The 115,343-nt window shown below is 48.8% G+C and carries 106 protein-coding genes and 1 other annotated feature (2 of these 107 cut by a window edge); of the genes, 16 read left to right on the top strand and 90 right to left on the bottom strand.

The genetic code is table 11. The annotated features are described in order from the left end of the window. Nucleotides 1-661 carry the 5' portion of a citrate synthase/methylcitrate synthase gene (locus ICC18_RS02970; RefSeq protein ID WP_188172876.1) on the bottom strand. It extends 440 nt beyond the left edge of the window, so the window shows 661 of its 1,101 coding nt (coding positions 1-661); the start codon lies at nucleotides 659-661; its stop codon lies beyond the left edge, outside the window. 280 nt (nucleotides 662-941) lie between these two features. Next, nucleotides 942-2,309: a class I SAM-dependent rRNA methyltransferase gene (locus ICC18_RS02965; RefSeq protein WP_188172875.1), complete on the bottom strand. Its 1,368-nt coding sequence runs from the start codon at nucleotides 2,307-2,309 to the stop codon at nucleotides 942-944. A 118-nt stretch (nucleotides 2,310-2,427) separates the two neighbouring features. Between ICC18_RS02965 and ICC18_RS02960 the strand changes: the two genes are divergently transcribed. After that, nucleotides 2,428-3,459 (top strand): Na/Pi cotransporter family protein, encoded by a 1,032-nt coding sequence (locus ICC18_RS02960; protein WP_188172874.1) that lies wholly within the window; start codon nucleotides 2,428-2,430, stop codon nucleotides 3,457-3,459. 79 nt (nucleotides 3,460-3,538) lie between these two features. On the opposite strand, the gene ICC18_RS02955 is transcribed toward ICC18_RS02960, so the two are convergent. The 23 genes from ICC18_RS02955 to gpr form a co-directional block, all read right to left on the bottom strand. Then, complete coding sequence (locus ICC18_RS02955) at nucleotides 3,539-3,964, bottom strand: NUDIX hydrolase (RefSeq protein WP_188172873.1); 426 nt, start codon at nucleotides 3,962-3,964, stop codon at nucleotides 3,539-3,541. 150 nt (nucleotides 3,965-4,114) lie between these two features. Continuing rightward, on the bottom strand, nucleotides 4,115-5,455 hold the full coding sequence (mtaB, locus tag ICC18_RS02950; RefSeq protein WP_188172872.1) for a tRNA (N(6)-L-threonylcarbamoyladenosine(37)-C(2))-methylthiotransferase MtaB: 1,341 nt from the start codon (nucleotides 5,453-5,455) through the stop codon (nucleotides 4,115-4,117). A 5-nt stretch (nucleotides 5,456-5,460) separates the two neighbouring features. After that, on the bottom strand, nucleotides 5,461-6,228 hold the full coding sequence (locus tag ICC18_RS02945) for a 16S rRNA (uracil(1498)-N(3))-methyltransferase (RefSeq protein WP_188172871.1): 768 nt from the start codon (nucleotides 6,226-6,228) through the stop codon (nucleotides 5,461-5,463). A gap of 118 nt (nucleotides 6,229-6,346) precedes the next feature. Beyond that, nucleotides 6,347-7,018: a site-2 protease family protein gene (locus ICC18_RS02940; protein WP_188172870.1), complete on the bottom strand. Its 672-nt coding sequence runs from the start codon at nucleotides 7,016-7,018 to the stop codon at nucleotides 6,347-6,349. Between the two features lie 10 nt (nucleotides 7,019-7,028). Beyond that, nucleotides 7,029-8,003: a 50S ribosomal protein L11 methyltransferase gene (gene prmA / locus ICC18_RS02935; protein WP_188172869.1), complete on the bottom strand. Its 975-nt coding sequence runs from the start codon at nucleotides 8,001-8,003 to the stop codon at nucleotides 7,029-7,031. A 146-nt stretch (nucleotides 8,004-8,149) separates the two neighbouring features. Next, the gene (locus tag ICC18_RS02930) at nucleotides 8,150-8,521 is read right to left on the bottom strand and encodes a hypothetical protein (RefSeq protein WP_188172868.1); all 372 of its coding nucleotides are present in this window, start codon (nucleotides 8,519-8,521) and stop codon (nucleotides 8,150-8,152) included. Then, complete coding sequence (locus tag ICC18_RS02925; RefSeq protein ID WP_188172867.1) at nucleotides 8,521-8,676, bottom strand: YfhD family protein; 156 nt, start codon at nucleotides 8,674-8,676, stop codon at nucleotides 8,521-8,523. Before ICC18_RS02925 ends, ICC18_RS02930 begins: the two co-directional genes overlap by 1 nt. Before the next feature lie 101 nt (nucleotides 8,677-8,777). Next, complete coding sequence (tatC, locus tag ICC18_RS02920; RefSeq protein ID WP_188172866.1) at nucleotides 8,778-9,500, bottom strand: twin-arginine translocase subunit TatC; 723 nt, start codon at nucleotides 9,498-9,500, stop codon at nucleotides 8,778-8,780. Between the two features lie 17 nt (nucleotides 9,501-9,517). After that, complete coding sequence (locus ICC18_RS02915) at nucleotides 9,518-9,754, bottom strand: twin-arginine translocase TatA/TatE family subunit (RefSeq protein WP_188172865.1); 237 nt, start codon at nucleotides 9,752-9,754, stop codon at nucleotides 9,518-9,520. A 44-nt stretch (nucleotides 9,755-9,798) separates the two neighbouring features. Beyond that, complete coding sequence (locus ICC18_RS02910; RefSeq protein ID WP_188172864.1) at nucleotides 9,799-11,472, bottom strand: PhoX family protein; 1,674 nt, start codon at nucleotides 11,470-11,472, stop codon at nucleotides 9,799-9,801. Nucleotides 11,473-11,764: 292 nt separating this feature from the next. Then, on the bottom strand, nucleotides 11,765-12,883 hold the full coding sequence (dnaJ, locus tag ICC18_RS02905; protein ID WP_188172863.1) for a molecular chaperone DnaJ: 1,119 nt from the start codon (nucleotides 12,881-12,883) through the stop codon (nucleotides 11,765-11,767). A 109-nt stretch (nucleotides 12,884-12,992) separates the two neighbouring features. Continuing rightward, entirely contained in the window at nucleotides 12,993-14,837 is a 1,845-nt protein-coding gene (gene dnaK / locus ICC18_RS02900) for a molecular chaperone DnaK (protein WP_188172862.1), read from the bottom strand. 244 nt (nucleotides 14,838-15,081) lie between these two features. Further along, nucleotides 15,082-15,663, bottom strand: a complete 582-nt coding sequence (gene grpE, locus ICC18_RS02895; protein WP_188172861.1) for a nucleotide exchange factor GrpE — start codon at nucleotides 15,661-15,663, stop codon at nucleotides 15,082-15,084. A 51-nt stretch (nucleotides 15,664-15,714) separates the two neighbouring features. Further along, nucleotides 15,715-17,247 (bottom strand): TCP-1/cpn60 chaperonin family protein, encoded by a 1,533-nt coding sequence (locus ICC18_RS02890; protein ID WP_188172860.1) that lies wholly within the window; start codon nucleotides 17,245-17,247, stop codon nucleotides 15,715-15,717. Beyond that, nucleotides 17,244-18,272, bottom strand: coding sequence for a heat-inducible transcriptional repressor HrcA (hrcA, locus tag ICC18_RS02885; protein WP_188172859.1), 1,029 nt, complete (start codon nucleotides 18,270-18,272; stop codon nucleotides 17,244-17,246). Before hrcA ends, ICC18_RS02890 begins: the two co-directional genes overlap by 4 nt. 120 nt (nucleotides 18,273-18,392) lie before the next feature. After that, a complete protein-coding gene (locus tag ICC18_RS02880) occupies nucleotides 18,393-18,863 on the bottom strand; it encodes an N-acetyltransferase (RefSeq protein ID WP_188172858.1) in 471 nt (156 codons plus the stop codon). A 158-nt stretch (nucleotides 18,864-19,021) separates the two neighbouring features. Further along, on the bottom strand, nucleotides 19,022-20,173 hold the full coding sequence (hemW, locus tag ICC18_RS02875; protein WP_188172857.1) for a radical SAM family heme chaperone HemW: 1,152 nt from the start codon (nucleotides 20,171-20,173) through the stop codon (nucleotides 19,022-19,024). Nucleotides 20,174-20,248: 75 nt separating this feature from the next. After that, complete coding sequence (lepA, locus tag ICC18_RS02870) at nucleotides 20,249-22,063, bottom strand: translation elongation factor 4 (RefSeq protein WP_188172856.1); 1,815 nt, start codon at nucleotides 22,061-22,063, stop codon at nucleotides 20,249-20,251. A 76-nt stretch (nucleotides 22,064-22,139) separates the two neighbouring features. Next, on the bottom strand, nucleotides 22,140-22,541 hold the full coding sequence (locus tag ICC18_RS02865) for a DUF3679 domain-containing protein (RefSeq protein WP_188172855.1): 402 nt from the start codon (nucleotides 22,539-22,541) through the stop codon (nucleotides 22,140-22,142). A gap of 36 nt (nucleotides 22,542-22,577) precedes the next feature. Next, nucleotides 22,578-23,807, bottom strand: a complete 1,230-nt coding sequence (spoIIP, locus tag ICC18_RS02860) for a stage II sporulation protein P (RefSeq protein ID WP_188172854.1) — start codon at nucleotides 23,805-23,807, stop codon at nucleotides 22,578-22,580. Between the two features lie 292 nt (nucleotides 23,808-24,099). Continuing rightward, nucleotides 24,100-25,077, bottom strand: coding sequence for a TIR domain-containing protein (locus tag ICC18_RS02855; RefSeq protein WP_188172853.1), 978 nt, complete (start codon nucleotides 25,075-25,077; stop codon nucleotides 24,100-24,102). Beyond that, nucleotides 25,074-25,547 carry a TIR domain-containing protein gene (locus tag ICC18_RS02850; protein WP_188172852.1) on the bottom strand — a complete coding sequence of 158 codons (474 nt, stop codon included), beginning with the start codon at nucleotides 25,545-25,547 and terminating at the stop codon, nucleotides 25,074-25,076. The genes ICC18_RS02855 and ICC18_RS02850 overlap by 4 nt, the downstream gene beginning before the upstream one ends. Before the next feature lie 128 nt (nucleotides 25,548-25,675). Beyond that, the gene (gene gpr, locus ICC18_RS02845) at nucleotides 25,676-26,674 is read right to left on the bottom strand and encodes a GPR endopeptidase (protein WP_188172851.1); all 999 of its coding nucleotides are present in this window, start codon (nucleotides 26,672-26,674) and stop codon (nucleotides 25,676-25,678) included. A 197-nt stretch (nucleotides 26,675-26,871) separates the two neighbouring features. Here gpr and rpsT point away from each other — a divergent pair, with 197 nt between their 5' ends. Beyond that, a complete protein-coding gene (gene rpsT, locus ICC18_RS02840) occupies nucleotides 26,872-27,141 on the top strand; it encodes a 30S ribosomal protein S20 (protein ID WP_188172850.1) in 270 nt (89 codons plus the stop codon). 81 nt (nucleotides 27,142-27,222) lie between these two features. Here the strand turns inward: rpsT and holA are convergent, their stop codons facing one another. From holA to ICC18_RS34515, 8 genes are all read right to left on the bottom strand, one after another. After that, complete coding sequence (gene holA, locus ICC18_RS02835; RefSeq protein ID WP_188172849.1) at nucleotides 27,223-28,242, bottom strand: DNA polymerase III subunit delta; 1,020 nt, start codon at nucleotides 28,240-28,242, stop codon at nucleotides 27,223-27,225. Between the two features lie 277 nt (nucleotides 28,243-28,519). Continuing rightward, complete coding sequence (locus ICC18_RS02830; protein ID WP_188172848.1) at nucleotides 28,520-29,734, bottom strand: anti-sigma factor family protein; 1,215 nt, start codon at nucleotides 29,732-29,734, stop codon at nucleotides 28,520-28,522. After that, nucleotides 29,731-30,279 carry an RNA polymerase sigma factor gene (locus tag ICC18_RS02825; protein ID WP_188172847.1) on the bottom strand — a complete coding sequence of 183 codons (549 nt, stop codon included), beginning with the start codon at nucleotides 30,277-30,279 and terminating at the stop codon, nucleotides 29,731-29,733. Before ICC18_RS02825 ends, ICC18_RS02830 begins: the two co-directional genes overlap by 4 nt. A gap of 497 nt (nucleotides 30,280-30,776) precedes the next feature. Then, complete coding sequence (locus ICC18_RS02820) at nucleotides 30,777-33,302, bottom strand: DNA internalization-related competence protein ComEC/Rec2 (RefSeq protein ID WP_223192264.1); 2,526 nt, start codon at nucleotides 33,300-33,302, stop codon at nucleotides 30,777-30,779. 38 nt (nucleotides 33,303-33,340) lie between these two features. Next, nucleotides 33,341-33,778, bottom strand: a complete 438-nt coding sequence (locus ICC18_RS02815) for a hypothetical protein (protein WP_188172845.1) — start codon at nucleotides 33,776-33,778, stop codon at nucleotides 33,341-33,343. Between the two features lie 80 nt (nucleotides 33,779-33,858). After that, entirely contained in the window at nucleotides 33,859-34,371 is a 513-nt protein-coding gene (locus ICC18_RS02810; RefSeq protein ID WP_188172844.1) for a deoxycytidylate deaminase, read from the bottom strand. Nucleotides 34,372-34,392: 21 nt separating this feature from the next. Continuing rightward, on the bottom strand, nucleotides 34,393-35,685 hold the full coding sequence (locus ICC18_RS02805; protein WP_188172843.1) for a homocysteine synthase: 1,293 nt from the start codon (nucleotides 35,683-35,685) through the stop codon (nucleotides 34,393-34,395). A 71-nt stretch (nucleotides 35,686-35,756) separates the two neighbouring features. Further along, complete coding sequence (locus tag ICC18_RS34515) at nucleotides 35,757-36,344, bottom strand: ComEA family DNA-binding protein (RefSeq protein ID WP_312029471.1); 588 nt, start codon at nucleotides 36,342-36,344, stop codon at nucleotides 35,757-35,759. Between the two features lie 146 nt (nucleotides 36,345-36,490). On the opposite strand from ICC18_RS34515, the gene comER reads away from it, so the two are divergent. Continuing rightward, nucleotides 36,491-37,330, top strand: a complete 840-nt coding sequence (gene comER, locus ICC18_RS02795; protein ID WP_188172842.1) for a late competence protein ComER — start codon at nucleotides 36,491-36,493, stop codon at nucleotides 37,328-37,330. A gap of 13 nt (nucleotides 37,331-37,343) precedes the next feature. Here the strand turns inward: comER and leuS are convergent, their stop codons facing one another. From leuS to ICC18_RS02705, 18 genes are all read right to left on the bottom strand, one after another. Next, nucleotides 37,344-39,803, bottom strand: a complete 2,460-nt coding sequence (gene leuS, locus ICC18_RS02790; RefSeq protein ID WP_223192263.1) for a leucine--tRNA ligase — start codon at nucleotides 39,801-39,803, stop codon at nucleotides 37,344-37,346. 66 nt (nucleotides 39,804-39,869) lie between these two features. Further along, nucleotides 39,870-40,109 (bottom strand) — a binding site (T-box leader). Nucleotides 40,110-40,177: 68 nt separating this feature from the next. After that, nucleotides 40,178-40,936 (bottom strand): class I SAM-dependent DNA methyltransferase, encoded by a 759-nt coding sequence (locus ICC18_RS02785; protein WP_188172841.1) that lies wholly within the window; start codon nucleotides 40,934-40,936, stop codon nucleotides 40,178-40,180. Between the two features lies 1 nt (nucleotide 40,937). After that, complete coding sequence (locus ICC18_RS02780) at nucleotides 40,938-41,870, bottom strand: CvfB family protein (RefSeq protein ID WP_188172840.1); 933 nt, start codon at nucleotides 41,868-41,870, stop codon at nucleotides 40,938-40,940. Further along, nucleotides 41,867-42,214, bottom strand: a complete 348-nt coding sequence (rsfS, locus tag ICC18_RS02775; protein WP_188172839.1) for a ribosome silencing factor — start codon at nucleotides 42,212-42,214, stop codon at nucleotides 41,867-41,869. The genes ICC18_RS02780 and rsfS overlap by 4 nt, the downstream gene beginning before the upstream one ends. Nucleotides 42,215-42,313: 99 nt before the next feature. Further along, nucleotides 42,314-42,880, bottom strand: a complete 567-nt coding sequence (gene yqeK, locus ICC18_RS02770) for a bis(5'-nucleosyl)-tetraphosphatase (symmetrical) YqeK (protein ID WP_188172838.1) — start codon at nucleotides 42,878-42,880, stop codon at nucleotides 42,314-42,316. Continuing rightward, nucleotides 42,870-43,457 carry a nicotinate-nucleotide adenylyltransferase gene (locus ICC18_RS02765; RefSeq protein WP_188172837.1) on the bottom strand — a complete coding sequence of 196 codons (588 nt, stop codon included), beginning with the start codon at nucleotides 43,455-43,457 and terminating at the stop codon, nucleotides 42,870-42,872. Before ICC18_RS02765 ends, yqeK begins: the two co-directional genes overlap by 11 nt. A gap of 38 nt (nucleotides 43,458-43,495) precedes the next feature. Then, nucleotides 43,496-43,786 (bottom strand): ribosome assembly RNA-binding protein YhbY, encoded by a 291-nt coding sequence (gene yhbY / locus ICC18_RS02760; protein WP_188172836.1) that lies wholly within the window; start codon nucleotides 43,784-43,786, stop codon nucleotides 43,496-43,498. A gap of 16 nt (nucleotides 43,787-43,802) precedes the next feature. Further along, entirely contained in the window at nucleotides 43,803-44,663 is an 861-nt protein-coding gene (gene aroE, locus ICC18_RS02755; RefSeq protein ID WP_188172835.1) for a shikimate dehydrogenase, read from the bottom strand. Between the two features lie 57 nt (nucleotides 44,664-44,720). Next, a complete protein-coding gene (yqeH, locus tag ICC18_RS02750) occupies nucleotides 44,721-45,836 on the bottom strand; it encodes a ribosome biogenesis GTPase YqeH (RefSeq protein ID WP_188172834.1) in 1,116 nt (371 codons plus the stop codon). Between the two features lie 50 nt (nucleotides 45,837-45,886). Further along, nucleotides 45,887-46,381 carry a YqeG family HAD IIIA-type phosphatase gene (locus ICC18_RS02745; RefSeq protein WP_188172833.1) on the bottom strand — a complete coding sequence of 165 codons (495 nt, stop codon included), beginning with the start codon at nucleotides 46,379-46,381 and terminating at the stop codon, nucleotides 45,887-45,889. A gap of 102 nt (nucleotides 46,382-46,483) precedes the next feature. Next, nucleotides 46,484-47,266, bottom strand: a complete 783-nt coding sequence (locus tag ICC18_RS02740; protein WP_188172832.1) for an alpha/beta hydrolase — start codon at nucleotides 47,264-47,266, stop codon at nucleotides 46,484-46,486. A gap of 58 nt (nucleotides 47,267-47,324) precedes the next feature. Next, nucleotides 47,325-49,556 carry a transglutaminase TgpA family protein gene (locus ICC18_RS02735; RefSeq protein ID WP_188172831.1) on the bottom strand — a complete coding sequence of 744 codons (2,232 nt, stop codon included), beginning with the start codon at nucleotides 49,554-49,556 and terminating at the stop codon, nucleotides 47,325-47,327. Further along, complete coding sequence (locus tag ICC18_RS02730) at nucleotides 49,549-50,844, bottom strand: DUF58 domain-containing protein (RefSeq protein ID WP_188172830.1); 1,296 nt, start codon at nucleotides 50,842-50,844, stop codon at nucleotides 49,549-49,551. Before ICC18_RS02730 ends, ICC18_RS02735 begins: the two co-directional genes overlap by 8 nt. 4 nt (nucleotides 50,845-50,848) lie before the next feature. Then, nucleotides 50,849-51,808: an AAA family ATPase gene (locus ICC18_RS02725; RefSeq protein ID WP_188172829.1), complete on the bottom strand. Its 960-nt coding sequence runs from the start codon at nucleotides 51,806-51,808 to the stop codon at nucleotides 50,849-50,851. 377 nt (nucleotides 51,809-52,185) lie between these two features. Then, nucleotides 52,186-52,536 carry a stage V sporulation protein AE gene (gene spoVAE / locus ICC18_RS02720; RefSeq protein ID WP_188172828.1) on the bottom strand — a complete coding sequence of 117 codons (351 nt, stop codon included), beginning with the start codon at nucleotides 52,534-52,536 and terminating at the stop codon, nucleotides 52,186-52,188. Continuing rightward, on the bottom strand, nucleotides 52,533-53,552 hold the full coding sequence (gene spoVAD / locus ICC18_RS02715) for a stage V sporulation protein AD (protein ID WP_188172827.1): 1,020 nt from the start codon (nucleotides 53,550-53,552) through the stop codon (nucleotides 52,533-52,535). The genes spoVAE and spoVAD overlap by 4 nt, the downstream gene beginning before the upstream one ends. A 5-nt stretch (nucleotides 53,553-53,557) precedes the next feature. Further along, a complete protein-coding gene (gene spoVAC, locus ICC18_RS02710) occupies nucleotides 53,558-54,031 on the bottom strand; it encodes a stage V sporulation protein AC (RefSeq protein ID WP_188172826.1) in 474 nt (157 codons plus the stop codon). A 13-nt stretch (nucleotides 54,032-54,044) separates the two neighbouring features. Beyond that, nucleotides 54,045-54,854 (bottom strand): DUF421 domain-containing protein, encoded by an 810-nt coding sequence (locus ICC18_RS02705; protein ID WP_188173208.1) that lies wholly within the window; start codon nucleotides 54,852-54,854, stop codon nucleotides 54,045-54,047. Nucleotides 54,855-55,133: 279 nt separating this feature from the next. Between ICC18_RS02705 and ICC18_RS02700 the strand changes: the two genes are divergently transcribed. Next, complete coding sequence (locus tag ICC18_RS02700; protein ID WP_188172825.1) at nucleotides 55,134-55,340, top strand: DUF1657 domain-containing protein; 207 nt, start codon at nucleotides 55,134-55,136, stop codon at nucleotides 55,338-55,340. Nucleotides 55,341-55,507: 167 nt separating this feature from the next. Here the strand turns inward: ICC18_RS02700 and ICC18_RS02695 are convergent, their stop codons facing one another. The 3 genes from ICC18_RS02695 to ICC18_RS02685 all read right to left on the bottom strand — a co-directional run bounded on the left by ICC18_RS02695 (nucleotide 55,508) and on the right by ICC18_RS02685 (nucleotide 57,545). Next, entirely contained in the window at nucleotides 55,508-55,648 is a 141-nt protein-coding gene (locus ICC18_RS02695; protein ID WP_188172824.1) for an N-acetylmuramoyl-L-alanine amidase, read from the bottom strand. Between the two features lie 7 nt (nucleotides 55,649-55,655). Further along, the gene (locus tag ICC18_RS02690) at nucleotides 55,656-56,414 is read right to left on the bottom strand and encodes a C1 family peptidase (protein WP_188172823.1); all 759 of its coding nucleotides are present in this window, start codon (nucleotides 56,412-56,414) and stop codon (nucleotides 55,656-55,658) included. A 159-nt stretch (nucleotides 56,415-56,573) separates the two neighbouring features. After that, the gene (locus ICC18_RS02685; protein ID WP_188172822.1) at nucleotides 56,574-57,545 is read right to left on the bottom strand and encodes a glycosyltransferase family 4 protein; all 972 of its coding nucleotides are present in this window, start codon (nucleotides 57,543-57,545) and stop codon (nucleotides 56,574-56,576) included. A 281-nt stretch (nucleotides 57,546-57,826) separates the two neighbouring features. On the opposite strand from ICC18_RS02685, the gene ICC18_RS02680 reads away from it, so the two are divergent. Beyond that, nucleotides 57,827-60,109: a carbohydrate-binding protein gene (locus ICC18_RS02680; RefSeq protein ID WP_188172821.1), complete on the top strand. Its 2,283-nt coding sequence runs from the start codon at nucleotides 57,827-57,829 to the stop codon at nucleotides 60,107-60,109. Nucleotides 60,110-60,175: 66 nt separating this feature from the next. Here the strand turns inward: ICC18_RS02680 and ICC18_RS02675 are convergent, their stop codons facing one another. The 14 genes from ICC18_RS02675 to ICC18_RS02610 all read right to left on the bottom strand — a co-directional run bounded on the left by ICC18_RS02675 (nucleotide 60,176) and on the right by ICC18_RS02610 (nucleotide 78,094). Beyond that, a complete protein-coding gene (locus tag ICC18_RS02675) occupies nucleotides 60,176-61,384 on the bottom strand; it encodes a response regulator transcription factor (protein WP_188172820.1) in 1,209 nt (402 codons plus the stop codon). Nucleotide 61,385: 1 nt separating this feature from the next. Next, nucleotides 61,386-63,194: a cache domain-containing sensor histidine kinase gene (locus ICC18_RS02670; protein WP_188172819.1), complete on the bottom strand. Its 1,809-nt coding sequence runs from the start codon at nucleotides 63,192-63,194 to the stop codon at nucleotides 61,386-61,388. Continuing rightward, a complete protein-coding gene (locus ICC18_RS02665; protein WP_188173207.1) occupies nucleotides 63,184-64,200 on the bottom strand; it encodes a substrate-binding domain-containing protein in 1,017 nt (338 codons plus the stop codon). The genes ICC18_RS02670 and ICC18_RS02665 overlap by 11 nt, the downstream gene beginning before the upstream one ends. Before the next feature lie 120 nt (nucleotides 64,201-64,320). After that, complete coding sequence (gene mmsB, locus ICC18_RS02660) at nucleotides 64,321-65,484, bottom strand: multiple monosaccharide ABC transporter permease (protein ID WP_188172818.1); 1,164 nt, start codon at nucleotides 65,482-65,484, stop codon at nucleotides 64,321-64,323. Further along, nucleotides 65,459-67,027 (bottom strand): multiple monosaccharide ABC transporter ATP-binding protein, encoded by a 1,569-nt coding sequence (gene mmsA, locus ICC18_RS02655; RefSeq protein ID WP_188172817.1) that lies wholly within the window; start codon nucleotides 67,025-67,027, stop codon nucleotides 65,459-65,461. Before mmsA ends, mmsB begins: the two co-directional genes overlap by 26 nt. A gap of 87 nt (nucleotides 67,028-67,114) precedes the next feature. Further along, on the bottom strand, nucleotides 67,115-68,272 hold the full coding sequence (chvE, locus tag ICC18_RS02650; RefSeq protein WP_188172816.1) for a multiple monosaccharide ABC transporter substrate-binding protein: 1,158 nt from the start codon (nucleotides 68,270-68,272) through the stop codon (nucleotides 67,115-67,117). A gap of 426 nt (nucleotides 68,273-68,698) precedes the next feature. Further along, nucleotides 68,699-69,136: a MarR family winged helix-turn-helix transcriptional regulator gene (locus ICC18_RS02645; RefSeq protein WP_188172815.1), complete on the bottom strand. Its 438-nt coding sequence runs from the start codon at nucleotides 69,134-69,136 to the stop codon at nucleotides 68,699-68,701. Nucleotides 69,137-69,281: 145 nt separating this feature from the next. Further along, complete coding sequence (locus tag ICC18_RS02640) at nucleotides 69,282-70,388, bottom strand: rhamnogalacturonan acetylesterase (protein ID WP_188172814.1); 1,107 nt, start codon at nucleotides 70,386-70,388, stop codon at nucleotides 69,282-69,284. Between the two features lie 9 nt (nucleotides 70,389-70,397). After that, nucleotides 70,398-71,423 (bottom strand): glycoside hydrolase family 88/105 protein, encoded by a 1,026-nt coding sequence (locus tag ICC18_RS02635; RefSeq protein ID WP_188172813.1) that lies wholly within the window; start codon nucleotides 71,421-71,423, stop codon nucleotides 70,398-70,400. Between the two features lie 54 nt (nucleotides 71,424-71,477). Next, nucleotides 71,478-72,293, bottom strand: a complete 816-nt coding sequence (locus ICC18_RS02630; protein WP_376745607.1) for a carbohydrate ABC transporter permease — start codon at nucleotides 72,291-72,293, stop codon at nucleotides 71,478-71,480. Nucleotides 72,294-72,336: 43 nt separating this feature from the next. Beyond that, on the bottom strand, nucleotides 72,337-73,224 hold the full coding sequence (locus ICC18_RS02625) for a carbohydrate ABC transporter permease (protein WP_188172812.1): 888 nt from the start codon (nucleotides 73,222-73,224) through the stop codon (nucleotides 72,337-72,339). A 94-nt stretch (nucleotides 73,225-73,318) separates the two neighbouring features. Then, nucleotides 73,319-74,650: an ABC transporter substrate-binding protein gene (locus tag ICC18_RS02620; protein WP_188172811.1), complete on the bottom strand. Its 1,332-nt coding sequence runs from the start codon at nucleotides 74,648-74,650 to the stop codon at nucleotides 73,319-73,321. A gap of 117 nt (nucleotides 74,651-74,767) precedes the next feature. Further along, nucleotides 74,768-76,321 (bottom strand): response regulator transcription factor, encoded by a 1,554-nt coding sequence (locus ICC18_RS02615; RefSeq protein ID WP_188172810.1) that lies wholly within the window; start codon nucleotides 76,319-76,321, stop codon nucleotides 74,768-74,770. A gap of 6 nt (nucleotides 76,322-76,327) precedes the next feature. Continuing rightward, the gene (locus tag ICC18_RS02610; protein WP_188172809.1) at nucleotides 76,328-78,094 is read right to left on the bottom strand and encodes a cache domain-containing sensor histidine kinase; all 1,767 of its coding nucleotides are present in this window, start codon (nucleotides 78,092-78,094) and stop codon (nucleotides 76,328-76,330) included. Nucleotides 78,095-78,678: 584 nt separating this feature from the next. Here ICC18_RS02610 and ICC18_RS02605 point away from each other — a divergent pair. The 4 genes from ICC18_RS02605 to ICC18_RS02590 all read left to right on the top strand — a co-directional run bounded on the left by ICC18_RS02605 (nucleotide 78,679) and on the right by ICC18_RS02590 (nucleotide 82,972). After that, complete coding sequence (locus ICC18_RS02605) at nucleotides 78,679-79,557, top strand: transposase (protein ID WP_188172808.1); 879 nt, start codon at nucleotides 78,679-78,681, stop codon at nucleotides 79,555-79,557. A gap of 527 nt (nucleotides 79,558-80,084) precedes the next feature. After that, on the top strand, nucleotides 80,085-80,588 hold the full coding sequence (locus ICC18_RS02600) for a TRAP transporter small permease (RefSeq protein ID WP_188172807.1): 504 nt from the start codon (nucleotides 80,085-80,087) through the stop codon (nucleotides 80,586-80,588). After that, nucleotides 80,589-81,881: a TRAP transporter large permease gene (locus ICC18_RS02595; protein WP_188172806.1), complete on the top strand. Its 1,293-nt coding sequence runs from the start codon at nucleotides 80,589-80,591 to the stop codon at nucleotides 81,879-81,881. 32 nt (nucleotides 81,882-81,913) lie between these two features. After that, nucleotides 81,914-82,972 (top strand): TRAP transporter substrate-binding protein, encoded by a 1,059-nt coding sequence (locus tag ICC18_RS02590; protein WP_188172805.1) that lies wholly within the window; start codon nucleotides 81,914-81,916, stop codon nucleotides 82,970-82,972. A gap of 20 nt (nucleotides 82,973-82,992) precedes the next feature. On the opposite strand, the gene ICC18_RS02585 is transcribed toward ICC18_RS02590, so the two are convergent. From ICC18_RS02585 to ICC18_RS02550, 8 genes are all read right to left on the bottom strand, one after another. Beyond that, complete coding sequence (locus tag ICC18_RS02585) at nucleotides 82,993-83,769, bottom strand: response regulator transcription factor (RefSeq protein ID WP_188172804.1); 777 nt, start codon at nucleotides 83,767-83,769, stop codon at nucleotides 82,993-82,995. A gap of 6 nt (nucleotides 83,770-83,775) precedes the next feature. After that, nucleotides 83,776-85,620, bottom strand: coding sequence for a cache domain-containing sensor histidine kinase (locus ICC18_RS02580; RefSeq protein WP_188172803.1), 1,845 nt, complete (start codon nucleotides 85,618-85,620; stop codon nucleotides 83,776-83,778). Nucleotides 85,621-85,705: 85 nt separating this feature from the next. Then, complete coding sequence (locus ICC18_RS02575; protein ID WP_188172802.1) at nucleotides 85,706-86,023, bottom strand: cupin domain-containing protein; 318 nt, start codon at nucleotides 86,021-86,023, stop codon at nucleotides 85,706-85,708. Nucleotides 86,024-86,153: 130 nt separating this feature from the next. Further along, complete coding sequence (locus tag ICC18_RS02570; protein WP_188172801.1) at nucleotides 86,154-87,659, bottom strand: alpha-glucosidase/alpha-galactosidase; 1,506 nt, start codon at nucleotides 87,657-87,659, stop codon at nucleotides 86,154-86,156. 107 nt (nucleotides 87,660-87,766) lie between these two features. Then, nucleotides 87,767-88,672, bottom strand: coding sequence for an AraC family transcriptional regulator (locus tag ICC18_RS02565; RefSeq protein ID WP_188172800.1), 906 nt, complete (start codon nucleotides 88,670-88,672; stop codon nucleotides 87,767-87,769). Further along, nucleotides 88,672-89,880, bottom strand: coding sequence for an aspartate aminotransferase family protein (locus ICC18_RS02560; RefSeq protein WP_223192261.1), 1,209 nt, complete (start codon nucleotides 89,878-89,880; stop codon nucleotides 88,672-88,674). Before ICC18_RS02560 ends, ICC18_RS02565 begins: the two co-directional genes overlap by 1 nt. A 54-nt stretch (nucleotides 89,881-89,934) precedes the next feature. Further along, complete coding sequence (locus tag ICC18_RS02555; protein ID WP_188172798.1) at nucleotides 89,935-90,597, bottom strand: response regulator; 663 nt, start codon at nucleotides 90,595-90,597, stop codon at nucleotides 89,935-89,937. Beyond that, entirely contained in the window at nucleotides 90,594-92,708 is a 2,115-nt protein-coding gene (locus ICC18_RS02550) for a sensor histidine kinase (protein ID WP_188172797.1), read from the bottom strand. The genes ICC18_RS02555 and ICC18_RS02550 overlap by 4 nt, the downstream gene beginning before the upstream one ends. A gap of 164 nt (nucleotides 92,709-92,872) precedes the next feature. Between ICC18_RS02550 and ICC18_RS02545 the strand changes: the two genes are divergently transcribed. Beyond that, nucleotides 92,873-93,043: a hypothetical protein gene (locus tag ICC18_RS02545; RefSeq protein WP_188172796.1), complete on the top strand. Its 171-nt coding sequence runs from the start codon at nucleotides 92,873-92,875 to the stop codon at nucleotides 93,041-93,043. A gap of 98 nt (nucleotides 93,044-93,141) precedes the next feature. On the opposite strand, the gene ICC18_RS02540 is transcribed toward ICC18_RS02545, so the two are convergent. Further along, nucleotides 93,142-93,294, bottom strand: coding sequence for a hypothetical protein (locus tag ICC18_RS02540; RefSeq protein ID WP_188172795.1), 153 nt, complete (start codon nucleotides 93,292-93,294; stop codon nucleotides 93,142-93,144). Nucleotides 93,295-93,486: 192 nt separating this feature from the next. Here ICC18_RS02540 and kduI point away from each other — a divergent pair, with 192 nt between their 5' ends. Genes kduI through ICC18_RS02520 form a run of 4 tightly spaced genes read left to right on the top strand, consistent with a single transcriptional unit; the run spans nucleotide 93,487 to nucleotide 96,724 of the window. Continuing rightward, nucleotides 93,487-94,320, top strand: coding sequence for a 5-dehydro-4-deoxy-D-glucuronate isomerase (kduI, locus tag ICC18_RS02535; protein ID WP_188173205.1), 834 nt, complete (start codon nucleotides 93,487-93,489; stop codon nucleotides 94,318-94,320). Between the two features lie 39 nt (nucleotides 94,321-94,359). After that, a complete protein-coding gene (locus tag ICC18_RS02530; protein ID WP_188172794.1) occupies nucleotides 94,360-95,115 on the top strand; it encodes a DeoR/GlpR family DNA-binding transcription regulator in 756 nt (251 codons plus the stop codon). A gap of 22 nt (nucleotides 95,116-95,137) precedes the next feature. Further along, the gene (gene kduD / locus ICC18_RS02525) at nucleotides 95,138-95,890 is read left to right on the top strand and encodes a 2-dehydro-3-deoxy-D-gluconate 5-dehydrogenase KduD (protein WP_223192260.1); all 753 of its coding nucleotides are present in this window, start codon (nucleotides 95,138-95,140) and stop codon (nucleotides 95,888-95,890) included. Beyond that, on the top strand, nucleotides 95,891-96,724 hold the full coding sequence (locus ICC18_RS02520; RefSeq protein ID WP_188172793.1) for a sugar phosphate isomerase/epimerase family protein: 834 nt from the start codon (nucleotides 95,891-95,893) through the stop codon (nucleotides 96,722-96,724). Between the two features lie 56 nt (nucleotides 96,725-96,780). On the opposite strand, the gene ICC18_RS02515 is transcribed toward ICC18_RS02520, so the two are convergent. The 5 genes from ICC18_RS02515 to ICC18_RS02495 all read right to left on the bottom strand — a co-directional run bounded on the left by ICC18_RS02515 (nucleotide 96,781) and on the right by ICC18_RS02495 (nucleotide 103,832). Beyond that, complete coding sequence (locus ICC18_RS02515; protein WP_188172792.1) at nucleotides 96,781-98,148, bottom strand: MATE family efflux transporter; 1,368 nt, start codon at nucleotides 98,146-98,148, stop codon at nucleotides 96,781-96,783. Then, the gene (locus tag ICC18_RS02510) at nucleotides 98,138-100,201 is read right to left on the bottom strand and encodes a beta-galactosidase (protein ID WP_282559195.1); all 2,064 of its coding nucleotides are present in this window, start codon (nucleotides 100,199-100,201) and stop codon (nucleotides 98,138-98,140) included. The genes ICC18_RS02515 and ICC18_RS02510 overlap by 11 nt, the downstream gene beginning before the upstream one ends. A gap of 144 nt (nucleotides 100,202-100,345) precedes the next feature. Further along, nucleotides 100,346-101,944 (bottom strand): ABC transporter substrate-binding protein, encoded by a 1,599-nt coding sequence (locus tag ICC18_RS02505; protein ID WP_188172791.1) that lies wholly within the window; start codon nucleotides 101,942-101,944, stop codon nucleotides 100,346-100,348. 59 nt (nucleotides 101,945-102,003) lie between these two features. Next, nucleotides 102,004-102,891: a carbohydrate ABC transporter permease gene (locus ICC18_RS02500; RefSeq protein ID WP_188172790.1), complete on the bottom strand. Its 888-nt coding sequence runs from the start codon at nucleotides 102,889-102,891 to the stop codon at nucleotides 102,004-102,006. Nucleotides 102,892-102,905: 14 nt separating this feature from the next. Further along, a complete protein-coding gene (locus ICC18_RS02495) occupies nucleotides 102,906-103,832 on the bottom strand; it encodes an ABC transporter permease (RefSeq protein ID WP_376745597.1) in 927 nt (308 codons plus the stop codon). Nucleotides 103,833-103,973: 141 nt separating this feature from the next. On the opposite strand from ICC18_RS02495, the gene ICC18_RS02490 reads away from it, so the two are divergent. Continuing rightward, nucleotides 103,974-105,575 carry a response regulator gene (locus ICC18_RS02490; RefSeq protein WP_188172789.1) on the top strand — a complete coding sequence of 534 codons (1,602 nt, stop codon included), beginning with the start codon at nucleotides 103,974-103,976 and terminating at the stop codon, nucleotides 105,573-105,575. Beyond that, on the top strand, nucleotides 105,572-107,368 hold the full coding sequence (locus ICC18_RS02485; protein WP_188172788.1) for a cache domain-containing sensor histidine kinase: 1,797 nt from the start codon (nucleotides 105,572-105,574) through the stop codon (nucleotides 107,366-107,368). Before ICC18_RS02490 ends, ICC18_RS02485 begins: the two co-directional genes overlap by 4 nt. A 47-nt stretch (nucleotides 107,369-107,415) precedes the next feature. Here ICC18_RS02485 and ICC18_RS02480 read toward each other — a convergent pair whose 3' ends face one another. The 8 genes from ICC18_RS02480 to ICC18_RS02445 all read right to left on the bottom strand — a co-directional run. Further along, nucleotides 107,416-108,744 (bottom strand): DRTGG domain-containing protein, encoded by a 1,329-nt coding sequence (locus tag ICC18_RS02480; RefSeq protein WP_188172787.1) that lies wholly within the window; start codon nucleotides 108,742-108,744, stop codon nucleotides 107,416-107,418. A gap of 96 nt (nucleotides 108,745-108,840) precedes the next feature. After that, nucleotides 108,841-110,445, bottom strand: a complete 1,605-nt coding sequence (gene aceB, locus ICC18_RS02475) for a malate synthase A (RefSeq protein WP_188172786.1) — start codon at nucleotides 110,443-110,445, stop codon at nucleotides 108,841-108,843. Between the two features lie 18 nt (nucleotides 110,446-110,463). After that, a complete protein-coding gene (aceA, locus tag ICC18_RS02470; RefSeq protein WP_188172785.1) occupies nucleotides 110,464-111,741 on the bottom strand; it encodes an isocitrate lyase in 1,278 nt (425 codons plus the stop codon). A gap of 34 nt (nucleotides 111,742-111,775) precedes the next feature. Then, nucleotides 111,776-111,943 carry a hypothetical protein gene (locus ICC18_RS02465; RefSeq protein WP_188172784.1) on the bottom strand — a complete coding sequence of 56 codons (168 nt, stop codon included), beginning with the start codon at nucleotides 111,941-111,943 and terminating at the stop codon, nucleotides 111,776-111,778. A 570-nt stretch (nucleotides 111,944-112,513) separates the two neighbouring features. Then, a complete protein-coding gene (locus tag ICC18_RS02460; protein WP_188172783.1) occupies nucleotides 112,514-112,714 on the bottom strand; it encodes a hypothetical protein in 201 nt (66 codons plus the stop codon). Between the two features lie 291 nt (nucleotides 112,715-113,005). Next, nucleotides 113,006-113,746, bottom strand: a complete 741-nt coding sequence (gene fabG / locus ICC18_RS02455; RefSeq protein ID WP_188172782.1) for a 3-oxoacyl-ACP reductase FabG — start codon at nucleotides 113,744-113,746, stop codon at nucleotides 113,006-113,008. Nucleotides 113,747-113,767: 21 nt separating this feature from the next. Then, nucleotides 113,768-114,661, bottom strand: a complete 894-nt coding sequence (gene phaZ / locus ICC18_RS02450) for an intracellular short-chain-length polyhydroxyalkanoate depolymerase (RefSeq protein WP_188172781.1) — start codon at nucleotides 114,659-114,661, stop codon at nucleotides 113,768-113,770. Between the two features lie 7 nt (nucleotides 114,662-114,668). Beyond that, nucleotides 114,669-115,343: the 3' portion of a 3-oxoacyl-ACP synthase gene (locus tag ICC18_RS02445; protein WP_188172780.1), read on the bottom strand. It continues 345 nt past the right edge of the window; only the last 675 of its 1,020 coding nucleotides appear in the window; its start codon lies beyond the right edge, outside the window — the gene reads right to left on this strand; the stop codon is at nucleotides 114,669-114,671.

The following is a 115,343-nucleotide window of genomic DNA, read 5'->3' as shown; positions in this document are numbered from 1 at the left end:
GTGCGCCGCCATGGAGCGGCCCTTTCATCGCCCCGATGGAAGCGCAAAGAGCTGAAGCCATATCGGACTGCGTGGAGAGCACAACCCGTCCGGCAAAAGTGGAAGCATTCATCCCATGCTCCATGGCTAGAATGAAGTAGGTCGTTAACGCCTTTACATGTGCTTGCTTTGGCAACTTGCCTGTAAGCATGTATAAATAATTAGCGACATGGTCCAATTCAGGATGAGGTTCCACCGGCGGCAACCCTTCCGTTTGCCGGTAGCGGTATGCGATGATAACGGACAGCATAGCCGTATATCGTAATGCAGCCTCCGGCTGCGGCGGCCATGCACGGCTTGTACCATCCGCGGCACCTTCTGCAGATATGGCCGTTCGCAGAACACTCATCATATCGGACTTAGCCGGAAGCTGATCTATAATTGCTTTTAACGCTGCAGGAAGTACTCGGTGAGCTTTCCATTGTGCCCGAAAATGAATCAGCTCCTCATCCCCAGGCAGCTTGCCGTTCCATAATAGATATGCCGCCTCTTCAAAGCTTGTCTGAAGTGCAAGCTCTTTCGCCTCATGACCTCGATAAATCAGCAGCCCTTTCTCGCCGTCGACAAATGATAATTCGGTTTCCGCTGCAACAATACCTTCTAATCCAGTTACAGATGCCATTTCTGAATGCCTCCCTTTCAGAGTGAAGATGAATAACTTTGATTTCCTTCATCATACTCAGGTCTTACAGATTCATCCAATTCACGTTTTCTTTAATGCCGATAAATAAAAGTATATTCAAATATTTTATCGATCATATTATTTTATCAAATCAAACTGCCGTTTCTGGTATCGAGCGTTTCCTTCAAGTGCTTCGTGATCGGGTTCAAGCACTTTGACTTCGCATTGAAAGTCGCACCAAAAAAAGCGAGGCTTCTCAGCCTCGCTCTAATTATTAAACCTATCTGCTGCGCACTTCAAAAATAGCGAATTTCAAATAATGCCCCTCATCCACCCCAAGGATGCGGGGATGATCCATGCCCGCGCCGCGGAACTCGACCAGCCTAAGAATTTTCCCGGCGTCAGTCGCAGCAGCATGAATAGTCTCCAGGAACAACTCCGGACGCATATGGTATGAGCAGCTGGCCGTCACCAGATACCCGCCTTCATTCACAAGCTTCATGCCGTGCAAGTTGATATCCTTGTAGCCGCGGCATGCGCCCTCGACTGCGCTTTTCGTCTTGGCGAAAGCTGGAGGATCCAGGATAACAACATCCCACGTCCGTCCGCCGCTAACCGGCTTCGACGTGTCCACCTTGGCTTGTCCGACATTCACAGAAGAGCGCACCTTCCGCTCATCCAGCCCTTTAACCTGCTGACGCAAATAGTCGAACGCATCCGCTACGACGAACTCGACACGGTCCTCGAAGCCGTTCAGTTGAACATTCGCTCTTGCGCTTTCAATCGCATGCTCCGATATATCAAGGCATGTCACTTTTTTAGCCCCGTATTTGCACGCATTTAACGTGAAACTGCCCGTGTGGGAGAAGCACTCCAGCACCGTAGCGCCATCCCAGTAAGGGAATGTCACTACTTTGCCGTTCGCATTGACAGGTAGGGTTTGGCTAACGCCTTCTTCTTCGACCTTTTTAAGTTCGATGCCGCTGCGAGCACCCCAACCGGTCATCAGCGGGGCGATAGAAGCGCGGTTCTCTCTTTGGTCGAAGAAATACCCCGTCTTCTGCCCCTCTTCAATGTCGACGCGAATGCGCAGGCCGTTCTCCAGAATATCCACATGCTTCGGACACTCCCCGTGCAGCAATCCCTTGGTTTGAGCTAAGCCTTCCAATTCGCGGACCGGCACATCGCTTCGTTCATAAATGCCGGCCGGATTCATGACATGAACCAATGCATCTACAATTTGCTGCCTGCAGCGATCCATTCCAAGCGTAAGTATTTGAACAACGAGTATGTCCGCAAACTTATCGACGATAAGCCCCGGCAGGAAATCGGCTTCGCCGTAAACCAATCGGTATGATTCCGTATCCCGCAAAAAGCGTTTTCGATGTTGCAAGCAACTTGAAATCCGCTCTATGAACACCTTAGTCGTTAGCGCCTCAAGCGGCTGATAAGCTACGATTCGAACCGTAATCTGAGAAGCTTCATTGTAGTAGCCCGTCCCGAGATATTGGCCGAGATGGTTATGAACCGGTACCAGCTGTCCAGCCTCAATCTCCCCATCTACTCGCTCAATTTCGCTGCGGAACACCCAAGGATGTCCCTGTTCCAGACGAGGTTTCCGTTTTTTATGTAAAATTACTGCTGCCATTATTGGTATGCCTTCCTTTGCGTGAAACCGCCTTCTATCGTCAGCTTGTCATGCTTGTCTGTGCGGTCACATATATTTGTGGAAAATAGTGCAAGCTTGCGAAGGAGATCCGCTGCTTATGATTACTTCAATCGTGCTGCCTGTGCTTACAGGCTTAGCCTTGTTTCTTTTCGGGATGAAGCTGATGGAAACCGCGCTTCATCATTGGGCCGGCGCCCGCCTCCAGCAGTGGCTGGGGCGCTTCACCCTCACGCCGGTGCGCGGACTCGCCACCGGCACTGCGCTCACGGCGGCGCTGCAAAGCAGCACCGCCATCACCGTTATCGCCATCGGCCTCGTTAACGCCGGCGTCCTGACCTTCCCGCGAACGCTCGGCATCATTCTCGGCACGAACATCGGCACGTGCCTCACGACCGAGCTCATCGGGCTCAGCATCGGCCACCTCGGCGTGCCGATGCTGCTCGCGAGCGCAGCCGTCTGGCTCGCGAGCTGGTTCGCCGGGCCGCTGCCGCCGACCGACTTTGATGCCCGCAGCGCCGTGCTCGCAGTGCCCGGCGGCTGGACCGCCAGAGTCACCGGCGGTCGCGGCTGGCTGCGCAGCATGCGCTACGGCTCGCTGGCGGCCGCGGGCTTTGCTCTCGTGCTGCTCGGCATCGAGATCATGCAAACGATCGGGCCTGCGCTGCAGTCCCGAGGCCTGTTCGCTTGGTTCGTGCTCCAAGCGAAGCAAAGCCTGCTTTGGGGCGTCATCGCAGGCGCCGCGGTCACCGCGCTCGTGCACAGCAGCGCGGCTGTCATTGCGATGGCGATGGGACTCGCCGCCATCCAGGGCATCCCTGTCGAGCTGGGCGTTGCGATCACGATCGGCGCCAATGTCGGCACCTGCGTGACCGCACTTATCGCCGGAATCGGAGGCTCGCGCGCCGGCCAATACGTCGCGTGGTCGCATATCCTCCTCAACGTAGGCGGCGCGATCCTCTTTTATCCGTTCATCCATCAGCTCGTAAGCGTCTCGGAGATCCTGGCCGGAAGCGCATCGGAGATCATCGCCCGCGCGCAAACGATCTTTAACGTCATAAGCTCGCTGCTTGCACTGCCGTTTTGTTATCTAAGCATGTGGAAGCGGCTTGATTTCCGTTCACAATCGTGATTGCAGGAGCTGGTACCGGATCTTAGTCGTGCCAGCTTCCATCATTCACTATTTATCCTTTTAGCTGGAGGTTCTTCAGCTAAACCTCAAGTCCTAATTTGCGCAAAGCCTTACCTAAAGCACTGTTGTTATTATCATACCCAGATTCTTGCTGCTGACGCCAGGCTTCCAGCGGTTCCAGCCATTCAACCCCGCGGATTTCTTCCATCTGTGCCTGAAGGGAGCCGTCAACAGCTTCAACCAGATAGTAGTGAACTTCCTTATCAACGACTCCCAACGAAGGGTTGGTATATTGATATGCGATAATTTCCACAGGCTCGATTATACGTCCTTGAATGCCTGTTTCCTCCAAAATCTCTCGAAGCGCGGTTTGTTCCACCGTTTCTCCCGGCTCCATTTTACCTTTGGCCAGCGTAATTTTACCGTAACGATCTTGAATCATTTGAACCTGCAATCGGCCGTCCTGTTTACGGTATACGACACCGCCTGCCGATATTTCTTTCATGAATTTATCCCCCCGCTTTATGCATGTTAATGACGAAGAAGAGGATGCCACCCCACCAAAGCGATTGCTTACTTAGAAAGTTTTGCTGAAGCAAAACTATCAGGGCGGAATGATATCCTCATCTTCACTCTATAAGGTTGAAACTCTCAATTATAGGTTTACTGCATGCGCAGGCTCTACTATGCGCACAAGGTGACCCTTGCTCTCATTAACCCCTGCTTCAGTCACTTTCACGCGGCATACTTCGCCGATCATGTCTTCCGAACCTTCAAATACCAACTGCACGTAGTTATCGGAATATCCCATGTACAAGCCGCTTTCAGGCGCGCCTTTGTAAGCACGTTCCGGAATAACTTCCAGCACTTGTCCCACGAATTTTTGCGCGTAAGAGAGCTGCATTTTTTCCGAGAGATCGATCAGTTCATGCACACGTGCATTTTTGATCTCTTCGTCAATCTGATCTTCCATCCGGGCCGCAGGCGTACCTGTTCGCTTGGAGTATGGAAATACGTGCATCTCGGAGAATTTCATCTGCTCCATAAATTTATATCCGTTACGGAACATTTCTTCTGTCTCGCCAGGGAAACCGACAATGACATCCGTCGTAATCGCTACATCCGGCATAATCTCATGAAGACGCTCGATTTTGCGGGCAAACTCGGCTGTTGTGTATTTTCTGCGCATACGCGCTAATACTTGATCATCACCTGCCTGCAGCGGAATATGCAAATGGCGGCACATTTTATCGGATGATTGGAGCACTTCAATCACTTCGTCCGTAATTTGACTCGCTTCAATGGAGCTGATACGGATACGCTTCAAGCCTTCAACTTTATCCAAATCCCAGAGCAGCTTCGCCAAGCTGTAGTCCTCAATATCCTCGCCATAACCGCCAGTATGAATACCTGTCAGGACGATTTCCTGGTATCCGGCTTCAACCAACTGTTTGGCTTGCTGGATTACGCTTTGCGGTTCCCGGCTGCGCATCAGTCCGCGCGACCATGGAATAATGCAAAATGTACAGAAGTTATTGCAGCCTTCTTGGATTTTCAAGAACGCACGCGTACGATCGGCAAAATCCGGCACATCCAGCTCTTCGAACTGACGTGTTTTCATAATGTTGCGTACTGCATTGATCGGTTGGCGATCTTGCTCCAATTGTTTCACAAGCGGAATAATTTTATCGCGATCTTGGGTACCGATGACCATATCAACGCCCGGAATAGCCAAAATCTCAGCAGGCGACGTTTGTGCATAGCAGCCCGTTACCGCGACAATCGCTTCCGGATTGCGGCGGATCGCCCGACGAATCATTTGACGGCTTTTCTTATCGCCTGTATTCGTAACCGTACATGTATTTACCACATACACATCAGCGGTCTGTTCAAAATCGACCTGCTCATATCCCTCATTTTTGAACAGCTGCCAAATGGCTTCTGTATCATAAAAATTCACTTTACATCCTAATGTATGAAACGCTACCGTTGCCATAACGCTTATCCTCCCATCTCTCCGGTTTCATAGAAAAGGCACGTGAGCCCTACCAAGGCGGCAGTCTCCGTGCGTAAAATGCGTGCACCCAGCGATACGGAGCGAAACCCGGCTGCTTCTGCCTGCTCAATCTCCTGCTCCGTAAAACCTCCCTCCGGCCCAACAGCAATCAGCACTCGTTTGCCCCGATCAACCTTGCCGGAAGAAACCGCCTCTTGAATCGCAGGCTTTAATTGCTGGCCGTCTTCCTTCTCGTAGCAAATCCATGCTGCGTCGACTTCCTTCGCTTGTACGAGCAGCTGCTTCCAGCTGAGCACCGCTTCTACCTGCGGAACCCGGTTCCGATGCGCTTGCTCGGCAGCTTCCTTGGCGATTTTCTGCCAGCGTTCGGTACGCTTCGCTTCTTTCTTGGCATCGTACTGTACAACGGTACGCTCCGATAAAAAAGGAAGAAACCGGGCTGCCCCGATCTCGGTCCCTTTTTGAATTACCGTCTCCATCTTGTCGCCTTTGGGCAAGCTCTGCGCCACCCACACTTCAACAGCCGTCTCGGCATTCATCGGCAGCTCCTCGATCACCTCGGCGATCACACGGCCTTTGTCCAGCCCTGTAATGCGAACCAACGCTTCACGGTCCACGCCGTTGCTGCAGATCACTTGATCTCCGATCTCAGCCCGCATGACGCGCTGCAGGTGATGAGCGTCGTCTCCTTCGATGGCGACTTGCGCAGATGTTGATTGAAACTGCTCAGGCGGCAGAAAATAACGCTGCATAGGTCAAAGCCTCTCTATCTTCATGACTATAAATTTAGTTTGTGTTTTTCTATGAAACTTCCACACACCATCATACCTTTTTTGAGACGGAAAATCTACAGCTCCTTGTTGGAAGCTTCTATCCGCCTAAAATCCAACGAATCGGGACCTGTAAGAATGCCAAAATATCGTCGCCAAGTCTTAGATATGGATCCAATGTCACTTGTCTAAGCGGTCTTACGAAAACGACCAATAGAAAAATGACCGATGCCCATTGCTCAAATTTCACAAGCGATTCACTATATTTCAAATTGACCAGATCCTGAATGATCCGGTATCCGTCCAGCGGAGGAATCGGTATCAAATTGAACAGGAATAACGTGAGATTAATGTTCAGCATCAACGTTAAAAACAGTTTAATTGCCTTCGCACTGCCTGTGGATAAACCGTCAAACCAGCCGAATTTCAAAAATGCCATGAAAATAAAAGCGCTGATAAAAACCAAAATCAAGTTCGAAACCGGCCCGGCCGCCGTAACAATAATCCCCATAAGCCGAGGCTTTTTAAAGTTCCCGCGGTTAACGGGAACCGGCTTCGCCCAACCGAAGCCCGCAATCAACAGCAGGATCGTACCGAACAGATCCAGATGCACCATCGGGTTCAAAGAGACTCTGCCGAATTGATACGCTGTAGAGTCTCCAAATTTATACGCGCTATACGCATGCGCGAACTCATGAATGGTAAAGGAAATAACTAAAACCAGAATAACAAACGGAAGCGTATTCCAATCGTAAAACAATAATCCTCCCATGTAACCCCACCTACAGCTTTCTGGCTACAATCACAACCCAATCAGAATCGTAGTTTTTCTCTACGATCGTAAAGTTGGCCGCAACGAGCGCTTTTTCCACATCAGCTTCCTTAGCTGTAATAATCCCTGAAGCGACGTAATATCCGCCTGGCTGTAACACTTCGTAAACATCGCCCACGAATAGCAAAATGATTTCCGCTAAAATATTTGCGACTACGACCTGTACCGGAATCGTCACGCCCAATTGGTCGGAGGCTTCGGTTTCGCTTGCTTTCAAAACGCCAAGCAAATCGCTAAGCTTCACTGTAATCTGATTGTTTAGCTGGTTCAACTTTGCATTTTCCGTAGCGCTTGATACAGCGACGGGATCCAAATCGACAGCCAGCACGTGCCTGGCGCCCAGCTTCGCTGCAGCGATGGACAGAATGCCTGAACCGGTTCCCACATCGATCACGTCGTCGCCTGGCTGAACGACTTTTTCCAGCGTTCTCAAGCAGAGTGCCGTTGTTGCATGCGTACCGGTACCGAACGCCATTCCCGGATCCAGTTCAAGAATCAGTTCGTCAGGCGATGCCGTATATTCTTCCCACGTCGGTTTGATAGTCAAACGTTCGGAGACGCGAATCGGTTTAAAATATTGCTTCCAGGCATTTGCCCAATCCTCGTCGTCCACTTCTCTCATTTCATAGGCAGGATTACCGGTATCAATGTCAAAGTCACGCAGCTGCTCGATCGATGCTTTGAGATTATCCAAGATCGTATCCATTTCAGTACCTTGCGCAAAATAGCCTTTAATCACCGCTCTTCCTTCCGGAATGTCGTTCAGCGGCAGTTCATACCATTGGCCCAGCGACGTGTCCCTTTGTTTGTTCAACGTTCCGGATTCTTCGATCGATACCCCGCCTGCACCGAGTTCATGAATGAAATTCGATATCATTTCTATTGCTTCTTCTGTCGTATGTACGGTAATTTCGTGCCAACGCATATCGTCTCTCCCTTTTATGTAACCCTAAATTCACAATGCTTATTGTACTACACTTCACTTCCCTTAGTAAAATCGCGCCTTTTTAAGATAAAAAGCATCCGCCATCCAGTGCCTCAGCACGAAATGACAGATGCTCCAATTCCAAATTATACGCTTCCTCCGGCACTCTCGATAACACGGATGGCCTGTTCATATACGGAATCATCGATTACTGCGGCAAGTACGATGTCGATTCCAGTTACGCCGCCGCCCCCGCCGTCGCTCATCCCGCTGGCAGCCGGATCCGCTGCAATTAATATGCCCTCGTCCGGCGTTGAAACGTGTGCCGCCTGCGTCAGTCTCCCCAGGCTGCCGAAGTCTCCCGCATACGGATTCATGACGGATTGTAAGCCGTAACCTTCATATCGGCCAAACCGGTTTACAGATACAGCAACGGCACGCAATGCTTTCAGCTTGGCGGCCGCCCCTTCAGCTTCTTCGGGCGTATGAAAATAGGCAAGAATATTTTTCTCCGCCATTACCGATGTTCCTGTCTGTAGTCAGCCGCTTGCGCCCGCTCTGCCGCTTCGAAATCATCAGCATCCGCTACTTCAGCCGCAAATTCCACGTCCTCATTTTTAGTGATCGGCAAGCTGCTGTTTTGCTTTTCCTTATTCAAGTTATCATTCAACATGGTTTACCTCCCTGAGAGTTCTAGGCCATCCGTTACAATGACTGGCATTTCGCATGGTTTGCAAGTACGACAATGCCTATTTTCTCTCAGTGGAGGTTATTCTATGCAGTTGCTTCCTGCGCAACTTTTTTACGATAAACGAATTTGGAAAGCGTCACGCTAATCTCATACAGCAGAAACAAAGGGATGATGACCAATATATCCGACATGATATCGGGAGGCGTAATCGTAATCGCGACGATCGCTAGCAGAAAATAAGCCAGCTTCCTTCCTTTGGCGAGCCGCTGAGGATTCAGGAGCCCTATCTGTGTCAGAAACAATACGACAACCGGCATTTCAAACAGTAAACCAAACGGGACGGTCATATTGATCATGAACGTAAAATATTTGTCCGCGGTATACATCGTTTCAAAATTGACTGCCGCCATCTGCTCCAGAAACCGCATCACCATCGGATAAATGATGAAATATCCGAAGCAGATTCCAACCGCAAACAAAACCGCAAGAGCAGGAATAAATGACATGGTCGCTTTATATTCCGTCTTTTTCAAGGCCGGTTTCACAAACATCCAAGTTTGCCATGCGGCAACCGGGATAGTGATAGCTAAAGCAAATACTCCGGATATGGCCATATAAACCCATATAACGTCAGATGGCGCTAGTATCGTAAGTTTGCCTTCTACATCCCGGACAAGCCATTGATAAAGATCCTGCACAAAAAGAAATGCAGCGAAAAATGATACTAAGAAAGCAGCCAGCGTTACGATTAATCTTTTACGGAGCTCTTCCAAATGCAATACAAATGAAACTTCCTGCTGCTTCATATCCTGGAGCCTGCCTTTTACGAGGATTGTTTATCCAGAGTAACAACCTTCGGATTTTTATCTTCAGAAGCTTCTTTCTTGCTGTCCCCGTCCTCTTTATCGCCGTTAAAAAGCTCTCGAGTTCCGTTTTTGAACTCGCTTAACGTCCGGCCGAATGCTCTTCCGAGCTCAGGAAGCTTTGACGGGCCAAAGATAATTAGTGCAATCACGAGAATAAGAACAAGTCCTCCAATACCAATATTACCAAATGGCATGTGCTTTCCCCTTTTCAAATATGAATTTGTATTTATGACCCCAATTAACCTAGTTTAAAGCCGCTGATTGCCACTACGCCACAGCGTGCCTTGGTGTCACCTTTACGGTGCGGCCACAAGCTGGTTGGTTTACTCAAGTCTGTTGTCAATTCACCTGGATGTTGAACAGACAGGAATAGCGTTTTTTCGTCTGGGGTAAAGAACGGACCCGTTAATTCACAATCATTAGGACCAGAAGCAAATTGCATAGCCATGGCTTTATTAGGACCCGATGTCGGAATAACATGTAATCCGTTATTCATAAATGATGTAAATACACCTTTATTAGTACTGCTCGAAGACATGTCTGTAACAACCCATAAGTTTCCATTAGAATCAAAGGCTAAATTATCAGGAGAACTAAATCCAGACTGGCGACCGCCAGCGGCAAAAATCTCAAAATCGAATTCTAATGCTCCAAGATCGTTGTCTTTCTCGAAGATTCGCGTAATATGGCCATGAATATTGCCATGGCTGTCATTGTTCGTATGGCAGATAAACACTGTATTATCGAAAGGCGAAATTTCGATGTCTTCCGGACGGTCCGTAGGCATACCTCCTAAGATCAATGCCGCCTCATGGCAATACGTCACAACATCACCTTGACTTTGGAATTTCTTTTGCAGATCTTCGCGCTTGCCGCTGACGCCGGCAGGCGCTTTAAATTTCTCATTAGAGAGAGCCTTCGATACGGCTTCGTAAGTTACCGGAATCCATTTTCCAGACTTAAGGTTAGCTACGTAAAGAGTACCTTCTGTTAATAATGCAGAGTTTCCGCGGCCCAAATCTTTGTTGTATTTGTGTTTCGATACAAACTTATAAATACAAGCGTCCTTCTTATCATCCCCCATATATACGACAATACGACCGTCACTAGCCAGTCCCATCGCTGTATTTTCATGGTTAAAGCGACCCAGGGCAGTATGCTTTTTCAAGAAGCTGCCATCGAACGGATCCACTTCGATAACCCAACCATAATGGGTTTGAGGCAAGCCCGCTGCATCGGCCGTATCAGAGACATTCTCTTCACAGGAGAGCACCGTGTTCCAGAACGTTACTCCTCCGGAGCAATTCCCCCATGTCCCCTGTACCGTAGTTGCGTTATTAAGGGCGGCAATTCCTCTGGCAGGTCCAGTCATCTCAAACTTTGTAAAACCAGTAATTCTTCTTGCATATTTGGAGGAAGTATCCATCTTCCAAACACCATTCTCATCCTGGTACACTTCGATCACGGACATACCCTGATAGTACAGATCTTTTTCCATTTGTTCTTTGGTCAATTTCCCGTTTGCAATAGGTCCAAGAGCAAAGATGTTCGTATATTCATGATTTGTCGCCAACAGACCGCGGGTATTGGAGCCATTAATCGGGAAGAAAGCATTATAGTCTGCGCCTTGTCCAAACTTTTCGCCAGCGGCATTAATTACATCATCAAATGCGGCAACAACATCGTATTTGTAACCTTTTGGCAAGAGAAGCTTGTCCTCTTTCGATGGTTCAATCGGTTCAAAGTACCCGCTGACTTTGTTTGTATTGAAACCAAATAAATGATCAGCTGTCGGAGACATAGCAGATGCTTTTCCTTCCAAAACGCCGAGTCCTGCCGAAGCTGCGGCCAACGCTGCCGCTCCTGTACCTAAATAAGATAAAAACGTACGACGGTCCATATTCTTATCCATATTGCACTCTCCCCAGTCATATTGTTTACCCTCAGGACAAGCATAACTAGGAATTATCAAAAGATGATTATTGGGGTTTTAATTTATTGTTAATTATTCCATGAAAACGCAGCGCTTTTCAAAAAAAATAACAATTTATACACATCAGGCTAATATTCAGTTAATTATACAATGCTCTCTTTACATTCGTTTAATAAAACCCTGAATGATAAAAAACACTCCGCTCGAATCGTTCAACAGATAATATCTGTGAACGGCTCTTACGGAGTGTTTCCTTTTGCTCAAAGATCTATTAATCGCCTAAGAAGGCTCTCTTCATGCGTTCAAAAATGGATTGATTTTGCTCATGCGTATGCTCGCCGCTTTGCTTGCCGAATTGGCGAAGCAGATCCTTTTGATCTTCGCTCAAATTCGTCGGCGTGACGACGATCACCTTCACGTGCTGATCGCCTTGGCCATAGCCGCGCAGACGCGGTACGCCTTTTCCTTTTAAGCGGAAATAGGTATCGGTCTGTGTGCCTGCCGGAATTTTGAGCTTGACTTTCTCGGTCAAGGTCGGAATTTCAATCTCATCGCCGAGCGCAGCCTGCATGAACGTTAGCGGCACTTCACAATAGATGTCGTCGCCTTCACGCTCGAAGAATTCGTGGGACTTCACACGAATGACGACATACAAGTCACCGGCCGGACCGCCGCGGGTACCCGCTTCACCTTCGCCGGAAACGCGAAGTTGTGCGCCATCATCCACGCCCGCAGGGATCTTGATGTGGATCGTACGCTGCTTTTTCACCTTGCCCGCGCCGTGGCAAGTACCGCATTTATCCTTGATGATGCGGCCTTGGCCGTTACATGCCGAACAAACACGGCGGTTGACTATACGGCCAAAAGCTGTATTTTGCACAACTTCTTGTTGACCGCTGCCGTGACAGACGCCGCAAGTATCCGGCTTCGTGCCCGGTTTTGCGCCTGAGCCATGACACGTATCGCAGTTTTCCGTTCTCGGAATATGAATATCCGTTTCTTTACCGAATACCGCTTCCTTGAACTCGATCGTCATCGTGTATTGAAGATCGTTGCCTCGCTGCGGCGCGTTCGGGTTACGTCTATTGCCTCCGCCGCCGCCGAAGAACATGTCGAAGATATCGCCGAAGCCGCCGAAATCTTGACCGCCCATGCCGCCCATGCCCTGATTCGGATCAACATGCCCGAAACGGTCATACTGCGCCTTTTTCTGATCGTCGCTCAGTACATCGTAAGCTTCCTTAGCCTCTTTGAACTTATCTTCCGCGTCCGCGGCTTTATTCACGTCAGGGTGATACTGACGGGCCATTTTGCGGTAAGCCTTCTTGATATCCTCTTGCGAGGCATCTTTGCCGAGCCCGAGCACCTCATAATAATCGCGTTTACTCATGATTCCACTCCCATGTTCAAGACTACAAACGGAAAGTCAAAGCCACGGAGACACTCCTAGCGGCTTTGACTTCGACCGTACTATTTAATGATCTTACAATAGGATAGGCTTATTTCTTTTGATCGTCAACTACTTCGTAATCGGCGTCAACGACATTCTCTCTGCCTTTTGGAGCTTCGCCGCCTGCAGCGCCGCCTTCCGGACCTGCGCCCCCAGCTTGCTGCGCTTGTTCATACAGCTTCACGGACAACTGTTGAATGATTTCAGTCAGTTCGGCAGTTGCAGCCTTGATTGCTTCCAGATCGTTGCCTGCGAGTGCGGCTGTAACTTTTTCTTTGGCAGCATTGGCTTTATCGATCTCGCCCTGGTCGACTTTATCGCCAAGATCTTTGATCGTTTTGTCAACGGAGTATACCAGTTGATCCGCTTCGTTGCGCGCTTCTACAAGCTCTTTGCGCTTACGGTCTTCTTCTGCGTGTGCTTCCGCATCTTTCATCATTTTATCAACTTCCTCATCGCTCAAACCGCTGGAAGAAGTGATCGTGATTTTTTGGCTTTTACCTGTTCCTTTATCCAAAGCGGATACGTTCACGATACCGTTAGCGTCAATGTCGAAGCTAACTTCGATTTGCGGAATGCCGCGCGGTGCCGGAGGAATATCGCCAAGCATAAAGCGGCCCAATGTCTTATTGTCGGTAGCCATCGCGCGCTCCCCTTGGAGAACGTGGATTTCTACGCTTGTTTGGTTATCCGCATAAGTGGAGAACACTTGGGATTTCGTTGTCGGAATCGTTGTATTGCGGTCGATCATTTTCGTGAATACGCCGCCTGCAGTTTCGATACCCAGGGAAAGTGGAGTTACGTCGAGAAGAACGACGTCTTTCACGTCACCTGTCAAGACGCCCGCTTGAACCGCTGCTCCAAGAGCAACAACTTCGTCCGGGTTTACGCCTTTATGAGGCTCTTTGCCTGTCAGTTTTTTTATCGCTTCAACAACCGCAGGAATACGAGTGGATCCGCCGACAAGAACAACTTTATCGATTTGGCTTGTGGAAAGACCGGAATCGCTAAGCGCTTGACGAGTTGGTCCGAGTGTTCTTTCAACGAGACCAGCGGACAATTCTTCGAATTTAGCGCGAGTCAGATTCAACTCTAAGTGTTGAGGAACGCCGTCAACGACAGTAATGAACGGCAGGGATACCGTTGTTGTCAGTACGCCGGAAAGCTCTTTTTTCGCTTTTTCCGCTGCGTCTTTCAGACGTTGTACTGCTGCTTTATCTTTGCTCAGGTCAATGCCCTGTTCTTTTTTGAATTCAGCAACGAGGTAGTCAATGATCACTTGGTCAAAGTCATCGCCGCCCAGACGGTTGTCCCCGCTAGTCGCTTTAACTTCGAAGAAGCCGTCACCAAGCTCAAGGATCGATACGTCGAATGTACCGCCGCCAAGGTCATAAACGAGGATCGTTTGATCTTCTGTTTTTTCCAAACCATATGCAAGCGCTGCTGCTGTCGGTTCGTTCACGATACGCAAAACTTCGAGACCGGCAATTTTACCAGCGTCTTTCGTTGCTTGGCGTTGGCTGTCATTGAAGTAAGCTGGTACCGTAATAACCGCTTGCGTTACGGTTTGACCAAGGTAAGCTTCCGCATCAGCTTTCAGCTTTTGCAGAATGATCGCAGAAATTTCTTGAGGCGTATATTCTTTGCCGTCAATGTTTTCTTTGTGATTCGTACCCATGAAACGTTTGATCGAAATTACCGTTTTGTCCGGGTTTGTAATTGCTTGGCGTTTTGCGGTCTCACCGACTACGCGCTCGCCATCTTTCTTAAAACCAACAACGGAAGGTGTCGTACGGTTACCCTCGGCGTTAGGGATGACGACAGCCTCGCCGCCTTCCATAACGGCAACGCAAGAGTTCGTTGTACCTAAGTCAATACCAATTACTTTACTCATGTTAAAAATGCCTCCTTTAGTTCCATGCTCCATTGGAGCATTTCATTTCATCATATTCAGGCTACTTACAATAAGAGTTTAAAAAGTTCGCTTTCAGAGCCGAGAAGGTTGGACGAAAACCGGAGAAGGGGGAACGGAGCGAGATGTGAGTACCGAACTTCCCGGGTTCGTTCAAGATTCGATGCCGATATAACATCCTGAATAACTTCGTTATGAAAGTGGACTTTTTAAACAACTACTAAGATTAAACACTTACTTTCACCATTGCCGGGCGGATTACTTTATCCTTCAGCATATAGCCTTTTTGCAGTTCTTCAACGACTATGCCTTCTTCGTGTTCTTCGGATTCTACCTGCATGATCGCTTGGTGGAATTCGGGATTGAACGGTTGACCTACGGCCTCGATCGGCTTCAAGCCTTCTTGCGTCAGCACTTGATCCAGTTGGCGGAAAGTCATATCCAAACCTTTCACCAAGGCGTCAAAATCTTTCGCTTCCTTGCTGGAAGACAGCGCGCGATCGAAGTTATCGACGACAGGCAAAAGCTGCTCGATCAATTTAAGAGAAGCGTATTTCGCAAAATCTTCTTTCTCCGCTCTGGAGCGGCGGCGGAAGTTATCGAAGTCCGCTTGAACGCGCAAAAAACGCTGATAGTTTTCATCGGATTGCATACGCAATTGATCCAATTCGCTAAGCGCACCAGCTTCCTCGGATCCCGCTTGCGATTGGTCTGCCGCTTCAGCCTGCTGCTCGGCAGCTTGCTCGCTTTCGGCTGCGTATGTAGCATTCACATCTTGCTCTGCAGTTTGTTTATTCTCATTACTCAATTGTCCTTCACCTCCTTAAAAAACTATATCTTGCCGTCAGTTTGCCCATCTTTAGGCTTCTTCAAAAGGCTGCTTCATCTTAATGACGGTATGAATGCGCAATACGGCCGCTGCAACTTCTCCAGCCGCTTGCAGCGCATGTATTTTTACATCGGCCGGGTCAATGATGCCAGCTTCAATGAAGTCTGTCACCTGACCCGTATCGCAATCGATACCCAAGCTGTCTGTTTCCATAGCGATTTGTGCAGCTTTAAGCTCTTCGACCTTTTCCAGCGGATTGTAGCCCGCGTTCACGACGATCTGCGCCAGCGGCTTCCGCAGCGCTCCGGCTACGGCGGCTACGCCGAAGCCTTCCATGCCCTTCATCGTCTCTCGCAGGCGCTCCAGATCGTGGGCGACAGCCATCTCGACGGCGCCGCCGCCGGGCAAATACCCGCCGCGCACGGCGGCTTGGACGGCCGACGCGGCGTCCTTGGCGATGCGCGAGCGCTCGTGGGCCGCCTCGCGCGTCGCCGCGCCGACGATGACGGTCACGTGCTGCTCGCCGTGACCGCGGCTGACGCGCACGCGCTCCAGCCGCTCATCGTAGGCGGCGTAGCCCGCGTGCCCGAGCGCTGCGCCGAGCTCAGGCGCGCTCTTGCGCAGCGCCGTGCGCCGCACCGGCCGGGCGCCAGTGTGCTCGCTCAGCTGCTGCAGGTCCCTGCGGGACAACCGCTGCAGCACGAGAATACCCTGGTCGGAGCAAAATTGCTCCGCCTCGGGATCCACCCCGCGGTCTGAGGCGATCAGACCGACGCCAAGCTCCAGCAGCATGCTGAAGCTGCTGCGGAACTGCTCTCTCAGCTGCATATGCCGCTGGAAGCCTGCCTCGGTGACCAGCGATTCCTCGCTGACCGCCTCAGGCTCCAAGGCGTCATGCAGCACGAGTACGCGGACATCGCGAAGCTCGCCGCCCGCATGCAAGTTCATCGGCTTCTGATTCAGCAGAATGCCGGGCCAGACTTCGCTGCTCGCCTCTTCATGGGCGAGCACGCTGTCCGCGAAGCGGTAGCCGTCTTCGCGCAGCTTCGCCTCGCCGACCGCTTCGGCGGCGGCGACGATCAGCCGCGCGATATCCGCTTGCTCGCGGCCTGCGGTAATTGCGATGCGCTTCAGCGCTGCATCGCCTAGCCCTTGGACGGCCCGGCTCCTGCTACGCAGGCTCCTCACAGCCAGCTCAATGCCTTGCTGCATCCCGCTGACGACCTTCGCCACCGGGACGCCGCGTGTCACTTGCGCAACGCCTTCGTGTACCAGCGCTCCGGCGAGCACGGTTGCGGTCGTCGTTCCGTCACCGATTTGACGCTGCTGGCTTTTCGCAACTTGAATGAGCAGCCGGGCAGCCGGGTGTGTGACGTCCATCTTTTCCAAGATGGTAACCCCGTCGTTGGTGATGATCACTTCACCTTGCGTTCCGACAAGCATCGTATCGAGTCCCTTGGGGCCAAGTGTGCCTTCTACAGCGGAGCAAATTGCTCTAACCGCTGCAGCGTTGTTCACCAGAGTTGAGAACCGCTCTTCGCCTTCATGTTGAATGCCGCTCATTTGCCGTACCATCGCCCAAGAACGACTTCCAAATGCTTCGAAAGATGATTCAGCAAATTGATAACTCTGCCATATTCCATGCGGGTAGGTCCTAGAATGCCAATCGTGCCAAGCGGCTTGTCGCCGATCGAATAAGAAGCGGTAATCAAGCTGCAATTATTAATCGCTTCGATGCTGTTTTCATTGCCGATTTTGACGTCGATGCCTTCATTGGAAGATGTAAACAGTTTGATGAGCGTAGGCGCTTCTTCCAATAGATCAAGAATGCTCTTCACTTTATCAACGTCTTTGAATTCGGGCTGAATGAGCATATTCGTCATCCCGCTAAGGAAAACGCGATCCTTCTCATCGTTCTGAAGGACGCTTTCCACGACAGACACGAGCTCCTGATACCCATTCACATACTTGCTCAGCTCACTCGAAATCTCGTTGTAAAGCTTGGATTTAAACTGAAGCAATGGCACATTCTTGAGCCTTGCGTTCAATAAATTGACGACCTTTTCGATCTCGGACATCGGTACGCCTTCCGGGATCGTGATCGTTTTGTTCTCCACATGCCCCGTATTTGTCACGATAATCGTCACTGCCGTTGTATCCGACAGCGGAACGATTTGCAGATGTTTCAAAGTCGTGCTGAACACCTCAGGGCCGAGAACGATGGATGTATAATTAGTGAGACTAGAGAGCATTCCCGCTACATGCTGAATGACATCTTCCATCTCTTGAATGCGTTGTGCGAAGACCATCTTCATGGCATCGAGCTCATGTGTCTGCAGGGAGCCGTGCTGAAGCAAATGATCCACATAATAGCGATAACCTTTGTGCGAAGGGATCCGGCCAGCGGATGTATGTGGTTGCTCGAGAAAGCCCATCTCTTCCAGGTCGGACATTTCATTACGGATCGTAGCCGGACTGAATCCAACGTTGCCCCGTTTGGAAATGCTTCGAGAACCAATCGGTTCTGCTGAACGTACATAGTCATCAATGATAGCACTCAAAATCATACGTTGACGTTCTGATAACATATATACCCCTCCTTGTGAGAGCTTTACTTTACCATCGCTGCTCCACTGTCGTTAGCACTCTTATTTAGTGAGTGCTAAATCCTATTACAAAAATAACAGACCCTAAGGTCTGTTGTCAAGTCAATCCAATCGTTTGAGGACGGCAATTTCATCACAGCAATACTGCTTTTTGCAATGCATGCAATCCTTCCAAACCTTCTCCGGGAATATCTCTTTAGGCACAACGGTAAAGCCGTTTTTTTGGAAAAAAGCCACTTCATACGTGAGTGCCATTACTTTAATAATGCCTTGGCTTCTTGCCTCTTCAACAAGAAAATTGACGAGCTTGCCGCCGATCCCCTGCCCTTTATAGCCTGGTGTCATTCCCAGTGAACGAATCTCAACCAAGTCAGGTCCCAGACGTGTTAACGAACCGCAGCCGATGAGCAGATTGTCATGTTCAGCGACTACAAACGTTTCGATGTGCTCTTGCAGCATATTTCTGGTACGGGGGAGCATAATCCCCTGCTTGGCGTAGCCTTGTATAATATCATAAAGCTTCTCGATATCATCGCTGGAAGCTTTTCTCACGGTCACTGTTGAATTCACCATTATCCCACCAATCGCAATAAAAAATGCATAAAACCCAAGCCAGCGTCATAGCGGCTTTACCGCACTTACGCTTGTGGATTCATGTATAAATATACAACGAAACGTATATTTGCACAAGAACTATTTATACCGATTTTGGCAGAAATGGATAAGTTGTTTTAGGAAAGGAATGATGCAAAAACTTCGTTGCCAAGCAGGATTCCTTGCTTCGAAAGCCTATATCCGTCCTGCGTTCGTTCGAGCAGCTGTTTGCGCAGCCATTGGTCTAATGTAGATTCGAATTGCGATTCTATCGTGATACCAAACTGGCTGATGAAATCGGCATTCCTTACACCTTCCAGCATACGCAAGCCGACCATCATGAAATCTTCCATTGCTTCCTGGCGCGTTACTTCGAATTGCTCCGCAATCGGCAAGCCCTGTTTGGTCGCATCGATATATGGCTGAATGCCTTTTACATTGACATGCCGCTGTCCATTCATATACCCGTGAGCCCCGGCGCCCAGACCATAATAGGAGCGGTTGCGCCAATACATCGAGTTATGCCTGCTTTCGCAACCCGGCTTTGCGAAGTTGCTGATCTCGTACTGCTTGTAACCCGCGTCTTGCAGTCTGTTCATAATCAGTTCGTACATTTCCACTTCTTCGTCTTCACTTGGAAGAGGCAGTTGATTTTTGTGAAACAAGGTGTGGAACAACGTGTTTTCTTCCACTTTTAGGCTATATATCGAGTAATGCTGCAAATCCAGCGCTAAAGCTTCATCTAAAGTAGCCTGCATGATATCGACAGTTTGTTTAGGAAGTCCAAACATCAGATCGATCGATAAGTTATTAAAGCCCAGTTTCTTGGCGTTCTCGATGCTTCTGAATACATCGTCCGTATTATGAATGCGTCCGATTGCTGCTAACAAATCATTATTGAAGGACTGTACGCCGAAACTGATGCGGTTGACGCCGCCTTCTTTCATGACGGCCAGCTTATCCTCATCCGTTGTCCCGGGATTCGCTTCCATCGAGAATTCAACCTCTGAGCTGTCCGCTGGAAAATAAGTCCGAACCATTAGCAGAAACCGCTCCATTTGATCGGGCAGCAGAACTGTCGGCGTTCCGCCGCCAACGAAGATTGTTTCTACTTTAGCAGGCGGATTCTCTCTTACCGTCAGCTCCATTTCACGTTCAAGGGCATCCAAATATTCCATCACCGGCTGACCTTTGAGCACGTAAGAGTTGAAATCGCAATAATGACATTTGTTCGTGCAAAAGGGAATATGAATATACACAGCCGTTGGAGCCGCATAAGTAACCAGCATAAGAAATCGTTCCTTTCTGAGCGAAAAAGCCAAGGGGCAGAGTACTCTGCCACCCCGGCTTCTCATCTTTTCGTTCTATTCGTCGATTTTGAGAACAGCCATGAATGCTTCCTGCGGCACCTCAACGCTGCCGACCTGCTTCATGCGCTTCTTCCCTTCCTTCTGCTTATCGAGCAGCTTCCGTTTACGTGAAATGTCACCGCCGTAACATTTGGCGAGGACGTTTTTGCGCATCGCTTTAACGGTCTCACGAGCAACAATCTTTTGTCCGATTGCCGCTTGGATCGGCACCTCGAACATTTGCCGCGGAATGAGTTCCTTCAGCTTATCGCAAATAATTTTACCGCGATTATAAGCTCCGTCACGATGAACGATGAACGACAGGGCGTCGACCTGTTCGCCATTAAGGAGGATGTCCATTTTCACGAGATTGGATTTCTTGTAGCCTGTTACTTCATAGTCGAATGAAGCGTAGCCTTTTGTTCTTGACTTCAACTGGTCGAAGAAATCATAGACAATCTCGGACAATGGGATGTCATACGTCAATGTCACCCGATTAGAGTCCAGGTACTCCATATTGATGTATTCACCGCGTTTACCTTGGCAAAGCTCCATAATCGTACCTACATAATCGTTCGGTACGATAACCGATGCTTTCACGTAAGGCTCTTCAACGAAATCAATCCGCTGCGGATCCGGGTAGTTGGACGGATTATCGATGTCCATCACTTCGCCGTTCGTCAATGTTACGCGGTAGATTACACTCGGCGCGGTTGTAATAAGCGGGATGTTGAATTCGCGCTCGATACGCTCCTGAATGATCTCCATGTGCAGCAGTCCCAGGAATCCGCAGCGAAAACCAAAGCCAAGTGCCGAAGATGTCTCTGGCTCAAAGCGCAACGACGCGTCGTTCAGCTCGAGCTTTTGCAGTGCCTCGCGAAGATCGTTGTAATCGGATGTTTCGATCGGGTACAGTCCGCAGAATACCATCGGGTTGATCCGGCGGTAACCTGGAAGCGGTTCAGGCGCCGGACGAGTTGCATCTGTCACTGTATCCCCGACCCGCGTATCCCCTACATTCTTGATTCCGGCTACGATAAAGCCTACATCGCCTACATCGAGGGAATCCACGATCGACATTCTTGGCTTAAACGCGCCAACTTCAATGACCTCAAACGTTTTGTTCGTCGCCATCATCTTGATTTTGGAGCCTGCCTTGATCGATCCGTCTACGACCCGAACATACACGATAACGCCTTTATAGGCATCATAATGAGAGTCGAAAATCAGCGCTTTTAACGGATTGTCCGGATCTCCCTGAGGCGCCGGCACTTTCTGACACACTTGTTCCAAAATTTCTTTAATGCCGATACCGGCCTTCGCGGAAGCCAACACCGCTTCACTCGCATCGAGGCCGATGACATCCTCAACTTCCTGCTTCACTTTCTCAGGATCGGCGCTCGGCAAATCGATTTTATTAATAACGGGTAAAATTTCAAGATTATTATCCAGCGCCAGATATACATTGGCCAGCGTCTGCGCTTCAATGCCTTGTGCCGCGTCCACGACAAGCAGCGCGCCTTCGCAAGCTGCAAGACTTCGGGATACTTCATACGTGAAGTCGACGTGCCCCGGGGTATCAATCAAATTCAAAATGTACTCCTCACCATCGTCCGCGCGGTAGGTCAATCTTACCGCTTGCAGCTTGATGGTGATTCCGCGTTCCCGCTCCAGATCCATCTGGTCGAGCACCTGCTCCTGCATCTCACGGGAAGACAGCGCTCCTGTATATTCCAAAATGCGGTCGGCAAGCGTCGACTTACCGTGGTCGATATGTGCGATAATTGAAAAGTTGCGAATTTTCTTTTGTCTAGCTCGAATGTCCGTCATGCTAAAGACTAACCCCCACTACATGCAAATAATTTTCATTATAGCAGTTGTAAGAAGTCCCAGCAATGTGCCGGCGTCATCCTTTGCCAAGCACCGCATCAAATAACGATACAAACAGCTTGATCCCGTGGTGCGCTACGATTTGCAGCAGGTCGCCAAGCTTGTTCCCGACATGGTTGAGCGAATTATCATGATCGGCTACAGGGTCGGGCTTCGTTTCCGCTTCAGTTTTCGCTTTTTCCTCTTCCTCGGCAGCTTTGCCCTTCGCTACTGACTTGGTAGGCGAAGGGGTTACCTCAGCGGCAAGCGCCGTTACTTTTGCTTTCGGCTTTACGGTCGCCTCTTGCGTTTCTTTGGAGGAAGGAGGCAGCGGCCCTTGTATGCGTTCCACTCCACCGGACGCAAGGCTCACGCCGAATAAGATGCAAAACATCAATAACAGTCCGAACAATCCGACTTTGAAATAAAAATGCTTCATCCTCATCTTCTCCTCCGCCTTCAATCGCGCCCAGTATTAAGATTGCTTAGCGGCCGGAACCGGCGCGTCTACTTTCTTCGCATTTAATATCACTTCTGAAATAGCCTCTGACAGCCAATCCGTTGTCCGGTAGCATTCTTCCAGGGTATTGTAAGGACCCCCGACTTCAATCAGGATGTTGTTGGGAGAAAAGTTTTGATTGTAAAGACCGTTGCCCTCATTGGCTTCTTTGGCATGAATGCCTTTGGAAATGCCGGGATGTTTGGCTTCCAGCACCTGATGAATTTTTCTCGCAAATTCTTCATTTTTTTTCCAATTCGGATTTTTGCCGCCGATGATAAAGTACACCTGCGCGTAATCCTTGCCATCGATGGTAACTGTCGTTTTGCTGCGGGATGAAGAATCGCGATGAATATCAAAATAATACTGTAGATCCGGGTGAGCGACAGCGGCTTCCTGGAGTGTTTTCAACGAATATTTGTACGAGTACGGATATTCAAAATTTTTCACTGTGCTCGGATATACGGTTTCTGAATGAACGGCGCCGATGCCGTCTCTTTCCAGATTTTGCGCCAACCTTTTGCCGACAGAAATAATGTTGACTTTGTCACTATAGGCTTTATCAGGATTAGTGATGCCTTTAAGCTCAGGCAAGAACGATTCATTACTGTGCGTTTGATAGACAAATGCGACGTTTTTACCGGCTGTTCTCGGTGGTTGGCCCATTGATACGTTCGTTGGCGTTGGACTTGCGGATACGGCAACCTCCGGTGTTATGGAAGGCAGCGGGGTTTTGGCTTCTGCGTCAAGTGCATTCGCCGGAGGTGTATAATCTTGGGGTTCACTCGGATTCGTCGCACTTCCTCTCACAAGCACCGTACTCTTTGTCAAATCCATGCCAGGCACTTCGCTGGCCATCAAGCTTTTGGGATCCCGCGGGTTAATATCCGTCATAAAACGGAAAGCAAAGTTAAACACATTGTGCTGTGAAAATGTAAATTTCTTCTTGTCCTTATGCAGATGCGGCACTTCCATGCCTAACATATCGATAAAAAATTGATTGGTGACGGAGGCGGCGAGACTTTTCATCGAGGAGACAGGGGAGGTCGTTATGACTTTGGCCTGAAGAAAGCCTCCGACTCCAAGAAGGACGAACAAAGCGAAAGTAGCGGTGCTGAGCAGGATAAATGTTTTCCCGACAGAACCAGCGCTCTGAAACGTTTTGCGAACATGGCTGAGATTGAGTGTGGCGGATGTCCATTTCATAGTGTGATTCCTCCTAATCTATCTTACTTCAATCTATGAAACGAGCTCCTTCAGTAGAACTCAAACGATAGATTTTTTTCAGATAGAGAAAAAGAAAAGACGCCGCATATCATCCCTGATATCGACGTCTGGATATTTTATAAAGTTATGGGGTTATACAACAGATCCAAAATCAAAAGAGCCTTTCGCCACAATCGTCACGCCGCTAGTTTTATTTAACACGGTAGGACCGTTGTAAAGTTTGACCAGCTTTGAATTCGTAGGCTTTTCGCCCCTTTTGCTGCGAGATTGGTTACGAGCTTTCTTCGTGGGCTTCAACATATTGAATCCTTCCTTTCACAATGGATTTGAGTGAAGACACCAGCTTCGCGTTTCGTTCAGACAACTCCATCATTACTCCATGATGGCTTCTGTACGGGATATCCGTCTTGGTTTTGAAATGTATGGATGAAACAATCGTCGGATGCAGCTTGACACAGTAAATGTACTCAAACTCTCCATCCTCTTTGTCTTTAGCTCGCCCTAAGTATATGTTCGTATCTTTGCCGCGATAACATTCTGCAATGTAACTTACAGGATCATCGACATGAAATTGATGGTGGCTGCCAACCTGACCGGCACGGCCAAATTGTTTCAAAGTGACGCCATCTTCCAGCAGTTCAAACAATGTTGCAGCAGTCACTTCTTGAAGCTCAATTGTACCACAATTGGAATCAAATGTCTTATGGAATTTATCCAGCACCCTGTCGTAATCTACACTGGCAACGCTGAGCGAATCCAAGGAATCAAACAGAAAACTGCGAAGCGCATCATTTTTTCGTATATCCGACTTCTTATAGCGCTTTTTTTGACCAAGGATACTTGTTTTCAGTGGATACAGATGCGGTCCCGCCAGTTGAACTAATTCATCATTTTCATTATGGTCGTCGATCGTCAAAGGATGATAGCCTTCCAGATAGTCAGGTAATTGACGGCTTTTTGGCATCACAATAAACGTCCTGCTGTATCCTAGTTCTCCAATGCACAACCCGATTAAGATTAATAGATTATGATAGGTTGAAGCGTTATCCATATCCGAATGAGTTAAGATGATGAGACCAAAATCCGTCTCTTCCATATGTTTCTTCAGCATATTCAATTTATGATGCGATGCGGAAAGCACGCCTTGATGAATAACGGAAACCTCCGAAGCAGCCGATAGTTGGGTTTGATAAAACTCTGCCCATATGGAGCTTTGCTGCGAACAGCCGATAAATAGTTTTGGCTTCATTTTACTCTTAGCCCTAATTCCTTAAACATTTGCTTCACTGTAAAAGTGGCTGGACCTAGTCCCGCAAGTAGTCCTGCGCTGTGATGCGGATTATATTTCAATGGGGTTAAACCGATTAAATCGGTAGCCAGATGGAAAGGCTCGTCATCCGGAACAAGGAAGTACGTTCTCTCTAAGCCAATTTGCCCGATGAATAAGCCAAGCTCAAGAATGACATTATCTCTGACCGTACTGACTACGGTATCTCTCAGCAGCGTCAAATCGCTCGGTTGAAAAACAAAAATGGCGAAGTCTGAAGCCTTAGCATTCCGGATGAGTGGCGCTAACGTCGTTTGAGAGGGAGGAAACAACAGCTGACTCCATACAGTCACTTCAAACGCATATTGAAGATTAGCCTGTAACGCTTCAGCGACTTCTACGCTTTCAGCGGAAGACCCGATGAATAACTTCGCTTTTTCTGAATGACTCATAATCCCACTTCCTGCTTCTCAGTTATCATTGTCAACCAATTCGACACCACGCTCCTTTCTCCTTCAAAATCTATCCATAATTTAGCAAAAAAGCTGTCCCTACGATTTGTAGTGACAGCTTTGAACGATTAATGGGTATAGGCCGCTACGTTATCGACACTGACGGCATCGTGAAGTGCAGCATTTAAGCCGCTTGCGATAATATTGGCAATATCCTCGATAAACTGGTCGATCTCCTTCGGTGTCACGAGAAGATCATGCCCGACCGGATTCAGCACTTCCTTGACCAACAGCAGTCGTTCTTCCTCCTTCATGCCGTCCAGAAGCCCCAGAATCTGCCCAGTATTGCTTGTCTGCTCACTGAAATGCTTATGCATCATATCAAAAGCATTATTAACAATCGTTGATGCATAGACAACCGTTGGGACCCCAATGGCAACGACCGGAATGCCCAAGACCTCCTTTGTAAGGCCCTTGCGCTTGTTGCCAATCCCTGAGCCGGGATGGATGCCGGTATCAGCGATTTGAATCGTCGTATTGACACGCTCTAAGGATCTGGATGCTAAGGCATCTATGGCAATGATGAAATCCGGTTGGGATTTCTCCACGATCCCCTGCACGATATCGCTGCTTTCTATGCCTGTGGTACCCAATACGCCGGGCGCTACGGCGCTTACAGCGCGATACCCCGGGCCTACGTCATCAGGCATCAGCTCAAAGTAATGACGTGTCACCATTACATTATCCACGACTAGAGGACCGAGCGCATCGGGCGTAACGCTGGAATTGCCAAGTCCGATAATGAGCACTTTTGCCTCTTTCGATATACCGATCTCCAGCAAAAACTGGCCAAATTCTTGAGCAAGCTTCGTTGCCACGCGATCCTGCAATTGGGTGTCCTTTTGCCGTAGAGCCGGCACTTCAATCGTTATGTAATGTCCGGGAAGCTTGCCAAGCGCCTTAGAACCTTCTTCATTTAATACATTGATCTTGGTCACCCGAATCCCATTTTCTCGTTTCGTATCCGTTTCAATACCGGGTATGGCTTGCCCCTGATTGGCAGCCTGCGCCAAGTCCCTTGCATCTAACGCAAGGTCTATATGTGTGGAATATGCGTTTAAATCCATAACTGTTCCCCTTTCTCAGGTAGCATTGCATAGCTTATTGTGCGACGAACATATAACCGTTATTCAAAAAAGAAGGCCGGCGAGAACCTATTGACAGGTCTTGCATTTTCACTTTCTGCATGGTAGAATACTTAAAGTTGTCAGCAAACATGCAAATGTAACGTTGAACGTGTTTTGTGAAGTAGGAGGTGAATTTCATGCCAAACATTAAATCCGCTATTAAACGAGTAAAAGTTAGCGAAAAGCGCCGTCTTCGCAACGCTTCCCAAAAGTCCGCACTGCGTACTGCTGTGAAAGCTTTCGAAACAGCTGCAAGCAATAATGCAGAAACTGCCAAAGATGCTCTGATTAACGCTTCTAAGAAATTAGACAAAGCAGCTTCTAAAGGTTTAATCCATAAAAATGCCGCTAACCGCAAGAAGTCCCGTCTGGCTAAAAAGCTGAACGCTCTTACGGCTCAAGCGTAACCCAAGAACATACAAACAAAAGTCCAGCTCTCTTTCAAGAGAACTGGACTTTTCTTTATATGGTGAGAGGTGGGGGATAAGTTAGGCCGCCAGCCTAAGCAAAAACATTTCGAGTCCTAATACTTTATCGATTTTCCCGCTTTTCATCTGGAAATCAAGATCGGCCAGTTGCGACATGATCGCGCACAGCTTGTCCGCTTCATACTTGCGGGCCTGTCCCTCTGCCACTTTAACCGCGAACGGATGCAATCCGATTTGCGAAGCCATCTGCTGCTGCGAATATCCCTGCTTGCTTAGCTCTTTCACCTGCAGCATAATGCGGAACTGTCTGGCGATGAGCGCGGCGATCTTAATGGGCTCTTCACGCTGTTTGAGCAGTTCCTCCAGGATGACGAACGCTCTTTCCAGCCTCAAATTTACGATATCTTCGATGAGAATAAACACATTCTGCTCCGTGCTGCGCGCCACGAGTTGATCAACGGTTTCCTTCGACGCCGTACCTCCATTCCCCACATACAAAGATATCTTCTCAATCTCAGCCGATAAGGACTGCAGATTTCCTCCCGTATACAGAATCAACTGATCGACCGATCCTCCAGTGAAGGCAAAACCTAATTTCTGCGCTTGTCGAGTGACCCACTGCTGCAGCTCCTCCGCAGTAAGCGAGAGGAACGGAATCGCTGCTTCATGCTCTTTAAGCGATTTAACGACCTTTTTGCGCTCATCCAGCTTATCCGCATCGACAGTAAAGACGATCACAGTATGCTCGGCAGGAGACTTCAGATAGTCGATCAGGCGGTCCAGGTGATGCTCCACCTTGGTGCTCTCTTTAGCTCCTGTGAAAAAAAGCGCATTCGTCGCAATGATGAGCTTTTTCGGAACCATGAACGGCAGTGTTTCTGCATCTTCCAGCACCGCCGAAAGACTGATTTCACCCAAATCAAATTTACTGACGGCAAATTCCTTATGTTCCGGTTCAATCAGCGAATCCATCAATACTTGAATGAATTCTCTCATTCTATATTTCTCGAGCCCGTAACACAAATAAACCGGAGCCGGCCGCCCTGCTTGTATGTCTTTCAATGCTTTCTTCGCATCCATTTTCCCACACACTCCTATAAGCTCAAGCTTCCCACCATCATCTTACCAACAACAAAGGGATTGCGTCAAAGTCCGAAGACATTGACGCAATCCCTTTGCCGAGCAACTGGAAGAATTTGTCCCGAAAGGGTCCCCTTTCGGAAACAGCATCTATTTAAACACCGGTGCAAAGGCTCTAGAAACCTTTGACCGAGTGACGAACCACCGAACACATTCACGCGCTTCTCATACAGCATACGCGCGGCGATCCGTTTGGTGCATTCATTTTGCAAAAAAATTATGGAGAAATTTCCGTCTTTGCTTTTACATCGATCACAAAAGACTTGGACGTATCGCCACTGGTAACTTGATAAGTCAACTTGTCATCTGTAGACCACTCAACTAGCTTAAGCTCATCGGACTCCGACCATTCCTGTTTGGAAGTAAACACGATTTCCTGGGAGGAGCTGTCCCGAATGACAACATGCCGCTGCTCGATGACAGCTTCATAAGCGCCAGTCGCAGATTTTAAAGGATGGTCAGGCTGGGCAGTAAAAGAAAAAATACCATTTCTATTGCCGATATTCTCTTGCGGGTCACTCATTTTTGCTACCGGAGACGGTGAAGGCTCATCAGCTTTCAATGTATTCATATCCTTAGGCTCATCCTGTGTCGTATTCGCCTTGTTCTGATTCGAATCCGTCGGTTCCGCTGGTTTAGCAGCAGGATTATTCTTCTCAGAAGCTCCCGGCGATTGCGGATCTTTCATCCGCTCAGGCTCCGTTGTTGCCGGAGTCATGCGCGAAGCCGGATCGCTTGGTGTACTCTTCGGAGAACCTGACTGATCAAGAGCCATTGGTTTCTCCAGTTTCGCATCCGTTGTTGCCTGTGGAGAAGGGATATCTGCAGGCGGAGTGCTCTCCCGATTCATCTCTGAGGTGGCGGGTGCAGCCTTAGAGGCTGAATTACCATCATCCATCATCGTTTTCCGGTCGGCTGCGCCACCGGATGTTGTGCCGGCCGCAGGAGCGTTTTGTGCGGCGGCGGAAGACTCCGACTTGGTTCTAGGTTGAAGCAAGCCATCCGCTTGATCCAGCACCGGATGCTTCATGTTGAAAGCAAAAAATCCGATAATGAGGCCCGCTGCTACGACACCTCCGGCGAATTTCCAAGAAAACTGCGACCCGAAACGGCGTGTCCAAGGGAGTTTAGTCGGCTGCCCGGCTGCCAGGGATGGAGCTTGCGTGCTGAAAGCAGTCGCCGGATCGGTAATGGATGCCGCGGCATGCCGATCGATCTCACCCAGTTGCGGCAGTATCGCATCGACCAAGCTGTATGGAGGAACGACCTTGGGCAGTCCTGCCAGCTCATCGGACAAGCGCTGCAAACGTTCGAACATTTCGGCGCACTCTAAGCAATGCATCAGGTGAGCTTCGAGCTCTTCCTCCTCCTGTGCAAGCAAATCTCCATCCAGTTGTCTTTGCATAAGCTCCATCACCTCTTGACAATTCATCCCCGAACACCTCCTTTCTGATATTCTTGGAGCAGCGACTGCAATTGCTGTCTAGCTCGAAATAAGTAAGACTTTACCGTATTCAGCGGTAAGTTTAACGACTCTGCAATTTCATGATACGAAAAGTCCTGCAAATAGCGAAGAACAACAACAGATCGGTGGTGATCGGGAAGCTTATCGATCGCTTCTCGTATATCTTTCGCTAAATATCCGCTCATAATCTCATTCTCTACGTTATGTTCGGCAGTAAATATCATTTCGTGCTCATCAATGGAAACCGTTGGCTTCGCCTTGCGAAATTTATCAATGCAGATGTTGGTGACAATCCGCTGCACCCACGTCTTGAACAGTGCTTTTTCTTCATAAGAATTAATTTTGGTATAAATGCGAAGCAAGGCCTCTTGCGATGCGTCCAAGGCATCTTGTTCATTATTCAAAATATAATAAGCGGTTCGATAGACGTGAGCCTCGATTTCTCGCAATAGGGTAATGAGAGCATCACGGTCACCGGCTTGAGCGGCCCTAACCAGTTCGGGTGCTACCACTGGGATCCCTCCCTCTTGCAATCTTACAGACGCAGTTGCATCCAATAAGGTTGCAATCTATAGAATAAAAAAACATTTGCTGTCTTGCAACTATCAGAATAACAAAATTTCAAAAATAAATATATACCGTGCCATCCGCATTACGTATATTAGACGCAAGAAATTGCATTTGGTTTAATGCCGAATTACACTCCCGTTCAGCCCCTTTCCTGGACATGAGTTAAATTACTATCCATTGTAATCCTTTTAAACTGAAGGCATAGTACTATGTTTATGTAGTACCAAAGAAGAGAATATTGTAAGTAAGGCTTGTCCAAAAGTGAGGGACTTCATCATGTTATACGGTTGATTTTAAAGTTGAACGCACCAAACGCAAAATTGCCCTTCAAGGAGCGAACCTGTTTACACAGGCCGAAATTGAAGTCCGCGTAAAAGTGATTATCCGTCGAATCGGACGGGGATTCACCTTGGAAATCTGCTCCAGCTTACCGGACAGCTTAATTTATCCTCATCCTCGAGAATATCATCCCTTGACGTACTTCAAGTTGAACCTCACCCATCTTGTCAGTTCGAAATATCTGAACCCCAGCCTGTTTTAATCGCTGCATAACATCCGGAGCAGGATGACCATAACGATTATTCGCTCCGGCCGATATGACAGCCAGTGTCGGTTTCCAATAATCCAGCCACGCCCCTGTAGTTGATGTTTTACTTCCATGATGAGCAACCTTAAGCACGTCAATCTTTGGTTGCTTCTCTGACTTTTCCTTGAAACTTTCGAGTAAGGCCGCTTCCGTTTCTTTCTCCATATCCCCTGTAAAAAGCCATCGCGTCCCTTGCATCTCTAATAGAAAAACAATGGATTGAGCGTTCTGCTCCTGAAGCAATTCCACCTGTTTGGTCCGACCGGCAAAAGGATAAAGCACCTGAAGCCTTGTTTCCGGATCGAGCTCGATCCACTCGCTTGTATGCGCAGTTAATAGCGGTACTTTACGATTCAACGCAGTGGTGAACAATTTCTCTATTCCTGCATTTGGCTTCAAGGTTCCATTGAAAAGGAACTGTTTGACCGGAACTTGTTCCATCACCGCTTGCAACCCTCCGCTATGATCGGCATCCTCATGCGTCAGAACAAGAAGATCCAACGCATGGACACCTCTCTTCTTCAGCAGCGGCACAAGCACTTTACGACCGACCTCAAAAGGATCTTTGCGCCGCTTCCATTCCTCCCCGCGTTTCTCGAAGGTGATCGTTCCTCCTCCGTCGATAAGAACATGTTTGCCGTGAGGAGTATGGATCAGAATACTATCGCCTTGTCCAACATCGATAAATTGCACCAAACCGGAACGATCGAATCGATTCGGCGAATATCCGGTCCACAGTAAAATGGCGAAGCTGACAACAGAAGTGAAAAGCAAGATTCTAAGCAGTTTCCCCTTCTTGTATAAATACGATTGTAATACGATCGGGTTATCTGACCTTTGAAGCTGATGCCGTTTATGCAAAAGTACGTAGATTAAAACTAGCAATAAGTAAAAAACAGCGATCCACGCCAAACTTGGCGAGGGCCAAATCATTTTGAACCCTCTCAGCTGCTGTAGTTTGTCCGTCACCCAGAATACGACAACGTTAAGCCAAGACAAGAGCCATCCGACACACGCGCCGGCAGGTATGTGCAGAAGTCCTGCTGCTAAAGCCAGAAGCCCTGCCGGAAAGACAACCATACTAATAACCGGGACCAATACTGCATTGGCAAGCCATGATAGTAAAGAGAATTGATTAAAATAATAAATCGAGACCGGAAATGAGACCAATTGGGAAACGATGGTGATGGATATTGTATTCCGAAGCACCTGAGAGGATATAGCGTCTTCTATTAGTTCATTCACTCTTTGAACACCGATAATGAGGCCTAACGTGACCAAAAAGGAAAGTTGAAAACTAACGTCCAACATATAATAAGGATCCCATACGAGCATCAGCCATGCGACGATAGCCATAATATGAAGTACATCCTTCAGCACTCCCCGCCTGGCCGCATACAAAGCGACGATCGCCATGAGGCCCGCTCTTATGATGGACGGAGATGCTCCTGTCAGCAGGATATAAAAGGGCAGGAGCAGCATCGATACCAACAGGTAGGTTTCTCTGGCAAGCTTCATTCTGCGCATGATCCATATGCAGACACCAAGAAAAACAGCCACATTGAGGCCGGATATGGCTAAAATATGCGTAAGTCCCAGCTCCGAAAATTGCTGGAACCGTTCAGGATCAAGATCGTCCTGCATGCCGATCAGCATGCTTTTCATGAACCCCGCTTGTGATGCGGGGAAAATCTGATCCATGCGCTTGCCGAGGGCGTCGCGCAGCTCGTCGTTCCAGCGCAGCAGCTGAACGACGCTAACGCGAGAGGCCGCAGGCTCGACCTGCGCCTGATCCGCACCCTTGGCTGTGAGCAGCCAGTGTGTGTGGTGAAGGCGCAAGTATCGGCGGTAATCGAAACCGCCGAAATTGCGGGCTGGCGCCGGGCTGCGAAGCGTCCCCTGCAGCGTCAGGGCGTCGCCCCGGCGCCAACCCGCCGCTTGCGCCTGCTGCTCCTGCTGGAGCAGGCGCAGCGAAACCTGAACGCTTTCCCCGCCGAGCGGGAAAGCGTCGGATTCATGGAAGCGGATGGACTCCGCTTCCACGGCGAAGCTGGCCCTGTCGCCGTCGACGGAGACAGGGCTTGCAATACGGCCGAGCAGCGTGACCTCGCTGCCGCCCAGACTTTGCTGCTGCTGCGTGAGCGGCAGCAGCGCGGAAATATTCCGCTGGTCGTTCCAGTGGTAGTAGCCGTAGGCTACACCGACCAGCAGCAAAGCGCCTGCAAGCAGCCTTCCCGGCAGCCGGAGCGCATAAATTACGATCAGCGCTAGCAGAATTAGCGCGCTAGCCGTTAAAGAAAGCCACGGCAGCTCAATGTATAGCGCGAGTGAATATCCGGTTATCCACAGACAACACCCAAGAACAACTGGTCGTTTCATCTGAACCTCCATTTATTTTTTGTCGTTTCCTTTCATCACTATCCCCTTCGCTCAGATGCAACGTCGGATACAACCGGGTAGAGTACGACTACTGCTTGCCTGAGGAAAAGGTATAGTACAGCAACAAGATGAGCCGAAGGGACAGTACCTACAGCAGCATGCTCCACATGAGCTAAAGGGATAGTGTCAATAGCAACATGCTCCACATGAGCCGTAGGGATAGTGCCAGCAGCAACGGGCTCCATGAGCCGAAGGGATAGTGCCAGCAGCAACATGCTCCATATGAGCCGTAGGGATAGTGCCAGCAGCAACATGCTCCATATGAGCCGTAGGGATAGTGCCAGCAGCAACATGCTCCACATGAGCCATAGGGATAGAGCCGGCAGCAACGGGCTCCACGAGCCGAAGGGATAGTGCCAATAGCAGCACAAAGGTGTATAAACCAAAGGCTGCACATTAGCGATCAGCCGCAACAAAACGAAAAACCTCTTTCCACACCGGCACACATGGCCGTTTGCAGAAAGAGGTTCTTCCCCTATTATGCTTTCAAGCAATATTAGTTTATTACTTCTGAAATGGTGCCGGCTGGGGGCTCGTAGGCTTCCATTCTTCGAAAGGTAATGCCTCTTGCGAGCATGAGGCTGCTTACTTTTTCGTGATCCTTCGGGTAGCCTCGGTGAAATACAATTTCGGTCACGCCGCTGTTCGCCAGCATGTTAGCGCAAGTCCAACAGGGTTGGTCGGTCACGTAAACGGTTGAACCCTCACGGTCTTCCCTGTCAGTAAAGAGCAGGAGGTTCTGTTCGGCGTGAATGGTGCGGATACAGCGCTGTTTGCGAATAACTTCCTCTTTGTCCTCGACGACCTTTAACTCGATCTCTTCAACAAGCATGCAACCCGCTTCGCTGCAATCGGGCACCCCCATTGGGGCTCCATTATAGGCTGTTCCCAGAAGCTTTTTCCCCTGAACAAGTACAGTTCCAACGTGTCTGCGACTGCATTGCGAACGAGTGGATGCCATATAGGCGATATCCATAAAATAGGTGTCCCAGTCTTTGCGATTTCTCATAGCCGCTCTCTCTAGCTCCTTTTATTTCTGACTGGCCTTGATAGCCTGATCCAAATCATGAATAATATCGTCGATTCCTTCCGTCCCGATAGAGAGACGAATCATGCCAGGTGAAACGCCAGCGGACACTTGTTCTTCCTCGCCGAGTTGTTGATGTGTCGTGCTGGCGGGTGAGATAATGAGCGACTTGGAATCGCCTACGTTGGCCAAATGGGAAAACAGCTGAACCGCATTAATCACTTTGCGTCCTGCTTCAAGACCGCCCTTTATGCCGAATGTGAGAATCGCCCCTTGGCCTTTCGGCAAATATTTTTGCGCGAGCACATAGGATGGATGACTCTCCAGCCCCGCATAATTAACCCACTCGACAGCTTCGTGCTTCTCAAGAAATTCCGCAACTTTCAAGGCATTCGAGCTATGGCGTTCCATACGAAGATGCAGCGTTTCCAGTCCCTGCAGCAGCAAAAATGAATTAAATGGCGATATCGCCGCCCCCATATCACGCAAAAGCTGAACTCGCGCCTTAATAATATAAGCAATCGGCCCAACAGCTGCTGTATAAACAACGCCATGATAGCTCGGATCCGGTTCTGTCAAGCCAGGGAATTTACCGCTAGCTTGCCAATCGAATTTCCCTCCGTCTACGATGACGCCGCCAATTGACGTACCATGACCTCCGATAAATTTGGTTGCGGAATGAACAACAATATCGGCTCCATGCTCGATAGGTCGGAGTAAGTAAGGGCTAGGGAATGTATTGTCTACAATAAGCGGAATACCGTGTTCGTGCGCAATTGCGGCTATAGCTTCGATATCGAGCACATCCCCTTTCGGGTTGCCGATCGTTTCCGCATACAATGCTTTGGTTTTATCCGTGATCGCAGCCCGATAGTTTTCCGGATTAACCGGATCTACAAAAGAAACGTGAATGCCCAACTTCAGCAAAGTTGTTGAAAATAAATTATAAGTTCCGCCGTATACGCTCGAAGCGGATACAATTTCGTCACCGGCTCCGGCAATATTAAGAATGGAATACGTAATAGCCGCTTGACCGGAAGCCGTCGCAAGTGCCGCCGGAGCGCCTTCGAGAGCGGCAATCCGCTTTTCGAAAACATCCGTAGTCGGATTCATCAAACGCGTATAAATATTGCCGAATTCCTTGAGTGCAAATAAGTTTGCGGCATGCTCGGTGTCCCGGAAGCCATAGGACGTAGTTTGGTACAAAGGAACAGCTCTGGATAACGTGGTTGGATCTATTTCCTGACCTGCGTGAACGGCTAATGTTTCGATGGACAATTTACGGTCTGCGGACATTTACATTCATTCCCCCTCAGGTAAAATTTCCCTATTATCTTCTCATACTTCCCGGTAAATTAAAAGAATGACTATGGCTTAGACACATAAATAAGCGGCTTCAGCTTCTCCAGCATTTTCTCGCCAATTCCTTTGACTTCCGTCAGCTCCTCTATCCGGCTAAATTGCCCCTTTTGCTTTCGGTAATCGATAATTGCCTTGGCTTTGCTGGCTCCAATTCCGGGCAATTGATCTAATTGCTCCAGAGTAGCAGAGTTCAAATCGAGGTGTGGTACGGAGGATTTTCCGGGAGCTGCAATCATTGACGTAGATGATGGTTTTGGTGATGGGATCATAGAAGGCTTGGCCGATGCGGACGAATCCGGGAGCGTCCCTGATGCAATTGATGGCATCGTTGAAGTTGCAATCGGCTCCGTCGAGGCAGATGGAACCGCGGAAATTGCAGGCGCTGACTTTTGCTCCATTTCCACTTTGGCGGGAGATTGAGTTTGTTCGGCTGTTTGGGCGATAAGCTGCTGCATTTGATCGTTGACCGGTTGAAATTCCGTTCGGACCATGGAGCGTCCGCCTAGCGCAAATTGCCAGATGATATACCCAAATAAACAGGCTGAAACAGCAGAAATCGCGATCCAACCCCTTTTATTACTAAATAATTCCACGAATTCTCTCCTTTCATAGCATGAATGTTTGTTAATGAGCATATAGATGAAAAAGCATCTGAGTGGAATAAATGCTTGGGCCCAGTTCTAACCAACTGTATGAGGCACAACTAGGGTGACTGAACATTATTGGGAGGGATAACTAGATGAAAGCAGGATTCATCGGTACTGGGAGTATGGGAAGTATTCTAATTGAAGCGTTCATTCACTCCGGTGCATTCAACCCGGAGCAGATCATTGCGGGTAATCGTACGATCAGCAAAGTGGAGCATCTGGCACAGACCTATCCGGGACTGCATGTGGCCCGATCAAATAGAGAAGTTGCGACTCAAAGCGATCTCATTTTTCTATGTGTGAAGCCGTCAGAGTTTAAAACTGTTATTGATGAAATTAAAGAGGACGTGCTTCCTTCTCACATGTTTGTGTCGATTACAAGTCCTGTGCTGCTTAAGCATTTGGAATGTTTGCTGCCTGCCAAAATCAGCAAGATCATCCCTAGCATCACAAACTATGTACTCAGCGGCGCTACTCTGTGTATTCATGGCAACCGTATGCAGCCGGAGGACAAGGAATGGCTGGAAAATATACTCGCTCATATCTCCTCGCCAATTCGTGTTTCCGAAAATTTCACGCGTATTTCTTCCGATCTATCGAGCTGCGGACCTGCATTTCTTGCTTATGTTATCCAATCGTTCATTGACGCCGCCGTGGAGGAAACGGGAATTTCCAAAGAAGAAGCTACGCTTCTTGCCAGCGAAATGACGCTGGGTACCGGAAAACTTCTCACAACCGGCGGATTCGATCCTGTCGCTCTGCAAAAACGCGTAGCTGTACCCGGCGGTATCACGGCTGAAGGCTTGCGAATTATGCATAATGGGCTGATCGGTATATTCCACCAAGTCATTCGTGCCACACATGCAAAATACGAAGAAGACCTTGAGAAGGCTGAGCTGCAATTCACCTTGAACCAACAGCCTTCTCAATAGCCAACTAAGCGTATTATCCTACAACGATGTTAACCAGCTTTCCTTTAACGATAATCAATTTGCGAACGGCCTTTCCGGCGGTCGCTTCTTTGACTTTGTCGAGATTCATAGCCAATTCTTGCATGGAATCTTCTTCCATGTCTTTGGAAATAAGAGCACGATCGACGATTTTACCGTTGACTTGCACAACGATTTCAATTTCGTTATCAACAGTCCAAGCCTCATCATAGGATGGCCATGGCTCATAAGTGACCGATTCTGTGCCGCCAAGCTTTTCCCACAGCTCTTCAGCTAAGTGAGGAGCGATCGGGGACAGCATTTGGACGAAATTTTTCATGGCTTCCAGTGGGAGGCGCTCTGTTTTGTAAGCTTCATTGACGAAAATCATCAATTGGCTGATCGCTGTATTGAACCGCAGGGCGTCAAAGTCCTCGGTTATTTTTTTGACTGTACGGTGCCATGTGCGTTTGAATGTATCGCTGCCCAAAGTTTCATCCGCGCTGATTTTGGAATGAAGCTGACCGTTGTCATCGACAAAGAGTCTCCAAACACGGCTCAAGTAGCGGTAAATACCATCCACGCCCGTTGTATTCCAAGGCTTAGTCGCCTCGAGCGGACCCATGAACATTTCGTACATGCGCAGCGTATCGGCGCCTTGTTCGCTTACGATATCGTCAGGATTCACAACGTTTCCGCGGGATTTACTCATTTTCTCCATGTTCTCGCCGAGAATCATGCCTTGATTAACGAGCTTGTGGAACGGCTCTTTGGTATGAACAACACCGAGATCGTACAGTACCTTGTGCCAGAAACGCGCATACAAGAGGTGAAGTACGGCATGCTCAGCGCCGCCGATGTACAGATCAACCGGCAGCCATTGCTGCTGCAGATCGTGCGAGCAAAGCTCCTGGTCATTGCGCGGATCGATGAAGCGCAGATAGTACCAGCAGCTGCCAGCCCATTGCGGCATCGTATTCGTCTCGCGGCGGGCTTTCATGCCCGTCCCCGGATCGACCGTGTTCACCCACTCGGTTACGTTCGCTAGCGGTGATTCTCCTGTTCCGGATGGCTTAATCTCGTCGACTTGAGGCAGAAGCAGAGGCAGTTGATCTTCAGGAACCGGCTTCATGGTGCCATCCTCAAGATGCAGAATCGGAATCGGCTCACCCCAGTAGCGCTGACGGCTGAACAGCCAATCTCTCAGACGGTACGTGACTTTGCCGCGGCCTTTGCCGTTTTGTTCCAGCCACTCGATCATCCGGCTAATCGCCTGCTCATTGTTTAAACCGTTAAGCAGCTCCGAATTGACATGTGCGCCGTCTCCGGCATAGGCTTCTTTCTGAACATCTCCACCCTGCACGACTTCGATGATTGGCAGACCGAATTGCTTAGCGAATTCCCAGTCGCGCTGGTCGTGACCCGGGACAGCCATGATGGCACCCGTACCATATCCGCCGAGCACATAGTCGGCGATCCAGATCGGCACTTTCGCGCCGTTTACCGGGTTGATTGCGTAAGCGCCGGTGAATACGCCAGTTTTATCTTTCGCCAGATCCGTGCGTTCCAGATCGCTTTTGCGGGCCGCTTTTTCTTGGTATTCCTGGATTGCTGCTGTTTGCGCTTCAGTCGTAATGGCTGCAACAAGCTCATGCTCCGGCGCAAGCACACAGTAGGTTGCTCCGAACAAAGTGTCTGGGCGCGTTGTAAACACAGTCAAACTTTTCTCGGCGTGCCCGTCAATCGCAAACTGCACCTCTGCGCCTTTGGATTTGCCAATCCAGTTGCGCTGCATATCTTTGATGCTCTCGGACCAATCGAGCTCTTCAAGGTCTTCCAGCAGACGCTCCGCGTATTCTGTGATTTTCAGAATCCATTGACGCATTGGCTTGCGAATCACCGGGTGTCCGCCGCGCTCGCTCAGGCCATCGATCACTTCTTCGTTCGCCAGAACCGTTCCGAGGGCCGGACACCAGTTCACCGGCACTTCATCGACGTAGGCAAGGCCTTTGTTGTACAGTTGGATGAAAATCCACTGCGTCCATTTGTAATACTCGGGATCTGTCGTACTGATTTCACGATCCCAATCGTAAGAGAATCCGAGCGACTTGATTTGCCGGCGGAACGTATCGATGTTCTTATTCGTGAAGTCGCGCGGATCATTTCCCGTATCCAGCGCATACTGCTCGGCCGGCAGACCGAAAGCGTCCCACCCCATCGGGTGCAGCACGTTGTAGCCTCTCATCCGCTTAAAACGGGAAACGATATCCGTTGCCGTATAACCTTCCGGATGTCCGACATGCAGTCCTGCCCCGGATGGGTATGGGAACATATCCAGTGCGTAAAATTTCGGCTTATCCGAATTTTCCAGCACTTTGAATGTTTTCTTTTCATCCCAGTACTTTTGCCATTTCGGCTCGATCGCTTGCGGATTGTAACCAATCTGCTCTCTTGTTTCTTTAACTTCCTGTGACATATGCAAGATCCTCCTGTTCATGGGCGCTCAATACGCCAAAAAAACCCCTCATCCCTAGCGGATATCGCTAGGGACGAGAGGTTAAATTCCCGTGGTACCACCCTAGTTAACACGCGGCATACTTTGCCTGTGTTCACTCTGCCCCTTAACGCGGGTGAAACGATCCGGCTAGCACCCACTGTTGACGTCGGCGTTCACCTTCTAGCTCAGAGGCGAGTTCACTTGCTGCATCTGCCGGCTTTCACCTGTTTCCCGGCTCTCTGAAAGATGCTGCGCCTAGCTACTATTCCTCTTCAAAGCATTAATCTTCTGATTAGCTTTGATTATATGTAAAATAATGCCGCACTGTCAAGCCGCGAATCACGTATGATGAATTATTTTCTCGCCGCAAAGAAAGCTCTCTGAGTCTTTGATGTCGGTTGTTCCCAAGTAAAATCGGCAGCCATATGAACCTCAGTAAAACCAACCTTGAGAAGCTGCTGTTCTAACCATTGCAAGGGATAAGCGCGCTGGACATGCACCTCATCGATACGTCGGAACAACTCGGCAGGGCCGTCTTGAACAAAAATCGTCAAGTCGTGTTCAATCTGAACTCGTTCTTCATCCAGTTCGCTTGTCCAAATATAGGAAACGTCTTCTTCATTGAGAAAAAAAGGTTGCGAATCGGCATATGCAAACAACTGCTCCGGGGTATGCACATCGAACAGGAAAATGCCGCCTGGCTTCAGGTTAGCATACGTTTGCCGGAATGCTTGAACTATATCCTCTTCCTCCAGCAAATAGTTGATGCAGTCGCAGAAAGAGATCGCTATGTCCACCTGTTCGCCAAGTTCCCATTCCCGCAAATCCTGCTGCACCCAGCGCAATGCGCCGGTTTTGAGCAGTGTACATTGCTGCTCAGCCTTTTGTTCGGCCACAGCAAGCATGTCCTCGGATAAATCGATGCCCGTTACCCGGTACCCTTCGAGCGCAAGAGGAATTGCCAGAGTCCCTGTGCCGCACCCTAAATCAGCAATTGTCACAGGGTTTAAGCCGAAACGCTTGAAGCTCTCTCTGGCAAATCGAAGCCATTCGCCATAAGGCATGCTTTCCATGAGGCGATCGTATGTATACGCAAACCGCTCGTAGCTCATCCTAGCCCTGCGTCTCCTTAGAGTTTTGTGGAGCAAAACTTGCTTCGGAAGCATCAGCTTGTTTCAGATAGGTCCAGTTCTCCTTCTGGTAGATGAGACCTTCCTTCATCAGCTTACCCATCGCGCGTTTGAAGGCTGCTTTGCTCATACCAAACCGATCGCTGATCAAATCCGCTGACGTTTGATCCGAGTAAGGCATCGCTCCGTTTGGCCGCTCTTTCAGAAAACTCAAGATGCGAGTGGCATCTTCATCCATTCCCTTTTCCTTACGAAGCCGCATTGACAGGTTCACACGGCCGTCTTCTTCACGAACGAAAGCGATTCTAGCCTTTACCGTCTCCCCAACGCGAAGCAAGCGAGTGCGCTCAGGTGCTGCAATGAGCCCGATGATGCCGAAACCAAGAACACCGGCGTCACAGACGACGAAAGTTCCCATTTGTAAAGGCTTGTACACACGGGCTTCCACCCACTGGTTTTTCCAGCTGGATGGAGCTCTCACACAAAGCGGAGCCAGATCCTCCTCTGTCGCAAGCTTGGCAATCAAGCGCCCTTGCCGGTCATGCGCGAGCGTTACATATATCTTGTCTCCGACTTGAGGGCGCAATGTTTCAAGTTCAGGCACATGCTTGTAGGGGAGCAACAAATTCCGGCCAAGCCCCATTTCCAGAAAATAGCCAAATCGCGGGTGAATATCTACGACCTCAAGAAGTGCAACCTCACCCAATATCAAATGAGGGCGCTTCATCGTTGCAGTGATTCTATCCTGGGTATCGTGGAAAAGAAACACGTCAACACGTTCACCAGGTTTAATGGTACCCACGATTTCTCCATATGGCAAAAGCACGTCTTGAGAGCCGTCTGTCAGAAAATAGCCATTAGGTGGAACTTCTCTCGCCACTTCTAAGCTGACGAGTGTCCCCGCTTCCATTCTCATACGCGTTCCACAACTTTGGCATCGGACCAAAGCCTCTCAATGTTATAATACTCGCGTTCATCGCGGTGGAATACGTGTAGTACAACATCACCCAGATCCAGAAGCACCCATCTTGCGGTATCGACGCCTTCGTAGCCTCGGATTCGCACGCCGTGCTCCTGCGCTTTTTTTCTGGCTTCAGTGGCAATAGCTTGCACCTGGGTCTCAGAATTTCCGTGACAAATAACGAAATAATCGGCGACTAAAGAAATACCCTGCAAATTCAGCGTCACCACGTTCATCGCTTTTTTGTCATCTGCCGCGTCCACCACTAGAGCCATTATTGCTTCTGGGGTCATGCTCATTCAATCATCCTCCTAGTTTAGGGATCTTTGAGCGGAGCTCAAAGTCTCTCCTTTTTGGGATCTTTGAGCTCTGCTCAAAGTCTCGCATAGTGTTAATGTTTACTCTTGAATTTGTTTTATCAAATAATTCCGTGTCATAATCGTAAGCGGATAAATCCGCTTCCCTTTGGAGACCAAAAAGCTGATCGTAGTATCGAAGCCGGCAAGAAGAGCCTTCTCAAGACTATGTTCAGCGATTTCACGAATATTATGCACGCCTGGAAAATCACGGCCCGGTTCCATGTAATCAGCCAAGCAAACAACCTTATCCAGCAGCGTCATGTTTTCGCGACCGGACGTATGGTACCGAATCGCATCCAATACTTCTTCGTCATCGATGCCGAATTGCGTTCGGGCGATGAAAGCGCCAGCATGTGAATGCCACAGTTCTTTATCATAGTCGAGCAAATCCTGCGGAAGATCGTTCTCGCGAATAATTTTCGCTTGCTCCTGTACCGGCCAATACTTGCAGTAATCATGAAGGATAGCTGCCAGATCCGCTTTAACAGGATCAGCCCCGTAACGGTTAGCCAATTGGACCGAGGTTTCCATGACGCCTAGTGTGTGCAGCCAACGCTTCTCAGGCATCTGCTCTTTCACGGCGGCTATCAGTTGCTCACGATTCATACAAATGATTCACCTCCATGTAGTTGTGAACAGCATCCGTTACAAGGTAACGGACGGATTTGCCCTTCAGCCTCTCTTCGCGAATCGCTGTCGAAGAAATTTCAACAAGCGGCATTGGCACAATCGTTACACGTGAACGAATGTGTATCGGAATTGTATCCATATCAAGCTCATAGCCGGGTCTGGCTAGCCCGATAAACCGAATATGCCGCACAATATCATCGATACGGTGCCATTGCGGCAAGTACTGTACCATATCCGCACCTATAATGTAAGCAAAATCAGTATCAGGATGCTGACTGCTAAGCAGCTCAATCGTATCGATACTATAGGATACGCCGCCTTTACCGATTTCGATATCAAGCGGGCGAAAAAAAGCGTTCCCCTCTGCAGCAAGGCACACCATGTCGAAGCGCTGCCGGGCCGTTGCTTTAGGTGCATTCGGCTTATGCGGCGGCACGTTAGCCGGCATCAGCCATACTTCGTCCAGTCCTGCTTCCACCCGCGCCCGTTCCGCCGCGATCAAGTGACCGGTATGAATCGGGTCGAAGGTGCCTCCCATGATTCCGACCAGCATACTTCCACCTCTTTACCAGCGTGTTCATTATCCGCTTATTACGGCAGTTCGATTTTTTTATTGTCGCGGGACTCTTTATAGAGTACGACAATTTTACCGATCACTTGCACGAGTTCTGCGCCGGACTTTTCCGACAGCTCTTGCCCGACTTCATCGCGATCTTCTCCGCTGTTATTCAGTACTGTGATTTTGATCAATTCACGAACTTCCAGCGCTTCTTGAATATGACGAATCAAATGATCGTTTACGCCGCCTTTACCTACTTGGAAAATCGGATCAAGATGGTGCGCCAAAGAGCGCAAATAACGTTTTTGCTTGCCTGTTAACATGTGTGTCCCTCTATTCTTATTCAGTTAACGACTGCTCTACCACCTGTCTCATCGCCGCAACGGGCGCAGGGGTTCCAGTCCAATATTCAAACGCATAGGCGCCTTGATAAATAAACATACCGAGCCCGCCGTGAATGCGAGCTCCTTTCGCTTCAGCTTCCCTGAGGAAACGCGTAATCCGCGGATTATAAATTAAATCACTGACCAGATGGTGTTCGCGCAGATGATCGACAGACATGGGAAGCTCGTCTACGCTTGGGTGCATGCCCGCGGAAGTCGTATTGACGATCAAACCGGCTGCGTCTACGACATCTCCAAGCTCGTCCAATCCAAGCCCGACTGCTTTGGTAAAAGCGCCAATCGTCGCTGCCAACTCCACCGCCCGCTCTTTAGTACGGTTGGCGATGTATATGCAAGCCGATCCCTCTTTGGCAAGCGCATAAGCAACGCCTCGAGCCGCTCCGCCGGCACCTAGCAGCAATACATGTTTGCCCTGCAGCTGGATGCCAGTCTCTTCCTTAAGAGAACGAACATAGCCGATGCCGTCCGTGTTATAGCCTATAAGTCGACCAGCCTCATTCACGATGGTATTGACGGCGCCGATGACCTGCGCCCCTCCATCGATCTCGTCAAGATACTGCATCACTTCCACTTTGTGCGGGATTGTGACGTTCACACCGCGATAGCCAAGCGCGCGAATACCGCGAACCGCATCGCCCAAACCTTGCGGGCTCACGTGGAAAGCTGCATATGCGGCATTCAGACCCGTCTCCCGGAAAGCCCGATTCAACATGATCGGCGAACGTGAATGCCGAATCGGATCTCCGAATACGCCATATAGAATCGTATGGCTGTCTAGCGTCCGGTTGTTCTCCATGGTTTTTCGTTCCCCCTAAGAGTTTTCCGAAAGGAAAACTTGCTTCGTTAGCACTAGCTAAATCAACGATTCCCGCGCGATAACCTTGATCCCTTTCGGTGCATGCACAGCCAACTCGGCTCCAGCTTCACTGTTCACTTTGATCCAGCCGAGACCCGATATCAGCACATCCATTCGTTTCCCCTTCGGAATGTGGATCGGGTGTTTCACCAGCTTCGGCAGCTCGTCCAAATCCGCTTTGACCGGAGGCACAAGCATCTCGCCCTTGTGACCTTCATACAACTCGTCTGCCCGCTCCAGCTTGGTGCGGTGAATTTGGACCGCGTTTGACGTATAGCAAGTGAACGATTGATGCTCGCCTTTGATAAAGTCAAAACGAGCCATTGCACCGAAGAACAGCGTTTGCTCGCTATTTAGCTGGAATACGATTGGTTTAAGCGGTTTATCCGGCATAATCCGCGACAAATCACGCTTGGTTACGACCTCGGTCAAACGATGCGAATATACAATCCCCGGCGTATCAACGATATAACGGCCGTCATCCAGCGGTATTTTCACCAGATCCAGTGTCGTTCCCGGATATTGGGATGTTGTCAGCTCCGCATCCAGGTCACTGTAATCGCTGATCAAACGGTTGATCAGCGTCGATTTACCGACATTCGTCGCGCCGACCACATACACATCCCGATTGCCGCGATGCTCCGCTACAGCAGAGATTACCCGGTCAAAGCCGATATTTTTCTTGGCGCTGCACAGCACAATATCTACCACGCGAAGGCTATGCTCCTTGGCTCTGCGCTGTACCCAGTTAATGATTTTGTTCGGATTCGTCACTTTAGGCAAAAGATCGATTTTGTTCACAACGAGCAGAATCGGATTACTGCCTACAAATCGTGCCAGCGAACTGATCATACTGCCTTCAAAATCGAAAATATCAACAATATTGACGACCAGTGCCTTCGTATTGCCGACATGGCTGAGCAGCTTCAAGAAATCATCCTGTTGCAGCGTAATGCTTGACGATTCATTATAATGTTTAATGCGATAGCAGCGCTGGCAGATGATCGGCTCTTTCTGAAAAGCTTCTACAGGCACATAACCCAGCTTCCCCTGCTCTTCAATCTGCAGCTCTACGCCGCAGCCGGCGCAGTGCATAATTTCGTCCTTACTCATGATGTCCTCCTAAGAGCTTTCCTTAAGGAAAGCTTGCTTCGTAAGCAACGCTATTTCTTCATTATCGACAATGCCAGCTTTTCAATACGGCGGTTGATTTTCGTGAAAAAACCTTCATCCAGGATGGAGATCGGCTGAACGAGGATCGTGTAGAGTCCCATACGATTTCCCCCCAGGACATCGGTCAGCATTTGATCACCGATCACAGCCGTTTGTCTGGCATTCGTCCCAAGCAGCTTCATAGCCTTGTGGAACGAAACGTTCGTCGGTTTTTTCGCCCGGTAGATGAATGGAATGCCCAGCGGCTCTGCAAAGGCGGACACTCGCCCACGGTGATTGTTGGATACAATCACAACTTTGAAGCCCAATTGCTGTACGCGTTTCAACCACTCTATCAGCTCTGGAGTCGCATGCGGATCGCGCGCGCCAACAAGCGTATTATCAAGGTCTGTAATGATACCGCGAACGCCGAATCCCCATAGATGATCGATATCGATATCATAAATCGTGTGCACGGACTGTCTAGGCACAAGCTTTTTCAGCAAACGAATTCCCTCCAACTAATTCCTCGACATATACGTGAAACTATACCATAGTGACCCGTTAGTTGCAAAAAAGAAAAGAACATATTTTCCCACAAACACTTATTATAAATTAGCAGGTAAAGGCAGCCACTGCAGTACCTTTTGTATTTTCCGGTCCCAGTAACCCCATTCGTGTTCGCCCGGCTCCTCCTCATAGGTTAGCTCGATCGACAACTTTCGCAGATGCTCGCGGAATCGAACATTATCCTCATATAAAAAGTCTTCTGTTCCGCAGCATTGGTACAATTGCGGAGTTTCCGCGTTATTGGCAGCTAATTGGTCGGCCAAATGGAATAAATCGTTTTCGCTGCCCTCAATCCGGCTCAAATCGCCATAGATTAGCTTAAAGTCATCATTCCGCACCTGCTCTCTGGCAAAACGTCCAAGGTCGAGCGCGCCAGACAAACTGGCTGCAGCAGCAAATCGGTCAGGATGCGTAAGCGCCAGCTTCATAGCGCCATATCCGCCCATCGACAATCCCGCCACATAATTCAGTTCTCTCTCCTCGGCGAGCGGGAAAAAAGATCTGGCAAGCGCAGGTAATTCTTCGCTGACAAAAGTCCAGTATTTATAGCCATAAGCCATATCTGTATAAAAGCTGCGATTGACGGCTGGCATGACGACAGCGATACCTCGCCCAGAGGCGTATCGCTCAATAGAAGTTCGGCGCAGCCATATCGTATGATCGTCTGACAAGCCGTGCAGCAGATAAAGGGTGGGGTGCTTTTTCCCATGGATTTTGGAATCCATGCCGATTTGGCTCTGCGTGATTTGAGGAACAACGACGTACATCGATACGGAAACCCCTAACGCTTCCGAATAGAAATGACAATCCATAAACGCCATAATTGATTCTCCCCTCACAGGCAAAACCACCCCCTTGGTTGGCGGGTGGTTTATATGCCTATTTCATTTGCTCTTTTAGTTTGGTGATCGATTGCGAAACTTTCCAATAATCCTGCTCCGTGGAGCTTAGTTGACTGTACTTCGCTCGTTCGAAGAGCAGAAGAACCGTCTCCAGCTCTTGCTTCATCCATTTGCTTTGCTTTGACCAACGGTTCACAGCCTCGCGCATCGTTTCATGTTCAAGTCTCGAATAACCCTTGCGCCTGCTCAAGCGAAGCAATTTTTCAAATTCCACAATAATTTTTTGATTAAAATTAACAGCTTGCGCCTGCTTACGTTTCGTTCGCCAAGCTTTTAAGGAAACACTTTTGAACATCAGGAACAATACAGATGCGATAACGGCAATAACTGCGGCTCCAGCTGCGCTCAACCACAGCCAAGTATAATTCGAACCGCTTTCTGTTTCGGTAACTTCATTTACAGGCTCGTTATCGGTAGAAAGATCGGTTGGTTCAACTGCCGCTTCAGGGAAAACGTTGGGCAGCGCGAAGCCGGATGTAGGCTCAAATGAAATCCAGCCATATCCTTCAAAGTAGACTTCAACCCATGAATGAGCGTCTGAATTTCTGACTGTATAAGTGCCCGCTCCATTGGGATCGATGTCTTCTCCAAATTGGCTCATGACACCAAAATCCCTGATTTGATCCGGAATCGGCGAGGCCCCTGACGAATACCCCTTGACCCAGCGGGCAGGAAGCCCGATGGAACGTGCCAGCACAGTCATCGACGTGGAATAGTAATCGCAGTAGCCCTGCTTCACTTCAAACAAAAAGCGGTCTACGAAATCTTTGCTTTTGCCTTTGCTTTCGTCAGGAGTGTTCGTGTAAGGATAGTGCTCGGACAAATATTTTTCAATCAGCTTGGCTTTGTCATAAGGATTGGTCCCCGTTTTCGTAATGTCCACAGCCAATTGCTTGACGCGATCAGGCAGCTCTGCAGGCAGCTGCAAATACTCGCTCCATTCCGGCCGTTGTGCATAGTCGGACTTCGCTTGACGGAGACCGGGCTCATCAAGAATCGGCTCCTGCGTTATAATCTTATAATCTTTGGGGTAATTATTTTTGTCGATAAAGCGCAATTCGCTTTGACGAGGAGCCCAGAGCAGCTGCTGATACGGATTTTCTCCCTTGTTGATCTCTTCGATCTTTTGAATGGCAAAGCCACCGAATATGACGGGAAAAACCTCTTCCCGGTCCATCATAATGGTTTGGGTCACTTCTTTCGTTTTCAAAAGCGACATATTAAACCTGGGATCCGTCTGCATGGGATTGCCGTTTACACGCGTTAACGAAAGATTCTTCTCAGCAGGACTAAGCTCCCAGCCCTTCCCATTGTAGAGGGATCTTGTCTCTCCGCGGAAATAAGTCCGTTTTGTCGTATCCACGGTCATCACGGGCGTATAGTCATACCGGAACCCGCCGCCAAGCTTGCTGTCGTCTCGGCTATAACCGGATGCAGCATCCACTGTCGAGGCTGATGTGCTAATCCCTTTGCCAAGTAAAGGGACAGTCTCGCCGCGGCTTACTTTCCATGCCGTATAAGGATCGGTTAGAACCGGGTCTACTGTCGGTGATATCGCACCGATGAAAAGAGTGAAAATGACGATGAGTACGATCGGAATCCCAATCGAAGCCGGATACTCAATAATCGATTCCCAAATAAAGGGTGCCCGCTGCTTCAATTGCGCAAAATGACGAAGCATCAGCAGTGAAAAACCGCATAACAGCACAGCTGCAACTTGCTGCCACAAAAAGATGACGCTAAACGAATCACGAATAGCGAAGAACAGAACACTGACCAAAATCAGTACAAAAATTCGTAATTTGGATTGTACGGCCCACATGGCGAATAAATAAGCAACCCACGCTGTTAAACTGAACCATATGAACGGGGCGATCTGAACCGCGTTCAGTGTCAACCACTTTAAGACGTCTTTCCATGCCGTAAGTTTGACGCTCGTAAAATGATAGTCCAGTACATAGCCATGCATGCCGATAATCAGAACGAGTTGAAGCACCGTTCGCCAAAATCGGTGTAATCGGGGAATCAGATAGGTGAGAACGATAAGCCCCAGCGTTCCGCTAACCAGTGAAATGGTCTCCGGCAGCCATAGCCCATCTTCCTTGCTGATCCACAATACGAATTGAAGCAGAAACAATCCTGTGATGATCGCTGTCATGCGCTGCGGCCAATCTGCAAGCAGGATTCTTTTCCATAACGGATTACGCATAGCGCTTCGCCCCTCCTAACAGGTTAGGGAGTTCAGTCAATTGAGTAACCTCATAACCCATAAATCCTTGGGCGCGAATTTGCTTAATCCAATTCTCTTGAATGCTTGCCGGCTCAGCGGGTTGCAATTTGAATGCATCTGTCGTTGCACCATGAATCCAAATATGACAAGGATTCATTTGGAGATTCTTAAGATAGTGCAGCGCTTGCAACATGGCAACTCCCCTTTGCGGTGAGATAAGGACGAAGAAGCAGCCGGCCGGGAGTTGACGGGAACGATCTTTTAAAATCTGGTTTAACTGATGGTATCCATCCGCCTCCACACCGACCAAATGGTTCATAATTTGTTTGTGGTGATTCTGGCTTTGCTTCGGCTCCATATAGGTTGCTTCCTTACCGATGGACAGTAAGCCTAACGCCAAATCGCGGCCGGATGCGTATTTGAATAGCGAGGCGGCAACCGATACGGCAAGCTCGAACTCAGCAGCATCCCGGTATGATCGGCTCGTACGATCGAGCAAAATAATCGTTTTGGGCAGCGACTCGCGTTCGAACTCTTTGGATTTCCACGTACCTGTCTTAGCAGTTGCATTCCAATGTATGCGGGAAAGGCGATCCCCGTAAATATACTCACGGACACCGTTAATTTGCGTCGTTTCGCGGTGCGCACGCGTCGTTGTGGAATGATGCTGCATACCTTTTAACATTTGATGAAATTGGGACCACTCCCGAATCTGAACGGTTTGCGGATAGACGGTCACCTGTTGTTGCAGCTCTAAACGACCTTTATGTTGAAAAAAGCCGAATATGTCTTCCGTCATACATTCCGTCTCACCAAATCGGTACAGGCCTCTTCGCAAAGGAGGCGTGCTGTAATGCAGTTCGCCCCGCCGCCTCCAATCAGGTACGAGAGACCCTTCAAATACTGCAGTTTCACCGGCATCACCGTTCTGACGGATCAGCTGGTCTTTAATCATCATGTATGGAATAGGCCAAAAGCCAGGAATTTGCACACCAATGTCAATCTGAAGGCATTGACCAGCTTCAAGATTTGCCTCCTGTCCAACGTTCGTCAGTCTACGCACACCCTGCGTACGTTTGACCCCGCTCCAATTGCCGAGAAGCAAATACACGGACAAGAGCGTGACGATAATGAACAGCATCGAAGCCAGCTTGCCCCCTTGAAACAAGAGGAAAAAAAGACAGCCGACCACGCAGGAAACGAGAACCCATAAAGCTGCCGGAAACCGGGGGCGTTCCCCATATCGCTTCGAGAACGGACGGTTCATGGACTCACTTCTCCAATCGTACCGGCACGCGCACCTGTTCAAAAATCGATCCCAGAACAGAGGTGACGGTCGCTCCGTCCATGCGCGCTTCAGAATGAAGAATCATTCGGTGCCCGAGGACGTAAGGAGCCAAATATTTAATATCATCAGGGATGACATAATCCCTTCCGTTCATAAAAGCGTATGCTTTGGCGGCAAGTACGAGCGAGAGCGTTGCCCTCGGGCTGGCACCAAGGAATACGGCTTTATGTTCCCGCGTTTTTCTCGTAATCGTGACCAGATAGTCGGCAACGGCTTCATCCATATGCACGCTGCGGACATCCGCTTGAATCGTCAGCACTTGATCCGTAGTCATAACAGCATGCAGCGACTCCATAGGATGCGCTTTGCTCTGAGTGACAATCATTTGCTTCTCGGCAGCTTCATTCGGATACCCCAGGCTGATCTTGATCATGAATCGGTCAAGCTGAGCTTCCGGGAGCGTATAGGTTCCCTCGAAATCGATTGGGTTTTGCGTAGCGAGCATCAGAAACGGAGAAGGAAGATCATGTAAATCGCCGTCTACCGTAATGTGCTGTTCCTCCATCGCTTCCAGCAAAGCGGATTGCGTTTTGGTCGTCGCCCGGTTGATTTCATCCACAAGCAAAATATTCGTCATGATGGGGCCGGATCGGAACAAAAATTTCTCTTCTTTAGGATGATATATGGAAACACCTGTAATATCAGAAGGCAGTAAATCAGGATTACATTGAATACGGCGAAATTGGCCGTCAATAGAACGCGCCAATGCTTTGATAAGCACCGTTTTACCCGTGCCAGGCACATCCTCCAGTAAAACATGCCCGCCGGCCAGCATCGCGGTGAGCAACAATTCAATCTCGGGGCTCTTGCCAAGAATGCATGATTCCAAATTCGATTTCAATTTCGCTAGCACTTCCACGTGTTGTTGGGTGGCAGTTTCCATGTCTGATCCTCCTTAGAGCTTTCCTTTAGGAAAGCTATCGTCGTAAGCGTTTGCCTTAGAAGCTAAAAATCACAGCTATAAGCCATTATCCTTAGAAAATACAGGTAAACGAGCGTAAATCTAGTTTACAGGAAAGTATTTCGTCCGTATACTTGTAATTTTTCTAAATTTCTTTGTAAATAATAACCATCTCATAGTAGATCAGTAGTCCTACAGAGTTAATAAATTCTACTTGAGGGACGCATCATCCTTCACGTGCAGAGAGGTTTCAACGCATTTGATCTGGAACCTGACATACATGCAACCTGAAAAGGTCAACCAGGAGTCTGGTTGACCTTTTCATTCATAGGGAACTATCAGCGCTGGACATATAAAATTCATCCTTTTGGCCTAACGATTACCGCAGCCAAGAACGAGAATATAATCGCCGCCGAAATACCGGCGCTCGTAACTTTAAAGATACCGGTTATTATACCGATATAACCTTCTTTTTGCAGCTCTTCAAGCGCCCCGTGCACAAGCGCGTTGCCAAAGCTTGTTATCGGCACCGTCGCGCCGGCACCGGCGAATTCGATAAACGGATCGTACAGGCCGCATCCGTCCGCTATTGCCCCGAGCACCACGAGTGTGCTCATTGTATGAGCCGGAGTTAGCTTACATACATCCATGAGCAGCTGCCCGAAAACACATATAGCACCGCCAATCAGAAAAGCCCAAACGAAATTCACGCGTACAACCCCCCAGACTCTATTGAAACAGCATGTGCAATGCAAGGAATGCTCTCTCCCTGTTGAAATGAGAGCGGCGATAGCAGCGCTCCCGTTGCAACAACGAGGATTCGCTTCAGTTCACCATTTTTGATCCGCTTCAGCAAATGGGCGTAAGTGACTGTCGCTGAACACGCACAGCCGCTTCCCCCGGCTTGAACAGACTGCTTGTCCACATCGTAGATGATTAAGCCGCAATCGTTATATGTGGTCTGTTCAATAGGAAACTTGTGCTTCTTGAACAGTTCATTCGCAATGTTATAGCCTACCGTGGCGAGATCTCCCGTCACGATCAAATCGTAATAACCGGGCTCCCTGCCCAGGTCGCGGCAATGAGCCTGAATCGTATCTACCGCTGCGGGAGCCATGGCAGCCCCCATATTGAACGGATCCTTAATTCCCATATCAACGATCCGTCCGATCGTAGCTGAGGTGACGACCGGTCCGTCACCGGACCTTCCAAGCACGGCCGCGGCAGCACCGGTCACTGTGTATTGTGCCGTCGGAGGTTTCTGAGAGCCATACTCCGTCGGATAACGGAACTGTTTCTCCGCCGTGCAATTATGACTGCAAGTGCCGCTCATCGCGTAGTGAGCCGCGCCGGAATCAACCAACTGCGCGGCAAGCGCGAGCCCTTCCATCGAGGTCGAGCAGGCGCCGAAGATGCCGAGATAGGGCATGTTCAGCGTGCGCGCAGCGAACGTATTGGAGATGATCTGATTCATCAGATCTCCTCCGATGTAGAATTGCACCTGGCCGCCGGTTAGCCCGGCGTTATCCAGCGCGCGCTGAGCGGCTTCTTCGAGCAGCGCCTTCTCCGCTTTCTCCCACGTCTTCTGACCAAGTGTCATGTCGCCGTGAACAATATCAAAATCTTCGCTGATAGGCCCCTGCCCCTCATCAGGTCCTACCACGGTCCCCGTCGCAAGAATGACGGGCCGATTTTCAAAGATCCAGCTCTGATGTCCTTTCAGCATACGCTTCAGCCCCCGGTTCCAATGATGAGATGCACAAGACCGACAAAAAAAGCTGCTACCGTGCCGAATACAATAACAGATCCGGCCAGCTTGAACATGTTGCCCCCTACCCCAAGCACTATTCCTTCGGCTCGGTGTTCAATAGCTGCGGAAGCTAACGAATTAGCAAAACCGGTCACAGGTACGGCCGACCCGGCCCCAGCCCACTGGGAAATTTTATCATAGACGCCAAAGCTGGTAAGGACTACAGAGATGAAAATTAATACGGCTACCGTCGGATTGCCGGCCGTTTTCTCAGTAAATCCAAACCATTTAATGAACATTTGCATGAAACATTCACCAATCAAGCAAATAAATCCGCCAACGAAAAAAGCGCGGATACAGTTTTGCAGCACCGGTCTTTTCGGCTCCTTAGCCTTGGCCAGCTTCTGGTATTCCTGCTGTGTCATGGTCATGTTTTTCTTTTTATTGTTGGCCATATAATTCCTCCATCTAGCTCCTCAGAGTGGTCTCCAGCTCCTTGATCACTTGCCTCATTTGCTCAGAGCATGTGGTGTACATTTGTTGTGCCTCCGGATGACGAGTGGTCAGTGAGAATAGATCTAAATCCGCTTCACACTTTTTCAATGTGGCAAGCAGTATCAGCTTTTGACTCGGCTTAGGCACTTTGAGCTTATCATCATACAGATCGACCATTAATACACCATATGTATCCACTTGTCCAAGAAACACATTTTCTTTCGTCACCCCTATCTTATCCAGCTCACTGTGAAGCCATCCTCTGCTTTTGCCTGCTGTTGCCAGAGGCTCATCCTGGATCACTCCATCCATGATGACTGCTTGAGCCGGCTTCTCTGTGACAAGCTTCAGGCCGATATGTTTCGGTGTAAGCGGCTGATGTTCACTCTTGAGCAGCACACTCAATTCTCCACTCGTTTCCAGCATGGCAAACTCTACGTCAGCCACTTTGAACACACTTTTGGTGCGCAGCTGCTCAAGCAGCTCGTCCGCAGTGTAACGTTCCTTTTTTAAGTTATCCTCGAGAATCTTGCCGTCCTTGACAAGCATCGTGCCTGTTCCTTCGAACCAATGACGTAACGTTTTACTTTTGAGCGTCAACATTTCCAGAACTAAGGGCACTATAAACCAGATAAACATAGCAATAAGCCCATAAGAATAATGACTATCCAGATCTGTTGAAACGACGCCTGCCAAGTCACCGATCGCAATTCCCGTTACGTACTCGAAAAAAGTGAGTTGGGATATTTGTTTTTTACCAAGAATCCTTGTAAAAACGAACATTGTCACTAACGCGGTTAGCGATCTGATGACAATAATAAACCACTCAGGCACAAACTTTCCCTCCCTTGCCTTTTGTACCAAACAAAGTCATTATGCGCTTTTTGAGGGGCAACTATCATCATTTTCATATGGATTTAATTGGCAATTATGGAGAACGAAAGAACGGGAATATTAAAGAGCGTCGCAAAATTGAGTGACTCTTACGATGCCGGTTCGGCTGTGTAAAACTCAATATGCTTACGATGCCAGTTTGCATGCAAACTTAAGGAGGTGATTATCTTGACTGTAGCATCTCAAGTAAAAACAACGCTCGCTTCATTAAAAAGCGCTCAAGCGAGCCTTGAAACTTTTGCGTTGGGCACACAAAATCAAGAAGCGAAGCAACTTTTTGAAAATGCCGCCTCAGCGACTCAACAAATCGTGGATCAAGTTTCATCCCGCGTTCAACAATTGGAAAATGAAGAGCCCCAATACAAAGGCTTCTAAGCTAAAAATGAAAACAGCCTGCTGCGAGCCACATTCGCATCGGGCTGTTTGATGTTATACCCATAAAAGTAATATCAGGCTTAGCAGCACAAAAAGCACCAAAATAAGCAGCGTCAAATTTTCTTTTGACATGAAAGCCGCCTCTCATTCTTATCGAATAGTTATTTTCACTCCTCCGGCTGCCCTGATGCTTTTCGCAGTTCATTGGCCAGTCGGTGAAACTCTGCTCTCGCTTCAGGATCCTGGATCGCATTATAAGCAGCAGATAAAAAAGCAATGATGGTATTCGCGTCTTTCGCGCTTAGCATCTGTCCATCACCTCCCTGTCCAGTAGTCAAAAGTCAGCACCGAGTTTTTGAAAAAAGAATACGGCAAGTAGCAATAACCGTTATCTCCCCATGATTTGCCCCATGAATTACGCACGATCATCGTACCTTGACCCTTTCTCTTACCGTCTTTATAGCCCACCGCCAGCAACGCATGCCCACCCAGAAATTGTTCCTTTTTCCTGTTAGGATATGGAATTCGCCCTGTTCTGGCCGCCTGCGCACCCACAAAAGAATCGTAAAGCCAAATTCCGAAGACTACCGGTTGGCCATCGGCTAATGCCGCCTTGATGCCTGCAAGGTCATGAATACGGTGATACGCCTCGATACGATACTCACCTGCGGACGATTCCGCTTCTTGATCGGGCTTCTCCTTAAACTTCGCTATTCGGTAAGGCCACTCGGATTCTGGACAAACGCCTATTTTTTGGAGTACTTTCATACCGTCGCGAACGGTAGCCCCAGAGTCCCGGTTCACCGTACCTTTCAGTTCCCGTTCATGCCAATAGTGAAATAATCGGGACAAACGTGTCGACTCCCGTTCGTCCTGGCGAAGCCAATACTCCCGTAGCCCGCTAACGATGGCATTCGACGTGCAAGAACCCAGATTGCCTTGATTGACAACCGGAGAGAGCTTATTCCGTAAATCGATGTTGCGCGGTAATTGCGTCTCGCGAATATATTTCGGACTTCGATAAAAGAGATCGCGAAAATCACGCGGATCGCGTTTCACCGTATATTTTCTCATGGGGTTCCTCCTAATGTCGTAAGAATTACGTGAACAGATGTATTCCAATATATTCACCCATGGGCATCAGCGTGCAAAGGAGGCGACCTGAACATGAACAAAAAAGCGCGCTTTCCCCTAAAGGAAAACGCGCTTCATCATGTCCGGCTCACCCTAATATTATCTGCTCCGCATAGCTTTCAGATAAATTTGTATATATTTCGAGGTCATTTTCGATGTAGTAAATCGCTCTGTGACATACCGGCGAAGCACCTCAGGACTCGGATATTTCCCGACATTCACCTTCCGGATCATTTCCGGTACGGAACGACAGATTAATTGCGGAAATCCGGCCAATACTTCGGATACCGCCCCATTGTTTAATGCGATGACCGGAGTCCCGCAGGCCATAGCTTCGATCATGACCAACCCGAACGGCTCCTCCCATAAAGTTGGAAACAATAGGCAGCTGGCTCGTTTAAGTAATAGTTGCTTCTTACTGCCCCCGACAGGTCCGACATAATGGATGCGAGGATTTCGGCGTATTCGCGGTGCGATTTCTTTGCGAAATAGCTCCCGATCTTTGATCGGACCGGCAATAATGAGCTTCTTGTTTGTTCGTTCCGCGATCTCGATGGCATGCAGAATGCCTTTTTCCCTCAGAATTCGTCCAATGAATAGCAAAAAGCTGCGTTTATCTGAGCTGAACTCATATTCGCTTGGTTTAACACCGTTATATACATAATCGCCCCGACTTTTGCCCATCACGATTTGAGCGCGTTTACTGACATAAACGGGGTGTTTAACGCGCTGTTTGACAGGCAAATGCAGGGTGCACACGGTCGGGATTCGCAGCTGTCTCCTGCCCAAAGCTGAGCTGAAAGTGTGATCATGGATGATATCAACGCCTTGCGGCATTCTGCTGAGTACAAAACGTGCAATGCCTTCGTCGCGAAGTCCTGCAGGTATTGGAATCAGCCTTGCGCTGCTTCTGCTCCCTCTCGCTGCAAATATGGTTACATCATGCCCCCGGCGTACCAATTCCTCCGTCAGCTCGTATACTACTTTTTCCGTACCTCCCTGATTGGTAGGGGGGATTCTGCCCGCATCCGGGATATTAGAAATTACTTGGACGATTTTGAGTCGTCTCATCCTTGTATCACTCCATTCCTCATAACATTTAATCCAAGATAAAGTCTCAGAATCGCCAAGCCTCTCACTTTCACTATCTCTATCAACTGATTCAAGTCTTGTTTCTTTTTCAAAGTATGCACGTAAACTCTTAAATTCTTGGACATCAATCATTGTTTCATATAAATGTATGAGAGTAACAGTCTCTTTCATTTGGTTAAAAAAGGTCATAGGCATACGTCTTTCTTTCAGGTATGATGAAAGGGCAATGAATGAATAACAGACAGAGGTGATCTGCAATCATGACAATATTCACGAAGGCGCTTACATCGCAAAAGGCTATTACGAAATGGTCATTACTATGTGCCGGACTCCTATTATCAGTTACGTTAGTTTCCGAGACCGCTTCAGCGCGTGAAAGTCAATTTACGCGAAGCGGCACAGGGCCTCTTTATTGGAGTACCTACGAATATCAATATACGCATAATGCACCGATGGACGAGATCGAATGGAAGAAAAACATCGACTGGATCGCAAACGATTACAAGAGTTACGGTTACGATTTGATCGTTTCGGACGGCTGGATCGAAGGTGCACAGCAAACAAATGAAAACGGATACATTATGTCCCATAATGATAATTGGAAGCACGACTGGGGTTATTGGTCGCAATATATTCAAAATAAAGGCATGAAAATGGGTGTGTATTACAATCCTCTTTGGGTGACCAGAAGCGCCGCGAACGATCCGAGCAAGACAATTGTTGGTACTAACTACAAGGTTAAAGATATCGCGAACTCTTCCGACAAGTTCAATGACGACTTGTATTGGGTTGATGTGACCAAGCCGGGAGCCAAAGAATATATTCAAGGCTATGTGAACTATTTCAAACAGTTAGGCGTCCCGTATCTCCGAATCGATTTTCTCTCGTGGTATGAAAACGGTACCGATAAAGGGAAAAAGATTGGCGTCAATCACGGCTCCGCGAATTACCAAACCGCGCTGAAATGGATGCATGAAGCAGCCGGCGACGATATGGAGCTGAGTCTTGTCATGCCGCACCTGAACAATCACGCGGCCGGCGAACTTCCTTACGGCGATATGGTAAGAATTAATGAGGATCTTGCCCATGGCGGCTGGGAAAACTTAAGCGGTCAGCGCCAGAATTGGATGAATGGCTGGTCCCAATGGGCGAATCCGTTTCAAGGCTTCACCGGTTTCTCCGATATTGCCGGACGCGGTTCCAACATGATTCTGGACGGCGATTTCATCCGGATGAACACGTTCAAAACCGATGAAGAACGCAAAAGCATCATTAATTTGTTTACGATGGCCGGCTCGCCGATTGCCATAACGGATCAACATTCGACCATCGGCAAAACCGGCAGTTTTTACAAAAACAAAAACATGCTCGATCTTCATAATCAAGGGTTTGTAGGTAAACCTTATTATCGTAACGGTAACTCGTTCAGCAGCGATCCAAACGCCCGCGACTCTGAGAAGTGGTTGGGCCAAATGCCGGATGGAAGCTGGATCGTAGGTTTATTTAATCGTTCGGATTCCAGCGCGATTCGTTCAGTTGACTATGTCAAAGATTTGGGGCTCGGCGGTTCGGCTCTAACGACAGATATGTGGACTGGAAGCAATCTGGGAGCTTTGACCTCTTACAGTCCGGCCTTAGACAAACACGCATCTAAAGTCGTGAAAATCAAGCCTAACAGCACGAATGCAACGTATGAAGCGGAAGTAGCGACTTGGCTTGGCGGTACGCATTTTAACAACAATCATACGGGGTATAAAGGATTCGGCTTTGTCGATGGACTCGGCAATGTCGGCGCAAAAATCGTATATGCCGTCAGTGTGCCTGAAGATGGCGACTATCCGATCTCCTATCGTTACGCGAATGCGACCGGCTCTGGCAGTACGATGCATGTAAGCGTTGCCGACGATAAAGGAGCTTTCGTGCAAGCGGCTCGGAAGGTAACTTTTGATCATGCATCGAGCTGGGATCGATGGATGAACCGTACGGATCAGATTCATTTGAAAGCCGGCGTGAATCTGATTACATTAGAAAGAACGGCGGCCGATACAGGTGCCATCAATTTGGACCATATCTTATTGAATCCAAATCGACTCGGGGAAATGAACGCTTCATTTCTGATCAACGGGGATTTTGAAAGCGGTGACATCGATGGATGGAACGAGTGGCACCCGGGGAATCAATCCGCAAAGTACGGCGTGGATGCTTATGATGTTTATCGGGGCGGCAAGAAGTTGTATTTCTGGGATACCAAAGCCTATAAGCAAAGTGTTCATCAGAAAATATACGGGTTAACAAATGGAACTTATACCGTGAGCGCTTGGGTAAAAGAAACGGTTTACGGGGACAAGCCGAAGACTGTTCGAATGGAAATTGGCAGCCACGGAGGCAAGACAGTGTATAAAAACATTACACCGTCAAGTGGTTATCAGCGGATTCACGCTACCGTTCAAGTGTCCAGCGGACAGCTCGACGTAGGCTTTTACGTCGATTCTCCCGGACTGACTTCTTTGCAAATCGATGAGGTATCGGTTGTGAAAAATTAATTGAATGTGAAAAGAGCTACTTGAGATTCCTCTCAAAATAGCTCTTTTTTCTGCTTGAAACCCTGTTTAACTCCCCACGCCTTCTTTACGATACTGGTTCGGCGGTAAACCGACGATCTTCTTGAAGGCTGTACTGAAGTAATGCTGGGAGTCGTAACCTACATGCTCCGCAATTTCCAACATGGGCAAATCGGTAGATGTAAGGAGGTGAATCGCATGCTTGATTCGGATTTGCGTGAGCATGCTGATGAAGGAGATTCCTGTCTCCTGTTTAAAAATACGGCTTAAATATACAGAGGATACCCTCAGGTCGTTGGCGACGCCTTCAAGGTTGAGATCAGGGTCACTAAACTGTTTGCTGATCAAATCCTTGGCTGAGCGGACGAACGGCGACAGACGCGTTTCCTTGTAGACCTCTGTCTTCGCCTGCAGGTAGGCGGAAGCAACGGTTTCAACCCCGCTTGTCACGGGTAAAAATGCCGACACCGCCGTAATTTTCAAATACGTGAGAATAGCTTCATCAATGGAATGAAGAACAGGGTCTGGCACCGTATGCCACAGCAAGACGACGAGCATTCCCATATGATCGCGGAATTTAACAAGGGTATAAGGCGATAATATCTCCTCCACCATATTTTCCATCGCGAACAGATACAACTGGCGGTCTTTCTCTGAAAGAAGCTCTTTTCCCCTGGAGGCACTAGGCCATCGAATGACACCGATCTGCACGGGCGTGCTCACAGGCATTTTCAGAAATGAAAGCTGCTCCAGGATCTCCCCTTCGCTCAATTCGCCATCCATCCACTCGAGACAAAAGCGCTCCCTCAGCAGCGAGAAGTTTCGTTCGATCTGCTTGGAGGCCATGAGTAGATGCTCCTCGTTTTTGGCTGCGATTTCCAGCTGTTTCACGGCTTTCTCCAGTATCGCGAAAAGCTGCTGAGGACTAACCGGCTTCAGGATATAGTCGTCTACGCCAAGGCGAATCGCTTCCTGCGCGTAAGTAAATTCATCATGCCCGGTAATAATGATAACTTTGCAGGCCGGCAGACGCTCCCTGATGAGACCGATCAAGGTCAGGCCATTCATAATCGGCATGTTCAAATCCACTAGCAGAATCCGAACATCATGCTCCAGTGCAAGCTCCAGCGCTTCTTCTCCGTCCTCCGCTTCAGCAGCAACCTTAAGACCAAGGCGTTCCCAGTCGACACAGTCTCGTATGCCCTCACGAATGTTAGGCTCATCGTCCGCGATAAGAACCTTCCAACCTTGCACCATACTATCCCGCCTCTCTTCCTCGAATAACCGGATGAATAATCGTTACTTTCGTTCCCAGCCCAGGCTCGCTTGTCATATACACGCCATAACTCTCACCGTAGGTCAACTGTATGCGTTCTTGGATGTTCGTCAATCCGTAGCCATCCCCGGACACGTCTTCGCCGCCGCTTCTCTTCCTCGTTGTTGCACCGGCTAGAGCCTGCCTGAGCTTAGTAAGTTTCTCTGCCGGCATTCCCGCACCATCGTCTGCTATATCTATAACAACCCGTTCTCCATCCAGGACTGCTCGAATATGAATGCGCCCAGGTCCACGCCGCTCCTTGATCCCGTGGTAAATGGCATTTTCTACAATAGGTTGTAAAATGACTTTAATCACAGACAATCCCTGAAGCTTTGGGTCAATGTCCACGCTATAATTAAGCTTGTCGCGATATCTCGTCTTTTGAATCGTCAGGTAGCTTTGGATATGAGTCATTTCTTCCATGAGCGGAATGATCTCATTCCCTTTGCTCAGCCCAATCCGGAACAGCCGGGAGAGCGCATCCACAACTTCCGTCACTTCATTGGCACCGCTTTTGCGTGACAGCCATTGAATCGTATCCAGGGTGTTGTATAAAAAGTGCGGCTTAATATGCGCTTGAAGACTGCGCAGCTCGGCTTCCCGCTTCTTCTTCTGCTCCTCTTCCACCATGTCGATTAGCTTCGTCACTTGCAGCAGCATCGCGTTGAAGCTGCGCCCTAACATCCCCACTTCGTCCTGACGATCATCCTTGAAGCGGATCGACAAATTCCCATCCTCGGCCCGCCGCATGAACGACATCAACTGCCAAATCGGTTTTGATATCGTATAAGAGAGGAAACTGGATGCAGCTATCCCCAGCAAACATACGATGAAAATAAAACAAATGATATACAACCTGATCTCCCGGACTTCCATGAGCGTTTCTTTGCTAGAGAAGACGCCGACTGTCGTCCAATTCGTAAAAGGCGACTTGCGGAAAATAAACTGCACTCGCTTACCGTCAATTACCTTGGAAAATACGCCTGACGGGTTATCCTCAATCCACTTGAGATCCAGCCTGCTCACGATCGGATGTTGGGGGGTGTATATACTGTCTCCTTGATCGTCGACCACAGTCAAATAACCGGACTTGCCAAGCCTTACGTCCTTGACCGTTTCTGCGATGACACGCAGCTTCAGATCAATCAATACAACACCTTGGACCTCCTGCGTCTCCGGATCCACAATCGCGCGGACGACGGATACGATGTCATCATCCTTATAATTTACATGCGTGGTGACATTGCGTCCTGCCGGATGGCCAATCAGCTTGAAAATTCCTTTCTCCTCTACGGCTTCCTTGTACCAGCGTTCCTCCGTTAAGCTTCTGCTCGATCTGGCGTACATTTCATTGCTGAGATACTCGCCCTTCGCATTAACCACCATAATACCGGCGACTTCTGTATACAGGGTCGTAAAACCCTGCAAAAATTTCCGCATATCGTACTCTGACTCCGGCTGCTTCATGCTGCTTGTCAGAAAACGCTTTATCTGAGGATTAAATGATATAAAATAAGTCATGTTTTGAAGGTTGCTCGCGTAAAACTCCAGCGACTTGTTCACATTGCCGATCAACTGCGAAGTATGGTCGTTGACTTGCTTTTCAATAATGTTGTCCGTCGCCCAAGCAATGAGTACACCTAAGAAAATGGCCGGCAGCAGGCTGATCAGCAGAAAATGCATAATGAGCTTGGCCCGAATCGGCCAATTATTCAGTTGAAACCAGCGGACACTCCCCTTATTTCGCATAGTAGTTCTCCACGTTCTGCTGTGTCACGACTGTAATACCCGTATCTACGGAGGGAGGAACGAGCGATATACCGGACTGCTTCCAATCCGCCAGCGGCTGCACGATTTCATGTTTCAGATGGAACAGCTGCATAAGCGACCAGTAGCCCATGTTCCAGGTTCCTTGCGCAAGCGTGGCGGAAATAACGCCGCTTTTAACCATATCCAGTGTACCTTTATCGGTGTCAAAGCTAATGATTTTCACCTGCGGCGAGCGGCCGGCTCCCCTCACGGCATTACCAACGCCTACACCGCCGTTTGCTTCGGTAGCAAAAATTCCGGTCAGATCCGGGTTTTCCGCAAGCAGCTTCTTCGCCACACGTTCGGAATCAAGTTGATCACCTCTGCCGTCCTCAACTGCTATGACCTGCATGTTCGGGTACTGGGTGCGGATCGTATCCTGAAATCCTCTCGTACGATCCTGATGGTTTAGCTGTAAGGGCAATGTAATGACGGCCGCTTGTCCCGAACCTCCAAGAAGCTCGCCAAGCTGCTGCGCCGCTTTGACACCGGCATTATAATTATCTGTCCCAAGGAATGAATATGCTTTGGACTTCGGAGCCCCCGAGTCAAAAAGCACAACAGGAATGCCCGCCTCCACCGCTTTATTGATGGAAACGACAAGCGCTTCCGGATTGATAGCGGATACCGCAATACCAGCAGGCTTTTTCGCAATCACTTGTTCCAGCACAGTCCGCTCCTCGTTAGCATCATATTGGGTCGCCCCCCGGTACTCAACAGATACGTTTAGAATGTTGGCCGCATCTTCGAACCCTTTGAGACAGCTTTTCCAATAGTCGATGCCAGACTGGAAATTGACCATTACGTATTTCTCCCCGATATCACCGTGAAGTCCCCCCTTCAAAGCTTCGTCCGAATGTTCGGATGCATCTCTGAAAGCGTAAACATAAAGAAACAGCAAAAAAGTGGCAATTAATACAGCGTAGATCATCAACAGTTTTTTCATCATGTTCCCACCTTGTGTGTGTGTGTGGCTTCTATGCTCTTATTATAGCAAAACGAAGGCCACTCGAAAGCGACAAAATCACCCATTCGGGTGACTTTGAATTCGCTTAACAAAGTGGACTTAGTTTGTTTTTGATTTATTGTAGATATCAAAACCGACGGCAAGCAGCAGTACGAGACCTTTGATGCCTTGCTGCCAGTCGATGCCAAGCCCAACGAGCGACATCCCGTTGTTCATAACGCCCATCACAAGTCCGCCGATCATCGCGCCGATAACTGTACCAATGCCGCCTGTCGCCGAAGCGCCGCCTATGAAGCAAGCAGCAATGGCATCAAGCTCGAAGTTGACGCCGGCTTTCGGTGTCGCCGCATTCAGCCTCGCGGCGAACACAAGTCCGGATAATGCGGCAAGCACGCCCATGTTGACGAACACCCAGAACGTGACCTGTTTCGTCTTCACACCGGAGAGCTTCGCCGCTTTCTCGCTTCCGCCTAGGGCGTAGATGTGCCGCCCCATCACCGTACGGTTCATCACGAAAGTGTATATAACAACGAGGACAAACAGTAAAATAAGAATGTTCGGAATGCCTTCATACGTGGCAAGTACATAAGTAAACACATTAATGACCGCTACAATCGCGATGAGCTTGGCAGCGAACAAGCCTTCCGGCATGACCTCGAAGTTATATTTCTTCTGAGTCCGTCTATCTTTCCATTCCTTCCAAACAAAAAGAAGCGACAACACGATGCCAATGATGATGGTCAACAAATGCAGTTTACTTCCTGCGGACAGATCCGGCAGGAAGCCGGAGCTTATTTTCTGAAAAGCCTTCGGGAACGGCGCAATCGATTGCCCCTGCAGCACGATCATCGTCAAGCCGCGGAACAAGAGCATGCCTGCGAGCGTTACGATGAACGATGGAATTTTCACATAAGCTACCCAAAAGCCCTGCCAAGCTCCAACGATCGCACCGATCACCAGCGAAATGACGAGCGCCAGTATGAAAGGCATTTTCATATCCACCATCATAATAGCGGATACCGCGCCGACGAAGGCTGCTACTGAGCCTACAGATAAATCGATGTTTCCGGTTATGATGACGAGAAGCATGCCAATGGCAAGAACCAGAATGTAGCTGTTTTGCAATATCAGGTTCGTAATATTTAAGGATTTCAACAAAATGCCGTCCGTCAAAATTTGAAACAGCAGCGTGATCAAAATTAAGGCCAGTATCATGCCGTACTGCCGGATGTTGCTTTTAAACATTTTCGCTAGCGTTTGCATGTGTTTCTCCCCCTGCTCTTGTCATATACCGCATCAGCTTCTCTTGCGTCGCATCTTCCCGGAGCACTTCGCCCGTCATCCGGCCCTCGCTCATTACATAAATGCGGTCACACATTCCGAGAATTTCCGGGAGCTCGGAGGAAATGAGCAAAATCCCTTTCCCTTCCATCGCCAGCTGGTTGATGATCGAATAAATTTCGTATTTGGCCCCCACATCAATGCCCCGTGTCGGCTCGTCGAGAATAAGCAGGTCAGGCTCGGCCAAAATCCACTTGCTAAGTACAACCTTTTGCTGATTGCCGCCGCTTAGATTGACCGTTTTTTGCTGAATGCTAGGCGTTTTGATCTTCATCAGCATGCGGTATCTCTCCGCTTCCACAACCTCCTGATTTTCATTCACGACCAAGCCTTTGGACAGCTTCTTCTTTAAACTGGCAAGCGAGATATTTCGTTTAATATCGTCAATAAGAATTAATCCGTAATTTTTCCGATCCTCGGTAACATAGGCAATCCCGTTATCGATCGCTTGATTAATGGTTTTCACTTCGATTTCCTTGCCGTTTTTATAAAGGTGTCCGTTGATTCTCTTCCCAAAGGATCTGCCGAAAATACTCATCGCCAGCTCCGTGCGTCCCGCCCCCATTAAGCCGGCAATCCCTACAATTTCACCGCGGCGGATATGAAAGCTAACATTATCGATCACTTTGCGTTCAGCCTGGTGAAGATGGTAAACATTCCAACCCTTCACTTCAAAAAACGGCTCACCGAGCTTAGGCTCCCGCGCCGGATAGCGGTGTGTCAGATCCCGGCCCACCATCCCTTTGATGATCCGGTCCTCCGTCACCTCGCTGCTGCTTGCATCGAGAGTCTCGATCGTCCTGCCATCCCGCAAAATCGTAATGGAATCCGCAACCTTCGAAATCTCATTCAGCTTGTGGGAAATCAGAATTGAAGCGATGCCTTGCTTCTTGAATTCGAGCAGCAGGTTCAGCAGGTTGTCACTGTCCTCTTCGTTCAGAGCTGCCGTCGGCTCATCGAGAATAAGCAGCTTCACTTTTTTCGAAAGCGCCTTGGCGATTTCAACAAGCTGCTGCTTGCCTACGCCAATCTCTGAGATCAGCGTGTTCGGCGATTCGCTAAGTCCCACTTTGCCGAGCAGCTCACGTGTCTTTACAATCGTTTCATTCCAGTCGATAATCCCATTCCGCGATTGCTCGTTGCCGAGAAAAATGTTTTCCGCTATAGATAAATAGGGAATAAGTGCCAACTCCTGATGAATAATGACAATCCCTAATTGTTCGCTTTGTTTAATGTCTTTGCAGGCGACGGTCTTGCCGCTGAACTTAATTTCCCCGTCGTAGGAACCATACGGATACACGCCGCTAAGCACCTTCATCAAGGTTGATTTGCCAGCCCCGTTTTCACCAAGCAGCGCATGGATTTCCCCATTTCTCACTTTCAAATTGACATTCTCAAGCGCTTTGACGCCTGGAAATTCTTTGGTAATGTTCTTCATCTCCAAAATGGCATCCGCTACGCCCATCTATGATTCACCAGACTTTCTCCGATTAAATTCATGAAAGCAGCGGCAGCCTAAGGCCGCCACCGCATCACTTTCAGTTGAAGGATACTATTTTTGCAGTTGTTCTTTCTTGTAGTAGCCGCTGCCAACCAATAAGGATTCATAATTGGACTTATCCACAGATACCGGCTCCAGCAGATATGCAGGCACGACTTTTACGCCATTATTGTAGGTCTTGGTATCGTTTACTTCCGCTTCTTTCCCTTTAAGGATCGCGTCAGCCATAGCCACTGCTTTTTTGGCAAGCTCACGTGTATCTTTGAATACCGTTTGCGTTTGCTCGCCGGCGATAATGGACTTCACGGAAGCGAGCTCCGCATCTTGACCGGAGATAACCGGCATAGGTTTATCCGCGCTGCCGTAGCCAACGCCTTTCAAAGAAGAGATAATCCCGATGCTGATACCGTCGTATGGAGACAGCACCGCGTTGACTTTTTCGGACGAATAATTTTTGCTGAGCAAGTTATCCATTCTCGATTGAGCTACGGAACCGTCCCAACGAAGAGTTGCAATTTGATCCATTTTCATTTGTTTGCTTCGAACGACGAGCTTGCCGTTGTCGATATAAGGCTTCAGGACGGACATCGCGCCGTCGAAGAAGAAGTAGGCGTTATTATCGTCGGGAGAGCCTGCGAACAGCTCGATGTTGAACGGACCTTTGCCTTCTTTCAGACCAAGTTTTTGTTCGATATAGGAGGCTTGCAGCACACCTACTTTGAAATTATCGAAGGTCGCGTAATAGCTGACGAAGTCGCTCTTTTTGATCAGGCGGTCGTAAGCGATGACTTTGATTTTAGCGTCGTTCGCTTTTTTCAGCACATCGGTTAAAGATTCGCCGTCAATCGGCGCGATAACGAGAATGTTCACGCCTTTAGTGATCATATTCTCGATTTGAGAGACTTGATTTTCAACAACGTCCTCCGCGTATTGCAGGTCCGTTTTGTAGCCGAGCTTCTCGAATTCCTTTACCATGTTGGCGCCATCGCTCACCCAACGCTCGGATGATTTGGTCGGCATGGAAATTCCTACTTTGCCTTCGGTCTTAGCTGGCGCCTTCGTCTCTGCAGCAGCCGCTTTCGTAGCTTCTGGTGCCGGCGTCGTCTTCGCTTCCGTCTGGCTGCCTCCGCTGTTGCTACCGCTGTTGCCGCAAGCTGCAATGGAGAATACCATCGCCAACATCATGAATACGGTTACGATCTTTTTCAAATTGCATGACCCCTCTCAAAATTGTGCTTGACCGATGTCCGTCGTTAATGCGGTTGCATCGGGTGTAATTTGAGTATAGGGGGGATTTCGTGCGGTGTCTTTTTACGAAATCTACTACTTTTTATAAAAAATTAACTTTTTAATGATGCTGGAAAAAAAGATCGATTTCCACATGAATTTTGTTCAAGTTTACAAGGTGTTTTTCTTCAGAAGCTGCGGGTAAAATGAAGGGGATTGCTTTTGGAAGCGTTTGCAATTTGCGATTTGATGACGTGTCTATATCGGTACGAACGGCCTAGGCATTGTAAAGGGAGATATCCTGGATAAGAAAGCTCACGAAGGCAGCATAAGCGATTGACGCAAAGGGCTGTCCCATAAGGTCTGAAACGACCGGAGGGACAGCCCCTTTTCCAAAATCTTATGCAGCTAAAGATGCGCTTTTATTTTGACGAACAGCTCCGATAGAGTCGTCTGCTCTTCAGAGGTTAATGCTTGGGTGATACGCTGGACGAAGCAGTCGCAATGCTGCGGAAAATGCTCCATCAGTTGATGGGCTTTCTCCGTTGGAGAAATGATAAAGCTTCTGCGGTCGCATGGATCAAGCTTGCGCTCGATGTAGCCTTTTTGCTCAAGGCTGTCTAGCAGCCGGGTCAAAGTGCTGAGCGAGACTGCAGGAATTTGCTGTGCAATTTCTTTCACGACAATGGGACCTCTCAGCCGCAGGACAAAGAGCACATTGAATTCATGCCGGGAGAGTTCGGCGCTGCACGCAAAGCTGTATTGATATTGCTGCAGAGATTGCCCCATCGTGATGAGGAATTCCCTAATGATTTCAGCTTGCTGTTGTTCCGTTCGCAGCGGCATAAGGACAGCCCTTTCTTTCCCTTGTTTGAATTCAAATTACTAAAAGTTGTTGGATAAGTCAATGGGGCAGCCAAAAGCAGGTTACGATTACCCAAAATCAGGCAGGCCCAAGTCGTCTTAATCGACTTGGGCCTGCCTGATCGGATTATCGGAGGTATAGCGAGAGCGGGAACAAATTCTGCTCCTTGATACTGTCTACAACAAGCTTCGCAATTGCGATACCGCCTCTTTCCTGAAAATGCGTATTATCTTCTACACCCTTAGGGAAGTTCGGAAACTCCCCGGGCAGCGTCCACATGAATAAGGACTTCGTTTCCTCCGGCCCGAGCTTTTCGAACAATTGCTTGCTCTTCTCCGCCAGATCAATCAGAATGACATCCTCTTCCTCAGCGAGCTGCTTCATTGCGGTCACATACTCGCCATGTGTGTCCATCAATACGCCATCCTGGCCAAAAAACCTCCGCTGAACAGAGGTGACCAGGATCGGCGTCGCTCCCCTCTGTCTTGCTTCGTCTATATATACTTTCAAGTGCTGTTTATAGGTTGTAAAAGGAGACGTGAAACGTTCTTCGTCCAGCTTTTGATCATTGTGACCGAACTGAATAAAGAGATAATCATTGGGACCCATTTGCCGAATCATCGGCTCCAAACGCCCTTCATTGATGAAGCTTTTGGAGCTTCTGCCTGATACCGCATGGTTCGCAACAGCTGCATCCGCTTTGATGAATTTCGGCAGCATTTGTCCCCAGCCCGTATAAGGGTAGCCATCTTCCGGCTGGTCGGTGACGGTTGAATCTCCTGCCAAGAACAGCGTGGCCGCTTGGGGTGCAGGCAGTATCTCCAAAGCGTTAATCCGGGGAGCCAATCCGGAGAAGGTGAGTTTCAGCTTTCCTTCTTGGACATGGACCGTGAATGTATAGGTTGCAAACTCCCCTGCCGCTGCATGAAGATCCGATACGATTAGCCGGCCTTGTCCAGCTTTAATCCCCGTGAACGTCGCTGTTATGAGATCGCCCATTACAGCTTTAACCGTGTAATTGCCATTCGGAACATTCACGGCAAATGAAGCGCCGACCGGAATGCAAAAATCTCGACGCAATCCATCAGGCTGGCCTCTGTCCCGTTCATAGACAGATGAGCCTTCCAGAAAACCGTAGCCCAGCTCCTCTTGATACACGGTTGAAGCTCGAACCTTTGTATAACCTTCCTCCGCATCTCCCGGTCCAAAATCAAATCTGAACGCCATCGTCATATCGGCTCACTACCAATCTTTACGCATCAATAAGGATGACAAGAAAGTTAGTCCCAAGCCTTGCCCCCACCCTTGAATGCGTTTATACGGAACGCCCTTATACCCGGCGATATCCCGCATGACCGCGGTACCAGCCGACACATTCGTAACGGTGCCATCTTCCGTAATTCGCGAAAGGATGCCTTGGATCGATTTATTCGAATACTTGTTATAGAGTGCTCCTGCACTCAATAATGCAGCCGCAATTCCTGCTGACCCGGACGTCTCCAGGTATGAATCAGGATCCGTCAGTACGGTATGCCATAGCCCGCTTTCATCCTGCAAACGTACAAGGGCGCTGAGTTGATCGCGGAGCGAGCCTTCCAGAATCATGAAGGAAGGATGCGTCACATGCACAAGCGGTAGTGCGCGGGCCATCGTGATTGCAGCCCATGAATTGCCGCGGGCCCAGAAGATGCCTGACATATGATTTTGGGCCAAATGATCCCAGCCGTGGTAATATAAATTCGTTGTCGGATCCTGCAAATAGTTCTCATGCCCATGGTATTGCTTCAGTCCGTCCTCGAAGTAATCTTCACGATTCAGCAAGGAACCGATGCGCACAAGAAAGTAACCGGCCATGAACATCGTATCCACCCAAGCCTGCTGGGGAAAGTTGTACGTCTCAGAGTTGACCGTATGCTGAAAAATCCCTTCCGCGAACCGCTCCGCATCATGTTTTAAAAACTCCGCCATCTGCGTGGCGATTTCGATGTATCGTTCTTCGCCGGTCGTTTTGTACAGCGTCAACAGCGAATGACCGATGGAGATTCCGTTGACGGACAGCTTAGGCAGCCCGTCCTCCAGTTTCTCATCCACCCACTCTTTCAGCATCTGAAGATACTCTTCATTGCCCGTTGCTTCGTAAGCTTCCGTCACGCCATAAAAGGCTACGCCGCCCGGCCAATCCCAATTAAAGTCCATTCGAAACGTGCGCCGAACGACGCGATCTATCACTTTGCGAATTTCATCCGGATCGAATTGTAATGCAGGCATCTCTTCGGTTCCTCCCTGTAGTTGACCATTTTCTCTTAACATAATAGCTGCACACTATCCCTTCAAACCGCTGGTGCTGATCCCTTCCACGATGTACTTCTGGAAGATGATAAAGACAATAAATATAGGAACCAGAGACAGTGTGGACATAGCGAACATACCGCCCCAGTTGTTTATAGATTCACTGTCCAGGAATAGCTTAAGTGCTAAAGATACTGGATATAATTTGGGATCGTTCAAATAAAGCAGCGGCGTGTAGAAATCGTCCCATCTCCAGTAAAAGGAGAAAATGGCCGATGTCACGAGTGCCGGAACGATCAATGGCACAATAATCTTAAAGAAAATGCTGTACTTCGAACAGCCGTCCATCTTTGCAGCCTCATCCAGTTCGCCTGGAATCGTACGGATAAACTGGATGATGAGGAAGATGAAAAACGGAATTCCAAAAAATTGCGGAACGATAATCGGTTTAAAGGTGGAAAGCCAGCCGATTTTGGCAAACAGAACATATTGCGAAATAATCGTAACGTCATGCGGCAGGAGCAGGGTTAACATGACAGCTGAGAACCAGAGCTTGCTTCCGGCAAAACGGATACGCGCGAATCCATATGCAACTAACGCTGAGGAGGCTACCGCTCCAATCGTTGAAATAATCACGATGATAAAAGAGTTTTTCATAAATGTAGCAAAGGTAATACCGGCGAAGCCCTTCCATCCGGTTACATAGTTCTTCCATTCAAACTTGCTTGGAATCAAACTGCTTGCAGTTGTATAAATTTCTTCGTTAGGCTTAAACGAACTGGCAACCAGCCACAATATCGGATAAATCGCGGCTACAGCGATGACGCATACGATCAGATGGTACAGCATCGATTTCACATTTTTCATACGTATGACCATATCTGATCTCCTCCTAGTTCTCGTAGTGAACCCAGTATTTAGATGTTTTGAAAATGACCAGTGTGATAATCCCGATCAGGATCAACATAAACCACGCCATCGCGGATGCATATCCCATTTCGAAAAAGACGAAGGCACGATGGAACAAATAAAGCGAGTACAACAGCGTATTGTTCAGTGGTCCGCCTTCACCATTAGATATGATATAGGCAGGTGTGAAGGTCAGGAATCCGGAAATCGTTTGCAGTATCAAGTTAAACAGAATAATTGGACTTAACAGCGGAAGGGTGATATTAAAAAATTTGCTCATCGGTCCCGCTCCATCCACGCTCGCTGCTTCGTAATAAGAGGCCGGGATGTTCTTGAGCCCTGCGAGGAAGATGAGCATGGACGAACCAAACTGCCATACCGACAGCAGCACCAAGGTGCCGAGCGCCGTCGCCGGATAGCCGATCCAAGAGATCTGCGTATCGATCCCGATCACGCCAAGGAAAGCATTGATGAGACCTTTATCTCCAAAAATTTGACGCCACATGATGGACACTGCCACGCTGCCGCCAATCAAGGAAGGCAAATAGTAGGTCGCTCGGTACAAGCCGATGCCTCTTGCCGCCCTGTTTAGCAGCATGGCAACAAGCAAAGCGATAATGAGCCGCATAGGAACCGATGTGAGCACATAAATCAGCGTGACTCTAATGGAATCCATAATCTTTTCATCATCTGTGAACATCTTCTCATAGTTGGCCAGACCGACCCATCGCGGGGCAGAGAGCAGGTCATACTCTGTGAATGAGAAATATAAGGATGATAGCATCGGAAAAAGAGTAAAAATCAGAAATCCAATAACAAATGGCGATATAAACACATATCCGACTATGTGATTATTTTCACGTAACTTCATAGTTCCACTCCCTGTCTGTGTCCATTTCTGTGTATGTGGTAGGGCGACTCGCCGGCCGCCCCCCTGTATCAAGCTTAGCGAATCGTAAGCATCGCTATTTCTTATTTTTGGCTAGGATCGCATTAGCATCATTTTTGAATTTAGCCGCGGCTTCTTCGACGGAAATTTTGTTATATAAAATTTGTTCCTGCATATCCTTGAGGAGCTTGCTCACTTCTGCAGCACCTGTAGGGTCCGGCGGTTCCATGACACTGCTGTTTTGTTCGGCCCAGGCAACGTATTCATAGACTTGTTGTTCCTCCGGGCGCAGCGAAGGCTTTAAACCTTCCTTCACTTTACTTGAGATCGGAATGCCCCGATCGCCCTTAATCAACATGTTCGCATCCAGATCGTTAATGAACCAGGAAATGAATTTGGCTGCCTCCTCTTTCTGCTTCGAGCTTTTCGAAATCGAGAACAGCATCGTTGGTTTCAAGTAAAGCCCCTGCTTTTGATTCGGACCTGGGGGACCCATAATTTGCAATGGTTTCTTGGACGCTTGCTGCAGCGTTACGAATTGATTCGACCAGGCCATCGTCATAAAACCGTCGCCCAGAGCGATCGGATTCTCTTCTGGTGTTAGTTTCGATAATGCTTCTTTGTCCCAGGTTCGCATGTAACCGGCGTCGTACCATCTTTTGTACATTTTGTAATACTCGATAAAGTACTTATTATCCGAATAACCAAGACTTGTGCCATCGGCGTTAAAATAATGCTGTCCTTGCGTTCGCAAATAATAAGGGAAGAATTGATCGAACCGCAAGTGATCTAATAATTTGCCCTGCTTCTTCATTTTGTCATTGATTTGCTCCAATACCGACCAAGTCCAATTGTGATCGATTAACGGGATGCCTGCTTGCTTCAACGGCTCATCATCGTAAATAGTACCTAGGGCGTTGATACCGAGCGGTATCCCATATAATTTGCCGTCAACTCGCCCGGTATTAATCGTATCCGAGGAAGCCGAACTAATATTTAAAGCTCCGCTGTTCGTAAGCGGCGTCAAGTCTTCCAGCTGCTCTTTGCTGCCGTATTGTCCCAAATACGAAATGTCCATTTGAATAATATCCGGAAGCTGGTTAGCTGCTGCTTGCGGAGCTAGCTTTTTCCAATAATCGTCAAAACCAGCATATTCGGTATCAATTTTTACATGAGGGTTCTTCTGCTGATAGAGTTCGATCAGTTTCAAAGTATAGTCGTGTCGGGCCTGACCTCCCCACCATGCGATTCGAAGCTTGACGTCGCGTTCGACATCCCCTTGCTTCGTCTCTGCTGTCGTCTTCGGTGTCGCTGTTCCTCCTGACGTTAAGTTCCAAGCGCTGCTGCAGCCTGTCAAGGTCAGAAGCAGTGCCGTCGAGAGCAAGAAAGGCAACGGTTTGCGTTTCATAGATGGCTTCCTCCCTATGAGTCACTTATGCTCTACAGTTCCTATTATCTACCTGATGCGAACAAAGATAAATGCAATAAACCGCGATAAATGTTCAAAAATCAGTGAATTGAAGTCTCACATCGTTTGCTTCTTGTATTCCGAAGGCGCGCAACCGGCTATTTTCTTAAACACTTGGCTGAAATACTGCGGATTATCCCCGAAACCGAACAACTCCGCCAATTCAAATACTTTGACATCATCTTGGTGTTTGATGAGCTCCATGGCCTTCGTTACTCTGACTGTGACCACATAATTGGAAAAACGTTCTCCGGTCTCTTTTTTGAATAGCTTGCCGAGGTAGTCCGGATTCATATAGAGCATTTGATGCGCTACCCAGTTCAATGAAAGCTCAGGATTTCCAAGCTGTTCGTTCACAATATCGATGACCTTTTGAATAATGGCGGAATGCTTCGTCTTGTTCTGTTGGAAATTCAAATTCGTGATTTCCTGCGCCGCCTTCTTCAAGAAAGCCATGCTCGACAGCATCGTTTCCATTTGCGATATTTGAACGATTTGCCCCATATATGCCTTCATCTGCTCCTCTGAACAGAGACGGGTCATGGAGATATAGAGCTGCAGCACATACGTTTTCGTCGTCTGAATATCCAGGCGAGAATTGGATAACTGTTCGTAAAAAGCGTCGATCCCCTCTTCCGCTTCCTGCCAGTTACCAGCCCGGACCGGAAACAGTATGCGGTCTTCATCGTAGACGAAATCGCCCTTCCGCACCGCGGATGCATCAGATATATCACGGGTTGTAATTAGCCCGCCTTCCCCCAGATAAAAGCGATGCCCTAAGCAATCCAGGGCTTGCTGATATAAGCGTCTAGCCTCAACAATTTCACCTGCTTCACTCAATGCGATGGTTGTGTCAATTTTATAGTATAGAGCAAATATCCGGCGAATTTCGCTGATTTGCTCTTGCAATCGCTCCAAACCATTACTGTCCTCAATGAGAATCAACACTTGCTCGGCGACAGTCGAACTCAAAAGCGGTTCATCCAGAATATCCTCTGCGATATTTTTCACGGCAAAAAGATGTTCGTATTCAAATTGACCCTCAAGCCGGAAAAGGAGCAACCTGACTTGCTTGTTGACAGCACGAAGACCGAACAATTCCTGATAATAGTCCCAGTCGCGACTGCCGTACGATTTATTGGTCACAAATTCTTTGAGGAACTGCTCTTTGACATGAGGAAGCACTTTGCTCATGTTCGCTTTCATCGATAAAACAAATTGCTCCTTGCTTTCTTCCAGCTTGAATTCGGCCACGAGCTCACTGAGCGCGCCAAGGATGCTGTTCTCATTGCACGGCTTTAATAAATAGTGCTTCACGCCGTGCTGCATAGCAATCTGGGCATACTCGAACTCATCGAACCCGGAAAGCATAATAAAACGGATCTGCGGATGTGTTTCTTTTACTTTGGCTACAAGTCCCAGACCATCCAGCCCAGGCATGCGGATATCACTGATGATAATGTCCGGAGCATGCTCACAAACAAAAGCATACGCCTCAATTCCATTTCGAGCAGTTCCCATCAAAGATGTTTCAACGGATTGCCAATCTACGATCGATGATATACCCTCCAGAATCATACGTTCATCATCAACAAGAAGCACTTTATACATAAATCTCTAACCTCTCTTCGTTAGGGGAATTCGAATCGTCACACAGGTGCCGCCGCTTTCTCGATTTTCAACCTGAATGCCGTAACCATCGCCGAACGATAGCTTAATTCGTTCATCGATATTTTTCAGACCGATGCCGGTGCCTTTCGTTTGTCTTTCGCCCTTCATGATCTGCTCCAAGTAGGTCTGGTCGATGCCGGGACCGTTATCTTCGACGAACAGCTCCACGGCATCTTCCGTTTCCCGACCCGTGATCCGGATCGTACAGGGCTCAAGCATCACTTCTACCGCATATTTAATCGCATTTTCCAGGAGAGGCTGCAGGGTGAGCTTCGGAATAAGTTGACCAATTAACGCCTCCGGCACTTCCAACCGGAAATCGAGCCGCTCTTCAAAACGAACCTTTTGAATCGTGATGTAATGCTGAACAAGCTGCAGCTCTTCTCCGAGCGTAATGATGTCCTGCTTTAAACTGATGGACGATCTCAGTAAATACCCAAGCGCTTCAACCATCTGGGATACCTGCTTCTGACCGTTCATCTTGGAAATCCAGTTGATCGACTCCAGCGTATTGTAAAGAAAATGCGGGTTGATCTGCGCCTGCAGCGAGCGAAACTCCGTTTCTTTAATCATGAGCTGCTTCATGTAATTCTCTTTGATCAGCTCTTGAATACGAACAATCATCATCCGGTACGTACGCTGCAGCAAACCCACTTCATCCATTTGAACGGAAGGCGGAGCGATCGTATGCAGATCGGAGTTTTCCAAATCGCTGATCTGCAGCCCCCGCATATTCGTAATCAGGCCTTCTATTGGCCTGGTTATGCTTCTGGCTACCGTCATGCCAAACCCGACAAGCAGGAAAAAGCTGATCATAAATATGGCTATCATCCAATTTTTCATCAGAATGATAGTATGAAAAATTTCCTGAAAAGGGAGCGTATTATAATACGTCCATCCTAAATAATCCGAATGAATGTGCGAGACGAAATAGGATTCTCCATCCTGATCGATAATGCGAAATCCTTTTGCGGAATTTAGCGGGTTCCCGTCATTAATTAACGTTTTTAAGCTAACGGTTCGAGGATAAATCAAGTTGCCTTCCGAGACGATCAGCAGCTCGCCCTCTCGCGTGACGGCTTCTCTGGCATAGACATTGACGATCTTGTCCAGATTTACCTGCAAAACGAGACTGCCCAGCTTTTTTATATCCAAATTATTAAAAGAACGGATTTGCCGGGCAGCAATCAGGCTGAAATCCTGAGCATCGGGAAACACCCAACCCAAACTGCCTCCTCCTTGATCAGCGGTTTTCTGGATCAAGCTTTGCCGCTCGTTTGAGAGCGCTGTCAAATTCCCGCTTGAATAATTATTGCCTTCCAGGTCCGTAATAATAGCAGCGATGATATAGGTCTCTGAGTTGATATACTGTACAAGCCGATCCACCAGCTTCGCCCGCGATTGAATGCGCACATAATCGTTGTCGCTCGTATTCATGATAACCAGGTTTTGCTGAATCTGCTCATCGGACATGATGCTGAAAGTAAGCCGTTCAACCTTGTTTAGTTCATTCTCAATCATCGCCGAAGAAAGATTCAATACTTGCGATGACTTCTCGTAAATTTGCTGATCATACATCGAGTAAGCAATCTGAAGACCCACCAACGAAATGCAGGAGCTGACAGCCATACTGATCGTAATAAGGAGGAATAGTTTGGCCTTAATCCGGATATTCCTAATTTCCTTAAGCCACAGGAGAAAACTTGATTTCATTTGAAAGTCACCACATTTCCTGACCAAATAATCTCTATATTGTTGAATTCTTCGTGAGACAGGACGCTTTTTCCTTTAATTTTTGGACACTCCCACTCTTTTCCTTGTCTTATACTAATTGTAACAACAGTTCAACCTCTAAGAAACCTAGAAGCACTAACCCCTTCGCTCAGATACGATCCTCAACATACATGCTAACCTTTCTTTTGTGCACTATCCCTTTGGCTCAGACAACCTGCGTAACTTTTCACCCTCAAAGATTCCTTTAACCATTATCCCCTTCGCTCAGATACGAGCTTCAACATTTCATGTTAGTCCTTCTTTTGTACACTCTCCCTTTGGCTCAGACAACCTGCGCAACTTTTGATCCACAAAGATTTCTTGAACCACTATCCCCTTCGATCAGATACGAGCTTCAACATTTCATGTTAGTCCTTCTTTGTGCACACTCCCTTTGGCTCAGACAGCCTGTAGCTTTAAATTTTGTATTTATTTGTAAAAAAATGTTGATGTACGATTGTATGTTCGATATAATAAAGAGGAACAAACGTTTGGGTTCGAATCAAATTTAACGGGGTGGCCATATGGATTTTACAAACATGTCTCTCGAACAATTTCAGTGTCAATACTCAACGGAAGATGCATGTGCTAAGTATGTTTTTCATATAAAATGGCCTAATGGTTTTATTTGCCCACGTTGTGAACATCGTCATGCCTATTTGACCAAGACACGCCGACTTCCACTATATGAATGCTCTCATTGCCGCCACCAATCTTCTATCACAGCAGGTACCGTTATGGAGGGCAGCCGGACCGAACTTCGAAAGTGGCTTCTTTCTATTTTTCTTGTATCGCGCGAAGAACAAGGCATCAATGCTGTTGAACTTTCACGGATTATTCAAGTTACGTATAAAACCGCATGGCTAATTCTATTTAAAATACGTCAAGTCATCCAAAAGGCCGACCAAAATATACGCTTAACCGGCTCCGTTCGGGTCAATTCAGCTGTTTATGGCCGCCCATTTAATCCTTCCGTTCATAAGCACCCAAAAGAACACCTGCTCCTTATCGGGTCCTCCCTGAATGAGCATGGCGTAGACCAATATTTGAAAATAAAGCTCGTGATCCCCGAAAATCCAAGAGATCGCCACATTTCACGATCCGTTAGTTTGGCCTTCACAAATCAACATATCGCTCCCCATACGAATAATATTGAGAGTGTAACCAGGTTTTACAGCCCTAAACGAACCCGTCCCCTCATGATTTTTGCCCATCAAGCTAGCAAATGGATCAATGAAACGTTTCACGGATTAGGAGCAAGACATCTTCAAATGTATTTAGACGAATTCAGCTTTCGTATGAATATGACGATCAAAAACACGCAAATTTTCCCTCGATTAGCGCTTCTATGCTTCTCAAGCCCAATTTCTTGTTGTACGTATTTTACTAGACTAGCTTCTTAGGCTTTTACAACAGAGGTACTGCAATTGTTTGGACTTTTTTTTGAGTAAAAGGGATAGTGATCTTATGGTTTCACCTCAGTGATACTGCGTTCGATTGATCTTACTTTTCTGAGTTAAGGGGATAGTTAGCATATGATTTCACCTCAGTAATACTGCGTTCGTTTGATATCACATTTCTGAGTTAAGGGGATAGTGATCTTATGGTTTCACATCAGTGATACTGCATTCGTTTGATTTCACTTTTCTGAGTTAAGGGGATAGTGATCATATGATTTCACCTCAGTAATACTGCGTTCGTTTGATTTCACTTTTCTGAGTTAATGGGATAGTGATCATATTCCTCCAAGCATTTTCCCCTTGCAGCTGCCCTCCATTGCAATCCTTTCTCCCACCTTGCAGTCAGTATCTAAAAAAACTACAAAAAAACCTAAAAACAATGGCATACCTTCCATTAAGCCAGAAGGCTATAATGAAAACACGCCAAATGAAAGCACTTACACTATAGAGAAAGGAGGTCCGCTTTTCCGATGAAAGCACTGCGTAAAATCGCCCTCGGCATTGATTCTTTCATTGAATCGGCCGCTCTGATCGGACTGCTCAGTATGATTATCATTGTTACCATGCAAGTGATGACCCGCAAACTGTTTGATTTCGTCTTTTTCTGGTCCGAAGAAGTGACGTTGCTGCTGTTGGTCTGGTTTTCCTTTATGGGCATAGCCATAGGATTTCGGGAGAAGCTCCATATGGGTATCGATTCCTTTACTTATCGGTTGCCCGCATCCGTCAATAAAGTGCTGGACAAGACGATCGAAGCTGTTATTTTCGTCTTCGGTGCTTATTTGCTTTACTTCGGCTGGGATTTTACGGTCATGATGAATGATTCCGAGCTCCCGGCAACAGGATGGCCGAACAGCATCTTGTATGTCATTATGCCTATAACAGGACTGATGACCTGTGCATACTCCCTTTTACAGCTGCTCGGAATCGATACGAAGCGGCACCATCAATTACAGGAAGGAGGCCATGATTAAATGGTTTCAACGACAGCTATTCTCATCCTTTGCATTGTCTTCGTCGGATTAATCGTGCTGCGCTTTCCGATTTCGCTTGCGCTTGCCGCCTCTTCCCTTCTGACGGTGCTATACCTGAAAGTCCCGCTAGCGACGATCGGGCAGACGATGATTCAAGGGATGAATTCGTACTCACTGCTCACCATCCCGTTCTTTATTCTGGCCGGCCAAATTATGGGTGAAGGCCAGATGGCGCTGCGCCTCATTAACCTGGCCCAAGTAATTGTCGGCGGCATTCGCGGTGGCCTAGCCATGGTCAACTGCGTGGCCTGCATGTTTTTCGGCAACATCTCGGGTTCTGCGATCGCCGACGTATCCTCGATCGGCTCCGTCATGATCCCGATGATGAAGAAAAAAGGCTACGACACAGACTATTCGGTTGGCGTAACCGTATCTGCGGCTATACAGGGTGTCGTCGTACCGCCCAGCCACAACTTGGTCTTGTACTCATTGGCCGCAGGCGGCGGCATATCGATCGCATCACTATTCCTCGCTGGCATTGTCCCAGGCTTGATCTTGTGCGTTTCCTTGATGATCACCAGCTATTTTATCGCCATCAAACGCGGCTACACCAAGAGCGAAGCCGTTCCGTTGCGCGATATTCCGAAAATCGTACGCGACGGGCTGCTCTCCCTCATGACGGCCGTCATTATTCTCGGCGGCATATTCACCGGTTGGTTCACTGCAACCGAAAGCGGCGCACTCGCATGCTTATATGCTTTTATTCTGACCTTTGTCATCTACAGGGATATTCCGGTCAGCCGGATGTGGAAAATTCTTAAACGCACGTTCCGCACCGTCGCGATGGTGCTCTTCCTGATCGCCTCTTCGGCTTCGTTCAGCTGGGTGCTGGCCTTCCTGAAAGTACCTGCCATGCTGACCGACTGGATGCTCGGCATAACCGACAGCCCGTTTATCATCCTGCTCATCATTAACATTTTGCTGTTATTGCTCGGTGCGCCGATGGATATGGCTCCTCTCATCCTCATTATGACGCCGATCCTGCTCCCCGTCGTCACCGCACTCGGCATGGATCCTGTTCACTTCGGGATCATTATGATGCTAAACTTAGGCATCGGGCTTCTAACCCCTCCGGTCGGAACGGTCTTATTCGTCGGCTCCGCCATCGGCAATATTTCGATCTCCGAAGGCACTAAGGCGATGATGCCGTTCTTCTACGTCATGTGTATCGTACTGATGATTTTGACCTATATACCCGGTCTTGTAATGTGGCTCCCGAACTTATTCAAATAATCGAAATTTATCGAAAAGGGTGAATCCAAACGATGAAAATGTTCAAAAAATACACGACTGTTCTGACGACAATTATTGGCAGCAGCTTGGTGCTCACAGCCTGCGGAGGAGGTACAGCGCCGACAAATACAGGTACAACCGCCACGCCAGCAGCTGCAACAGCAGCAGCCGCAAAAACGGACGGTCCCAAGCTCAACTTCCGTCTCGCCGAAACGCATCCGGCCGATTATCCAACCACGATCGGAGATAAAAAATTCGCCGAGCTCGTGAATCAAGCCTCCGGAGGGCGCATCAAAATCGACGTGTTCCCCTCTTCCCAGCTTGGCGAAGAGAAAGCCGTGATCGAGCAGGTACAGCTCGGCGCAATCGAATTCACACGCGTCAGCACCGGTGCGCTCGGCGGCTTCAACAAGCAGTACGAGGTATTCAGCCTGCCCTATATTTTCGACAATGACGAGCATCAGTGGAGATTTCTTGAGAGTGAGCAAGGCACGAAGCTGCTGGACAGCCTTGAAAGCTCCCGCATGAAAGGGCTCGCGTATTACAGCTCCGGTGCGCGTCATTTTTACACCAAGAAACCGGTTAAGAGCATTGCCGACCTGAAAGGCCTCAAAATTCGCGTCATTCAGAACAAAGTTAATATCGATTTGATGAACGCCCTTGGCGCCAATGCAACGCCGATGCCTTACGGGGATGTGTTCAACGCCCTGCAAACCGGCATCATCGATGCCGCGGAGAACAACTATCCGAGCTACTTCTCGTCGAATCATTTTCAACAGGCCAAGAATCTGATCCTCGATCAACATCAACGGGTTCCGGAGGTGCTTCTGATCTCGAAAGTCGCATGGGATAAGCTATCTGCAGATGATAAGGCGCTCATCAAGAAAGCTGCCCTTGACTCGGTCAAAACACAAAAAGAAGAATGGGCGAAATTCGAGAAAGATTCCGAAGCCAAAGTGAGGGCGGCCGGTGTCACCATTACCGAGGTGTCCGACCTCAAACCTTGGCAGGAAGCCGTAAAGCCAGTCATCGACAAGTACCGCAATGATTACAAAGAAACGCTTGAGGCGATTGAAAAAGCGAAAAAATAGCATAAAGGGCATTCTCCGGGTCAGCTTAAACCCGTGGAATGTCCTTTTTCTTTTTCAACTGTCCGGACTTCGTATTTTCTATACTCCAAAGGCGAGCAGCCGGACAGCTTTTTAAACGTATTGCTAAAATAAGAGATATCGCTGTAACCGAGCCGTTCCGCAATTTCGGATACACGCAGCGATGTTTTTAAAAGCAGCTTTTTGGCTTCTTCCATACGCATTTCGATGACATAATCAACGAACTTTCCGCCGGTCTGCTGTTTGAACAGCTGGCTCAAGTAGCTGGGATTCAAGTGCACGGACGATGCTGCATCGGACAAGGTGATGTCTCGCGATAAATTGGAAGCAATAAACTGCCTGACCTGTTCGATGGTAGACAATCCCGCGGCTCCGATCTCCGGTAAATCGACCTTGCTCGCTTCCTTCTTCGCTTCTTGCGCCCGCATCCATCTCCACAGGCAATCGGCCATCGCTTCTGTTTCAACGGGCTTCAGCAAGTAGTCCTTGACCCCGAAGCGTATCGCTTTCTGCGCCAGCTGAAAATCATCATAGCCGCTGACGAGAATTAAACTAGCGCGCATCGTGGCCATTTGCTCCGCCAATGCGATTCCGTCCATGACCGGCATTTTCACATCGGAGATGATCAAATCCGCACCAAGCTGCTGCAGCGCATCCAAAGCTTCCAAACCATTTGCGCACTCCGTCATAATGTTAAAAGGGAGCTGCGATTGTTCCACAGCTTTTCGCAGCACGATGCGAACCCATCTTTCGTCATCGGCCAGAATGATTTTGTACATGACTTTCTACGCTCCCTTTTCTATTTGAATGCTTAGCGGCAGTTTGATTCGCACCAAAGTTCCAATTCCCGCTTCACTTTCAAGCTCGATGCCGTATGCCTCTCCGAACAAGTAGGCGATGCGGCGGTGAACATTGACGATTCCGATGTGAGAATCTGCGGTAAGCATATCTTTTTGATGCAAATCCGTTTGCAATTCGCTCAGCCTCGACCTCGAAATACCGACCCCGCTGTCCTTCAGCTCCACTACGTATTGATGCTTCCCTTGCCGTTTCACCGATATGTCGATATGAACAGGCTGTGCGCTTGTTTCAATGCCGTGAATGACACAGTTTTCCACGAGCGGCTGGAGCACGAATTTGGCAATCGGCTGATCCTCCGCCCAACTGGGTATATGAAACTCATAAGTGAGCTTTTCTTCGAAACGGTATTTCTGAATGCGCAGGTAAAGATCGCAGATCAGGATTTCATCCCGCAGCGAGATCGTGGCTCCGGCATGGTTCAAATTATACCGCAGCAGCCTTCCAAGCGAAGCGACAAGATCGGAAATATCGGACATATCTTTTTCAAGCGCCATCCCCCGCACAGTTTCTAACGCATTCATCAGGAAGTGCGGATTGACTTGGGACTGCAGTACTTTCAGCTCGGTTTCCTTTTGTCTCAGCTGCAGGTCGGTTTCTCTTAACTGCGATACGTATATTTCATCCAGCAGAACCTGAAGCTTATCCACCATTTTGTTGAAATCGTTTGTTAATTGCCCAATCTCATCTTTCGATTCAATATCCGCCCTGGCATGAAAATCGCCCTCTTTCACCCGTTTCATGAAAAATTGCAGCGCTCTCACCGGTCGAACAATACTTGCCGCGAAACCGATGCCGATCAAGTATGCGATAACAAGGGTGATGATAACCGTCCACCATATCGTTTGCCTGATGAATGTCGTTCCGCGCATCAGCTCATGCTCAGGAACTGTTGTGACTAAACGCCAATTCAAGTAGGCAGAACGACTGAAGGTGTAAAAGGGCTTGTCGCCCGACTGAGATTGATAAGAGCCGCTATCCTGCTGCAAAATCCACTTCAATTTCTCCCATGGCGCCAGATGGCCAATTTCCGAATACTCCGGAGAATAAATGTACTTGCCCTGCGGATCCAGGATCGACAAATAGCCTGTCCTGCCGATCGTTACCCGGTCGGCAATCTCTTGAATACGTTTAAAGTTCACTTCCATAATCAGCGTCGCTACAGGCTCCAGTGTATTGGGGCTGACCAAACGCTTTACGATGGAAAGAACCGGCATGGCTTCCAGCTCATAACGTACGGAGGGAGGCCTTATCGTCAGCATAATATCGCTGTTCGGCGGAACGCTTTGAAACCAAGGCTCCTTGATCAGCTGCAGCGCCGGCGTTACATTTTTGTTCATGCTCGTATCCAGCACGGTCTGATTCTCCATAATCAGCATGATGCGGGAAATATCGGAACGCGAATAAGCCGTATCCCCCAGCAGTTGCATCATAGGCTCGCGTATGCCCGATCTCTCCACTTCCTGCACGCTGGTCATCCGCAAAAATTGCTGCATAGACGGATGATTTTGCATGCGGATTGAATCGATCTCGAAATCGCGAATGTAATACTCGATATGCAGCTTCACCTGCTCAATAATTTGCCGGTTGCTCAGATTCGCTTCCTCACGCAGCACTTCCGACGATTTCTGAAACGAAATCATTCCAACGACCATCAGCGGGATGACAACTAGCATGGCCGAATACACAAGCAGCTTCACGGTTAGCGGCCGATCGCGTAAAAATAAGCTGCGATAAAACCAGATCCACGCTTTTCGTCCTCTTCTGCCCACTTTCGTCCCCCATCTCCGAAGCACTTGTAAACGCATTCATTACATTTGCAAAAAAAACAGCTGCAGACGCAACTGGGGAATACCCTTATCGTTTCACAAGATCCTCTCTAATCGGCGTAAATACGTCAAGAAGCGCCGAAGCTTCCAGAGCGGTGACGCCATGCTGAGCCCCGCTCGGTATATAAATCGTTTGTCCTTGCTCGATCGTCGTCTTTTCGCCATTTATCGTGAATTCGATCTTGCCTTTCAAGCAATACGACATTTGTTCATGAACGTGGCTGTGCTGATAGCCGACGGCTCCAGGTTCAAAGTGAACCTCCATCATCATAAGTCCCACTTCAGCTTTCAAAATACAGCGCTTCACGCCTGGTTCTGCCGGTTCCCAAACTCCGATATTCGACATTCGAGCTTTCCCCTTTCGCTGTCCAACGGTTGAATACGAAACGAAAAAGGACCAAGCCGTCCTCCCTCGCTTGCTCCTACATTATAACCGATAAGAACATATATGAACACACTTGAATGCAAATGAACATTTAAGAACTGACAGCGGCGCGATCCTTCCCCTTATCCGCTTCACCGGCGTTTTTGTTTGCGGCTTCGCGGTCCTGCTGCATTTCTTCTACGCTTTTGACCTTTAGACGGGCTGCTCCTTCGTACTGACGAGTCGGCAGCAGGTTCCCGGTTGCAAGGCGCTGCTTCGCTTCGGCAATGGCGGCCGTATATTGAGGGAGCCACGGTTCGCCGGCGACCAGCATCTCGTCGACCAATTGCCAAATTTCCTTCGGATTGCAAACTGCGCCGACTAGCGGATCCATCATGAACGCTTGGCGCAGCAGCTTATCATTGCCATGCACCGCCGCTTCCACGGCAAGTCGCTGCACGGAAATGCTGACATTGCATACGGCAGCCGGTCCGAGCGGCAACTCTCCGATGCGCGGCATGGAGATACCGTTGCGATCCACATAACCAGGCGCTTCGATAACCGCATCTTTCGGCAAGTTAGCGATGACGCCGTTGTTCACCACATTGAAGTGACCGCGATACAAGCGTCCGGTCTCCAAGCCCTCGATGATGTAGGAGCCGTGCTCCTGGCTACGCTTATCCTGCGCATACACGAAAGCCGGGTCCTTCATCCAATTCGGGAAGTCGGTCTCGAACCAGCTGCGTCCTTCCGTGCATACGCGCAAATAGCCGCCAGTCTCTCCATTGATCCAGCTTCCAAGGTCGATCCAGTCCTGAATCTCGCTCGGACGCTTGCGATACCACGGCACATACTCGCTTAAGTGTCCGTTCGATTCCGTGCTGTAATAGCCGAAGCGGCGCAGCATATCGATGCGCACTTTTTCCGTGCGGGCGAATTCCGGGTGATTCTCGAATGCTTCCAGCAGCTTCCCTGTCAAATCTTCCCCATTGTGGCGCACCTGCACATACCACGTTTGATGATTGATGCCGGCGCAAATGATGTCCACTTCATCTTGCTTCAGCCCGAACGCCTCGGCAATTTGATGATGACCGTGCTGAACGCCATGGCACAGTCCGATCGTACGAACGCCGCCATACTTATTGCACGCCCAAGTCAGCATCGCCATCGGATTCGCATAATTGAGCAGCAGGACGTCAGGATGCGCGACTTCGCGAATGTCTTTGCAAATATTGAGCATCTCAGCTATGCCTCGCTGTCCGTACATAATGCCGCCCGCACACAAAGTGTCCCCGACACACTGATCAACGCCGTATTTTAGCGGGATATCCACATCCGTAGCAAAAGCTTCCAAGCCACCTACGCGAATCGTACACAGGACGTATTTGGCATCTTTCAGCGCTTCTCTGCGATCCGTCGTCGCTTGAATTTGGATGGACAGGCCGTTTTCGCGAATATCTCTCTGGCACAGCTCCGTCACCATATCCAGATTATGCTGGTTAATGTCCGTAAAAGCCACTTGAATCTGCTGCAGTTCGGGTACCGACAGTAAATCACGCAGCAAGCCTCTTGTAAATCCAATGCTCCCTGCCCCAACAAAAACAACTTTAAATGACACGTCCATCTTCCTCTCTGTCGTTACTTTTACAGTTTCCATTGTAGCAAGCGACAATGAGAGAGCGTTATCAAATTCCTCACCATTTCATAAGTAAAATGTCAAAAATTCTAACTTTCTTTCGGGTAGTCCCACTTATGTGCCGAAACCGATTTGCGATATTCGAGAGGTGTCTTGTCGGTATATGTTTTGAAAAGCATATGGAAATACTGGCGGCTGCCTACGCCGACGTAATCGCATATTTCCGCGATAGGCACGTCCGTTTCAATCAGAAGCATTTTAGCCTTTTCCATGCGGATCATCGTTAAGTATTCCATCAGCGTTTGTTTCGTCTGCGCTTTGAAGATGCGCTGCAAATAGCCCGGGTGCAGATTTACGGCCCCCGCGATATCCTTCACTTGGATGTCCCTGTCATAATTTTGATGGAGAAAATCAATGCTCATCTTGACATACCAGTCGCTTTGCGGCTGCTCGCTACTGACGGCTTCGCTCCGGAGCCTGGAGATTCGAAGGAGCAGCTGCGCAATGAGTAAATGTACCATCGTATCGCTTTTCGTTCCGGGCTTATCGAGCTCCAGCACGAGGCTTTTCATAATGTGATAGACCTCATCCGGGTCGCGAAGCACAAGGTATGGGGACTGTACCTCGAGCAGGTTCGACAGAACGGTCTCCTCGGCAGCCAACTGCTTGATGGACGGCATCACGCCTCTGCTCTCGATAAAACGGAACTCGACATTGAGCATTCGGCAAGGATTCGCTTCGTCGACAATGAGGCGATGCGGTACATTTGCGTCCAAAATCATGAATTCGCCCTTTTTCAGGCTTACGCTGTCATAACTCTCCAGCTGAGTCTGAATTTCAATTTCACAGGAACCATGAATCGTATACATGATCTCGGTGGCATCATGGCGGTGAAAGGGCATGACAAAGCCGTTCCATTGTTTAAAATAATAGGCGAGCACCTGCGGATGGTAGTCCCGCTCCATTAGAATTTGTTGAAACAACCGGGTGCTCATCAACCCCACAACCGATCCATCACCCGGCCAAAAATACCGAGCATCTCATCAATATGCGCCTTCGATACGTTAAGGGCGGGCATCAGGCGAATCGTCCGCGGGCTCGGCGAATCGATAAGCAATCCTTCTTTCATGCAGTCTGCAACCAATTCAGCTCCCTTTGGTTCAGGCAGATCGAACGCAAGCAGCAAACCTTTTCCGCGAATATGCTCAAGCTTGTATTTGGTCTGCATGCTGCGAAGCCCGCTTATCAGATAATCTCCCTGAACGGCTGCATACTCCGGCAAGTTAAGACGGATAACTTCTCCCACGACGGCTAATCCTGCGGCCATCGCAAGCGGTTGACCGGTATAAGTCCCTCCCTGGTCGCCTGGTTCGAACAAATTGAGCTCCTCTTTGGTGAGCATGGCCGATAGCGGGAAACCGCCGCCTATCCCTTTAGCAAGCGTCAGTATATCCGGCCGAATGCCAAAATGCTCAAACGCAAACATGGTGCCGGTCCGCCCGATCCCCGTTTGGATCTCGTCAAAAATAAGCAAAATCCCCTCATCATCGCACTTTTTGCGAAGCTGCGCCAAATAATCGGCATCCACGGCATGGACGCCGCCCTCACCTTGAACCGGCTCCAGCATCACTGCGCACGTGCCCGGGCCGATCGCCTGAGACATCGCTTCCCAATCGTTTAAGGGAACGTGAAGGAAACCAGGCAGCTTGGGCGCAAAAAGCTGCTGCCATTGGGCCTTGCCGGTCGCTGACATCATCGCTAACGTACGTCCGTGGAAGCTGTTGGTCGCCGTTATGATCTCATAGGCGCCGCCCTTGCGAATGGCGCCATATTTGCGTGCCAGCTTAATGGCACTCTCATTCGCTTCCGCCCCGCTGCTTCCGAAAAATACCCGGTCAAAACCGGAAATCTTCGTGAGCAAGCTGGCGAGTTCGATCATCGGCTTATTGTAAAACGCCGGACTGACATTCACTAGCTGGGACGCTTGCCGCTCAAGCGCATCTTTCAGCACATCCGGCGAATGCCCGAGGCAAGTGACGGCCCATCCGCCGATAAAGTCGAGATACCTGTTCCCGTCGGTATCCCACACATACATGCCTTTGCCGCGCTCCATAACCACCGGCGGGCGCTTGGCCGTAAACAAAATGGAAGCTTCCGCTTCAGCTAGCAGCTCATCTGTTTCTCTTACGCCTTCATCAATCATCGTCATCACCTCATAAAATATGGATAATGAATGATTATACATTTATATGAATATTTATTCAATTTCTTCTTCAAAGCCGAACCCTTCACGAGGCTTGTTCAATAACTTCTTTGCTTCGTACCGATCTGCCACTTCAAGCTTGTTCAAAATATTAGTCACATGATTGGCGACCGTTTTCACGCTTAATTGAAGGCGGAGCGCAATTTGAGCGTTTGTGCTTCCGCCTGCAATCAGCTCCAATATTTCCATTTCGCGTCCGGTCAGCTCCGATAACGCGGCATTTCGCGGCTCCGGTTGCTGCGGCACCGCAAAATAATGCATCATACGCTCTGCTATATCGGAGCTGAACACAGCCCCGCCGCCTCCTACCATGCGGATGGAATGCAGCAGCTCCATCTCGCCGGCGTCCTTCAGCACATATCCTCTCGCTCCCATTTGCATGGCCATAAAGACCGACTTATCGTTTTTGAGCATGGACACAATCAATATTTTCATGTGGGGAAGCTTTTCCCTAATGATACGAGTCGCTTCGATTCCGTTAATGCCGGGCATCCGAATGTCCATGACAATCACATCCGGATGAAGGGATTGCGCCATTTCAATCGCTTCTTCCCCGGTGGACGCTTCGCCGATCACTTCCAAATCGTCTGTCGTTTGGATTAGATTGCGGACGCCGCCGCGAAACAACGGATGGTCGTCGGCAAGCAAAATTTTCATATAGTAGCCGCCTCCTGTGAAAATGGCAGCCGAGCTTTCACTCTTGTGCCGCCTGATTCCAATCTTTCTATGATGCATTGTCCACCCAATTCAGCCGCTCTGTCACGAATCGAGGTGATGCCAATCCCACCATTGCCGGAAGGTTTGATCTGATTGGGCAAACCGATTCCATTGTCTATGACTTCAATCAGCAATTCCGTTGAAGAATGGACTTGAATATGTACTTCACAATATGTTGCCTGAGCATGCCTCACAACGTTGACGAGCGACTCCGTAATGATGCGGTATGCGGCAACCTCAACCGCTGCAGGCAGAGCGGGAAGCTCATCGGGAGCATGCAAGCTTACCTGTAAAGGAGCCGATTTTGTGGAAGCGGACATTTGCTCCGACGTCTTGAGCACCTCATCCAGCCGCGCGTAAACGGAGCCGAGCAAGCCAAATTCGTCGAGCGCCGGCGGCCGCATGTCGTGGACCATCGTACGAATATCGTCAACGGTTGTTCGAATGGTTTTCCTGAGCGCTTCGAGCAATTCGATGGCAGTGTCCGGGCTTTTTTTAATATATTGCTCTGCAGCTGCAACATTAAAAGCTAATGACATCAATCGGGGCGCAAGATCATCATGTAGATTTCGGCGAATTTGCCGGCGTTCCTCTTCTCTGGCCAACACGAGCCTCTCGCGTGATTCCTGCAAATCCTTCGCCAGCAGTTTGTTGCCGAACGTCATATTGACATTGTGAACAATCGGCCCAGCTTGCCGCAGCAAAACATGGAGCAGCTTCTGATCCTCCGCACTGAAAGCTTCTCCGGCTGAGCGGCTTGATAAAAGGAGCATCCCGAGCTCTTCACCGCCATGAACAATCGGGAATTGGTGTATTTCAAATTTATGCTTGCCAACCTCAGCCGCCAACGACTCCTGTCCGTTCAGCCGGATGGAAATACCGGCATAGGGAAGCCTGAGGGCATCTTGTATCGAACTTGCAACGACGCTGAGCATCGCCTCCGGGTCTATCGGTTTCACTAGCTGATCCCCGAGTTCGACGAGAACGGAGTAGGGATCATCGTGTCTTCCTTTTAACATCCGATTGACGACTCGCTGAAGCCGCTCTTTGATTGGAACGAATAGAACAGCTACAACAGATGTCGCTGCGAGTGAAATGAAGAAGTTCCCCTCTGTCCGGAACAGCCTGCTTAAATATAGAACAGAGATCGAATAAATCAGCACAATGGCAAGAGATAACGCTCCGTAAACAAGCGTTCGGTTGACAAGCGGATCAATATCCCAAAGACGGTGTCTGAGTACAGCGAACGTCAGTGCGAAGGGAATGATCGCGACAAACAGATGCAGCGCACCGTTTAAATACAAATAAGTAACCGGCGTTTCGGCAAAAGCCGGATAAACGAATATAGCACTAACCCCGATGAAGCCGATAAAAGATATCGAAACGCCGTAAACGACCCATTTCGTTTGCTGCCTTTGCTCAGACGCGGATATTTTTCTATAGCGATAAAACTGTGAATAAATCATGAGTCCGATAGCAGCCGCATATACAATGATTCTCGCCGAACCCGACCAATGATGCAAATTCAACATTGTGTCAGGAAACATAAAGCCGGATAGTTGAATGATGCAAAATGGAATGAATAAGACATAGGTCAACCGGGGTGAAAACCTCCCGTTCGGAAAAAGCAGAAAAAATAAGAAGAGCGCCATCCAGCCGACAGCCTGGGCGGCATCGTTCCACCTTGCAAGCAACCAGTTTCCTTCAGAAGCAAGGTAGACCAAAGCAGGAAAGGTAGATCCATACGAAACTAATGCGAGTATGGCAAGGTACCCCATCATTTCCCGTTTGCATTTCCAGAAAATAATCCCTGCCGCCGTATAAAAAATAAATGCTAAAGCGCTATCGATCATGACAAGTGCGCCGGCATATGACTCTGGCGTAAGATTGTAACGATGAAGAGTCTCAACCGTGGTTGGCGGCGGTCCCAGCTCACCGCAAGCCTCAAGGATACATTCGGTGCGAAGGATTTCGAAATAATTCGCGATACTGGAGGCGAAACATAGAATCGTTATGAGACTGAATCCGATAACAAAAAGTCGTGCTGCCATCTTCCCTACCTGCCTTCCCAAACCAAGGACATATAGGGAAATTATAGCCGACACCCATATATCTGTATATCGCCGCAGGGACATTTCCCGGAATTGGCGGGAGTGATCAGAATAGGAATGACACCTTCGTCTTTTATTTGGGGAGACGATAGTATGTATCCGGCATGGGCTTGCTGCTCGGTACGATTCTGCTTGGCATCTTGACCTTCCGTGCGAAGGTTTTCCCTCGCTGGACGGTGCTCCTGATCGTCATTATGCTTATTTCGTTCGGGCTTCCCGGCTTTGAGAGATGGTTCGCCTTATTTTGGGGCGTTACCTATATGGCCGTGGGTTAACAAACAACCACAAGAAGGGCTGACCCATAAGTAGCTAAGCTACCCGGGTCAGCCCCTTCTTATTTGCGCATGGCAGCAGCATACGCCGCGGTAATGCACTAACGCTCATCCTGGTCGTTAATCGTAAAAGCCTTCCTAATGTTGTCCATAAATTCCCCAACCGCTTCGCTAACCTTAAGTGTCGTATCCTCTTCATCAGGTGTCGGAATCGTATCGTTGCTTCCATGATCAAAATAGTGGCTATTATCCATATCCAAATCCCTCCTGGTGATTATTGATGATGTAGTAATTTGCCAATTCAAAGGAAATCATGCATAACGATTTACTAATGTACGACATCTCAAAATTCTCACTTGCCTATTTCACACATTTGGAGTAACTTAAACTTATATGAACTTATATAAACCATTTTGAACAAACTAAAGGAGAGATTGAACATGGAAATGGATATTCGCTACGCTTCACACCCAAGAGAAGTGAAAAGTTTTGATACAAGTCGCCTGCGTGAAGAATTTTTAATTAACACGTTATTTGCAGCAAACGAAGTCAAAATGGTGTACTCGCATGTAGACCGCTTTATCGTTGGCGGCGTTGTTCCTGTTGACAAAGCACTTCAACTGGAAGCCAACAAAAAAGACATGGCAGCCGACTACTTTTTGGAGCGCCGCGAAATCGGCATCATCAATATCGGTGCTAGAGGTACCGTAACTGTAGACGGAACCGTGTACACGATGGATAACAAAGACGGCCTCTATATCGGTCTTGGCGCCAAAGAAATTACGTTTGCAAGCGATAACGCTGCAGAGCCGGCGAAATTCTATTTCAACTCTACGCCTGCTCATGCCACTTACCCGACAGTGAAAATCGCGATCAGCGAAGCTTCTCCGACTCACTTGGGCAGCATCACGAACTCCAACGAGCGCACCATCTACCGTTATATCCATACCGGCGGCGTGAAAAGCTGTCAGCTGGTTATGGGGATGACGCTGCTGAAACCGGGCAACATGTGGAACACAATGCCTTCACATACGCATAACCGCCGTTCCGAAGTTTACTTGTATTTCGATATGCCGGAAGACGGCGTTGTTTTCCATATGATGGGCGAACCGCAAGAAACTCGCCATCTCGTAATGCGCAATGAACAAGCTGCGATCTCCCCTAGCTGGTCCATTCACAGCGGCGTAGGCACAAGCAACTATACATTCATCTGGGGTATGGCCGGTGAAAATCAAATTTTCGAAGATATGGACGCCGTTGCCATGAAAGACTTAAAATAATCCGTATATCAACTTTAGAAACGGATGCGATTCACACCGATGAACCCTTTACGCAGATATGAAACCATCATGGAAATACTACTGGCACAAAAAGAAGTAACGGTAAACGAGCTTAGCGAGCGCCTGGCCGTCACCGGGAAAACGATCCGCGAAGATTTGGCGAAGCTCGAGGAAAAAGGGCTGCTCGTGCGGGTTCATGGCGGCGCCATGCTCGCACAGAGCGACCAGCTCGGCATTCTTTCAGCGAAGGAACCGATCGTCAAGCATGCGGACGAGAAGACGGAGATCGCCGAAATCGCGCTGCGTTACATCCAGCCCCGCGACATCATTGCGCTGGATGGCGGCAGCACGACGCTGGAGATCGCCAGGCGGCTCGATAATCAGCCGCTGACGGTAGTGACCAACGACTTGTACATCATCTCTGAGCTCGTGCACAAAGATGAAATCAGACTGGTCGTACCCGGAGGGTACCGCTTGCGCAATATGCTCGCAGGTCCCGAGGCTGCTGCCTACATCAGCAAGCTCAACATTCAAAAATCGTTCCTTTCCGCTACGGGTGTGCATTTGCAGCATGGTTTCACCATTTATACAAGCGATCTCGTCGACTACAAGCGGGCGCTGATTCAGTCTAGCGCGACCGTCTATGGCGTCGCCGATCACTTTAAATTCGGACAATGCGCATTAAGAACGTTTGCCGCTTTGTCTGAGGTTTCGATCATTCTAACCGACAGCGCGCTGCCTGCCGAAACTGCTGAACAATTCCGTCAGGCGGGCGTTCGCGTCGAAACTCAATAAGTACGAAAAAGGAGTGCCAATCATGAGTTTATTTGATTTGACAGGTAAAGTTGCTCTAGTAACAGGCGCTTCAGGCGGTCTGGGCCAAGCGATGGCTATCGGGCTTGCGGAAGCTGGAGCTAAAGTTATTGCCGTTTCTTCATCAGAAAGCGTGCAAACCGTAGAAGCGATTCGCGCATTAGGCGGACAGGCAGAGCTTATCGCCGCTGACTTGAGTAATGAAGATATCTTGGATGATGTTGTTAACAAAGCCGTTGGCATTTATGGCAGCATCGACATTCTTGTCAATAATGCAGGCATCATCCGCCGTACACCGGCTGTCGATCATGCCCGTCAAGATTGGCACGATGTGATTGATTTGAACTTAAATTCCGCCTTCTTCCTGTGCCAGCTTGTCGGCAGGCATATGCTGGAACGCGGAAGCGGCAAAATTATCAACATCGCTTCCATGCTCACCTACCAAGGCGGCATTAACGTGCCTGGTTATACGGCTAGCAAGCACGCGATTGCCGGCATTACCAAAGCGCTGGCCAATGAGTGGGCTGGAAAAGGCATCCAGATCAACGCAATCGCGCCTGGATATATGACGACGAACAATACGGCGCCGATCCTCAAGGATGAGAACCGTACGAAATCCATCACAGAACGCATCCCGGCCGGACGCTGGGGCTCGCCGGATGATCTTAAAGGTCCAGTCGTATTCTTGTCTTCTGCAGCTTCGGATTATATGAACGGACACGTGGTTTGCGTGGACGGCGGATGGATGGCGAGATAGATGGGCATCGGCACACTCGCTCATGCCGTCGGACAGCTGCCGCTTCACCAGCTGACAGCTAAACTAAGCGGTCGAGGCATCGATTTCGTGCAGCTTGCGCTTAGCAAAGCCATCGGCGATATCGATACGAGCCTCGGCAAGCTGAGCCCGGCTCTCGCCAATCACATTGGCGAGCAATTCAGCCGCGCCGGCCTGCGGATCGGCGTACTCGGCTGCTACATCAACCCGGTACATCCCGATCCCGAGCAGCGCCGCCATGATATTGACCGGTTCAAGGAGCATCTTCGCTTCGCGCGGGATTTCGGCACTTCAATTGTCGCCACGGAAACCGGCGATCTGCGCACCTATTTCGCTCAAGATTCCGAGCGATACGAGGAGATCGGCTGGTCCGTGCTTCGGCAAACCGTCGAAGAACTCGCCGAGGAAGCGGAACGCTGGGGTGTCTTCATCGGTCTGGAACCGGTGTTCACGCACACACTTTCCAGCTCGGAGAAGATGGCAAGAATTATGGAAGAAGTCCCTTCCAGCAATTTGGGTGTCGTATTTGATCCTGTAAACTTGCTCCCGCAAGATGCAATCGGCGATCAAGAAGCCTTTCTGGACCATGCCTTTGGGACTTTCGGCAGCCGTATCGTTCTCACACATTTGAAAGATGTGAGGGTACAAGGCGACAAGCTGGAACAAGTCCGCTCAGGCGCAGGCGTCTTCCAGACACAATCATTCCTCCATAAATTGCATAAGCACAAGCCAGGCATCGATATCTCCTTAGAGCAGCTTGCCGATGAAACGATTGACGAAACCATACAATATGTGAGAAGTCTTTTGCCATCCTAATCAAAATCCAAAAACCCCATTCGTACTCCGTTAGGAGGGAATGGGGTTTTGCTTTCTTACGCTTCAAGTATGGCTGGAGTTTGATTGCGTGACGTGAGAAGCCCTTTTCGTTGCCACCGCTTCCATGCCAGTATGGCACGAAACAGCTCATCGATCATAAAAGCGCCGAACACGCCGTATATGCCCCACCCAGCTGCTATGCCGAGCAAATAAGCGCCGGCCGTTGTCGTCAGCCACATGCCGAGCACGCTGATGACCGCAACGAACCTCGCTTCTCCGATTGAATTCAATGCGTTCGTGAGTGTATACGTCCAAATGCGTAGCGGCTGCCATACTAAGCAAAACGCGAATACAGGCAGTGCCGTCTCAATCACAGCTTGACTGGATGTGAACCAACCCATTGACACAGGGGCCGATGCCCAAGCTGCTAACGCGCCAAGAAACGAGACCGCCATCCCGACCCTTGCTCCATGATAAGGGCATGGATAGACAAGGTCATGCCGCCCGGCTCCATAGTACTGACTGACTTGAATTTGTACCGCAGCTCCTACCGCTGAGCCGATAACCCAAGGCAGCTGCTGAATCACGTTCATATACGTATAAGATGCAAGCTGCGTTTCCCCCAGTGAAGAGACAATGGAAAGTACGACGATCTGGGATATCCCCCATGAAAATGATGTGAAAATCGATGGCACACCGATGGAGAGCATTTCTTTTAACAAAGGCCTGTCGATCCCTTTCCAGTGAGTCCAACGCAAGCCGGGTTTCATAATCTGATAGAGCAGCCATAAGCAGCAGAGCAGCGCGACCGATCGGCTGGCTACCGTTGAAATGGAGACGCCGAGAATCCCTAATTCAGGAAATCCCATGAATCCGAAAATCAAAACCGAATTTGATCCTAGATGAATCAGATTCATGCCGACCGAGATCAGCATCGGACCGCGTGTATTGCCCGTACTGCGTATGACTGCCGAAGCACTAAGGTGGAGCAGCGTTACAAACATTCCGGCTCCCACGACTCTTAAATACGTAACAGCGTAATCGTGCACTTCGCCCGGAGCGTTCATCATTCGAATGATAGGTTCTGCGGCCGCGTACAAGATGAGGCTCATCACAATGCCGCCGTAGACGTTTAATTTCAACGTCATGAAGACCGTCTTACGAGCTTCATCCCTTTTCCCCGCTCCCCATTTTCTGGCAACAACAACGCCCGCGCCCGAGTTAATAAGGAAAAAAATCGTCATGATGGACTGTATGACTTGATTAGAAAGACCGACCGCCGACACCGCATTATCGCTAATATGGCTGACCATGAGTGAATCCAGCGTGCCCATCAGAAATTGAAGCAGCATTTCTATGGCAAGCGGCCAGGATAAATGCCATAAGGACAATCGCTTGGTATCGATTTCGGATTTACTTGGCATTTCTTCTTAGAATCCTTACACCAAAGTTCGAAAGCTCCACCGATTTTGAAAAGCTTTCCCCATTCAGAATATCCGCATAGTCCTTCTCGTCGAGCGACACCTTTTGTTCCTGATCCGTAAAATTGAGAAGGAAGACGAAGTCATGTATACCATCAGTACGAAGTTGAGCCGTAACACCTGCCGGAAGGTTAGTATCCAGCACACGCGTTACGCCTGCCTCCTTAATTAAAGTCCGATACAAGTCGTGATAAAAAGGTTCTTTGATGCGTGCTGCGATATAATAGGCCTTTCCTTTACCGAGCTTGTTCACGGTTAAAACCGGGCGGCCGGCATAAAAATCGCTCTTGTATTCAGCCAGCGCCTCTGCGCCCTCCAAATGGATAAGATCGCATAATTCGTGGATCTCGTATTCGCCCTTTAATGCTAATGCGTTATCATCCTTCATCAACGCGCCGTTGACGTCGCGATCATGCAGCCCTTCGAGTTCTTCCGACCAGATGCCGAGCGTTTTACGAAGCGGACCAGGGAAACCGCCCAAGAAGCACAGATCGTTCTCGTCGACGATACCGGACCAATAGGTGCAGACCAGCGTGCCCCCATTTTCGACAAAACGTTCGATGCGTTCCCCAACTCCGGGACGCACCAAATATAGCATTGGCGCGACAAGCAACTTGTACGCTGAGAAGTCGCAATCCATATCAATGATATCGACGGACACGCCCATATCCCAGAACGGTTTGTGATGTTTCCTTAAGGTTTCCTCATATTTGACCCCGATGTTTCGCGGACCTTGCGAATCTTTCACCGCCCAGCGGTTTTCCGTATCAAAGATGATAGCGACCTGCGGCTTGACTGATGTACCCACAATCTCATCCAGCTTCGACAACGCTTGGCCGACTTCCGTGACATCGCGGAAAACGCGCGTATGCTCATGCCCGGCATGATCGATAACCGCGCCGTGGAATTTCTCACTGGAGCCTCTGCTCTTGCGCCATTGGAAATATTGCACCGAGTCCGAACCGTGCGCTACAGCCTGAATCGAGGAGAGCAGGTGCATACCAGGTCGTTTCAGCTTGCTGACCGCTTGCCAGTTGGTCAAGCTCGGCGTGCTTTCCATCAGCAGGAAAGGCTTGCCTCCCTTGATCGAACGGAACATGTCATGGTTGAATCCGATCCATGCCGCTTGGTCATGTTCGTTGTCCGCATCGTGCCAAGTCGGATAAGAATCCCAGGAGATGAAGTCGAGCAGTTCGGCGAATTTCCAATAGTTGAGCCCCGAGAAACCGGCCACTTCCATAAAATTCGTTGTGATCGGAAGGCTCGGCGTAAGCTCCCGCAGCGGTTCCATCTCATGCCTGCAAAAATCGACTGTTTGATCGGTGACAAACCGTTTCCAGTCCAGATTTTGCGCATGCACTTGCGTCTCGCCATGCGGCGCCGGCGATTCAATCTGTGACCAGTCGGTGTACGTGTGGCTCCAGAAGGTCGTCCACCACGCATGATTCAGGGAGTCCAGCGTTTTGTATTTGTTTTGCAGCCAAACGCGGAATGCCTCCTGACAGTAAGGACAATGGCAATCGCCGCCGAATTCGTTGGAGATATGCCAGCCGATCACAGCTGGATGGTTCCCGTACCGCTCAGCCAGCTTGCGGTTCATCATCGCGACTTTCTCGCGGTACACCGGCGACGTATAACAATGATTATGACGGAACCCATGCAGGTTGCGTACACGGTTTGACGCTACGCGCAGTACTTCAGGATACTTGGCGGACATCCATGCAGGTCTCGCACCGCTCGGCGTTGCCAGAAACGCATAAATGCCGTTTGCCGCGAACCTGTCAATTAATTGATCCATCCATTCGAACGTAAACTTGCCTTCTTCCGGTTCCAGGGACATCCAGGAGAAAATGCCGACCGACATGACGTTGCACTCGGACAGCTTCATCAATCGGATATCTTCCTGCAAAATTTCCGGGTAAGCCAGCCACTGATCCGGATTATAGTCACCGCCATGCAGCATGCGGGGAACTTTCGTAGTCGGGTTATATTTCATCGTCAAATTCAATCCGCCTTTCAAATCGTTTTTCGAAATGCATCAAGATATGCAAAACAGCGCAGCGGATCGCTGTCAACGGACGCCTTATGTTCATCCGTTAGAGAAGCCTCCGCCGCGCTTATTGCGTGCTATTTGGTTGCCTTATTTCTTTTGAGCCGCCAGGAATTCCGCAATTTGACGGTTCATTTCATCCATAATTTTCTTGCTTCCCGCTTCTTCCAAACGCTTTCTAACTTCCTTCACTTCCGTATCTACGTCGGATTTCACGACTCCAAACGTTAGAGGTTTCACATATTGAGTCAGCACGTTACCTACAGCTGCAAGCTCATTTTTCACTTTACTGTCGTCAAAGTTGAAAGATTGGAGCGGCGCAGTGATCGCCGTCTTCAGCATGTTATCGCGAAGCTCGTTATAGTTCGGAATACCGCCTTCGATCGCCCGAACCAGCTTGTCATCGCGCCATCCCCAAGGGCATGCGCCCTCCGGCTGGAAGTTCACGCTGTCAGGCAGCAGCTTGATGCTTTTGCCGTCGGCTGCAAGGTCATAATGCTTGCCTTTGATGCCATAGAACGTCAGATCGAAATAGCGCGGATCGTTACGGAACAAATCGAGCATCATTAGCGCGCGCTCCGGGTTTTTGGAGTTTTTGTTGATCGCGACGCCGTTTTGAATGAAAGGCTTCAAGTCAACCGGGTTGCCGAAGTTGGTGTCGGCTGCAACAACTTTCCATTCCGGATGTTCTTTGCTTACAGTCGTATACAAGGAGTTCATCGTCGAAAGGTTGCCGCCAACGACAGCTGCTTTACCGTTCTTGAACGCATCGTTGTCTGTCGTTTTATTCACTACAGCACTCTTTGACCAGTAGCCTTTGTTCGCCCACTCTGCAGATACTTTCACGCCTTCAACGAACTGTTCCGTATCATAGTAAGATACAGCCTTGCTATCTTTATCTGTTGCATTATACCAAACGGACAGGTTTCCGGCTCCGCCGATTTCGAACCAGTTTTTCATCTTATCTTTAGGCATGTATTGCGTGAAACCGACCCACTGTAAACCGGCTCCGTTAATTGGGAGAAGACCTTTTTCGCCTTTTGCTACGGCTTCAAAGTATTTACCCATGTTCATCGGAGTCGACGACACGTCTTTTACATCCAGATTATACTTCTCAAGAAGATCTCCGCGGAAGAGCGTGATGACGCCTTGAATTTCTTTGAAATTCATAGGAAGCATGAATGTCTTTCCATTTAACTTAGCTTGCTCGTAGGATTCCGGATACATGCTTGCCGCTGTTTTCGGCGCATACTGGTTCAGCATATCCTTTGTAATTTCAAGAAACCCGCCTTTGGTAGCCTGAGTGTTATACTGCGCCCAGTTCGCCGTATAGATCAAATCGAAATCTTCGCCCGATGCGAACAGCAGCGGATATTTTTGCTGCCAATCGCCCCAGGACAAGAAGCTCACGTCCACAGTCGCGTTAATGTCCTGCTTGAGCAGCTTGTTCACTTCGCCATAGACCAGGTCGAAATCCTTAGGCTTGTCTCCGAGCAAATACATTTTTAATTTAACTTCTTTAGAGGTGTCTGCTTTTTTCGCTGCTGCCGCGGTTGGCGCCGCAGTTTGCCCAGCCGGTTCTGTCGTCTTGGCCGGTTCGGGTGTTTTAGAAGATGAGCATCCTGCCAAGGCGAGCGTCAAAACCATCGGAACAGCGACAAGGCTTTTCCAATTCAGGCTTTTTTTCATGTTTTGTTTCCCCTCTCAATGTATATGTGCTTATATATGATAAATCGGTGAATCCGAGTTTATCCTTTAACGGCGCCGATCGTGATTCCTTTAACAAAATAACGCTGCACGAACGGATAAAGAAGAATGGTAGGTCCTGTAGCAACTAAGGTCATGGCCATTTTATAAGCATCAGTTGGCATCGTCGGCGTTGAAATGCCCGCTTGCGCAATCGCTGCGCTCATGAATTCCAGCTTGCTTAAAATCTGGTACAGAAAATATTGCAGACTGTACAACTTCTCATTATCCATGAAAAGCATGGAATTGAACCAATCGTTCCAGTAGTTCAGCGCGATGAACAGACCGATGGTCGCCAGTGCCGACTGAAGTAGCGGAAGAATGAGCCGGAAAAAAATCGTAAAGTCTCCTGCACCGTCAATTTTGGCCGATTCCTTAATGGCCTCGGGTATTGCGCTTACGAAACTTCGCATAATCAATATATAGAACACATTCAGCAGAAGCGGAACGATCAAGGCGAGCAGGTTGTTTTTCAGGTCCAAATATTTGACGATCATAATATACCAAGGAACAAGTCCGCCGCTGAACAATGTCGTAAAGTAAAAGTAGAACGAAAAATGGTTGCGGTACTTGAAATCCTGACAGTTCAGTACGTAAGCCGTCATTGCGGTGAGAAAAAGGCCTATTGACGTGCCGACAACTGTAACTACGATGGATACGCCATATGCTCGGAGCAGCTTATCGGCTGATCCGAACAAGATTTGATAGGCTTCCAGCGTGAATGCGCTAGGTACGAGCCGATAACCCTCCTGCAAAATCAGTTCCTGCGGCGTAAACGAGCCGGTAATGACCATAACAAACGGAAGAATGCAAAGCAAAGCGAAAAATCCGATGAGTGTATAGCCGATTATATTAAACCATAATCGATCATATTGAATGCGTACTGGCATGGGGTTACCTCCTTTTAAAATAACGCGTTGTCTTTATCCACTTTTCTGACGATCGCATTCACGCTAATAATGATGATGAACGACAGAACCGATTGATAAACGCCGGCAGCCGATGACATTCCGAATTCCTGAATATTTAACAGGGAACGAACGACGAACGTATCAATGACATCCGTTGCATCGAAGACGAGTCCGTTTTCGCCTACAACCTGATAGAATAGCTGGAAGTCGCCTCTCACAATATTTCCGACGGATAGCAGCAGCAATATGATGATCGTCGGCACAAGCGCCGGCAATGTAATGAGCCTGATACGCTGAAAAATATTCGCGCCGTCAATTTCAGCAGCTTCGTAGGTTTCATGATCGATGTTCATGATGGCCGCCAAGTAGAAGACCGTTCCGTATCCAACCGATTTCCAGGCCGAAAAGAAGATCAGAATAAATACCCAAGCGGTCGGATTCGAATATACATCGACGGCTTCCATGCCGATTGATTTCAAGAACGTGTTGACCGAGCCTAATTCGAAGTTAAACAGATTATACACGAAGGCGCCGACGACGACCCAGGAGATAAAATAGGGAAGAAATAAGGCGGACTGCAAAAATTTCCGCATGTGCTTTCCTGCAATTTCTGCTAAAATAATCGCAAATACGATTTCAAGCCCGTTATTAATGATGATGAATGCCGTATTGTAGAGGATCGTATTCATCGTCACCTTATAAAGCTGTCCCGATTCGAAAAAATACTTAAAATTATCAAGTCCCACCCATGGACTTCCGAAGATACCATCCGTATAATTGTACTGTTTGAACGCAATCACGATCCCGGCCATAGGCAGATACGCCATGACGAAGAAAAAAAGAACAGCAGGCAATAGCATAAGCAATTTTACCTTATTTTTACGAATCTCTCCGATAAATCCGCGTCCGATCATATTCATCTCGCAACCTCTCTTCCTTGGTGTCCAATTCTTATCTAGTTCTTTATCTGGTTCTATCATAAGCCCTGGCAGCATCTTGGAACATACGACAAAACTATAATAGTGAGTAAAATTCAACACGATTTATCGGAGGCGACCAGCATGTTAAAACTTCTTATTGTTGATGATGAACAAATAACGCGGGACGGGCTGTTGCATTACATTCCGTGGCGCGAGCTGGGGATAGGAATAGTCAAGGCTGCCGAGGATGGTTTGCAAGCGCTTCAAATCAGCGATTCATTCAAACCGGATATCGTGCTGACCGATGTCAAAATGCCCCGAATGGACGGGATCCAATTCGCCATAAAGCTGAAGGAAGCGCTCCCGCAATGCAAAGTGATTTTTTTAAGCAGTTACGCAGATAAACCGTACTTGAAATCAGCGATTCAACTGCAGGCTCTTGAATATTTGGAGAAACCGGTCAATCTGGAGGAAATTAAGAAACATGTCCGCGAGGCCGTTTCGATTTGTCTGGAAGAGCAAGCCCGGCGGTTAAAGGAATCGGCGATTGAGCTGCAGCTGAATAAAAGCTTGACGCTGCTTCGCGAGGAATTTGCCCTGAAGCTGATCAGCAAACCGCTAGCTCAAACCGAACTAGACGAGTCTTTTCAGCTTGTTGGCATTGAGCTGCCGATGGGAGCGGCGAATGTGACGGTCGTCGTCAAAATGCTTGGCGCCGAAGATGCTTCCCTGCAGCTTCTCCATGCTAACAAGAAAGCGATTTTCGAACAAATCGAAACGATTTTTGATGAATTCGACATGGGCTGCATTTGTGCTTTCAAAGATTTGCATCATCTGATCGTACATGCGTACGGTAAGAAGCTGACACATACGAATCAGCTGGTGAACCCGATCCATCGCGTACGTACCGTGCTCCTGTCATACACAGGCGCAGCGAATAAGACATTTACCGGGATCGGGCAACTCGTATACCGTGCCCAGCATATACTCGAATCTTACCAGACGGCTATCGTCGCACTGCAGCGCCAGTTTTTTCTCGGCTATAACCAAGTGCTCGCCTATCGGGAATTGGAGCCAAACAAACGATCACATTCACTTGATGAATCCTTGATCGAACAGTTCGCTGCGCATCTTGCATCGGAACAGAAAGAAGAAGCCTTTTCCATCATCAAGCAGGTGACCAATGACATTCAAGAAACCGAAGATACGCTTGTTAACAGCACCAAAAACTTTTACTTTAAGCTTCTTATGAATGTGTACCAGATTGCGGACAAAAAGAATGTGCCGCTTACGGAGGAAGGCGGACACGAGCAGTTTCTGTGGAATATGATCACGGAGCTTCATACGATTCACGAAGTCGAGCAATACGTACTCGAAAAGCTTGCGAGTTTCTTCCGGTATTTAGAGCACAAAGAACAGGAAGGCTCTATTGCCCTCAGCATCCAAAAGCATGTGCGAGCGCATGTCGATAACCCGGAGCTATCGATCAAATCGATCTCCGAGGCATTGTTTTTAACGCCTAACTATTTAAGCCTCCAGTTTAAAAAGGAAACGGGTTCTACGATTAACCAATATATTACCGAACTGCGGATTGAGCGGGCGCAAGAGCTCCTGCGGGACCGGTCGCGCAAGCTTTACGAAATCGCTGTGCTGGTAGGCTTCCAGGATGCCAACTACTTCGCCAAAACATTCAAGAAACTGACGGGGATGACGCCTTCCGAATACAAGGAGAAGTACGCATGAGCCTTGGACAAGCCTACAGAAACTTAAAGCTAAAGCATAAATTAATGTTGCTGAATTCCTTGCTCATCCTGATTTCACTCAGCATTCTTTCCTATATGTCCTATAAACAAGGATCGGAGCGAGTCAACACTGAAGTACTGTTTTCTACAAAGCAAGTGCTCGAACAAACCGACTCCTTCCTTACGTATAAGCTTGGAAAAATCATCGAAATATCCGACAGCATCGTACTCGACAGCCACATGAATGACATGCTATCCCGTCCGGTTGACCAATACAGTTTATCGGAACAATTGCGAGATTTTCAAAATTTGTCGTTGAACTTCTCGTCTTTTCAAAAGGTCGATGATATCGTTCGAATTCGACTATTCATCCATGACGATCTTATTTATTCGAATGAGGAACAAATGTTTTTTAAGCTCAGCGAGTTCACCCAGTCCCCTCTTCAGCAGCTTCTGCTTGATAACGTCGGCAAAATGAAATGGATTGACGATACGCAAGCGATTCCAGCGCTTAGGGATCCGGAACAAAAAACGATCCACTCCATCCGGTTTGTCAAAAACTTCAGTGCCCTCGACGATAAAGTCGGCGTGCTCAACGTCGATATCCGCGAGGATATGCTGCAGGAAATCGTAAAACGCGCCAATACGACGCAAAATGGAGTTGCCTACTTGCAGAACGCTAACGGGACAGTGATCGTCAGTTCCAATGAGACCAATCTGCAACGATGGCTCCTGGATTATCCGACCGTTCAGCATATCGCGAGTAAAAGCGATCCATGGCAGACGCTGAGCCGCGGCGGCGAAAATGTGCTCGTCGGATCGAAAGCGATTAAAGGCACAGATTGGCAGCTTGTCACCGTCTTACCGCTGCAGGAAATGTATTCGTCCAGCGCCAAGCTGAGAAATCAGACCTTGCTGATCATGGCCATTCTGGTCGTTGCCGCCAACCTCTGCTCGTACGTCATCTCCAGCTCGATTACGAACCGGATCGCAGTCGTCATCCGTAAAATGCGAAAGGTGCAAAGCGGCGAGTTGGATACGGTTAAAGTGGAAGCGACGCGCGATGAGGTCGGTGAGCTGGTGGAGAACTTTAATTACATGGTGGGACGGATGAAGCTGTTTATCGAAGAGCAGTACAAGCTGGGACAAGAGGCTAAAAATGCGGAACTGAAGGCGCTTCAATCGCAGATCAACCCTCACTTCTTGTACAACACGCTCGATTTGATCAATTGGACGGCCATTAAACACCAGGTGCCGGACATCCCCGAAATCGTGCAGGCGCTAAGCCAGTTCTATAAAATCAGCCTGAACAAAGGCGATGAATTGATTTCCGTCGAGAACGAGCTGAAACACGTCCAGCTTTATGTGGACATCCAGAACAAGCGGTTCGGGAACTCGATTCTGTTTCATAGCGATGTAGATGAAAGTCTGTATGACTGTACCATGCTCAAGATTACGCTGCAGCCGATCGTGGAGAACGCAATCCTGCATGGGATTAAGGAAAATGGTTCCCGGCACGGCGCAGGCGAGATCTTCATCCATTCCTATATGGAGAACGATACGATGGTTTTGTGCGTGGAGGATAACGGCATCGGGATGCCTGCAGAAATGGTGGACCGCTTCAACCGTAACGACTTCCATGATAAAAAAGAAGGATATGGCATTAAAAACATTAACCATCGAATTAAGCTATTCTATGGCGAGCAATACGGTCTTCACTTTCGAAGCAGCCCTGGTAAAGGGACGACTGTCGAAATTCGCATGCCGGCTGTTCCGCTGGAAGAGGCCATTTAATATAGAACCGCCCCTTAACACGTCGCTAAGGGGCGGTTCTTTTACTTTCACAAAATGCGCGCCGTAAACATCGATCTTGCCACACGCGTGCCATTCGCTACAATTTCCATATCGATCTTACAAAATCTGCGGCTCATCTCCACGATGGACGGCACAATTTCGATGACATCATCGATTTGCAGAGGAACCAAAAAATAGCTCGAGGAGCTGTCAAGGATGAGGTCACCTTTTTTCTGCTCTTGAACCGTCCGATAGGCCGCTCGAATCATGATTGTGGTTAGTATACCCTCTGAGACCAGTCCTTCGAAACTGGTCATTTGCGGTGTGACAACCCCTTTAAAATACAGCTTGCCTTCGGCATCCCGCAGCTCTTCGATGCCCGCATAGATTTGCACCTCAAACGTCTCGGCGTTTTGCGGTTGTCTTTGCATGTGCTGCATCGCCTTCATGACATCTTTGCGGGATATAACCCCGATCATTTTTCGATCCGTGTCGATGACGGGCAACAATTCAATCCCTTCCCACACCATCATGTGGCCTGCAGAGGCCACGGATGTTTTTATGCTGATCATAAGCGGATTCGGCGTCATCAACGACCCGATGGGTTGAGTAGGCTTCGCGCCGATAATGTCTTTGGTCGTAATCATGCCGACAGGCATCTGATGCTCGTCGACCACAGGATATCTCGTATGCGTCGTTTCCTCGACGAGTTTTTGCATTTCTTTGACCGTATTCGTGGCTAGTAGTGAATACACAGGACTATCTTGACGTACGATATCCTCCACGATCATGATCTTTTTCTTAATGAGCCGATCTTCCATAGCGCGGTTGATCATGGTCGCAACGGTAAACGTATCGAACGAACTGCCGATGATGGGCAACTGCAATTCATCAGCCAGCTCTTTCACTTCGGGTGTCGTGTCGAATCCACCAGTGATTAGTACGCCTGCCCCCTGACTTAGCGCGCACATATGAGCTTGCACCCGGTTTCCGACAATGAGGAGATTGCCGGATTCTATATATTTGAGCATCGCTTCCAGCTGCATAGCGCCAATGACGAATTTATTCAGCGATTTGTTGATGCCTGTGACCCCGCCCAATACAACGCCTTCCACCACATTCACGATTTCAGCGAACGTTAATTTATCAATAACCGGCTCTTCTTTCTTCTCCATTCGAATGGTGCCGATACGCCTTTTCGTACTGACCAGCCCGATATTCTCAGCTTCCTTGATGGCGCGATAGGCCGTTCCCTCGCTCACATCGAGGTCCTGCGCGATTTGCCGAACGGATAGCTTCGTACCGACGGGCAAAGATTCAATATATTTCGTAATTTGTTCATGTTTCGTATGGAGCTCCGAGTGGCCCGAATTCATTGTTCACACCTCGCTGAACTGTTCTATAACATTTAACAATTATAATACAGTACAACGAAAAAAGACAGGAGCCTTCAACAAGGCCCTGTCCTTTGTTCAAATATATCGGTACCCCTGCTCGGTTAAAAAGGACTCAAATTCCGACGACACCGTCATCTGTGTAAAAAGCGCGCCAGCCAGATCAAACTTTCTTTGCTGGAGTTCCTCCTCGCCAAGCTGCGTTTTGATCTTCTCCATTTCGTCAAATTGAATTTGTTGGAATAGATCCGCCGTAACTTCGCGCCCGTCTTCCATAATCCCTTTGGGATGATGAACCCACTGCCACAGCTGGGCGCGGGATATTTCTGCTGTAGCCACGTCTTCCATCAAATTATGGATGGGAACGGCGCCGAAGCCCCGCAGCCAAGCTTCTAAGTATTGTATCCCTACGCTGACGTTCGTCCGAATTCCCTTCTCCGTAATCGGTCCTTGCGGCACCTCCAGCAGTTGACTTGCCGTAATTCGGATGTCCGGAAGCTGTCGTTCCACTTGGTTCGCTGCCGGCATATGCTCGTCAAACACCGCTTTCGCCACAGGCACCAGCCCCGGATGCGCCACCCACGTACCGTCATGGCCGTTCATCACCTCGCGAAGCTTATCGGCCCTTACTTTCGCCATTGCCTCAACATTAGCTTGCGGGTCGTTCTTCACGGGAATCTGTGCAGCCATCCCGCCGATACAGGGCGCGTGGCGCTTATGGCATGTTTGAATGGCGAGCAGCGAGTAAGCTTTCATAAAAGGCGACTCCATCGTGACCAGTGCGCGGTCCGGAACGATCACATGCGGCTGCTTCCGCAGCTTTTTGATATAACTGAAAATATAGTCCCAACGGCCGCAGTTCAGGCCGGCGCTATGCTCGCGAAGTTCATACAATATTTCATCCATTTCAAAAGCGGCGACAATCGTTTCGATCAGCACGGTTGCTTTGATCGTGCCTTGCGGGATGCCGAGCCTCTGCTGGGCAAATACGAACACGTCATTCCAAAGTCGCGCTTCATGATGGCTTTCCAGCTTCGGCAAGTAAAAATACGGGCCGCTTCCTTGCTGAATCAACTCTTTCGCATTATGAAAAAAGAAAAGTCCAAAATCAAACAACGAACCTGATATAGCCTTACCGTCAACAAGCATGTGCTTCTCTTCGAGATGCCAACCGCGAGGACGAACTTTCAATACAGCGGCGCGGTCCAGCAACCGGTAAATTTTCCCTTCAGGACTTGAGAATGAAATTGTTCTGCGAACGGCATCCTGCAAGTTCACTTGCCCTTGTACCGTGTTCTCCCATGTCGGTGAGTTAGCGTCTTCAAAATCGGCCATATAGACGAACGCTCCCGAGTTGAAGGCGTTAATTACCATTTTACGGTCGCCGGCTGGGCCTGTAATCTCGACGCGCCGGTCTTGAAGATCGGCAGGAATCGGGGCAACATGCCAATCGCTTTCGCGGATATGTGCCGTTTCTTCCATAAAATCCGGCAGTTCGCCGGCGTCAATACAGCTTTGTCTCAAGCTGCGCTGCTCCAGAAGCTCGCGCCTTCTGGCTCCGAACGTTCGCTCTAGCTCTGCTGCGAATTCCAATGCTTCCGGGGTAAGAATCTGCTCTCCACGGTTAGAAGAGCCTCGAAGCTCTATCCCCATTGGCAGTGTTTGATCGATCAATGACCTCATCTCCTTTGATTGGTGACCTCAATGGGCAAATTGTTCCGCTTCCGTCGAGCCGGAGAGCGCCGTTGTCGAAGAAGTACCGCTCGTAATGACTTGAGACACCTCGTCAAAGTACCCCGTTCCTACCTCACGCTGATGGCGTGTCGCTTCATAACCGCGGGCCTCGCTTGCGAACTCCGACTGTTGGAACTGGGAGTAAGCCGCCATGCCGCGTTCTTTATAATCGTTTGCAAGCTCAAACATGCTGTGATTCAACGCATGGAAGCCTGCCAGTGTCACGAACTGGAACTTATAGCCCAGCTTGCCGAGCTCTTTTTGGTATTTGGCGATCGTCGGTTCATCAAGTTTTTTCTTCCAATTGAATGAAGGCGAGCAGTTGTAGGCGAGCAGCTTACCCGGAAATTTCGCATGAATCGCTTCAGCAAAACGCCTTGCTTCCTCCAAATTCGGCTCCGACGTCTCGCACCAGACCATATCCGCATATGGCGCATAAGCAAGGCCTCGGGAAATCGCTTGATCGAGACCCTCATTTACATAGAAGAAACCTTCAGGAGAGCGCTCGCCGGTGAGGAACGGCTTATCATTATCATCGATATCGCTTGTAAGCAGACTAGCCGCATTCGCGTCCGTCCTTGCGATCAGCACCGTCTCAACACCCATCACATCAGCCGCCAGCCTTGCTGCGATCAGGTTTCTAACTGCCTGTTGTGTCGGCAGAAGCACTTTGCCTCCCAAGTGACCGCATTTCTTTTCGGAAGACAGCTGATCCTCGAAATGGACGGCTGCCGCTCCCGCTTCAATCATGCTTTTCATGAGCTCGAATACGTTGAGAGGACCGCCGAACCCTGCTTCCGCATCAGCGACGATCGGAAGGAAGAAATCAATTCCGCCTTTTCCTTCGGCATGCTGAATTTGATCGGCTCGCTGCAAGGCCTGATTAATTCTTTTTACAACGCTCGGTACGCTGTTCGCAGGATAAAGACTTTGATCGGGATACATATGACCGGATAAGTTCGCATCTGCGGCTACTTGCCAACCGCTTAAATAAATCGCTTTAAGGCCTGCTTTTGCTTGCTGTACAGCTTGATTCCCTGTAAGCGCTCCGAGCGCCGGCACATAATCTTCCTCGTTGACCCGCTTCCAGAACTTGCATGCGCCCTGCTCAGCCAGCGTCTGTTCGATCATCACTGATCCGCGGAGACGGAGAACATCATCTGCGGTGTAAGGACGTGTCACCCCTTCGAATCGTTTGGAATTCCAGCTTGCTTGCAATTGTTCCCTTTGACGTTGTTGGCTCATGCTTATTACACTCCTTTAATTGAGTTTGGATAGCTTAAAAGGATACGTCCAGAAATCCGCTGCCTCCACAAACGGGACAGGTGTTCGGCCACAGTACGCGGTCTTTACCGAAATTCATGCTGTTCCCCTCTTTTTGAAATTGTTCATCCGTACTTCTTATTTCTTCCAAATCCCCATTACCTTGACATGTTGGACAATCCATTGTTGTCTCCTCCTTCAATGTATTAATACAATTCGTTGTTATTAATATAATATATAACACATTGTCTGCTATTGTTCAATACTGTTTTATAAAATTATATATTTTTTTATTTTTTATATAATATTTCCGGTGCTCAATATTTAAACTTTGCTACAATCTACTGGACACTATCCCATTCACTCAGAAACAAATTCAGCCCTAACCAATTACGACCAGGTTTTCTTCTAGGTTTTCTTCCAGAATGAATGGCAGACCTCAAACTTAACGCTGAAAAACAGCGTTATTACGCCGCCTTTGCCCTACAGAGTACATTAACACGATTTTCCCGATTAATCTTTGGATTCTAGAGCATAGTGAGCGCAAGTAAACCAACAGTCTCGGCTCTGAGCCGAGGGGATAGTGGGGCTTAGCACTCCTTCATTAACAGTACTTAACCGTAGGGGATAACAAGCATAGATCGTTTGTGCATTCTCGACCCTGACTCAACGGGATAGCGTGCAGCACAACAAAAAAAGCCTGCCGATGTTCGACAGACCTTACATTTAATCACAATACTTATTTAGCTGCGTTTTATCCAATTTCCGCTTCAATATCAAATGCGTAATACAGTGTCAAAGATAGCGGTGACATGGGGTAGAAGGCTGTCTCCCCGCATTCGTCGTGTTCTCCTCGTTCTGCAAGGCTTGTAACCGATCTTGGGAAATCATAGGCGCTAGGGTTTGTGAATTTTCTTCTTTCGAACTTCATCGACGATTGTGCCAAATTGCTCATAACCATCTCTCCCCTCAATATAAAAAAACAATTAATGTATTATTACATTACTAATTATTTATATTATATAATTTAAATCGATTATTATGCAATAACATTGTAAAATAATTTTATTTTTATACAACACTTATGATATCAGTTTCAAACCGACTGCGGCAGCGAGCACCAGGGCAATAGATACGATACGATGCCAATCCCGGGACTCCCTGAAACAACCATACCGACAAAAAAGACCTGAGGGCAGCACCAGCACCTTAGGTCTTTTGCTTTGCTATGCGATTGTGCAACGGATCAGATCGATAAACCGCCGTTCACTTCCAGAACGGTGCCATTCACGTAATCGGCCTCAGACGATGCTAAGAACAAATAAGCGTTAGCGATGTCCGAAGGCTTGCCTAATCGCCGCAAAGGCACCTTCTCCAGCATCCCTTGCAGCACCTTTTCGGGGACTGTCGCAACCATGCCTGTCTCCACGTAGCCAGGCGCTACCGCGTTCACCGTAATCCCTTTAAAACCAAGCTCTTTCGCCCACGTCTTCGTCACGCCAATGACGCCCGCTTTGGCTGCGGCATAATTGGTTTGCCCCATATTTCCCTGGACGCCTACGATGGACGAAGTATTAATGATCTTCCCGCTGCCCCGTTTTACCATATGCGGAGCCACTGTACGCGTACAATAAAATACGCCGTTCAAATTAACATTCAGGACCCGGTGCCATTGCTCCGGCGTCATTTTGGACAGCATGGCGTCTTGCGTAATGCCCGCATTATTGATCAATATGTCGATCTGGCCGAACTGTTCGATGACCTGTGCGGCCATGCGCTCGACGCTATCCAAGTCGGATACGTCCACTTGAATAAAAAGAGCTTCTCCACCGGTTTCACGGATCGTTTGAACGGTGTCCTGCCCGGCATGCTCGTTAAACTCTGCAACAACGACCTTTGCACCTTCACGTGCGAACAGCTTGCTTGCTTCCTTCCCAATTCCGCTGCCGCCGCCTGTAACAATCGCCACTTTCTCAGCTAAACGCATACTCCCGCTCATCCCTTTCAACTACTTCAAAACAAATTGTGCGATTTCTCGCGCTAGCCACTCGGCATCATCGATTTGCGGTGCATGGCCAAATCTATGCCCCTCTACTAATTTCAGTCTGTCTCCTAAATCGTGTACAAGTTCTTCTGTCATTAGACGGGTAATGACAAGGTCATCCGTTCCTTGCACACAGAGCACCGGACAGCTCACTCGGCTTAGCGCCCCGGTTCCCGGCGAGCATTCATGCGGTTCGTCGGTCATATTGAATACATTCAGCGCATGATACACATCCACTAAATTGCGCTGCAGCAGCATTTCATCCAAGTAAGCTTCGTATCGGTCGTCGGACGGCTTAGCATTAGTGAACACGGCGGCATCGAATACGGCGCGCAAGAAAGCTTTGTCTCCCCGTTCGATGGCTCCCGACATCACCTGCGTTTTTTCTTGAGCCGCTATTTCCTCCCAAGTCGTAAGACGTTGCGGCTGAGTTCCGGCCTCGCCGGACTCGGGACCATAGAACGGGTAGCCTCTTGTCGACATCGAAGCCATCAGAATGACAGATCGAACACGGTCAGGGATCATCGAAGCTAGTTGAAGCGCTGCTCCGCCGCCTGTCGACCAGCCAAGAATGGAAAATTCACTTAGTCCCACGTCGTCTGCGAACAGCAATAAATCTTCCGCGAAATCCTCGATTCGGTGTATTGGAGTCCGGTAAGAGGAAAGCCCAAACCCTCGTAAATCAACGGCAACGACCTGAAATCTAGGGTCTAAGGCTTCAAAAAGCACATCGAAGAACACAGATGACGACATATTTCCGTGTACTAGCAAGAGCGGATCTTCTCCGCCTGATCGTACCCGATAAACTAGGGTTTCCCCGTTACTAAGCTCCACGGATTTCAATTCCACATTGTTCATTGTCCATCTACCCCCATCTCAATGTAGTTGCGCCCCAAGCGTAGCCAATCCCTGCGCTTACAAGAACGACCACGGATCCTGGCTTAATTTGACCTGATTTAATAGCCAGGTCCAGCGATAAAATTTGATCGATCTGCCCCATGTGCCCATAGTCGCTCAAATAGATGGATTGATCCTCTCGGAGACCGAGCTCGCTCAACACATAATCATGGGCCGATTTTTTCATGTGCAAAATGCCGATGTAATCGATGTCTTGCTCGATATACCCGCTGCGCTCAAGTGAAGAACGAACGACAGCCAGGAAGTTGGCCATTGATTTCTGTTCCAGCCGTTCCTTCATGCCTTCCGGATCAGGTACGTCGAAGCAGCCGAATCCGAGCCGTTCCAACCCGTCATCGCTGCGTTTCGTACCTCCGCCTGGAATAACGACATCCTCCGAAAATGACCCGTCCGTCATTATTGCGCTTTCCAACAGAAGGTTCCGTTCCAGCCCCTTGCGCAGCAGGACTGCCCCACCTCCTGCCGACAGATTAAACATAAAACGCGTGCGCGGATTTTTGTAATCAATGAGATCCCCGTTGCGATAACCGCCAGCCAAGAGAACGGTTCGGATCGCCGGATCACCCAGCATCATGCTCTTCGCGACCTTAAGCGCCATAACCGTCGTGCTGCAGCGCAAAGC

Source organism: Paenibacillus sedimenti, from assembly GCF_014534655.1.
GTDB classification, from domain to species: Bacteria; Bacillota; Bacilli; order Paenibacillales; family NBRC-103111; genus Paenibacillus_E; species Paenibacillus_E sedimenti.
Note: the sequence above shows the minus strand (reverse complement) of the source record. Positions and strands in the feature narration are given on the sequence as shown.

What these genes read in the sequence shown, in the direction of transcription:
- ICC18_RS02965 (WP_188172875.1), bottom strand. Translation starts at nt 2,309, where the DNA reads ATGGCAGCAGTAATTTTACATAAAAAACGGAAACCTCGTCTGGAACAG.
- ICC18_RS02960 (WP_188172874.1), top strand. Translation starts at nt 2,428, where the DNA reads ATGATTACTTCAATCGTGCTGCCTGTGCTTACAGGCTTAGCCTTGTTT.
- ICC18_RS02955 (WP_188172873.1), bottom strand. Translation starts at nt 3,964, where the DNA reads ATGAAAGAAATATCGGCAGGCGGTGTCGTATACCGTAAACAGGACGGC.
- mtaB (WP_188172872.1), bottom strand. Translation starts at nt 5,455, where the DNA reads ATGGCAACGGTAGCGTTTCATACATTAGGATGTAAAGTGAATTTTTAT.
- ICC18_RS02945 (WP_188172871.1), bottom strand. Translation starts at nt 6,228, where the DNA reads ATGCAGCGTTATTTTCTGCCGCCTGAGCAGTTTCAATCAACATCTGCG.
- ICC18_RS02940 (WP_188172870.1), bottom strand. Translation starts at nt 7,018, where the DNA reads ATGGGAGGATTATTGTTTTACGATTGGAATACGCTTCCGTTTGTTATT.
- prmA (WP_188172869.1), bottom strand. Translation starts at nt 8,003, where the DNA reads ATGCGTTGGCACGAAATTACCGTACATACGACAGAAGAAGCAATAGAA.
- ICC18_RS02930 (WP_188172868.1), bottom strand. Translation starts at nt 8,521, where the DNA reads ATGGCGGAGAAAAATATTCTTGCCTATTTTCATACGCCCGAAGAAGCT.
- ICC18_RS02925 (WP_188172867.1), bottom strand. Translation starts at nt 8,676, where the DNA reads ATGTTGAATGATAACTTGAATAAGGAAAAGCAAAACAGCAGCTTGCCG.
- tatC (WP_188172866.1), bottom strand. Translation starts at nt 9,500, where the DNA reads ATGAAGCAGCAGGAAGTTTCATTTGTATTGCATTTGGAAGAGCTCCGT.
- ICC18_RS02915 (WP_188172865.1), bottom strand. Translation starts at nt 9,754, where the DNA reads ATGCCATTTGGTAATATTGGTATTGGAGGACTTGTTCTTATTCTCGTG.
- ICC18_RS02910 (WP_188172864.1), bottom strand. Translation starts at nt 11,472, where the DNA reads ATGGATAAGAATATGGACCGTCGTACGTTTTTATCTTATTTAGGTACA.
- dnaJ (WP_188172863.1), bottom strand. Translation starts at nt 12,883, where the DNA reads ATGAGTAAACGCGATTATTATGAGGTGCTCGGGCTCGGCAAAGATGCC.
- dnaK (WP_188172862.1), bottom strand. Translation starts at nt 14,837, where the DNA reads ATGAGTAAAGTAATTGGTATTGACTTAGGTACAACGAACTCTTGCGTT.
- ICC18_RS02890 (WP_188172860.1), bottom strand. Translation starts at nt 17,247, where the DNA reads ATGAGCGGCATTCAACATGAAGGCGAAGAGCGGTTCTCAACTCTGGTG.
- hrcA (WP_188172859.1), bottom strand. Translation starts at nt 18,272, where the DNA reads ATGTTATCAGAACGTCAACGTATGATTTTGAGTGCTATCATTGATGAC.
- ICC18_RS02880 (WP_188172858.1), bottom strand. Translation starts at nt 18,863, where the DNA reads ATGGTGAATTCAACAGTGACCGTGAGAAAAGCTTCCAGCGATGATATC.
- hemW (WP_188172857.1), bottom strand. Translation starts at nt 20,173, where the DNA reads ATGCTGGTTACTTATGCGGCTCCAACGGCTGTGTATATTCATATTCCC.
- lepA (WP_188172856.1), bottom strand. Translation starts at nt 22,063, where the DNA reads ATGACGGACATTCGAGCTAGACAAAAGAAAATTCGCAACTTTTCAATT.
- ICC18_RS02865 (WP_188172855.1), bottom strand. Translation starts at nt 22,541, where the DNA reads ATGAAGCATTTTTATTTCAAAGTCGGATTGTTCGGACTGTTATTGATG.
- spoIIP (WP_188172854.1), bottom strand. Translation starts at nt 23,807, where the DNA reads ATGAAATGGACATCCGCCACACTCAATCTCAGCCATGTTCGCAAAACG.
- ICC18_RS02855 (WP_188172853.1), bottom strand. Translation starts at nt 25,077, where the DNA reads ATGAAGCCAAAACTATTTATCGGCTGTTCGCAGCAAAGCTCCATATGG.
- ICC18_RS02850 (WP_188172852.1), bottom strand. Translation starts at nt 25,547, where the DNA reads ATGAGTCATTCAGAAAAAGCGAAGTTATTCATCGGGTCTTCCGCTGAA.
- gpr (WP_188172851.1), bottom strand. Translation starts at nt 26,674, where the DNA reads ATGGATTTAAACGCATATTCCACACATATAGACCTTGCGTTAGATGCA.
- rpsT (WP_188172850.1), top strand. Translation starts at nt 26,872, where the DNA reads ATGCCAAACATTAAATCCGCTATTAAACGAGTAAAAGTTAGCGAAAAG.
- holA (WP_188172849.1), bottom strand. Translation starts at nt 28,242, where the DNA reads ATGGATGCGAAGAAAGCATTGAAAGACATACAAGCAGGGCGGCCGGCT.
- ICC18_RS02830 (WP_188172848.1), bottom strand. Translation starts at nt 29,734, where the DNA reads ATGAATTGTCAAGAGGTGATGGAGCTTATGCAAAGACAACTGGATGGA.
- ICC18_RS02820 (WP_223192264.1), bottom strand. Translation starts at nt 33,302, where the DNA reads ATGAAACGACCAGTTGTTCTTGGGTGTTGTCTGTGGATAACCGGATAT.
- ICC18_RS02810 (WP_188172844.1), bottom strand. Translation starts at nt 34,371, where the DNA reads ATGAGAAATCGCAAAGACTGGGACACCTATTTTATGGATATCGCCTAT.
- ICC18_RS02805 (WP_188172843.1), bottom strand. Translation starts at nt 35,685, where the DNA reads ATGTCCGCAGACCGTAAATTGTCCATCGAAACATTAGCCGTTCACGCA.
- comER (WP_188172842.1), top strand. Translation starts at nt 36,491, where the DNA reads ATGAAAGCAGGATTCATCGGTACTGGGAGTATGGGAAGTATTCTAATT.
- leuS (WP_223192263.1), bottom strand. Translation starts at nt 39,803, where the DNA reads ATGTCACAGGAAGTTAAAGAAACAAGAGAGCAGATTGGTTACAATCCG.
- ICC18_RS02785 (WP_188172841.1), bottom strand. Translation starts at nt 40,936, where the DNA reads ATGAGCTACGAGCGGTTTGCGTATACATACGATCGCCTCATGGAAAGC.
- ICC18_RS02780 (WP_188172840.1), bottom strand. Translation starts at nt 41,870, where the DNA reads ATGAGAATGGAAGCGGGGACACTCGTCAGCTTAGAAGTGGCGAGAGAA.
- rsfS (WP_188172839.1), bottom strand. Translation starts at nt 42,214, where the DNA reads ATGAGCATGACCCCAGAAGCAATAATGGCTCTAGTGGTGGACGCGGCA.
- yqeK (WP_188172838.1), bottom strand. Translation starts at nt 42,880, where the DNA reads ATGAATCGTGAGCAACTGATAGCCGCCGTGAAAGAGCAGATGCCTGAG.
- ICC18_RS02765 (WP_188172837.1), bottom strand. Translation starts at nt 43,457, where the DNA reads ATGCTGGTCGGAATCATGGGAGGCACCTTCGACCCGATTCATACCGGT.
- yhbY (WP_188172836.1), bottom strand. Translation starts at nt 43,786, where the DNA reads ATGTTAACAGGCAAGCAAAAACGTTATTTGCGCTCTTTGGCGCACCAT.
- aroE (WP_188172835.1), bottom strand. Translation starts at nt 44,663, where the DNA reads ATGGAGAACAACCGGACGCTAGACAGCCATACGATTCTATATGGCGTA.
- yqeH (WP_188172834.1), bottom strand. Translation starts at nt 45,836, where the DNA reads ATGAGTAAGGACGAAATTATGCACTGCGCCGGCTGCGGCGTAGAGCTG.
- ICC18_RS02740 (WP_188172832.1), bottom strand. Translation starts at nt 47,266, where the DNA reads ATGGCGTTTATGGATTGTCATTTCTATTCGGAAGCGTTAGGGGTTTCC.
- ICC18_RS02735 (WP_188172831.1), bottom strand. Translation starts at nt 49,556, where the DNA reads ATGCGTAATCCGTTATGGAAAAGAATCCTGCTTGCAGATTGGCCGCAG.
- ICC18_RS02730 (WP_188172830.1), bottom strand. Translation starts at nt 50,844, where the DNA reads ATGAACCGTCCGTTCTCGAAGCGATATGGGGAACGCCCCCGGTTTCCG.
- ICC18_RS02725 (WP_188172829.1), bottom strand. Translation starts at nt 51,808, where the DNA reads ATGGAAACTGCCACCCAACAACACGTGGAAGTGCTAGCGAAATTGAAA.
- spoVAD (WP_188172827.1), bottom strand. Translation starts at nt 53,552, where the DNA reads ATGCTGAAAGGACATCAGAGCTGGATCTTTGAAAATCGGCCCGTCATT.
- spoVAC (WP_188172826.1), bottom strand. Translation starts at nt 54,031, where the DNA reads ATGGCCAACAATAAAAAGAAAAACATGACCATGACACAGCAGGAATAC.
- ICC18_RS02705 (WP_188173208.1), bottom strand. Translation starts at nt 54,854, where the DNA reads ATGTTCGTTTTTACAAGGATTCTTGGTAAAAAACAAATATCCCAACTC.
- ICC18_RS02695 (WP_188172824.1), bottom strand. Translation starts at nt 55,648, where the DNA reads ATGCTAAGCGCGAAAGACGCGAATACCATCATTGCTTTTTTATCTGCT.
- ICC18_RS02690 (WP_188172823.1), bottom strand. Translation starts at nt 56,414, where the DNA reads ATGAGAAAATATACGGTGAAACGCGATCCGCGTGATTTTCGCGATCTC.
- ICC18_RS02685 (WP_188172822.1), bottom strand. Translation starts at nt 57,545, where the DNA reads ATGAGACGACTCAAAATCGTCCAAGTAATTTCTAATATCCCGGATGCG.
- ICC18_RS02680 (WP_188172821.1), top strand. Translation starts at nt 57,827, where the DNA reads ATGACAATATTCACGAAGGCGCTTACATCGCAAAAGGCTATTACGAAA.
- ICC18_RS02675 (WP_188172820.1), bottom strand. Translation starts at nt 61,384, where the DNA reads ATGGTGCAAGGTTGGAAGGTTCTTATCGCGGACGATGAGCCTAACATT.
- ICC18_RS02670 (WP_188172819.1), bottom strand. Translation starts at nt 63,194, where the DNA reads ATGCGAAATAAGGGGAGTGTCCGCTGGTTTCAACTGAATAATTGGCCG.
- ICC18_RS02665 (WP_188173207.1), bottom strand. Translation starts at nt 64,200, where the DNA reads ATGAAAAAACTGTTGATGATCTACGCTGTATTAATTGCCACTTTTTTG.
- mmsB (WP_188172818.1), bottom strand. Translation starts at nt 65,484, where the DNA reads ATGCAAACGCTAGCGAAAATGTTTAAAAGCAACATCCGGCAGTACGGC.
- mmsA (WP_188172817.1), bottom strand. Translation starts at nt 67,027, where the DNA reads ATGGGCGTAGCGGATGCCATTTTGGAGATGAAGAACATTACCAAAGAA.
- ICC18_RS02645 (WP_188172815.1), bottom strand. Translation starts at nt 69,136, where the DNA reads ATGCCGCTGCGAACGGAACAACAGCAAGCTGAAATCATTAGGGAATTC.
- ICC18_RS02640 (WP_188172814.1), bottom strand. Translation starts at nt 70,388, where the DNA reads ATGACGATGGCGTTCAGATTTGATTTTGGACCGGGAGATGCGGAGGAA.
- ICC18_RS02635 (WP_188172813.1), bottom strand. Translation starts at nt 71,423, where the DNA reads ATGCCTGCATTACAATTCGATCCGGATGAAATTCGCAAAGTGATAGAT.
- ICC18_RS02630 (WP_376745607.1), bottom strand. Translation starts at nt 72,293, where the DNA reads ATGCTGTACCATCTGATCGTATGCGTCATCGCTGTAGCCGCGATTTAT.
- ICC18_RS02625 (WP_188172812.1), bottom strand. Translation starts at nt 73,224, where the DNA reads ATGAAGTTACGTGAAAATAATCACATAGTCGGATATGTGTTTATATCG.
- ICC18_RS02620 (WP_188172811.1), bottom strand. Translation starts at nt 74,650, where the DNA reads ATGAAACGCAAACCGTTGCCTTTCTTGCTCTCGACGGCACTGCTTCTG.
- ICC18_RS02615 (WP_188172810.1), bottom strand. Translation starts at nt 76,321, where the DNA reads ATGTATAAAGTGCTTCTTGTTGATGATGAACGTATGATTCTGGAGGGT.
- ICC18_RS02610 (WP_188172809.1), bottom strand. Translation starts at nt 78,094, where the DNA reads ATGAAATCAAGTTTTCTCCTGTGGCTTAAGGAAATTAGGAATATCCGG.
- ICC18_RS02605 (WP_188172808.1), top strand. Translation starts at nt 78,679, where the DNA reads ATGGATTTTACAAACATGTCTCTCGAACAATTTCAGTGTCAATACTCA.
- ICC18_RS02600 (WP_188172807.1), top strand. Translation starts at nt 80,085, where the DNA reads ATGAAAGCACTGCGTAAAATCGCCCTCGGCATTGATTCTTTCATTGAA.
- ICC18_RS02595 (WP_188172806.1), top strand. Translation starts at nt 80,589, where the DNA reads ATGGTTTCAACGACAGCTATTCTCATCCTTTGCATTGTCTTCGTCGGA.
- ICC18_RS02590 (WP_188172805.1), top strand. Translation starts at nt 81,914, where the DNA reads ATGAAAATGTTCAAAAAATACACGACTGTTCTGACGACAATTATTGGC.
- ICC18_RS02585 (WP_188172804.1), bottom strand. Translation starts at nt 83,769, where the DNA reads ATGTACAAAATCATTCTGGCCGATGACGAAAGATGGGTTCGCATCGTG.
- ICC18_RS02575 (WP_188172802.1), bottom strand. Translation starts at nt 86,023, where the DNA reads ATGTCGAATATCGGAGTTTGGGAACCGGCAGAACCAGGCGTGAAGCGC.
- ICC18_RS02565 (WP_188172800.1), bottom strand. Translation starts at nt 88,672, where the DNA reads ATGAGCACCCGGTTGTTTCAACAAATTCTAATGGAGCGGGACTACCAT.
- ICC18_RS02560 (WP_223192261.1), bottom strand. Translation starts at nt 89,880, where the DNA reads ATGATTGATGAAGGCGTAAGAGAAACAGATGAGCTGCTAGCTGAAGCG.
- ICC18_RS02555 (WP_188172798.1), bottom strand. Translation starts at nt 90,597, where the DNA reads ATGAAAATTTTGCTTGCCGACGACCATCCGTTGTTTCGCGGCGGCGTC.
- ICC18_RS02550 (WP_188172797.1), bottom strand. Translation starts at nt 92,708, where the DNA reads ATGGCAGCACGACTTTTTGTTATCGGATTCAGTCTCATAACGATTCTA.
- ICC18_RS02545 (WP_188172796.1), top strand. Translation starts at nt 92,873, where the DNA reads ATGGGCTTGCTGCTCGGTACGATTCTGCTTGGCATCTTGACCTTCCGT.
- ICC18_RS02540 (WP_188172795.1), bottom strand. Translation starts at nt 93,294, where the DNA reads ATGGATAATAGCCACTATTTTGATCATGGAAGCAACGATACGATTCCG.
- kduI (WP_188173205.1), top strand. Translation starts at nt 93,487, where the DNA reads ATGGATATTCGCTACGCTTCACACCCAAGAGAAGTGAAAAGTTTTGAT.
- ICC18_RS02530 (WP_188172794.1), top strand. Translation starts at nt 94,360, where the DNA reads ATGAACCCTTTACGCAGATATGAAACCATCATGGAAATACTACTGGCA.
- kduD (WP_223192260.1), top strand. Translation starts at nt 95,138, where the DNA reads ATGAGTTTATTTGATTTGACAGGTAAAGTTGCTCTAGTAACAGGCGCT.
- ICC18_RS02520 (WP_188172793.1), top strand. Translation starts at nt 95,891, where the DNA reads ATGGGCATCGGCACACTCGCTCATGCCGTCGGACAGCTGCCGCTTCAC.
- ICC18_RS02515 (WP_188172792.1), bottom strand. Translation starts at nt 98,148, where the DNA reads ATGCCAAGTAAATCCGAAATCGATACCAAGCGATTGTCCTTATGGCAT.
- ICC18_RS02510 (WP_282559195.1), bottom strand. Translation starts at nt 100,201, where the DNA reads ATGAAATATAACCCGACTACGAAAGTTCCCCGCATGCTGCATGGCGGT.
- ICC18_RS02505 (WP_188172791.1), bottom strand. Translation starts at nt 101,944, where the DNA reads ATGAAAAAAAGCCTGAATTGGAAAAGCCTTGTCGCTGTTCCGATGGTT.
- ICC18_RS02500 (WP_188172790.1), bottom strand. Translation starts at nt 102,891, where the DNA reads ATGCCAGTACGCATTCAATATGATCGATTATGGTTTAATATAATCGGC.
- ICC18_RS02495 (WP_376745597.1), bottom strand. Translation starts at nt 103,832, where the DNA reads ATGAATATGATCGGACGCGGATTTATCGGAGAGATTCGTAAAAATAAG.
- ICC18_RS02490 (WP_188172789.1), top strand. Translation starts at nt 103,974, where the DNA reads ATGTTAAAACTTCTTATTGTTGATGATGAACAAATAACGCGGGACGGG.
- ICC18_RS02485 (WP_188172788.1), top strand. Translation starts at nt 105,572, where the DNA reads ATGAGCCTTGGACAAGCCTACAGAAACTTAAAGCTAAAGCATAAATTA.
- ICC18_RS02480 (WP_188172787.1), bottom strand. Translation starts at nt 108,744, where the DNA reads ATGAATTCGGGCCACTCGGAGCTCCATACGAAACATGAACAAATTACG.
- aceB (WP_188172786.1), bottom strand. Translation starts at nt 110,445, where the DNA reads ATGAGGTCATTGATCGATCAAACACTGCCAATGGGGATAGAGCTTCGA.
- aceA (WP_188172785.1), bottom strand. Translation starts at nt 111,741, where the DNA reads ATGAGCCAACAACGTCAAAGGGAACAATTGCAAGCAAGCTGGAATTCC.
- ICC18_RS02465 (WP_188172784.1), bottom strand. Translation starts at nt 111,943, where the DNA reads ATGGATTGTCCAACATGTCAAGGTAATGGGGATTTGGAAGAAATAAGA.
- ICC18_RS02460 (WP_188172783.1), bottom strand. Translation starts at nt 112,714, where the DNA reads ATGAGCAATTTGGCACAATCGTCGATGAAGTTCGAAAGAAGAAAATTC.
- fabG (WP_188172782.1), bottom strand. Translation starts at nt 113,746, where the DNA reads ATGCGTTTAGCTGAGAAAGTGGCGATTGTTACAGGCGGCGGCAGCGGA.
- phaZ (WP_188172781.1), bottom strand. Translation starts at nt 114,661, where the DNA reads ATGAACAATGTGGAATTGAAATCCGTGGAGCTTAGTAACGGGGAAACC.